104 protein-coding genes and 2 pseudogenes (1 of these 106 only partly in view) are annotated in these 112,128 nt (G+C 64.8%); 40 read left to right on the top strand and 66 right to left on the bottom strand.

Going from position 1 to position 112,128, the window contains the following annotated elements; genetic code table 11:
• Window positions 1-1,643 carry the 5' portion of a sensor histidine kinase gene (locus tag ACTJJX_RS13535; RefSeq protein WP_003114131.1) on the bottom strand. The gene continues 124 nt to the left of window position 1, outside the view, so the window shows 1,643 of its 1,767 coding nt (coding positions 1-1,643); it begins with the start codon at window positions 1,641-1,643; its stop codon lies off the left edge, out of view.
• A gap of 81 nt (window positions 1,644-1,724) precedes the next feature.
• Between ACTJJX_RS13535 and poxA the strand changes: the two genes are divergently transcribed.
• Window positions 1,725-2,603 (top strand): alpha/beta hydrolase PoxA, encoded by an 879-nt coding sequence (gene poxA, locus ACTJJX_RS13530; protein ID WP_016852289.1) that lies wholly within the window; start codon window positions 1,725-1,727, stop codon window positions 2,601-2,603.
• A 70-nt stretch (window positions 2,604-2,673) separates the two neighbouring features.
• The gene (locus ACTJJX_RS13525) at window positions 2,674-3,462 is read left to right on the top strand and encodes an OXA-50 family oxacillin-hydrolyzing class D beta-lactamase OXA-396 (protein WP_016852290.1); all 789 of its coding nucleotides are present in this window, start codon (window positions 2,674-2,676) and stop codon (window positions 3,460-3,462) included.
• Between the two features lie 12 nt (window positions 3,463-3,474).
• On the opposite strand, the gene ACTJJX_RS13520 is transcribed toward ACTJJX_RS13525, so the two are convergent.
• Complete coding sequence (locus ACTJJX_RS13520; protein WP_003121391.1) at window positions 3,475-3,975, bottom strand: DUF3301 domain-containing protein; 501 nt, start codon at window positions 3,973-3,975, stop codon at window positions 3,475-3,477.
• Between the two features lie 32 nt (window positions 3,976-4,007).
• On the opposite strand from ACTJJX_RS13520, the gene pdxY reads away from it, so the two are divergent.
• Both pdxY and ACTJJX_RS13510 read left to right on the top strand, forming a co-directional pair.
• On the top strand, window positions 4,008-4,880 hold the full coding sequence (gene pdxY / locus ACTJJX_RS13515) for a pyridoxal kinase PdxY (protein WP_016852291.1): 873 nt from the start codon (window positions 4,008-4,010) through the stop codon (window positions 4,878-4,880).
• Between the two features lie 47 nt (window positions 4,881-4,927).
• Entirely contained in the window at window positions 4,928-6,130 is a 1,203-nt protein-coding gene (locus tag ACTJJX_RS13510; RefSeq protein ID WP_016852292.1) for an acyltransferase family protein, read from the top strand.
• On the opposite strand, the gene ACTJJX_RS13505 is transcribed toward ACTJJX_RS13510, so the two are convergent.
• The 3 genes from ACTJJX_RS13505 to ACTJJX_RS13495 form a co-directional block, all read right to left on the bottom strand.
• Complete coding sequence (locus ACTJJX_RS13505) at window positions 6,127-6,711, bottom strand: YqaA family protein (RefSeq protein ID WP_003114135.1); 585 nt, start codon at window positions 6,709-6,711, stop codon at window positions 6,127-6,129. The two genes, ACTJJX_RS13510 and ACTJJX_RS13505, sit on opposite strands and share 4 nt — an antisense overlap.
• A gap of 1 nt (window position 6,712) precedes the next feature.
• Window positions 6,713-8,416, bottom strand: coding sequence for a YbaL family putative K(+) efflux transporter (ybaL, locus tag ACTJJX_RS13500; protein WP_009316038.1), 1,704 nt, complete (start codon window positions 8,414-8,416; stop codon window positions 6,713-6,715).
• 378 nt (window positions 8,417-8,794) lie between these two features.
• On the bottom strand, window positions 8,795-9,277 hold the full coding sequence (locus ACTJJX_RS13495) for an acyl-CoA thioesterase (RefSeq protein ID WP_003097040.1): 483 nt from the start codon (window positions 9,275-9,277) through the stop codon (window positions 8,795-8,797).
• Window positions 9,278-9,437: 160 nt separating this feature from the next.
• Here ACTJJX_RS13495 and ACTJJX_RS13490 point away from each other — a divergent pair, with 160 nt between their 5' ends.
• Window positions 9,438-10,187 carry a hypothetical protein gene (locus tag ACTJJX_RS13490; RefSeq protein WP_016852293.1) on the top strand — a complete coding sequence of 250 codons (750 nt, stop codon included), beginning with the start codon at window positions 9,438-9,440 and terminating at the stop codon, window positions 10,185-10,187.
• A 47-nt stretch (window positions 10,188-10,234) separates the two neighbouring features.
• Here the strand turns inward: ACTJJX_RS13490 and ACTJJX_RS13485 are convergent, their stop codons facing one another.
• The 3 genes from ACTJJX_RS13485 to ACTJJX_RS13475 all read right to left on the bottom strand — a co-directional run bounded on the left by ACTJJX_RS13485 (window position 10,235) and on the right by ACTJJX_RS13475 (window position 13,851).
• A complete protein-coding gene (locus ACTJJX_RS13485) occupies window positions 10,235-10,993 on the bottom strand; it encodes an SDR family NAD(P)-dependent oxidoreductase (RefSeq protein ID WP_003097046.1) in 759 nt (252 codons plus the stop codon).
• Window positions 10,994-11,087: 94 nt separating this feature from the next.
• Complete coding sequence (locus ACTJJX_RS13480; protein WP_003114138.1) at window positions 11,088-12,455, bottom strand: glutamine synthetase family protein; 1,368 nt, start codon at window positions 12,453-12,455, stop codon at window positions 11,088-11,090.
• 1 nt (window position 12,456) lies between these two features.
• Window positions 12,457-13,851, bottom strand: coding sequence for an aspartate aminotransferase family protein (locus ACTJJX_RS13475; RefSeq protein ID WP_003114139.1), 1,395 nt, complete (start codon window positions 13,849-13,851; stop codon window positions 12,457-12,459).
• A 115-nt stretch (window positions 13,852-13,966) separates the two neighbouring features.
• Between ACTJJX_RS13475 and ACTJJX_RS13470 the strand changes: the two genes are divergently transcribed.
• Both ACTJJX_RS13470 and ACTJJX_RS13465 read left to right on the top strand, forming a co-directional pair.
• The gene (locus tag ACTJJX_RS13470) at window positions 13,967-14,749 is read left to right on the top strand and encodes an SDR family NAD(P)-dependent oxidoreductase (protein ID WP_016852294.1); all 783 of its coding nucleotides are present in this window, start codon (window positions 13,967-13,969) and stop codon (window positions 14,747-14,749) included.
• Between the two features lie 64 nt (window positions 14,750-14,813).
• The gene (locus ACTJJX_RS13465; RefSeq protein WP_003097059.1) at window positions 14,814-15,494 is read left to right on the top strand and encodes a GntR family transcriptional regulator; all 681 of its coding nucleotides are present in this window, start codon (window positions 14,814-14,816) and stop codon (window positions 15,492-15,494) included.
• Between the two features lie 16 nt (window positions 15,495-15,510).
• On the opposite strand, the gene ACTJJX_RS13460 is transcribed toward ACTJJX_RS13465, so the two are convergent.
• The 3 genes from ACTJJX_RS13460 to ACTJJX_RS13450 all read right to left on the bottom strand — a co-directional run bounded on the left by ACTJJX_RS13460 (window position 15,511) and on the right by ACTJJX_RS13450 (window position 17,393).
• A complete protein-coding gene (locus ACTJJX_RS13460) occupies window positions 15,511-15,723 on the bottom strand; it encodes a YgdI/YgdR family lipoprotein (RefSeq protein WP_003097061.1) in 213 nt (70 codons plus the stop codon).
• A gap of 217 nt (window positions 15,724-15,940) precedes the next feature.
• Window positions 15,941-16,342, bottom strand: coding sequence for an SMI1/KNR4 family protein (locus tag ACTJJX_RS13455; RefSeq protein ID WP_003099687.1), 402 nt, complete (start codon window positions 16,340-16,342; stop codon window positions 15,941-15,943).
• Window positions 16,343-16,538: 196 nt separating this feature from the next.
• Complete coding sequence (locus ACTJJX_RS13450) at window positions 16,539-17,393, bottom strand: Tim44 domain-containing protein (protein ID WP_003099685.1); 855 nt, start codon at window positions 17,391-17,393, stop codon at window positions 16,539-16,541.
• Window positions 17,394-17,754: 361 nt separating this feature from the next.
• On the opposite strand from ACTJJX_RS13450, the gene ACTJJX_RS13445 reads away from it, so the two are divergent.
• Both ACTJJX_RS13445 and ACTJJX_RS13440 read left to right on the top strand, forming a co-directional pair.
• Window positions 17,755-19,512, top strand: a complete 1,758-nt coding sequence (locus tag ACTJJX_RS13445) for a cation:proton antiporter (RefSeq protein WP_003099684.1) — start codon at window positions 17,755-17,757, stop codon at window positions 19,510-19,512.
• 315 nt (window positions 19,513-19,827) lie between these two features.
• A complete protein-coding gene (locus tag ACTJJX_RS13440) occupies window positions 19,828-21,135 on the top strand; it encodes an MFS transporter (RefSeq protein WP_003097074.1) in 1,308 nt (435 codons plus the stop codon).
• Window positions 21,136-21,550: 415 nt separating this feature from the next.
• Here the strand turns inward: ACTJJX_RS13440 and tonB1 are convergent, their stop codons facing one another.
• Both tonB1 and ACTJJX_RS13430 read right to left on the bottom strand, forming a co-directional pair.
• On the bottom strand, window positions 21,551-22,582 hold the full coding sequence (gene tonB1 / locus ACTJJX_RS13435) for an energy transducer TonB1 (RefSeq protein WP_003121399.1): 1,032 nt from the start codon (window positions 22,580-22,582) through the stop codon (window positions 21,551-21,553).
• Window positions 22,583-22,674: 92 nt separating this feature from the next.
• Window positions 22,675-23,643: a CobW family GTP-binding protein gene (locus tag ACTJJX_RS13430; protein ID WP_023082784.1), complete on the bottom strand. Its 969-nt coding sequence runs from the start codon at window positions 23,641-23,643 to the stop codon at window positions 22,675-22,677.
• Between the two features lie 102 nt (window positions 23,644-23,745).
• Here ACTJJX_RS13430 and ACTJJX_RS13425 point away from each other — a divergent pair, with 102 nt between their 5' ends.
• Window positions 23,746-24,114, top strand: coding sequence for a hypothetical protein (locus ACTJJX_RS13425; RefSeq protein ID WP_003121401.1), 369 nt, complete (start codon window positions 23,746-23,748; stop codon window positions 24,112-24,114).
• Between the two features lie 152 nt (window positions 24,115-24,266).
• Here the strand turns inward: ACTJJX_RS13425 and ACTJJX_RS13420 are convergent, their stop codons facing one another.
• The 3 genes from ACTJJX_RS13420 to dksA are packed head-to-tail and all read right to left on the bottom strand — an operon-like array spanning window position 24,267 to window position 26,526.
• Window positions 24,267-24,908 (bottom strand): DUF1826 domain-containing protein, encoded by a 642-nt coding sequence (locus ACTJJX_RS13420; RefSeq protein ID WP_003114143.1) that lies wholly within the window; start codon window positions 24,906-24,908, stop codon window positions 24,267-24,269.
• Window positions 24,905-26,107, bottom strand: a complete 1,203-nt coding sequence (zigA, locus tag ACTJJX_RS13415) for a zinc metallochaperone GTPase ZigA (RefSeq protein WP_016852295.1) — start codon at window positions 26,105-26,107, stop codon at window positions 24,905-24,907. The genes ACTJJX_RS13420 and zigA overlap by 4 nt, the downstream gene beginning before the upstream one ends.
• Window positions 26,108-26,121: 14 nt before the next feature.
• Complete coding sequence (gene dksA / locus ACTJJX_RS13410; protein ID WP_015649887.1) at window positions 26,122-26,526, bottom strand: RNA polymerase-binding protein DksA; 405 nt, start codon at window positions 26,524-26,526, stop codon at window positions 26,122-26,124.
• A 112-nt stretch (window positions 26,527-26,638) separates the two neighbouring features.
• Between dksA and ACTJJX_RS13405 the strand changes: the two genes are divergently transcribed.
• Entirely contained in the window at window positions 26,639-27,055 is a 417-nt protein-coding gene (locus ACTJJX_RS13405) for a hypothetical protein (RefSeq protein WP_003099671.1), read from the top strand.
• On the opposite strand, the gene ACTJJX_RS13400 is transcribed toward ACTJJX_RS13405, so the two are convergent.
• Window positions 27,033-28,226 (bottom strand): N-acetylmuramoyl-L-alanine amidase, encoded by a 1,194-nt coding sequence (locus tag ACTJJX_RS13400; protein ID WP_003114144.1) that lies wholly within the window; start codon window positions 28,224-28,226, stop codon window positions 27,033-27,035. The genes ACTJJX_RS13405 and ACTJJX_RS13400 overlap by 23 nt on opposite strands.
• Before the next feature lie 99 nt (window positions 28,227-28,325).
• On the opposite strand from ACTJJX_RS13400, the gene folE2 reads away from it, so the two are divergent.
• The 3 genes from folE2 to ACTJJX_RS13385 are packed head-to-tail and all read left to right on the top strand — an operon-like array spanning window position 28,326 to window position 31,119.
• Window positions 28,326-29,222, top strand: a complete 897-nt coding sequence (gene folE2, locus ACTJJX_RS13395; RefSeq protein ID WP_015649889.1) for a GTP cyclohydrolase FolE2 — start codon at window positions 28,326-28,328, stop codon at window positions 29,220-29,222.
• The gene (locus ACTJJX_RS13390; protein ID WP_003099663.1) at window positions 29,219-29,779 is read left to right on the top strand and encodes a gamma carbonic anhydrase family protein; all 561 of its coding nucleotides are present in this window, start codon (window positions 29,219-29,221) and stop codon (window positions 29,777-29,779) included. The genes folE2 and ACTJJX_RS13390 overlap by 4 nt, the downstream gene beginning before the upstream one ends.
• 2 nt (window positions 29,780-29,781) lie before the next feature.
• Window positions 29,782-31,119 (top strand): dihydroorotase, encoded by a 1,338-nt coding sequence (locus ACTJJX_RS13385; protein ID WP_003122312.1) that lies wholly within the window; start codon window positions 29,782-29,784, stop codon window positions 31,117-31,119.
• Window positions 31,120-31,163: 44 nt separating this feature from the next.
• Here ACTJJX_RS13385 and ACTJJX_RS13380 read toward each other — a convergent pair whose 3' ends face one another.
• The 5 genes from ACTJJX_RS13380 to cfaB all read right to left on the bottom strand — a co-directional run bounded on the left by ACTJJX_RS13380 (window position 31,164) and on the right by cfaB (window position 37,296).
• Window positions 31,164-32,408 (bottom strand): serine hydrolase domain-containing protein, encoded by a 1,245-nt coding sequence (locus ACTJJX_RS13380; protein ID WP_003458380.1) that lies wholly within the window; start codon window positions 32,406-32,408, stop codon window positions 31,164-31,166.
• An 86-nt stretch (window positions 32,409-32,494) separates the two neighbouring features.
• Complete coding sequence (locus tag ACTJJX_RS13375; RefSeq protein ID WP_003099655.1) at window positions 32,495-32,893, bottom strand: DUF1850 domain-containing protein; 399 nt, start codon at window positions 32,891-32,893, stop codon at window positions 32,495-32,497.
• Complete coding sequence (locus tag ACTJJX_RS13370) at window positions 32,890-34,914, bottom strand: TRAP transporter permease (protein ID WP_003099653.1); 2,025 nt, start codon at window positions 34,912-34,914, stop codon at window positions 32,890-32,892. The genes ACTJJX_RS13375 and ACTJJX_RS13370 overlap by 4 nt, the downstream gene beginning before the upstream one ends.
• 74 nt (window positions 34,915-34,988) lie before the next feature.
• Window positions 34,989-35,948 (bottom strand): TAXI family TRAP transporter solute-binding subunit, encoded by a 960-nt coding sequence (locus ACTJJX_RS13365; protein ID WP_016852296.1) that lies wholly within the window; start codon window positions 35,946-35,948, stop codon window positions 34,989-34,991.
• Between the two features lie 163 nt (window positions 35,949-36,111).
• Entirely contained in the window at window positions 36,112-37,296 is a 1,185-nt protein-coding gene (cfaB, locus tag ACTJJX_RS13360) for a C17 cyclopropane fatty acid synthase CfaB (RefSeq protein WP_003099645.1), read from the bottom strand.
• 237 nt (window positions 37,297-37,533) lie between these two features.
• Here cfaB and ACTJJX_RS13355 point away from each other — a divergent pair, with 237 nt between their 5' ends.
• Together ACTJJX_RS13355 and ACTJJX_RS13350 are read left to right on the top strand one after the other, a co-directional pair.
• Window positions 37,534-38,157 carry an HAD-IB family phosphatase gene (locus ACTJJX_RS13355; RefSeq protein WP_003097106.1) on the top strand — a complete coding sequence of 208 codons (624 nt, stop codon included), beginning with the start codon at window positions 37,534-37,536 and terminating at the stop codon, window positions 38,155-38,157.
• A 353-nt stretch (window positions 38,158-38,510) separates the two neighbouring features.
• On the top strand, window positions 38,511-39,716 hold the full coding sequence (locus ACTJJX_RS13350; RefSeq protein WP_016852297.1) for an MFS transporter: 1,206 nt from the start codon (window positions 38,511-38,513) through the stop codon (window positions 39,714-39,716).
• Window positions 39,717-39,770: 54 nt separating this feature from the next.
• Here ACTJJX_RS13350 and glmS read toward each other — a convergent pair whose 3' ends face one another.
• From glmS to rpmH, 22 genes are all read right to left on the bottom strand, one after another.
• Window positions 39,771-41,606, bottom strand: a complete 1,836-nt coding sequence (gene glmS, locus ACTJJX_RS13345) for a glutamine--fructose-6-phosphate transaminase (isomerizing) (RefSeq protein WP_003097120.1) — start codon at window positions 41,604-41,606, stop codon at window positions 39,771-39,773.
• Window positions 41,607-41,621: 15 nt separating this feature from the next.
• Window positions 41,622-42,395, bottom strand: coding sequence for a DeoR/GlpR family DNA-binding transcription regulator (locus tag ACTJJX_RS13340; protein WP_003097123.1), 774 nt, complete (start codon window positions 42,393-42,395; stop codon window positions 41,622-41,624).
• Between the two features lie 67 nt (window positions 42,396-42,462).
• On the bottom strand, window positions 42,463-42,972 hold the full coding sequence (locus ACTJJX_RS13335) for a M23 family metallopeptidase (RefSeq protein ID WP_003109146.1): 510 nt from the start codon (window positions 42,970-42,972) through the stop codon (window positions 42,463-42,465).
• A gap of 13 nt (window positions 42,973-42,985) precedes the next feature.
• The gene (gene glmU / locus ACTJJX_RS13330; RefSeq protein WP_003114651.1) at window positions 42,986-44,350 is read right to left on the bottom strand and encodes a bifunctional UDP-N-acetylglucosamine diphosphorylase/glucosamine-1-phosphate N-acetyltransferase GlmU; all 1,365 of its coding nucleotides are present in this window, start codon (window positions 44,348-44,350) and stop codon (window positions 42,986-42,988) included.
• A gap of 120 nt (window positions 44,351-44,470) precedes the next feature.
• Complete coding sequence (locus tag ACTJJX_RS13325; protein ID WP_003097128.1) at window positions 44,471-44,896, bottom strand: F0F1 ATP synthase subunit epsilon; 426 nt, start codon at window positions 44,894-44,896, stop codon at window positions 44,471-44,473.
• Window positions 44,897-44,937: 41 nt separating this feature from the next.
• Entirely contained in the window at window positions 44,938-46,314 is a 1,377-nt protein-coding gene (gene atpD / locus ACTJJX_RS13320; RefSeq protein WP_003097130.1) for a F0F1 ATP synthase subunit beta, read from the bottom strand.
• Window positions 46,315-46,344: 30 nt separating this feature from the next.
• Window positions 46,345-47,205 carry a F0F1 ATP synthase subunit gamma gene (atpG, locus tag ACTJJX_RS13315; protein ID WP_003097132.1) on the bottom strand — a complete coding sequence of 287 codons (861 nt, stop codon included), beginning with the start codon at window positions 47,203-47,205 and terminating at the stop codon, window positions 46,345-46,347.
• Window positions 47,206-47,255: 50 nt separating this feature from the next.
• On the bottom strand, window positions 47,256-48,800 hold the full coding sequence (atpA, locus tag ACTJJX_RS13310; protein ID WP_003097134.1) for a F0F1 ATP synthase subunit alpha: 1,545 nt from the start codon (window positions 48,798-48,800) through the stop codon (window positions 47,256-47,258).
• A gap of 18 nt (window positions 48,801-48,818) precedes the next feature.
• The gene (locus ACTJJX_RS13305; protein WP_003097135.1) at window positions 48,819-49,355 is read right to left on the bottom strand and encodes a F0F1 ATP synthase subunit delta; all 537 of its coding nucleotides are present in this window, start codon (window positions 49,353-49,355) and stop codon (window positions 48,819-48,821) included.
• Window positions 49,356-49,366: 11 nt separating this feature from the next.
• Window positions 49,367-49,837, bottom strand: coding sequence for a F0F1 ATP synthase subunit B (locus ACTJJX_RS13300; protein WP_003100235.1), 471 nt, complete (start codon window positions 49,835-49,837; stop codon window positions 49,367-49,369).
• Window positions 49,838-49,894: 57 nt separating this feature from the next.
• Window positions 49,895-50,152 carry a F0F1 ATP synthase subunit C gene (gene atpE, locus ACTJJX_RS13295; protein ID WP_003097235.1) on the bottom strand — a complete coding sequence of 86 codons (258 nt, stop codon included), beginning with the start codon at window positions 50,150-50,152 and terminating at the stop codon, window positions 49,895-49,897.
• A 49-nt stretch (window positions 50,153-50,201) separates the two neighbouring features.
• Window positions 50,202-51,071, bottom strand: coding sequence for a F0F1 ATP synthase subunit A (gene atpB / locus ACTJJX_RS13290; protein ID WP_003100237.1), 870 nt, complete (start codon window positions 51,069-51,071; stop codon window positions 50,202-50,204).
• 16 nt (window positions 51,072-51,087) lie between these two features.
• Window positions 51,088-51,468, bottom strand: a complete 381-nt coding sequence (locus ACTJJX_RS13285) for a F0F1 ATP synthase subunit I (protein ID WP_016852298.1) — start codon at window positions 51,466-51,468, stop codon at window positions 51,088-51,090.
• 163 nt (window positions 51,469-51,631) lie between these two features.
• Window positions 51,632-52,504: a ParB/RepB/Spo0J family partition protein gene (locus ACTJJX_RS13280; protein ID WP_003100240.1), complete on the bottom strand. Its 873-nt coding sequence runs from the start codon at window positions 52,502-52,504 to the stop codon at window positions 51,632-51,634.
• Between the two features lie 9 nt (window positions 52,505-52,513).
• Window positions 52,514-53,302 (bottom strand): chromosome partitioning protein Soj, encoded by a 789-nt coding sequence (gene soj, locus ACTJJX_RS13275; RefSeq protein ID WP_003097243.1) that lies wholly within the window; start codon window positions 53,300-53,302, stop codon window positions 52,514-52,516.
• 18 nt (window positions 53,303-53,320) lie between these two features.
• Window positions 53,321-53,965, bottom strand: a complete 645-nt coding sequence (rsmG, locus tag ACTJJX_RS13270) for a 16S rRNA (guanine(527)-N(7))-methyltransferase RsmG (protein ID WP_003100242.1) — start codon at window positions 53,963-53,965, stop codon at window positions 53,321-53,323.
• On the bottom strand, window positions 53,965-55,857 hold the full coding sequence (gene mnmG, locus ACTJJX_RS13265; protein WP_016852299.1) for a tRNA uridine-5-carboxymethylaminomethyl(34) synthesis enzyme MnmG: 1,893 nt from the start codon (window positions 55,855-55,857) through the stop codon (window positions 53,965-53,967). Before mnmG ends, rsmG begins: the two co-directional genes overlap by 1 nt.
• A 473-nt stretch (window positions 55,858-56,330) precedes the next feature.
• On the bottom strand, window positions 56,331-56,555 hold the full coding sequence (locus tag ACTJJX_RS13260; protein ID WP_003100246.1) for a hypothetical protein: 225 nt from the start codon (window positions 56,553-56,555) through the stop codon (window positions 56,331-56,333).
• Window positions 56,556-57,049: 494 nt separating this feature from the next.
• Entirely contained in the window at window positions 57,050-58,417 is a 1,368-nt protein-coding gene (mnmE, locus tag ACTJJX_RS13255; protein WP_003100248.1) for a tRNA uridine-5-carboxymethylaminomethyl(34) synthesis GTPase MnmE, read from the bottom strand.
• Between the two features lie 71 nt (window positions 58,418-58,488).
• Complete coding sequence (gene yidC / locus ACTJJX_RS13250) at window positions 58,489-60,225, bottom strand: membrane protein insertase YidC (RefSeq protein ID WP_003097255.1); 1,737 nt, start codon at window positions 60,223-60,225, stop codon at window positions 58,489-58,491.
• Between the two features lie 240 nt (window positions 60,226-60,465).
• A complete protein-coding gene (rnpA, locus tag ACTJJX_RS13245) occupies window positions 60,466-60,873 on the bottom strand; it encodes a ribonuclease P protein component (protein ID WP_003100251.1) in 408 nt (135 codons plus the stop codon).
• Between the two features lie 14 nt (window positions 60,874-60,887).
• Window positions 60,888-61,022 carry a 50S ribosomal protein L34 gene (rpmH, locus tag ACTJJX_RS13240; protein ID WP_003100258.1) on the bottom strand — a complete coding sequence of 45 codons (135 nt, stop codon included), beginning with the start codon at window positions 61,020-61,022 and terminating at the stop codon, window positions 60,888-60,890.
• Window positions 61,023-61,547: 525 nt separating this feature from the next.
• On the opposite strand from rpmH, the gene dnaA reads away from it, so the two are divergent.
• The 4 genes and pseudogenes from dnaA (at window position 61,548) to gyrB (ending at window position 67,760) form a co-directional block, all read left to right on the top strand.
• On the top strand, window positions 61,548-63,092 hold the full coding sequence (gene dnaA / locus ACTJJX_RS13235; RefSeq protein ID WP_003109151.1) for a chromosomal replication initiator protein DnaA: 1,545 nt from the start codon (window positions 61,548-61,550) through the stop codon (window positions 63,090-63,092).
• 28 nt (window positions 63,093-63,120) lie between these two features.
• Window positions 63,121-64,224, top strand: coding sequence for a DNA polymerase III subunit beta (gene dnaN, locus ACTJJX_RS13230; RefSeq protein ID WP_016852300.1), 1,104 nt, complete (start codon window positions 63,121-63,123; stop codon window positions 64,222-64,224).
• Between the two features lie 9 nt (window positions 64,225-64,233).
• Window positions 64,234-65,336 (top strand): annotated as a pseudogene (recF, locus tag ACTJJX_RS13225) (DNA replication/repair protein RecF).
• Window positions 65,337-65,339: 3 nt separating this feature from the next.
• On the top strand, window positions 65,340-67,760 hold the full coding sequence (gene gyrB, locus ACTJJX_RS13220) for a DNA topoisomerase (ATP-hydrolyzing) subunit B (protein WP_003097268.1): 2,421 nt from the start codon (window positions 65,340-65,342) through the stop codon (window positions 67,758-67,760).
• A gap of 209 nt (window positions 67,761-67,969) precedes the next feature.
• Here the strand turns inward: gyrB and ACTJJX_RS13215 are convergent.
• The 6 genes from ACTJJX_RS13215 to gmhB form a co-directional block, all read right to left on the bottom strand.
• Window positions 67,970-69,105 (bottom strand): IS3 family transposase gene (locus tag ACTJJX_RS13215; RefSeq protein ID WP_086006202.1). Its coding sequence is split into 2 segments (ribosomal slippage): window positions 67,970-68,856 and window positions 68,856-69,105, totalling 1,137 coding nucleotides; the frame shifts between segments, so codons are not numbered across the junction.
• 110 nt (window positions 69,106-69,215) lie between these two features.
• Entirely contained in the window at window positions 69,216-71,633 is a 2,418-nt protein-coding gene (locus ACTJJX_RS13210; RefSeq protein ID WP_044288711.1) for a DEAD/DEAH box helicase, read from the bottom strand.
• Between the two features lie 437 nt (window positions 71,634-72,070).
• Window positions 72,071-74,287: a hypothetical protein gene (locus ACTJJX_RS13205; protein ID WP_023082611.1), complete on the bottom strand. Its 2,217-nt coding sequence runs from the start codon at window positions 74,285-74,287 to the stop codon at window positions 72,071-72,073.
• Window positions 74,288-74,427: 140 nt separating this feature from the next.
• Entirely contained in the window at window positions 74,428-74,643 is a 216-nt protein-coding gene (locus ACTJJX_RS13200) for a hypothetical protein (protein ID WP_016852303.1), read from the bottom strand.
• Between the two features lie 217 nt (window positions 74,644-74,860).
• A complete protein-coding gene (locus tag ACTJJX_RS13195; protein ID WP_003100265.1) occupies window positions 74,861-75,634 on the bottom strand; it encodes a lysophospholipid acyltransferase family protein in 774 nt (257 codons plus the stop codon).
• An 11-nt stretch (window positions 75,635-75,645) separates the two neighbouring features.
• Window positions 75,646-76,182 carry a D-glycero-beta-D-manno-heptose 1,7-bisphosphate 7-phosphatase gene (gene gmhB / locus ACTJJX_RS13190; RefSeq protein WP_023082612.1) on the bottom strand — a complete coding sequence of 179 codons (537 nt, stop codon included), beginning with the start codon at window positions 76,180-76,182 and terminating at the stop codon, window positions 75,646-75,648.
• A gap of 331 nt (window positions 76,183-76,513) precedes the next feature.
• Here gmhB and ACTJJX_RS13185 point away from each other — a divergent pair, with 331 nt between their 5' ends.
• Window positions 76,514-78,220: a di-heme-cytochrome C peroxidase gene (locus tag ACTJJX_RS13185; protein WP_003100270.1), complete on the top strand. Its 1,707-nt coding sequence runs from the start codon at window positions 76,514-76,516 to the stop codon at window positions 78,218-78,220.
• 56 nt (window positions 78,221-78,276) lie between these two features.
• Here ACTJJX_RS13185 and glyS read toward each other — a convergent pair whose 3' ends face one another.
• Together glyS and glyQ are read right to left on the bottom strand one after the other, a co-directional pair.
• On the bottom strand, window positions 78,277-80,331 hold the full coding sequence (gene glyS / locus ACTJJX_RS13180; protein WP_003100271.1) for a glycine--tRNA ligase subunit beta: 2,055 nt from the start codon (window positions 80,329-80,331) through the stop codon (window positions 78,277-78,279).
• Complete coding sequence (gene glyQ / locus ACTJJX_RS13175; protein WP_003097276.1) at window positions 80,331-81,278, bottom strand: glycine--tRNA ligase subunit alpha; 948 nt, start codon at window positions 81,276-81,278, stop codon at window positions 80,331-80,333. Before glyQ ends, glyS begins: the two co-directional genes overlap by 1 nt.
• A gap of 104 nt (window positions 81,279-81,382) precedes the next feature.
• Between glyQ and ACTJJX_RS13170 the strand changes: the two genes are divergently transcribed.
• The 4 genes from ACTJJX_RS13170 to ACTJJX_RS13155 all read left to right on the top strand — a co-directional run bounded on the left by ACTJJX_RS13170 (window position 81,383) and on the right by ACTJJX_RS13155 (window position 84,116).
• Window positions 81,383-81,934, top strand: a complete 552-nt coding sequence (locus ACTJJX_RS13170) for a DNA-3-methyladenine glycosylase I (protein ID WP_003097280.1) — start codon at window positions 81,383-81,385, stop codon at window positions 81,932-81,934.
• Between the two features lie 143 nt (window positions 81,935-82,077).
• A complete protein-coding gene (locus tag ACTJJX_RS13165; protein ID WP_003097282.1) occupies window positions 82,078-82,965 on the top strand; it encodes a lysophospholipid acyltransferase in 888 nt (295 codons plus the stop codon).
• 84 nt (window positions 82,966-83,049) lie between these two features.
• A complete protein-coding gene (locus ACTJJX_RS13160; RefSeq protein WP_003100272.1) occupies window positions 83,050-83,316 on the top strand; it encodes a PilZ domain-containing protein in 267 nt (88 codons plus the stop codon).
• 146 nt (window positions 83,317-83,462) lie between these two features.
• Complete coding sequence (locus ACTJJX_RS13155; RefSeq protein ID WP_003097286.1) at window positions 83,463-84,116, top strand: 7-cyano-7-deazaguanine/7-aminomethyl-7-deazaguanine transporter; 654 nt, start codon at window positions 83,463-83,465, stop codon at window positions 84,114-84,116.
• A gap of 65 nt (window positions 84,117-84,181) precedes the next feature.
• On the opposite strand, the gene ACTJJX_RS13150 is transcribed toward ACTJJX_RS13155, so the two are convergent.
• From ACTJJX_RS13150 to def, 6 genes and pseudogenes are all read right to left on the bottom strand, one after another.
• Window positions 84,182-84,454 carry a hypothetical protein gene (locus ACTJJX_RS13150; protein WP_003107049.1) on the bottom strand — a complete coding sequence of 91 codons (273 nt, stop codon included), beginning with the start codon at window positions 84,452-84,454 and terminating at the stop codon, window positions 84,182-84,184.
• Window positions 84,455-84,746: 292 nt separating this feature from the next.
• The gene (locus ACTJJX_RS13145; protein ID WP_003120685.1) at window positions 84,747-85,064 is read right to left on the bottom strand and encodes a tetratricopeptide repeat protein; all 318 of its coding nucleotides are present in this window, start codon (window positions 85,062-85,064) and stop codon (window positions 84,747-84,749) included.
• Window positions 85,065-85,212: 148 nt separating this feature from the next.
• Window positions 85,213-86,586, bottom strand: a complete 1,374-nt coding sequence (gene trkA / locus ACTJJX_RS13140) for a Trk system potassium transporter TrkA (protein WP_003107053.1) — start codon at window positions 86,584-86,586, stop codon at window positions 85,213-85,215.
• Window positions 86,587-86,612: 26 nt separating this feature from the next.
• Entirely contained in the window at window positions 86,613-87,917 is a 1,305-nt protein-coding gene (rsmB, locus tag ACTJJX_RS13135) for a 16S rRNA (cytosine(967)-C(5))-methyltransferase RsmB (RefSeq protein WP_003122291.1), read from the bottom strand.
• A pseudogene (gene fmt / locus ACTJJX_RS13130) lies at window positions 87,914-88,847 on the bottom strand (methionyl-tRNA formyltransferase). The gene rsmB and the pseudogene fmt overlap by 4 nt, the downstream one beginning before the upstream one ends.
• A 54-nt stretch (window positions 88,848-88,901) precedes the next feature.
• Window positions 88,902-89,408, bottom strand: a complete 507-nt coding sequence (gene def / locus ACTJJX_RS13125) for a peptide deformylase (protein ID WP_003107059.1) — start codon at window positions 89,406-89,408, stop codon at window positions 88,902-88,904.
• A 138-nt stretch (window positions 89,409-89,546) separates the two neighbouring features.
• Here def and ACTJJX_RS13120 point away from each other — a divergent pair, with 138 nt between their 5' ends.
• From ACTJJX_RS13120 to ACTJJX_RS13110, 3 genes are all read left to right on the top strand, one after another.
• Window positions 89,547-90,572: a LysM peptidoglycan-binding domain-containing protein gene (locus tag ACTJJX_RS13120; protein ID WP_003097294.1), complete on the top strand. Its 1,026-nt coding sequence runs from the start codon at window positions 89,547-89,549 to the stop codon at window positions 90,570-90,572.
• A gap of 134 nt (window positions 90,573-90,706) precedes the next feature.
• A complete protein-coding gene (gene dprA / locus ACTJJX_RS13115) occupies window positions 90,707-91,795 on the top strand; it encodes a DNA-processing protein DprA (RefSeq protein ID WP_003118479.1) in 1,089 nt (362 codons plus the stop codon).
• A 40-nt stretch (window positions 91,796-91,835) separates the two neighbouring features.
• Window positions 91,836-92,384 (top strand): L-threonylcarbamoyladenylate synthase, encoded by a 549-nt coding sequence (locus ACTJJX_RS13110; protein WP_440782008.1) that lies wholly within the window; start codon window positions 91,836-91,838, stop codon window positions 92,382-92,384.
• A 9-nt stretch (window positions 92,385-92,393) separates the two neighbouring features.
• On the opposite strand, the gene ACTJJX_RS13105 is transcribed toward ACTJJX_RS13110, so the two are convergent.
• Window positions 92,394-93,371, bottom strand: coding sequence for an NADPH:quinone reductase (locus ACTJJX_RS13105; protein WP_003097303.1), 978 nt, complete (start codon window positions 93,369-93,371; stop codon window positions 92,394-92,396).
• A gap of 190 nt (window positions 93,372-93,561) precedes the next feature.
• On the opposite strand from ACTJJX_RS13105, the gene hemF reads away from it, so the two are divergent.
• The 5 genes from hemF (at window position 93,562) to ACTJJX_RS13080 (ending at window position 98,324) form a co-directional block, all read left to right on the top strand.
• Entirely contained in the window at window positions 93,562-94,479 is a 918-nt protein-coding gene (hemF, locus tag ACTJJX_RS13100) for an oxygen-dependent coproporphyrinogen oxidase (RefSeq protein ID WP_003097311.1), read from the top strand.
• Window positions 94,480-94,536: 57 nt separating this feature from the next.
• Window positions 94,537-95,361 (top strand): shikimate dehydrogenase, encoded by an 825-nt coding sequence (gene aroE, locus ACTJJX_RS13095; RefSeq protein ID WP_003111201.1) that lies wholly within the window; start codon window positions 94,537-94,539, stop codon window positions 95,359-95,361.
• Between the two features lie 110 nt (window positions 95,362-95,471).
• A complete protein-coding gene (locus ACTJJX_RS13090) occupies window positions 95,472-96,458 on the top strand; it encodes a phospholipase C (protein WP_003458417.1) in 987 nt (328 codons plus the stop codon).
• Window positions 96,439-97,725, top strand: coding sequence for a peptidylprolyl isomerase (locus ACTJJX_RS13085; RefSeq protein ID WP_003458420.1), 1,287 nt, complete (start codon window positions 96,439-96,441; stop codon window positions 97,723-97,725). The genes ACTJJX_RS13090 and ACTJJX_RS13085 overlap by 20 nt, the downstream gene beginning before the upstream one ends.
• On the top strand, window positions 97,722-98,324 hold the full coding sequence (locus tag ACTJJX_RS13080) for a hypothetical protein (protein ID WP_003458422.1): 603 nt from the start codon (window positions 97,722-97,724) through the stop codon (window positions 98,322-98,324). Before ACTJJX_RS13085 ends, ACTJJX_RS13080 begins: the two co-directional genes overlap by 4 nt.
• A 3-nt stretch (window positions 98,325-98,327) precedes the next feature.
• Here the strand turns inward: ACTJJX_RS13080 and ACTJJX_RS13075 are convergent, their stop codons facing one another.
• The 3 genes from ACTJJX_RS13075 to betC are packed head-to-tail and all read right to left on the bottom strand — an operon-like array spanning window position 98,328 to window position 102,337.
• Complete coding sequence (locus ACTJJX_RS13075; protein WP_009875636.1) at window positions 98,328-99,881, bottom strand: SulP family inorganic anion transporter; 1,554 nt, start codon at window positions 99,879-99,881, stop codon at window positions 98,328-98,330.
• Window positions 99,882-99,885: 4 nt separating this feature from the next.
• Window positions 99,886-100,809 carry a choline ABC transporter substrate-binding protein gene (locus tag ACTJJX_RS13070; protein ID WP_016852306.1) on the bottom strand — a complete coding sequence of 308 codons (924 nt, stop codon included), beginning with the start codon at window positions 100,807-100,809 and terminating at the stop codon, window positions 99,886-99,888.
• Between the two features lie 16 nt (window positions 100,810-100,825).
• Window positions 100,826-102,337, bottom strand: coding sequence for a choline-sulfatase (betC, locus tag ACTJJX_RS13065; protein WP_016852307.1), 1,512 nt, complete (start codon window positions 102,335-102,337; stop codon window positions 100,826-100,828).
• A 112-nt stretch (window positions 102,338-102,449) separates the two neighbouring features.
• Here betC and ACTJJX_RS13060 point away from each other — a divergent pair, with 112 nt between their 5' ends.
• Window positions 102,450-103,364: a choline sulfate utilization transcriptional regulator gene (locus ACTJJX_RS13060; RefSeq protein WP_003122286.1), complete on the top strand. Its 915-nt coding sequence runs from the start codon at window positions 102,450-102,452 to the stop codon at window positions 103,362-103,364.
• Between the two features lie 10 nt (window positions 103,365-103,374).
• A complete protein-coding gene (locus ACTJJX_RS13055; RefSeq protein WP_003114635.1) occupies window positions 103,375-103,752 on the top strand; it encodes a DOPA 4,5-dioxygenase family protein in 378 nt (125 codons plus the stop codon).
• On the opposite strand, the gene ACTJJX_RS13050 is transcribed toward ACTJJX_RS13055, so the two are convergent.
• From ACTJJX_RS13050 to trpB, 4 genes are all read right to left on the bottom strand, one after another.
• Window positions 103,731-104,096 (bottom strand): Hpt domain-containing protein, encoded by a 366-nt coding sequence (locus ACTJJX_RS13050; protein ID WP_003097330.1) that lies wholly within the window; start codon window positions 104,094-104,096, stop codon window positions 103,731-103,733. The two genes, ACTJJX_RS13055 and ACTJJX_RS13050, sit on opposite strands and share 22 nt — an antisense overlap.
• A 7-nt stretch (window positions 104,097-104,103) precedes the next feature.
• Window positions 104,104-104,727, bottom strand: coding sequence for a response regulator transcription factor (locus tag ACTJJX_RS13045; protein WP_003111192.1), 624 nt, complete (start codon window positions 104,725-104,727; stop codon window positions 104,104-104,106).
• Window positions 104,728-104,912: 185 nt separating this feature from the next.
• Window positions 104,913-105,719 carry a tryptophan synthase subunit alpha gene (gene trpA / locus ACTJJX_RS13040; protein WP_003158557.1) on the bottom strand — a complete coding sequence of 269 codons (807 nt, stop codon included), beginning with the start codon at window positions 105,717-105,719 and terminating at the stop codon, window positions 104,913-104,915.
• Window positions 105,716-106,924: a tryptophan synthase subunit beta gene (gene trpB / locus ACTJJX_RS13035; RefSeq protein WP_003097340.1), complete on the bottom strand. Its 1,209-nt coding sequence runs from the start codon at window positions 106,922-106,924 to the stop codon at window positions 105,716-105,718. Before trpB ends, trpA begins: the two co-directional genes overlap by 4 nt.
• Window positions 106,925-107,027: 103 nt before the next feature.
• On the opposite strand from trpB, the gene trpI reads away from it, so the two are divergent.
• From trpI to ACTJJX_RS13010, 5 genes are all read left to right on the top strand, one after another.
• Window positions 107,028-107,915: a trpBA operon transcriptional activator TrpI gene (gene trpI / locus ACTJJX_RS13030; RefSeq protein WP_012613425.1), complete on the top strand. Its 888-nt coding sequence runs from the start codon at window positions 107,028-107,030 to the stop codon at window positions 107,913-107,915.
• A 100-nt stretch (window positions 107,916-108,015) separates the two neighbouring features.
• Window positions 108,016-108,231 carry a dodecin gene (locus ACTJJX_RS13025; protein WP_003097345.1) on the top strand — a complete coding sequence of 72 codons (216 nt, stop codon included), beginning with the start codon at window positions 108,016-108,018 and terminating at the stop codon, window positions 108,229-108,231.
• Between the two features lie 183 nt (window positions 108,232-108,414).
• Window positions 108,415-108,642 (top strand): DUF1161 domain-containing protein, encoded by a 228-nt coding sequence (locus tag ACTJJX_RS13020; protein ID WP_003097347.1) that lies wholly within the window; start codon window positions 108,415-108,417, stop codon window positions 108,640-108,642.
• A gap of 297 nt (window positions 108,643-108,939) precedes the next feature.
• A complete protein-coding gene (tpsB2, locus tag ACTJJX_RS13015; RefSeq protein ID WP_003147036.1) occupies window positions 108,940-110,628 on the top strand; it encodes a two-partner secretion system transporter TpsB2 in 1,689 nt (562 codons plus the stop codon).
• Between the two features lie 112 nt (window positions 110,629-110,740).
• The coding region (locus ACTJJX_RS13010) for a filamentous hemagglutinin N-terminal domain-containing protein (RefSeq protein WP_023124198.1) at window positions 110,741-112,128 on the top strand (1,388 nt) is incomplete at its 3' end.

Raw genomic sequence — 112,128 nt, 5'->3', positions numbered from 1 at the left:
AGGCCGAGGCCGAGTCCCTCTCCCACCGGCTTGGTGGTGAAGAACGGATCGAAGACGCTGCCCAGGTGCTCGGCGGGAATCCCGCCGCCGTTGTCGGCGACGCTCAGCACCCAGTCGCCGCCAAGCCGTTGCAGGGCCAGGCGGATCCATGGCCGCTCCTGGCCGGCAACGGCATCCAGCGCGTTGCGCAGCAGGTTGACCAGCACCTGTTCCAGGCGGATCGCGTCACCCATCACCCAGGCCGGCCAGAGCAGCGCCTGCTCGATCTCCACCCGTTCGGCGCGGATTCGCGGCAGCAACAACTGCTGCGCCTGTTCGACCACGTGACCCAACTCGATACGCTCGCGCAGGCCGCCGGCGCTCTTGCGCGCGAAGGTCTTCAGGTGGCCGGTGAGCGCGGCCATGCGTTCGAGCATCTGGTCGATGCGCGGCAACGCCTGGCGCGCCTCGTCGTGGCGTCCGGCGTCGAGCAGCAGGCGCAGGCTGGCCAGTTGCATGCGCTGGGCGGTGAGCGGCTGGTTGATCTCATGGGCCAGGGCTGCCGACATCTGCCCCAGGGCGGCCAGCTTGGCCGCCTGCACCAGGCCGTCCTGCGCGGTACGCAGGTCGGCGGTGCGCTGCTCGACCAGGCGCTCCAGCTCCTCCCGGCTACGTTGCCGCAGGCGGGCGATACGCCAGCGCTGGTGCAGGAACAAGCCGAGGAAGACCAGCGCCAGCCAGGTGCCGGCGGCGGCCAGGCGCGCGGTGGCGACGTCGTCCTGGATGCTCGCGGTGTCGCGCAGCAAGTGGAGGGTCCAGCCGTCGTTGGGCAGGTCCAGCGATTGCCAGAGGTAGTCCTTCTCGCCGTCGGCGCTTTCCACCCGCGCCAGACGGCGGTCTTCGCCGTAGCTGCGCAAGGTCTGGTGGCGCAGGGGTGTCAGGGGCTGGCGATCGTATTGCCGGGTCTCCGCCAGTTCGAAGCGGTCCACGGTATCCAGCGGTTCCAGTTCGCGGTAGCGCCAACCGGCGTGGTTGGCGAGGAACACGATGCCCTTGGCGTCGCTGGCCAGGACCAGGTCGGGGGTCTGGTTCCACTGCCGTTCCAGATCGGGAAACTCCAGCTTGACCACGATTGCGCCCAGGAAGCTGCCGTCCTCGGCGCGCACCGCGTGGGACAGGAAATAACCGGGAATCCCGCTGATCACCCCGACCGCATAGAAACGTCCGGAGCCTTGGGCGATGGTCTGGCGGAAATAGGGACGGAAACCGTAGTTGTGGCCCACGTAGCTGGTCGGCAGGTTCCAGTTGCTCGCCGCCACGGCCAGCCCGGTACGGTCGAGCAGCTCCAGGGTGGAGGAGCGGGCGGCCAGGTTGATGCTTTCCAGCTTGAGGTTGAGGCGCTGCTGCAACTCGCCGTCGATCGGCCCGGCCAGCGCCGCGCGCAGGTCCGGATCCAGCGCCAGCACCGCCGGCAGGCTGCGGAAGCGTTCGATCAGGGTCTGCAGCGAGCCGGCGTAGAGGTCCAGCTGCTTGCGCACCTGTTCGCCCTCGGCGCGTAGCGCCTGCTGCCGCGCCTGGCGTCCCGCCCAGTCCATGGACAGCAGCAGGCCGCCGAGCAGCGGCAGCAACAGCAGGAACAGGCGCAGCGGACGGGACAAGGACATCGGCGGATCGAAACGGCGGCGGGAAGCGGCGACGATAGCACGGCGCCCGGTTACACTGCGCGCCGTACGAGGAGTCCGCCCATGTCGCTATCCCCCTGGTCCCATTCCTGCTCGGCCGGTTTCACCCTGCGCGGCTGGCGCAGCGAACCGAGCGGCAAGCCGTTGCTGCATTTCCTCCATGGCAACGGCTTCTGCGGCCGCACCTACGAACCGATGCTGCGTCTGTTGGCGGAGGATTTCGACCTCTGGCTGTGCGACATCCAGGGCCACGGCGAAAGCGACCACGGCGGCCGCTTCCACGGCTGGAACCGCAACGCCGAGATGTCGGTGGAGGCCTTCGAGGCCGGGCGCGGTCCCTATGGAGATGTCCAGCGACTGGCCTGCGGGCACAGCTTCGGCGGCGTCCTCAGCAGCCTCGTCCTGGCCCGCCATCCCACCCTGTTCGCCCGCGCCGTGCTGCTCGACCCGGTACTGTTCACCCCGGCGATGATCGGCGTGATGGCACTTTCCGAGACCCTCGGCCTGCAATTGCGCGGCAGCCTGGCGAAGAAGGCGCGCCTGCGCCGCAGCCAGTGGCCCGATCGCGCAGCCGCCTACGCCGGCTTGCGCGGCCGCGGTATCTTCAAGGGCTGGACCGACGAGGCGCTGTGGGCCTACGTGGAATATGCGCTGAAGGAGAGCGACGGCGGAGTCGAGCTGAAGTGCCGGCCAAGCCGCGAAGCGGAGATCTTCAGCTCCTTCCCCAGGCGGCTGTGGCCGTCGCTGGGCAAGATCACCACGCCGACCCGCGTGCTCTACGGTGACCGCACCTACCCTTTCGTCGCCAAGTCGGTGGCGCGCTGGTGCTCGCTCAACCCTCAGGTCAGCGCCCACGTGGTGGTCGGCGGCCACTGCTTCATGCAGGAAGACCCGGCCGATGCCGCCGAACGCGTACGCGACTTTCTCCTGCCCAATCCATGAACGCTCCTTCCGTAGGGAATCCGGCGCTCATCCATCGGTCCCAGGGAGGATGACCCCACAGGACCGAGCCATGCGCCCTCTCCTCTTGAGTGCCCTTCTCCTGCTTTCCGGGCATACCCAGGCCAGCGAATGGAACGACAGCCAGGCCGTGGACAAGCTATTCGGCGCGGCCGGGGTGAAAGGCACCTTCGTCCTCTACGATGTGCAGCGGCAGCGCTATGTCGGCCATGACCGGGAGCGCGCGGAAACCCGCTTCGTTCCCGCTTCCACCTACAAGGTGGCGAACAGCCTGATCGGCTTATCCACAGGGGCGGTTAGATCCGCCGACGAGGTTCTTCCCTATGGCGGCAAGCCCCAGCGCTTCAAGGCCTGGGAGCACGACATGAGCCTGCGCGAGGCGATCAAGGCATCGAACGTACCGGTCTACCAGGAACTGGCGCGGCGCATCGGCCTGGAGCGGATGCGCGCCAATGTCTCGCGCCTGGGTTACGGCAACGCGGAAATCGGCCAGGTTGTGGATAACTTCTGGTTGGTGGGACCGCTGAAGATCAGCGCGATGGAACAGACCCACTTTCTGCTCCGACTGGCGCAGGGAGAATTGCCATTCCCCGCCCCGGTGCAGTCCACCGTGCGCGCCATGACCCTGCTGGAAAGCGGCCCGGGCTGGGAGCTGCACGGCAAGACCGGCTGGTGCTTCGACTGCACGCCGGAACTCGGCTGGTGGGTGGGCTGGGTGAAGCGCAACGAGCGGCTCTACGGCTTCGCCCTGAACATCGACATGCCCGGCGGCGAGGCCGACATCGGCAAGCGCGTCGAACTGGGCAAGGCCAGTCTCAAGGCTCTCGGGATACTGCCCTGACGCTCTGCCGCCTCAGTCGCCGACCTTTTTCTGCCGGGACTGCCGCCACTCGTCGAGGCGAATCACCTCGGCGCTATGCACCGGCGGGTTGTCGACCTCGGCGGCCGCCTCGAAGCGATGCGGGGCCAATTCGATGGCGCCGAGGTGATAGCCATACATGACGATGCGCCCGGCGTAGCGTTCCTCGCCGCTGACGGTGAATTCGAAACCGAACTCGCGGCTCAGCCGCCACTGACCACGGTGGTCACGGGCCAGGCGCAGGCGCCGGCGCGCGACATTCTCGTCGAGCAGTTCCACGCCCTGCTTGGCGCAATGCTGCTTGGCCAGCAGCAACGCCCGCTCGCGCACGCCATGGGCGCGCCACCACCAGGCTGCGGCGGCGCCCAACAGGAGCATGACGAAAAGGTTACCCAGGGTCACGAGCGGAATCCGGTGTAGGGGGACGGCCAGCTTACCCGTTCTCCCGGCAGGCAGCGAGTGGGGGGTGTTTTCGCCATGTGAATTAGCCCCCATACTGCGCCGACTCAGCTGTAGGAAGTCGTCTCATGCCACGTACGCCCCACCTGCTCGCCATCCAGTCCCATGTGGTCTTCGGCCACGCCGGCAATGCCGCGGCGGTGTTCCCGATGCAGCGCATCGGAATCAACGTCTGGCCGTTGAACACGGTGCAATTCTCCAACCACACCCAGTACGGTCGATGGACCGGGCAGGTGCTGCCGCCGGAGCAGATTCCGGCGCTGGTGGACGGTATTGCCGGCATCGGCGAACTGGGCAACTGCGACGCGGTGCTGTCCGGCTATCTCGGCAGCGCCGCCCAGGGCCGCGCCATTCTCGATGTGGTGGCACGGATCAAACAGGCCAACCCTCGGGCGTTGTACCTCTGCGACCCGGTCATGGGCCACCCGGAAAAAGGCTGCATCGTGGCCCCGGAAGTCAGCGACTTCCTGCTGGAAGAAGCCGCCGCGGTCGCCGACTACCTGTGCCCCAACCAGTTGGAGCTGGACAGCTTCTGCGACCGCCAGCCGAACTCCCTCGCCGACTGCGTGGAAATGGCACGGAGCCTGCTGGCACGCGGTCCCAGGGCAATCCTGGTAAAGCACCTGAACTATCCGGGCAAGTCCGGCGACACCTTCGAGATGCTGCTGGTGGCCGCCGACCAGGCCTGGCACCTGCAACGCCCGCTGCTGGCCTTCCCGCGGCAACCGGTCGGAGTCGGCGACCTGGCCTCGGGGCTGTTCCTCTCTCGCCTGCTGCTCGGCGACGACCTGCGTAACGCCTTCGAATTCACCGGCGCCGCGGTCCATGAAGTGCTGCTGGAAACCCAGGCCTGCGGCAGCTACGAGCTGGAGCTGGTGCGGGCGCAGGATCGGATCGCACATCCACGTCTCAAATTCGAAGCTCGCTCACTCGCAATGTAGGAATCTGACATATCATTCTCGGTCTTCCGACAGAGATAGACCGACGAATGAGCCCCACCAGCGCCCTACCTGCCCTAGCCTGCCTGGCTGTTGCGCTCGCCACCTGTGAGTTCATTCGTCGCCTTGGCAGCGCGCGCCTGCCCGCTTCCCGGTTCGTCACCATCGACGGCCTGCGCGGTTACCTGGCGTTCTTCGTTTTTCTCCATCACTCGTCCATCTGGTACTACTACCTGAAGGATGGTCTCTGGCAACTACCGCCGTCCCGGCTCTACGCCCATTTCGGCCAGACCAGCGTCGCGCTGTTCTTCATGGTCACCGGCTTCCTCTTCGCTCACAAGCTCCTGCACAGCCGCGGCACGCCGATCAGATGGCTGGATGTCTATGCATCGAGGATTGCCCGGCTGCTCCCAGCCTATCTCCTGGCAATGGCACTGCTATTCCTTTTGGTGTTCACGGCCACCGGCTTTTCCCTACGCGAGGCGCCCTCGGCCCTGCTTGGCAAGATGCTCGACTGGTTGCTCTTCTCGATACCGAGCAAGCCTGACATGAACGGTTTCATCGAGACATTCCGCATCGTGGCAGGGGTGACCTGGACGCTGCCCTATGAGTGGTTGTTCTACTTCTGCCTGCCATTCCTCGGCGTCCTGCTCGGGAACCGTCCTTCCCCAGTAGCCATGGCCATCATGGCAGGCATGATCTGGCTGGTACTGAAAGCCTGGCAGCCGAACTGGACGCTCGCCTATATGTTCGTCGCTGGTGGGTTGTCAGCGCTCGCGGTACGCTCGACGCACCTGCAGCGATTCGCCGCGAGTATCCCCGGCAATCTCCTATGCCTGGCGCTCCTGCTCCTACCCGGAGTGCTCTTTCCCAGCGCCTATCAGGAAACGGCGATCCTCATTCTCGGCCTGGCTTTCCTGCTGATTGCGGCGGGTTCGAGCCTATTCGGCCTGCTGACTCAAGCACTGTCCCGCTTCCTCGGCGAAATGACCTACAGCATGTATCTGCTGCACGGGTGCATCCTATTCATCAGCTTCGAACTGCTGATCGGCAGGGACAACGCCAAGGCGTTTTCCGCTCTGGAACACTGGCTGGTCATAGGTGCGATCACTCCCCTGGTAGTGCTCGCGTCGTATCTATCCTTCCGTTTCATAGAAAGTCCGGCCATGCAACGCTCCAGACAACTCAGCGCTCTGCTGGGCAAACCGATGCTGGCGCTCAAGCGCCTGGGCCGTCACCCGACTGCTGGCTAAAGAACGTATTTCCCCAACATCAACCCACCGACCACCATCACCGCCATCAGCACGAAAGCCATGCCCAGACGCCGCTCGATCAGGGTCTTCAGGCGTGGGCCAGCCCAGAACAGCAAAGCGCAGGTAGCGGCGAAGCGCAGGCTGCGGGCGACAAGGCTGAGGCCGACGAACAGCCAGAGGTCGAGCTGGGTCACTCCGCTGGTAATGGTGATCACCTTGTACGGCAGCGGCGTGAAGCCGCCGCCCAGCAGCACCATCAGCCAGCCCAGTTCGTTGTAGCGTTCGGCGACCTGTTCGAAGTTCTCCAGCAAGCCATAGAACGCCAGGATCGGCATGGCCACGCTCTCGAACAGCAGCAAGCCGATGAAATAGCCGGCGATGCCGCCCAGCACCGAGCTGATCGCGCAGATCGCCGCGTAGCGCCAGGCCTTGGCCCGGTTGGCCAGGACCATCGGCACCAGCAAGGCGTCCGGCGGAATCGGGAAGAACGAGCTTTCGGCGAAGGTCACCCCGCCCAGGGCCAGCTCCGCGCGGGGATGGCCGGCCAGGCGCAGGGTCCAGTCGTAGAGACGGCGCAACATGTCAGGCCGACTGCGGCAGCGGTGCGTCGGCGCCGCGCTCGTCACGGTCGAGTCCCAGGCGATGGACCATGCCGCAGGCGATCTCGCGCTCGCCCATGATCACCAGGTTGGCGCCGTTCTGCTCCAGGTAGTCCACCTCGGCGTCGAAATGCGCCCGGGCGACGATGTCCAGCGGCGGGTTCACCGCGCGGGCGTGGCTGGCGATCTGCCCGGCCTCGAAGCCGTTGGGAATGGCGATCAGCAACCAGCGCGCCTCGGCGATGTTGGCCAGCTCCAGCACGCCGGGACTGGCGGCATTGCCGAGGACCACGCTGTAGCCCTGTTCGCGCAGTTCGTCGGCCTTGTCGCGCTTGTCCACCACTACCACGAAGGGCGTCCCGGCGGCGCGCAGGCGAGCGCTGACCAACCCGCCAACCCGGCCATGACCGATCAGCACCGCATGCTCGCGCTCCAGGATCGGCGGCGGCAGGTCCTGCGCCGGCATCTCGCGGACCCCGCCAGCGGCCTCCGCCAGGCGCTGCTCCTTGCGTTGCTGCAGGCGATCGATGGCGATGAACAGCAGCGGATTGACCAGGATCGACAGGATCGCCCCGGCCAGCACCAGGTCGCGGCTCTGCTCCGGCACCAGTTCGAGGCCAATGCCCAGGCCGATGAGAATGAAGGAAAACTCGCCGATCTGCGCCAGGCTGGCGGCGATCACCAGTGCGGTGCTGTTCGGATGGCCGAAAGCGCGGACGATCAGGTAGGCGGCCACCGACTTGCCGAAGACGATGACCAGGAAAGTGGCCAGGACCGTCAGTGGCTCCTGCAACAGGATCATCGGATTGAACAGCATCCCCACCGAGACGAAGAACAGCACCGCGAAAGCGTCGCGCAGCGGCAACGAGTTCTCCGCCGCCTCGTGGCTGAGCTCGGACTCGTTGAGAATCATCCCGGCGAAGAAGGCACCTAGCGCGAAGGACACCCCGAACAGCACCGCCGAGCCATAGGCGATGCCCAGGGCAATGGCCAGCACGGCCAGGGTGAAGAGCTCCCGCGAACCGCTGGCGGCGATCCTCTCCAGCACCCAGGGCACCACCCGGCGACCGCCGAAGATCATCAGGGCGACGAAGGCGGCGACCTTGCCCAGAGTAATCAGCAGCGGCCAGAGCAGACCGGCTTCGCCGCCGTCGGTCTTGCCGCCGAGGGTGCCGGCGAGCGCCGGCAGGAGCACCAGGGTCAGGACCATCGCCAGGTCCTCGACGATCAGCCAGCCGATGGCGATCCTGCCACGCTTGGTGTCCAGCAACTGGCGCTGCTCCAGGGCGCGCAACAGCACCACGGTACTGGCCACCGACAGGCTCAGGCCGAATACCAGGCCGCCGCCGAAGCTCCAGCCGAGCAGCTTGGCCAGGCCGATGCCAAGCAGCGTGGCGACGCCGATCTGCACCAGCGCCCCGGGAATGGCAATGGCCTTCACCGAGAGCAGGTCCTTGAGCGAGAAGTGCAGGCCGACGCCGAACATCAGCAGGATCACGCCGAGTTCGGCGATTTCCTGCGACAGCGCCTGGTCGGCGACATAACCGGGAGTGAACGGCCCGGCCAGGACGCCCGCGAGCAAGTAGCCGACCAGCGGCGAAATGCGCAGGCGATTGGCCAGGGCCCCGAAGAGGAAGGCGAGGACGAACCCCGCGGCGAGTGTGGTGAGTAACGGCGTATGGTGCATCAGGACTCCCGGCAACACGGGGAACGCGTCCTCCGCGGCCTGGCCGGCGGACGACGACGTTCGAAATGGATCACGGACCCGCGCCCGTGACGGCAAGGCGGAAAGGCTTTCCGCCAACGGAGCCGGGCAGAGCGACCGGCCCATGGCATTCGAGCGACCCGACGGCGGCTATGGTTCCTGGCGAAACCCGGCGCGATACCGACAGGTTAACCCGTTGACGTTGCTGGAGTTTTAACAGGCACGCCGGTTTCTTATCAAGAAATGTCAGGAATGGACGCCAGCAGAGGCAAACCTCTGCGTTTTCTTATGAAAAGCTGCGAAAATTCGCGAAACGGCAGCAGGTCCGAAGCGGGCTCGACCGGACACTGGCAGCCTTCCTCATCCGTCTTCGCGAATCGCCTGGTAGCGGGCCTCCAGCTCCGCGCGCAGCTGGCGGCGTTGTTGGGCCTGGGCGAAGCGGCGCTTCTGCTCGGCGGTTTCCAGCTCCAGCGGGCGGACGGCCACCGGCTTGCGCTCGTCATCCAGGGCGACCATGGTGAAGAAACAGCTGTTGGTATGACGCACGGACTGCTCGCGGATGTTCTCGGTGATGACCTTGACGCCGATTTCCATGGAAGTCCGCCCGGTGTAGTTGACCGAAGCGAGGAAGGTCACCAGTTCGCCGACATGCACCGGCTCGCGGAAGATCACCTGATCCACCGACAGGGTCACCACGTAGCGACCGGCATAGCGACTGGCGCATGCATAGGCGACTTCGTCCAGATACTTCAGGAGGGTGCCGCCATGGACATTGCCGGAGAAATTGGCCATGTCCGGAGTCATCAGCACGGTCATCGACAGTTGGTTGTTTCCGGGTTGCATAGCGCTTTTTCTCTCATCAGGACGGGCGGGGGACACCATAGACGCAAACGAAGACGGCAGCGGCCACAAATTTTCAATCGTCATGATCGAAATCGCGCCGGGTCGTGCAGACATCCGCGGGCTTTTCTAGACTGGCCCTTTTCCACCGGGAATCGCTCCAATGCCTGCCGCCATACGCATCCTTCTCCTGGCCCTGGCCCTGGCCGTGCTTGCCGGCATCGGTGCCGCTGCCATCCAGGCCGAGGATACGCCCTGCGCCACCGCCGCGGAATGCAACACGCGCGGCACCCAGGCTTATCGACAGGGGAGTTATCCACAGGCGCTGGACGCCTTCGCCTGGCAATTGCGCCTGGCCGAGCGCCAGGAACAGGGCGGAGCCGACTCGGAACAGGCGCTGAACAATCTCGCGCTGACCAGCCTCAAGGCCGGGCAACCGGGACGCGCCCGCGCCTGGATGAACCTGGCGCTGGATCGCGGCTACAGCGGCAAGGCCACGCGCTACAACCTGGAACAGGTTGCCCTGAAAGTCGACTATCCGTCCCTCCAGGGCCTCGCCGGGCACTACCTGCGCTACGCCGGGCAGGCCGAATGGGAAAGCCTGCAGATCGAACCGGTGAAGGGCGGCTACCAGGCGAGCTTCGCCCTGATGCGCATCGGCAATCCGGAGAAACTGATGGAATATGGGCCCGCGGCGGTCGGCGAGCTGTCCGGTCGGCTGGAGGGGCAAGGCGCGCTCTACCGGCTGCGCAGCGAAGGCCTGGGCGCCGGCTGCAGCCTGCTGGTATGGCAGGAAGGCATCGACCTGCGAGTGGTGGAGAGCCTTGGCGGGAACTGCCAGGGTTACGGCGGCATGGGCATCGCCGCCGCCGGTAACTGGGTGAAGATATCCAGTCAGGCCAGGGACGACTGAAACTTTTCCACAGGCCGCTCCAGCGGAGCGACCCGTGGAAAATCCACTCAGCGGCCAGCGGACAGGCCGAAGTCCACCGCCAGGTCGGCACCCGTGATCGCTTCGGCCTGAGGGCCGCAGAGATACCAGACCAGCTCGGCGACTTCTTCCGGGCGGATGAAGCGTGCCGCCTTGCCCTGTGGATAATCCTTCAGCAGCGCGCGCTTGTAGCCATCCGGATTGCCCATCCCATAGCGTTCGGCCTGGTAGTCGAGCATCGGCGTGGCGATATCCGCCGGCGACACGGCGTTGACCCGCACGCCCTGCTCGGCCAGTTCCAGCGCCAGGGTCTTGCTCAGCATGGTAAGCGCCGCCTTGCTCGCGCAATACGCCGCCGAACCCCGGTAGGCCTGGCGTCCGGAGTCGCTGGAGATGTTGACGATGCTGCCCTGGTTTTCCTTCAGGTAGGGAATCGCGGCCTGGCACATGTAGAAGGAGGCCTTGAGGTTGACTCCCAGGACCAGGTCGAAATCCTCCTCGGTGAAGTTTTCCACAGGCCCCTCGCGCCAGACGCCCGCGGCATTCACCAGGGCGTCGAGACGTCCGGTACGGGCGAGAATCTTCGACATCAGGGTATGGCAGTTATCCGCGCTGCGCAGGTCGGCGACCCCGCTGGCGTCCAACGGCACCTGCGCGTTCAGCGCGTGCAGGCCCTCCTTATCCACATCCGTGGCGGCGATGCGCCAATGACTCTGGGCGAAACGCTTGGCGATTGCCCGGCCCAAGCCGCCGGCTGCACCAGTGATAAGAACGACGGGCGTGCTCATCTGCTTTTCCTTACTCCTGTGCCGCGTGGAAAACACCGACGGCCAATCGGCCGCCCGCTTCAATGACTGACCGGCAACGCCGGCAGCCGTTCATTCAGGCCTGGTTGAGATACCAGCGCCAGTCCTGCTCGCCGACCTCGCCCATGAAGGCACGGTATTCGGCCTGCTTGATCGCCAGGTAGATCTTCAGGAAATCCTCGCCGAGCGCCTCGCGCGCCCAGGCCGAGCCCTCCAGCGCGCGCAGCGCGGTCAGCCAGTCGCTCGGCAACGCCTGGGTGGCTTGAGCGTAGCCGTTGCCGGTGATCGGCGCACCGGGGTCGAGTCGCTCGCGAATCCCCAGGCGCACCGCCGCGAGCAACGCCGCCGCCGCCAGGTAGGGATTGGCGTCGGCGCCGCAGATGCGGTGCTCGATGTGCCGGCTGGACGCCGGGCCGCCGGGAACCCGCAGCGACACGGTGCGGTTGTTGATTCCCCAGGTCGGCGCCAGCGGCGCGTAGCTGTTCGCCTGGAAGCGGCGGAACGAGTTGGCGTTCGGACAGAACAGCGCCAAAGACTCCAGCAGGCACGCCTTCATTCCACCGATGGCCTGGCGCAGCAGCGGGGTCCCGGCCGGGTCCTCGCTGGCGAACAGATTGTTGCCAGCGGCGTCGGCCAGGCTGACGTGCAGGTGCAGGCCGCTGCCGGAAAGATCGGCGAACGGCTTGGCCATGAAGCAGGCCTGCAACCCATGGCGATTCGCCACGCCCTTGACCAGGCGCTTGTAGCGCACGCCTTCGTCGATCGCCTGGAGCGTGTCGAAGCGATGCTGCAGGGTAATTTCCACCTGCCCCGGCGCGTACTCCGAAATCGCCGTGCGCGCCGGCAGGCCCTGGGCCTCGCAGGCGGCATACAAGTCATCGAGGAATGGCTGCAACTGCTCCAGCTCGTAGACGCCATAGACCTGGGTCGCCCGCGGCCGCTGGCCATTCATCTGTAACGCCGGCAACGGCCGGCCGTCGCTGTCGCGTTCGCGGTCGAGCAGGTAGAACTCCAGTTCCACCGCCATCACCGGGTGGAAACCCTCCGCCTGCAGGCTGTGGATAACCCGCTGCAACACATGCCGGGGATCGCCCGCCGCGGCCGGTAGCCCGAGTTCGGGATGCATGCTGACCTGCACCTGGCCGGTCGGTGACTGCCGCCAGGGTTGCAGGGTCAGGCTGCCGGGCAGCGGGAAGGTCCAGCAATCGGCATCGCCGACGTCCCAGACCAGGCCGGTCTCCTCGACGTCATCGCCATTGATGGTCAGGCCGAGGATGGTGCTCGGCAGCGGCCGCCCGCTTTCGTAGACCGCCAGCAGCTCGTCGCGATGCAGCAGCTTGCCGCGCGGCACGCCGTTGGCGTCGATCAGGAACAGCTCGATGCTGCGCACCTCGGGGTGTGCGGCGAGGAACTCGCGGGCTTCCCGCGGATCGGCGAAATGCATCTCAGGCCTCCCGCGCGCCGGGTATGGCGAGCAGCTCGCCGAGCGCCTCGTCGAGGCTGGAGAGCAGGCGGTCGACATCTTCTTCGCGAGTGTCCGGGCAACACAGGGTCATGTTGTGGAACGGCGTGATGAGGATGCCGCGGTTGATCAGATACAGGTGCAAGGCCATCTGCAGGCTGTCGTGGAACGCCGCCTCGGCGGCCGCGCCGTCGCGTGGGGGTTGCGGGCAGAACTGGAACTCGCTGCGCGCGCCGAGCTCGGTCACCGACCAGGCCAGGCCGTGCTTGTGGATAATCCTGCGGAAGCCCTCGGCCAGACGCGCCGCCAGGGGCAGCATGTGGGCATAGGCGGTATCGGTCATCACCTCTTCCAGGTTGGCGCGCATACAGCGCATCGCCAGGGCGTTGGCCGACAGCGTGGTACCCATGCCGCTGTGGCCGTGGCCTTCGCTCTGCTCGCTGGCACGTGCCCTGGCCAGTTGCATGGCGCTGGCCATCGCCGCGCTGCAACCATACACCGAGCACGGTACGCCGCCGGCGATCGGCTTGCCGAGGGTGATGAAGTCCGGCTCGAGCTTCCAGGCGCGGGTACAGCCGCCAGGACCTGTGGAGATGGTGTGGGTCTCGTCGATGATCAGCAGCGTGCCGTGACGACGGGTCAGCTCGCGCAGCTTCTGGTGGAAGCCGGGTTGCGGCAGGACCATGCCGATGTTGGTCATCGCCGGCTCGCAGAGCACGGCGGCCACGTCTTCGCCGGCCAGCGCCCGCTCCAGGGCCTGGAGGTCGTTGAACGGCACCGCGCGGCTGAACTGGGTGAGGTCGTGGGCCTGGCCGAGCAGGCCGGAGCGATGCACGGTGCGGCCGTCGCGGCAGCGAACCAGGGTGTCGTCGACCGTGCCGTGGTAGCAACCGTCGAATACCAGCACCACCTTGCGACCGGTGATCGCACGCGCCCAGCGCAGGACGAAGCGGTTGGCGTCGGTAGCGGTGGTCGCTACCTGCCAGAACGGCAGGCCGAAGCGCTGCGCCAGCAGCTCGCCTGCGACGATGGCATCCTCCCCCGGAAGCATGGTGGTCAGGCCGTTCGCGCCCTGCTCGGCGAGCGCCCGGGCGATCGGCGCCGGAGAATGGCCGAACATGCTGCCGGTATCGCCCAGGCAGAAGTCCACGTAGGCGTGGCCGTCCACATCATGGAAACGCGCGCCGTGGGCACGCGCCACGAACAGCGGACAGGGTGTTGACCAATCGCTCATCCAGTGCATCGGTACGCCGTCGAACAAGGCGCGCCGGGCTCGCTCGGCGAGCGCGACGGACTGTGGATTCTGCGCAAGGAAACGTTGCTGCTCGCGGGCCATGAAGGTTTCCACGGCGGCTTCGGCGATGCCACTGGCGGTCATTTCGAACACCTCGTTTTTTATTTCGCACAACTTTCATTTGTGATCACAAAAAAGTCAATACAGTATTTGAAAGCACTGATAATCTGTTTTCCATATCAATTTTGTGATCACAAAAATGAATGACTTTTCGAAGTGGACAGGCCAGGTCGCGCTCATCAGCGGCGCCGGCAGCGAACTCGGCATCGGTTTCGCCATTGCCCGGCGGCTGGCCCGCGAAGGCGTGCGCCTGCTGATCACCGCCAGCAGCGAGCGGATTAGGCAACGAGCGGAGGAACTGAGCGCATGTGGTCACGACGTGCGCGCCGCGAGCGCCGACCTGACCGACGAAGCCCAGGTGCAGGGCCTGCTGGACTGGGCCGAAGCCCAGTGGGGACGGGTCGACATCCTGGTGAACAATGCCGGCATGGCCCAGTTGGACAGCGCGGAGCCCTTCAGCGCAGTGGAAGCGACCTCGCTGCGGGATTGGCAACTGTCCCTGTCGCGCAACCTGACCAGCGCTTTCCTGCTCACCCGCGGCCTGCTGCCGGGCATGCGCGAGCGCGGCTACGGGCGCATCGTCAACGTCGCCTCCACCACCGGAACCCGCGGCAGCAACCCGGGCGAAGCCGCGTATAGCGCGGCCAAGGCCGGTCTGGTCGGCTGGAGCATGGGCCTGGCGCTGGAGGTGGCGAAGAGCGGCATCACGGTGAACAGCGTCGCGCCGGGCTGGATCGCCACCGCCTCGAGCACCGCCGAAGAACGCAAGGCCGCCCTGGCCAGCCCCAGCGGACGTGCCGGCCGGCCCGAAGAGGTGGCCGCCGCGGTGGCCTTCCTCGCCTCGCCCGAAGCCAGCTTCGTCAACGGCGAACTGCTGGTGGTGGACGGCGGCAACTGCCTGATCGAAAACAAACGGAGCTGAACATGCGCAACTGCAACCTGACGCTTTCCCAGCTTCCGGCGCCACCGGCGACCCGGAGCTGACCATGGCCGAGAATCTCCAGGAACGACTCTACCAACGACTGCGGGAAGACTTGCTGGCCGGACGTTTCCAGCCCGGCGAGCGACTGAAGATCCGCGACCTGGCGAACCAATGGGGCACCAGCCCGATGCCGGTTCGCGCCGCCCTGCAACGGTTGGTGGCGGAAGGGGCGCTGGAGGGCGAGGCACAACGCTCGCTCAGGGTGCCGCTGATGACCCGCGAGCGTTTCCTGCAGATCCTCCAGGTGCGCCTGTCCCTCGAAGGGCTGGCGGCCGAAAGCGCCAGCGGCCGGCTGGACGAGCAGGCACTGGAAGGACTCGAAGGTTGTCTGCGGCGAATGGAGGACGCCTTGCGCCGACGCGAGGTACAGGCCTACCTGGAAGCCAACAGCGAATTCCACCTGACGCTCTACCGCGCCTGCGGCAACCCGGTGCTGCTGCGTCTCATCGAGACGCTCTGGCTACAGGTCGGGCCGTTCTTCAACCGGCTGTTCACCGAGGCCGACCTCTCCCTACGTCTGAACGATTTCCACGAGGACGCCCTGGACGCGCTACGCCGCGGCGACGGCCCGGCCGCGCGCGCGGCGATCGAACAGGACCTGGCCTACTTCGGCCAGTACCTGCTGAACCTCCTGGAGCTGGAGGCCCGGCCACGAAAGCGACACCGTTCCGGCGAGCACGCCTGACGGGAGATAAGCGCCGCTACTGCGGGCGAATGGTGCGCACATTGTCCTTCTTGATCAGAATGGTGTCGCCATTCAGCTGTTCGAACTCGTAGTAGTCATTGTATTTGTCGTAATCCGACTGATCCTTGACCAGGACCTCGCTGCCATCTTGCAAAGTGACCACCGCCTGGTTGGCGCAACCCGCCAGGCTGGTCAGCAGCAATGCAGCGAACAGAGCTTTGAACTTCATAGAATCTCCACACGGGGCAGCGCACTTGCCTACATCCGGAGCGACAAGTGCGGAATTGCCCTTGTGACCGTCGCAATCGAGGGAAATTCCTTAGCGCAGCGGCGCTTTGTCGGAGACGAAGCGCCGACGGCGACGCGCTGGGCCTCCAGGCAGCCTCGCGCGACGTCGGGGAGTCAGCGGCAAAGGCGCGTTGCAGAGCCTTTGCGGTGGTTCAGGCTCAGCTCTCCAGCCAGACGTCGCGAGCCCAGACCCACACCGAATCCCAGCTTTCATCGGTGAGGTCGCCATCGGCCCAGAGCACCACCTCGCCGTCCTCCGCCACGCAGTAGTAGCTGCCGTCGTCCTCGCAAAGCGGGATCAGCTCGCGCGGAACGCCCAGGTCCCAGGCAGTGGCCGCCACTTCGGGCAGGTAGGTGTGCGAGTGCGGATCGGTGACGGTCACCGGCTCCAGGCGGCCGTAGACCACATCGCTGACCAGCAGGAGAAATTCGCGGAACTCGGCGGGAATGCCGATCAGCAGCTCTTCCTCGATTTCCACCAGCAGTTCTTCTTCCGGCAGTTCCAGGGGCACCGGAACCGGTTCGTTGAGTTCACGCAGTTTTTCGATGACGTCTTCCACGACAGGCTCTCTCGCAACGGGTGGCGCGCTTTTTATACAGTAGCCGCACCGAGCGCAAGACAAGTGTCGCGGCTGGCCTTCGGCCATGGCGCCGGACGAATGGTCGGTCAACCCGCCAACGGAGATGAAAAAACCCCCGTTCCCTGGCGGAAGCGGGGGTTTCGGCGGCCCCCGAAGGGACCGCAACCACTCGGGATCAGTTCTGCCGGATACCGGCCACCAGCCATGGCTGGTTCTCGCCCTGGGCGCGCTCCATCCGCCAGCTTTCGCTGAAGGCTTCGCCCTGGTCGAAGCGCGAGGTCTTCGACACACCGCTGAAGGTCAGGGTGGCGATGGTCTTGTCGGCCTGGTCGTCGACGCCGTCCAGTTGCACGACCAGGTTGTCGATGTAGGTGGACTGGTAGGCGTCGCCGATCTCGGCGCGCTCCTGCTTCAGCCATTGCAACATCTGCGGGGTGACGAACTCGGCGATCTTGTCCATCTCGTTGGCATCCCAATGCTGCTGCAGGGACATGAAGTGTTCGCGAGCGGCACCGACGAAGCGCTCCTCGTTGAACCAGCTCGGCGCGTTGATCACCGGGCTCGGCGCAGCGGCAGCAGCGGCGGCGCCACCGAAGATCGGCGCCTGGGCCGGCATTTCGCGCTGCATCGGCGCGTGCCCGGCCATTGCAGGCTGGCCCTGGTTCTGCTGGCGCCGGCGAGCGGCGATGAAGCGGAAGGCGATGAAGGCCACCAGGGCGATCAACAGGATGTCGAGCATCTGGATGCCCTCGAAGCCGTCGCCCATGAACATGGAAGCGAGCAGGCCGCCCGCGGCGATACCGGCCAGCGGGCCGAGCCAGCGCGAAGCACCGCTGGCGGCAGCGGCGGGACGAGCGGCGTTGGGGGCGGCAGCAGTGGCGTTCGGCGCAGTGGCCGGCTGCGCCTGGCGGGTCTGGTGGCTGGGTGCCGAGCCGAGGCTCTTGCCGCCGCCGAAGCGCTTGGCATTGGCATCCAGGCTGACGGTCAGCGCCAGGCAGAAGGCGAGGGCGATGCTGAGAACACGCTGCATTGTAGTCTTTCTCTCTTGGGGGAATCGACGCGCGCCATGTTGCGGCGGTACGGGCGACAGGACCAGCCGGATTTTGTTTCGGGCTATTGCTCCCCGGCCGCCGTTTTTTCGCCCGCCGCGTCTGGCTCGCGGGTCGGCGCCAGGGTACACCCTCGTTGCCGGGGACGACAGGCATGCACGCGGATCGGCGCGCGAAGATCCGCCCGGCGACCCGGGAAGCACAACGCAGAGCCTCGCCGAAACGTCTGTTACAGTTTTTTTCAGCCCACCGATCAAGCACTTGCGGATGCTAGTCTGCGGGTCTGCGAGGCCGCCCGGTCGCCGCGTCTGCCGACCCATTCCCCGAGCGAGGACCGCCGCCATGCATGCCGTCGATTTCATCCAGGACCTCGCCGTGATCATGCTGGTGGCGGGTGTGGTCACTATCCTCTTCCACCGCCTGCGCCAACCGGTGGTCCTCGGCTACATCGTCGCCGGCTTCATCATCGGCCCGCACACCCCGCCCTTCGGACTGATCCACGACGAAGACACGATCAAGACCCTGGCCGAACTCGGGGTGATCTTCCTGATGTTCTGCCTCGGCCTGGAGTTCAGCCTGCGCAAGCTCTTCCAGGTCGGCGCCACGGCGTTCATCGCGGCGTTCCTGGAAATCGTCCTGATGATCTGGATCGGCTTCGAGATCGGTCGCTTCTTCGAGTGGAGCACCATGGACTCGCTGTTCCTCGGCGCGATCCTGGCGATCTCATCCACCACCATCATCGTCAAGGCGCTCGGCGACCTGAAGATGAAGAACGAGCGCTTCGCCCAACTGATCTTCGGCGTGCTGATCGTCGAGGACATCCTCGGCATCGGCATCATCGCCCTGCTGTCGGGAATCGCCGTGAGCGGTTCGGTGGAAACCGGCGAGGTGTTCTCCACGGTCGGCAAGCTCAGCCTGTTCATGATCGTCGCGCTGGTCGTCGGCATCCTCCTGGTGCCACGCCTGCTGGCCTACGTGGCGAAGTTCGAGAGCAACGAGATGCTGCTGGTCACCGTGCTCGGCCTGTGCTTCGGCTTCTGCCTGCTGGTGGTGAAGCTGGAATACAGCATGGTGCTCGGCGCCTTCCTGATCGGCGCGATCATGGCCGAGTCGCGCCAGTTGGTGCAGATCGAACGATTGATCGAGCCGGTCCGTGACATGTTCAGTGCGATCTTCTTCGTCGCCATCGGCCTGCTGATCGACCCGAAGATCCTCGTCGAGTACGCCTGGCCGATCGCCCTGATCACCGTCGCGGTGGTGCTCGGCAAGATGTTCTCCTGCGGCATGGGTGCGTTCATCGCCGGCAACGACGGACGCACCTCGCTGCGGGTCGGCATGGGCCTGTCGCAGATCGGCGAGTTCTCCTTCATCATCGCCGCCCTGGGCATGACTCTGAAAGTCACCAGCGACTTCCTCTACCCGGTGGCGGTAGCGGTCTCGGCCATCACCACCCTGCTCACCCCGTACCTGATCCGCGCCGCCGACCCGCTCTCGCAGCACCTGGCCAACGCCATGCCGCAGCGCATGGCGAGGATCTTCGGCCACTACGGCGACTGGCTGCGCAGCATCCAGCCGCAGGGCGACCGTGCGGTGCTGGCGGCGATGATCCGGCGCATCTTGCTGCAGGTCGGGGTGAACCTGGCGCTGGTGATCGCGATCTTCCTCGCCGGCGGTTATTTCGCCGATACGCTTTCCGCCTGGATGAGCCAGTGGGTCGCCTACGACGGGCTACACAAGGCATTGATCTGGGGCGGCGCGCTGCTGGTCTCGCTGGCCTTCCTGATCGCCGCGTACCGCAAGCTCAAGGCCCTGTCGATGCTGCTGGCCGAACTCGGGGTCAAGCCGGAGAAAGCCGGACGCCATACGGCGCGGGTACGTCGGGTGATCTCCGAGATCATCCCGCTGCTGTCGCTGGCCGGCATGATGGTGCTGCTGGCGGCGCTCAGCTCGAGCATCCTGCCGCCGGGCGAGTTGCTGGTCGTAGTGGTGCTGGTCGCCGGCCTGGTGATCGCAGTGCTCTGGCGCTGGCTGATCCGCGTGCATTCGCGGATGCAGATCGCGCTGATGGAAACCCTCGACCAGGAAAAGGGCAGCCACTGAGAGCCAAGCGATCCCGGCCTGCCGTCGAATCGGCGGATAACCACGCTGCGGTTATTCGCCCTCGCCTGCACCTGGTGTCGCTATCGGACCCTTTGCCCTGAAGGATCGGCGGATTTCCGCTTATCCACTCTCCCGGTCGGCGGACTCCCGCTCGGCCAAGACCACCCCGCTCCTCTTCCAACCCAGTCCCCACGCGGCTTTCCCGCGTTGGCACGGCACCTGCTATCGAGCCATCCAATACGTCGCCCTCGCGATGTGCCGGTGTGCTGCGCCCTGATCAGCACATCCAAGACAACAACGAAAAGAGGAAACACGATGGAAAGCGCCAACGCCATTTCCGCGTCTGCCCAGCCCCGCACCACTTCGCAACGCATCAAGTCGATCTTCAGCGGTTCCGTCGGCAACCTGGTCGAGTGGTACGACTGGTACGTCTACGCCGCCTTCTCGCTGTACTTCGCAAAGGCATTCTTCCCCCAGGGCGACATGACCGCCCAACTGCTGAACACCGCAGCTATCTTCGCCGTGGGCTTCCTGATGCGCCCGATCGGTGGCTGGCTGATGGGTATCTATGCCGACCGCAAGGGCCGCAAGGCGGCGTTGCTGGCCTCAGTGCTGCTGATGTGCTTTGGCTCGCTGATCATCGCCCTGACCCCCAGCTATGAAACCATCGGCGTCGCCGCGCCGATCCTGCTGGTGGTCGCGCGCCTGCTCCAGGGCCTGTCGGTCGGCGGCGAATACGGCACCTCCGCCACCTACCTGAGCGAGATGGCGAACAAGGAACAGCGCGGGTTCTTCTCCAGCTTCCAGTACGTGACCCTGATTTCCGGCCAGCTCATCGCCCTGGCGGTGCTGATCGTCCTGCAACAGACCCTGACCGTAGAACAACTGGAAAGCTGGGGCTGGCGCGTCCCCTTCTTCATCGGCGCGCTGTGCGCAGTGGTGGCGATGTTCCTGCGTCGCGGCATGGAAGAGACCGAGTCCTTCTCGAAGAAGAAGGAAGAGCCGAAGGAAAGCCTGCTGCGCACCCTGCTGCGCCACCCGAAGGAAGTGCTGACCGTGGTCGGCCTGACCATGGGCGGCACCCTGGCCTTCTACACCTACACCACCTACATGCAGAAGTACCTGGTGAACACGGTAGGCATGAGCAAGACCGATTCGACCATGATCTCGGCTGCCACCCTGTTCCTCTTCATGCTGCTGCAGCCCATCGTCGGCGCCCTCTCCGACAAGATCGGCCGGCGGCCGATCCTGATCGCCTTCGGCGTACTCGGCACCGTCTTCACCTACCCGATCCTCAGCACCCTGCACAGCGTCGACAGCTGGTGGGGAGCGTTCTTCCTGATCATGGCGGCGCTGGTGATCGTCAGCGGCTACACCTCGATCAATGCGGTGGTGAAGGCCGAACTGTTCCCCACCGAGATCCGCGCCCTGGGCGTCGGCCTGCCGTATGCCCTGACCGTGTCGATCTTCGGCGGCACCGCCGAATACGTTGCCTTGTGGTTCAAGAGCGTCGGCCTGGAGAGCGGCTTCTACTGGTACGTCACCGCCTGTATCGCCTGCTCGCTGCTGGTCTATGTGTTCATGAAGGACACCCAGAAGCACTCGAAGATCACGACCGATTGATTGAGCCTCGTGCTCATGGCCCCGACACACTCCGGGCCTTTTTATCCACAGGACGGCGACCTTCGGGTCGCCGTCCTGCTTTTTGGCGCGGCAACCGATTCCCCCACACCCGCCGACTGTTGGTCTACGGCACGGCATCCCGACCGGAGCCCTAGGGCGCGCAACGCCGGCGGCGTAATCATCCGGTGTCCCTGCGTTCCACGGCGGATAACCGCAAGCGGTTATTCGCCCTGCGGCTCGTCATTCCGGCGGGGCTGGAACCTTGGCGCGCAAACGCCGATCTCCTCGCGTTCCCACGGTGGAACAGCGCAAGGGGCCTGCCGTCCCCAGGCAGCGAAGCCCCGTCTGCGAGACCTACCGGGAATAAAAAAACCGCGCTCGAAGGCGCGGCTCTTTTCGTTGTCAGAGAACCGCCTCAGCGGCGCTTCTCGATCTTGAAGAAAAACATCTTGGTCGCCTGGCGGGCGACGATCTTGCCACCACTGACACGCGGCTCGAAACGCCACTTGGCCATGGCCTGGCGCACTTCGCGGTCGAACATGCGCGACGGCACCGACTCCAGCACCTGGATGTCGTCAATGCGGCCATCGCTGGTGATGGTGAACAGCACCTTCACCCGGCCTTCGATACCCCGGGCCTGGGCCATCCGGGGATAGACCGGAGGATCCATGCGCAACGGCTTGATGTCACTGTCGTTGAGGCTGCCGCTGGGCAGGCCGGCCGGACCTTGCGAGCCGCTGGGCGCGGTCTGCGCGCCGGGCGTGCTCTGCCCGACGGTAGGTGCGGGCGGCGGCGGGGCGGCGCTGGACGGGCTGGGCTGGCTGGATGCCTCCGTGCTCGGCTCGGGTTCCGGCTTGGGTTTGGGTTCCGGCTTCGGCTTGGCCTTCGGAATGGCGTTTTCCACCGGTTTGGGCTTGGGTTTCGGCTTGGGCTTGGGTTTTTCCACCGGCTTCGGCTTCGGCGGCTCCGGCTTGGGTTCCTCGATCTTCGGCGGCGTCGGCTCCGGCGCGGCAGCCGGCGGCTGCGGGGTCGGCTCGGCCTTCTTCTCGAGCTGGACGAAATTCACCTGCATGGTCTTCGGCAGTTCGCCGTGGCCAAGGTTGAGTTCGGCCGGGGTCGGCATCACCCACACCAGCGCACCGATGATCGCCACATGCATCGCCACCGCCGCGCCGGAGGACAACCACCAGCGCGACTTGGGCGGCTCGCCGGGGACGTCTTCGGGATCGCTGCCATGGGCGTAGGGGATCAGCACTTCCTCGACCGCCACTTCCTCGTCGCGGCGCGCGCCGGAGCAGTCCACCACGCGCAGGTTGGGTTCTCCGCGCTGGGCATTCACGCATGGCAGGGACTCGCTTTCGTCTCCCTGGGCGGGAGCGGTGGGGTGGTCTTCGGCGAGCGCGGCCAGCGAAAAACGGTCAGGCGACCGTGAAGGCTGTGGCGACATGAGGGCGACCTGCGGAGAAGTGAAAGGTAAGGAAGTAGAGTCTTCTGATAATTATTATCATTCAGTCGCGTCCTCAGGGCAACCTTGGCGGATCATTCCGCGACCATCCGACACGCCAGGAACGCCTCTTCGAGCGCCTCTTCATCCGCGCCTGCGGCGAGGATCAGTTCCAGCCGATTATCCCGCCGCCACGAGGATTTGCCCCAGTTATCCACAAACGGCGCGGCATTCGCTGCATACCAACCGTCCGCGCAATGCAGCACCGCCTTGGCCCGCCGCAGTCCGGACAAACGGTTCAGCCAGGCGTCCACTGCGACCCGATCGAAACGCACCGACGGCGCCAGCCGCCAGCCGATGGCGAACTGGCCGTCCTGCTCGCGCACGGCGCGCAGCGGTCGCTCGGCGGGCAGCACCGTTCCCAACTGAGCAGGCGCCTCCGGCAGGGCCGCCCAGGTCGTCGCGCTACCTTCCCCGGCAACGCTGGTCGGCAGATCGCGCAATGCCAGGTGACCGCGCACGCTCCAGCGCAACGGCAGGACCGGCAGGCGCGCACGCACGGCGCAGCGCTGCGTCGCGTCGAGCGTTTCGGATTTGTTCAGCAGCAACATGCCGGCCGCTTCCAGCGCCTGTTCCTGTGCCTCCGGCAGCGGTTGGCCGGAGGCCAGCGCCGCGGCATCCAGCACCACTACCAGGGGTTGCAGGGCCAGGACGCCGGACCAGGGAGGAGCCTGCAGCTGTTTCCACAGCGCCTGCGGATGTCCCAACCCGGAGGGTTCGATGAACAGCCGGTCCGGCCGTGCCCGACGCAACAAGCGACCGAGCCCCACCTGGAACGGCACGCCATTGACGCAGCAGAGGCACCCGCCCGCCACCTCGCCGATGGCCACGCCGTCGACGTCCGTGGCCAGCAGCGCGGCATCCAGGCCGATCTCGCCGAACTCGTTGACCAGCACCGCCCAGCGCTCGCCCGCCGGCTTCTGCGCCAGCAGCGAGCGGATCAGGCTGGTCTTGCCGGCCCCCAGGGGGCCGCCGATCAGGTGTGTGGGTATCTCTCGAAGCATCTGCGCAACCGGAATGTGAAAGCCTGTGGATCAATGCGGTCCTTGCCTGCGGGGAGCCAGGCCCCGTGCTAGAGTCGCGCCCGTCTGCAATGGAGTCCTCGCATGCGTCCGTTCCTGTTCTTCCTGTCCTGCCTGCCGGGCCTGGCCCTGGCCGAAGCCTGCATCGTCCATAGCCAGGCGAAGAATCTCGACGTGAAGGTCTGCCAGCAGAACCGCAGCATCCCGGCCAAGCTGTTCCACGAAGGCTTCTGCCAGCCACAACTGCAGGGCCAGAAGGTCGAGGTGACGTTCGCCGAGGAGTGTCCGACGGGCGCCTTCGGTGTCTGCCGCGACGCCAGGGTACCCAACGCGCCCTATCGGCAGGACATCTTCTACTACGGCATCGCGACCGACGCACGCTACCTGGAGCCGTTCTGCGCCAGCCAGAGCCAAGGTCGCTGGGAAGAGCCTAGCGCCGCGAAAAAGCCCTGAGCGCGTCATCAGCCTGTCACAGCGTCAGGGCTAAATGGGAGTCGGGTACCTCAGCACCCTTCGTCCCCATCCCCAAGGTAGGACGACTTTTTGGTGATAGGCCATCTGCGGATGGCCTTTTTTTATTCCTCGAAAGACACTTGTCCACAGGCTCAGGCAAGCCAGTCCAGGGTCAACAGCAGGCGCGCCAGCCCAGGCTCCGCTCGCGGCGAGCGATGCACCAGCCCGGCACCTTCGTTACCCTCCCAGCGTTCGCCCTTGAGCAGCGCCACGTCGCCCGTGGACAAGCTGTGGATAAGCTGTTCGTCGACAACTTCGGCCTGCGCTCCGCCAAGCAGCCGACGGTCCAGGCCGGACTCGTCCAGCCATTCGCTGGCGGCGCCCTGGTAGGTGGTGACCAGCCGCAGCGGCACGTGGTCGACGTGGAAACGCGGGCACATCGGTTTATCCAGAACGCGCAGGCGCAGGCCGATACGCCGCGCCCCGGTCAGGCAGGAGAAGGCCTCGACCAGCCAGCCCAGGTCGTCGAGGAAATCGGTTTGTCCCGGCAGTTGCTGCGCGTCGAGCAGGCCGTCCAAGACGGGTAGCCGTTCCTCTTCCATCTCCAGCGTCTGGCTCAGCGCCAGTCCCGGCCGGTTGCGCACCAGGGCGGCGGCGAAGTCGCGCAGCGCCGGGCTCAACCGGCGTGTCCAGACCGCCAGGTTGACGCCCTCGCGAAGCACCTCGGCCAGCACCTGGGGGTCGTCATCGAACGCCTGGCGCGGCAACGGTTTTTCCTGCGGCAGTGCGCTCATGCGGCGTGCCCCCAGTCCTCGAAGGGGTCGTCCAGGCCCTGCCAGCCGGGGATGCCCAGGTTCATCTCGGCGTCATCCAGCAGGCAGGCGTCCAGGGCTGCGCGCAGGGCCGCGAAGTCCAGGTTCTGACCGATGAAAACCAGCTCCTGGCGACAGTCGCCGACGCCTTCCTCCCAGTGCCGCATGATCGCCCGCAGGCCCTCTTCGTCCTGTGGCCACTGTCCGGTCGGCACGAAGCGCCACCAGCGGCCCGCCAGGCCGTAACGCATCAGGCCGCCGGCCTGCGACCAGCTGCCGGCCTCGCGGGGCCGGCTGGCGAGCCAGAAGAAGCCCTTGGAGCGCAGCAGCCGCCCCTGCTTCAGCGGATTGTGCAGGAAGGCGTGGAAACGCGCGGGGTGGAACGGCCGGCGCGCCCGGTAGGCCATGGAGGCGATGCCATATTCCTCGGTTTCCGGCAGGTGCTCGCCGCGCAGTTCCTTCAGCCAGCCCGGCGCGGACGCCGCGCGATCGAAATCGAAGCGACCGGTATCGAGGATCTTCGCCAGCGGCACCTGACCCATCACCATCGGCAGGATCTCCGCCTCGGCATTGAGCTGGCGCAGGATCGCCAGCAGTTCCTCGCGCTGCTCGCTGGAGATCAGGTCGATCTTGCTGACCAGGATCACGTCGGCGAATTCGACCTGGTCGATCAGCAGGTCGGTGATCGAGCGCTGATCCTCCTCACCGAGGGTTTCGCCACGATTGGCCAGGCTGGCGGCCTCCTGGTAGTCGCGGAGAAAATTCATCCCGTCGACCACCGTGACCATGGTATCCAGTCGCGCCACGTCGGACAGGCTGCGGTCCAGCTCGTCGCGGAAGGTGAAGGTCTCGGCCACCGGCATCGGTTCGGAAATCCCGGTGGACTCAATCAGCAGGTAGTCGAAGCGGCCTTCCCGGGCGAGACGGCCGACCTCTTCCAGCAGGTCTTCGCGCAGGGTGCAGCAGATACAGCCGTTGCTCATCTCCACCAGGCGTTCTTCAGCGCGGTTCAGGCTGACATCGCGCTGGACCTCGCTGCCATCGATATTGATTTCGCTCATATCGTTGACGATCACCGCAACCCGTCGGTTCTCGCGGTTCTTCAGCACATGGTTGAGCAGCGTGCTCTTGCCGGCGCCGAGAAAGCCGGACAGCACGGTGACAGGTAGGCGTTGGTTCACGGTTGGTAACCTCTTCAGTTGTGCCGCACGTGGCGTTCGCGCTTCTCCTGGCGCTCTTTCGCCTCGATGCAGAGGGTGGCGGTGGGACGCAACAGCAGGCGGCGCAGGCCGATCGGCTCGCCGGTTTCCTGGCACCAGCCGTAGTCGCCGCGGGCCAGGCGCTCCAGCGCTTCGTCGATCTTGTCGAGCAGCTTCTTCTCCCGCTCCAGCAGGCGAAGTTGCCATTGCCGCTGTTCCTCGCGGGAAGCCAGGTCGGCCTCGTCGCTGGGGCGTTCGAGATCGCGCAGCTCGCCGAATTCGCCTTCGATGCGCGCCTGAAGTTCCTGGCGCTGACGCAGCAACAGGTCGCGGAAGAAGTCCTGCTGGGTTTCGTCCATGTAGGCAGCGTCGGGCTGGGCAAGCAGTTCCTGTTCGGTCATGGGCTGAACCTGGGAAATTTAAAACGTTATACTATAACAATTAACACCACAATCGATGGCCCGCCAATCGCCTTCCGGCTACCCTGGGCCCACGTCATCCCGGGATCCACCGATGCGCCGCGTCCTCCGCCTTTACTGCCTGGCCCTCCTGCTGCTCGCTCCGGCGGCACAGGCGCAGGGCTTTCTTCCCGGCACCCGCCCGGCGGAATGCGCCTACCTGCGTACCGTTCTGGCCTGCATGGATCGGCTGGGCAACCACTACAGCGTCGCCACCGGCGGCAACGACACCTGGCTGCGCGGCTACGACGCGGCGAGCGGACGACGCTGGGCCCAGACCAATACGCGCTACGGGCGCCTGACCTTCTTCAGCGGCATCGCCAGCGATGGGGAAATCTGGGTCGGCCTCAGCCGCAACATCGGCTGGACCAGCATCAGCCGCCTGAGCAGTTCATCGGGCCAGCGCCAACGCCTGACCTGCGGGCGGGTCAGCGGCTGCAGCGAAGGCCCTAGCCGGGAGGCTGCGCGCTGAGCGCCGCCAGGTAGCTGCCGGCGGGAGGGCGTTGCCGGAAGTAGCCCTGCACGCCAGCGAAGATCGCCTCGGCCAGGCGCTGGCGATGGCGTTCGTCCATCAACCGGCGACAATCGCCGCGATTCGAGATGAAGCCGGTCTCCACCAGGATCGAAGGGATGTCCGGCGACTTGAGCACGGCGAAGCCGGCCTGCTCGACACGCTTCTGGTGCAGCGCGGTGACGTCCGACAACTGGCCGAGAACGCTGTGGCCGAGGTCCAGGCTGCTGGCGATGGTCGAACTCAGGGCCATGTCGAGGATCACCCCGGCGAGTACCTTGTCGCGGCCCTGTAGCGGCAGGTTGCCGCTGTTGCCGATCAGGTCGGCGCCGTTCTCGCGCTCGGCCATCCAGCGCGCCATGGTCGAGCTGGCGCCATGCTCGGAGAGGGCATATACCGACGCGCCGGAGGCGGTCAGTCGCGGCGCCGCGTCGGCGTGCACCGAAACGAACATGTCGGCGTTGTAGCGCCGGGCCACTTCCGGCCGCTTGCGCAGCGGGACGAACACATCGCCGTTGCGCACCAGGCGCGCCTTGAAGCCTTTCTCACGGTCGATCCGCCGCGCCAGCAGGCGGGCGATGGCCAGCGCCACGTCCTTTTCGCGCTCGCCCTTGCTACCGACCGCGCCGGGGTCCTTGCCGCCATGGCCGGCATCGACCACTACGAGGATGTCGCGGCCCGTCGAGGGTAGCGGGCGGGCCAGCGCCAGCATTGGCTCGGGGGGCGCCGCCAGCGCCTGTGGATATAGGTCCAGGACCAGGCGATGGCCCTTTCCCGCCTGCGGTTCCAGGGCGAAGCTGCGCGGCCTGACCGCTTGGCGCAGATCGAGGACGATGCGCGTCCCGCCGCCACCCAGTTGGCCACTGCGTATGGCGCGCACGGGGCCGTCCAGCGGTAGCTCGGAGAGCGTTGCGAGCAATTGCGCGTCGGGCAGGTCGAGGATCAACCGCTCGGGGGCCTGCAGGGAAAAGGTTCGATAACGCGGCGGGCCGTCCAGTTCCAGCACCAGGCGCCAGCTTTCCGAGGAATTCCAGGCCCGGGCCTGGCGGATTCGTACATTGGCGCTGGCGGCCAGGAACGGCTGGAGGGCCAGGCCGGCGAGCAGGCTTTGCAGGAGACGACGGCGCTTCATCGACGAAATACCCGATTGCAAGGGTCGGCATTAGCTAATACGTTATATTATAACATTCAAACCATTTCCAGGCCTTGCCTGCCCTTCTTCGAGTTCTCCATGAATGCCTTGACGCTTCCCGATATCGCCCGCCAGACCACCACCGCCGATCTTCCCCTGGACTGGGTCGGCATGCAGGGCATCGCCCTTCCCGTGCAGATCGGCGGGCAGAGGGTCGCCGCCGAAGCCGATGCCGGTGTCAGCCTGGACGACCCGCAGGCCCGCGGCATCCATATGTCGCGCCTCTACCTGGCGCTGGCCGAACTGGAACAGGGCGAGCTGGACCTTTCCTGCCTGCGCGCCGTCCTGCAACGCTTCCTCGCCAGCCACGCCGGCCTGTCGCGTCGCGCCTACCTGCGCCTACGCCTCGCGCCGCTGCTGCGGCGTCCGGCGCTGGTCAGCCCGCTGAGCGGCTGGAAACGTTATCCACTGGTGCTGGACACGCGCCTGGAAGGCGATGACTTCCAGGCCGAAGTCCATCTCGAGCTGACCTACTCCTCAACCTGCCCCTGTTCGGCGGCACTGGCCCGGCAATTGATCCAGGAGCGCTTCGACCAGGACTTCGCCGGACAGCCGCTCGATCATGCCAGCGTGCTTGCGTGGCTCGGCAGCAGCGCCGGCATCGTCGCCACCCCGCACAGCCAGCGCAGCAGCGCGCACCTGCGCATCGGCCTGGCGGAAGACTGCATCGGACTGCCCCTGGAAGAGCTGGCGGATCTCGGCGAAAGCGCCCTCGGCACCGCGGTGCAGACTGCGGTGAAACGCGCCGACGAGCAGGCCTTCGCCCTCGCCAACGGGCAGAACCTGATGTTCTGCGAGGACGCGGTGCGCCGGCTGCACCGCGCCCTGCAGGGCTATCCACAGGCGAGCCGGTTCTCCATACGGGTCGTCCATGCGGAAAGCCTGCATGCCCATGACGCCGTCGCCGAAAGCCATTGGCAGCGAGGTGCAGCATGATCCGCAAGAATCCCTCCGGCGACCTGCCGGTGATCGACGAATCGGCCTATGTGGACAAGACCGCGATCATCTGCGGCAAGGTGATCATCCAGGCCAACGTCTTCGTCGGTCCCTACGCAGTGATCCGTGCCGACGAAGTCGACGCCGACGGCGGCATGCAACCGATCGTGATCGGCGCCAACTCGAACATCCAGGACGGCGTGGTGATCCATTCCAAGTCGGGTGCCGCGGTGACCATCGGCGAGCACAGCTCCATCGCCCACCGCTCCATCGTCCACGGTCCTTGCGAAGTCGGCGACCGGGTCTTCATCGGCTTCAACAGCGTGCTGTTCAACTGCCGGGTCGGCGATGGCTGCGTGGTCCGCCACAACGCGGTGGTCGACGGCTGCGACCTGCCAGCGGGTTTCTACGTACCGTCCACCGAGCGCATCGGTCCGCGCACCGACCTGGCGAGCATGCCGCGGGTCAGCGTTTCCGCCAGCGAGTTCTCGGAAGACGTGGCGCGCACCAACGTCGACCTGGTACGCGGCTACAAGTCGCTGCAGAACGAGTTCTGAACATGCGAAGCCTGCTGATCCGCAATGCCCGGATGGTCAACGAGGGGCAGGTACGCGAAGGCGATCTGCTGGTCCGCCACGGTCGCATCGAACGCATCGCCGGCTGCCTGGAAAACTGCGGCGCCAGCCGGGAGATCGATGCCGCCGGACGCTACCTGCTGCCGGGAATGATCGACGACCAGGTGCACTTCCGCGAGCCGGGTTATCCACAGAAGGGCTCGATCGCCAGCGAATCCCGCGCCGCCGTGGCGGGCGGCATCACCAGTTTCATGGACATGCCCAATACCCGCCCGGCGACGCTGAGCCTCGAAGCGCTGGCGGAAAAGAAGCGCCTCGCCGCCGCCCATAGCGTGGCCAACTACGGTTTCCACTTCGGCGTCAGCCGCGACAACCTCGACACCGTGGCCGCCCTCGATCCACGCGAGGTCGCCGCGGTGAAGGTGTTCATGGGCGCCTCCACCGGCGACATGCTGGTGGACGACCTGCCGACCCTGGAGCGCCTGTTCGCCAGCGTTCCGACCCTGCTGCTGAGCCATTGCGAAGACACGCCGCGGATCGAAGCCAACCTGGCGCGCTGGCGACAACGCTTCGGTGAACGTATTCCGGCAGCCGCCCACCCGCGCATTCGCGACGCCGAGGCTTGCTACCGTTCCACCGCCCTGGCGGTGGAACTGGCGCAACGACATGGCACGCTGCTGCATGTCCTGCACTTATCCACAGCGCGTGAACTGGCCCTGTTCGAGGACAAGCCGCTGTGCCAGAAACGCATCACCGCGGAAGTCTGCGTCCACCATCTGCTGTTCGACGACAGCGACTACGCCCGCCTCGGCCATCTGCTCAAGTGCAACCCGGCGATCAAGAGCCGCGAGGACCGCGACGCCCTGCGCAGGGCGCTGGCCGGCAACCGCCTGGACGTGATCGGCACCGACCACGCGCCGCACGCCTGGGCCGAGAAGCAGCAGGCTTATCCACAGGCGCCGGCCGGCCTGCCACTGGTCCAGCATGCGTTGCCGGCACTCCTGGAGCTGGTCCGCGAAGGCTGGCTGTCGCTTGCCACCCTGGTGGCGAAGACCAGCCACCGGGTCGCCGAACTGTTCGCCATCGCCGATCGCGGTTTCCTCCGCGAAGGTTACTGGGCCGACCTGGTGCTGGTCAGCGAACTGGAGCACCCGGCGCTGGCCAGCGCCATGCCGCTGCTGTCGCGCTGCAACTGGACGCCGTTCCGCCACCGGGCATTCCACCATCGGATCGATACCACCATCGTCTCCGGGCAACTCGCCTGGCACGCGGGACGCCTGTCCGACGATTGCCAGGGACTGCCCCTGCGGTTTTCCCGCTGAAGTCTTGTCCACAGCCTGCTGTGGATATCCGTTAGCCCACGGCCCTAGCGCAGGGCTTTCACCGCCGCGCCAAGGAAGGCATAGGTCTCCTCCTCGCGATCGTCCATCTCCGGCTTCGGCCAGGCGCTCCAGACCACCGCCACGATCTTCTCCTTGCGGTTGATGTAGAGGTACTGGCCGAAGATGCCCTGGGCTTCGAAGGCCCCGCCGTCATGCTCGGGCAGGGCCTTGGCGCCCACCGGGAAGGTCCACCACTGGTAGCCGTAGCCGAGCGCGTATTCGCCATCGTAGAGCTTGCCCGGGGCCAGGTGGGAAGTAGCCTCGACGCGACTGGCACGATCGACCCAACCTTCGGGGAGGATACGTTCGCCATCGATCACCCCGTCCTCGAGGACGAACTGGCCGAAGCGGCCATAGTCGCGCAGGGTCGCGCTCAAGCCGCTGCTGCCGATCTCTTGCCCGGCCGGCGATTCCAGTTGCCAGAAGCCGTCGCTCTCCATGCCCATTCGCGCCCAGATCCGCTCGGACAGGTAGTCGCTCACCGGAATGCGGGTCGCCGCGTGCAGCAGCTCGCTCTGCAGATGCGACTCGCCGGTGCTGTAGGTGAAGTGGGTACCGCTCGGGTACTGCCGCGGCAGGCTCGCCAGCAGCCGCAGGATGCCACCGGGACGTTCGGCGAGCTGGGCGTCGAACATCTGCCGGCGGTCGGACTTCGGATCGCGATAGGTCTCGTTCCAGCGGACCCCGGAACTCATCTGCAGGACCTGCTCCACCGTCACCCCCTGGTAGGCGGAGCCGGCCAGGCTCGGCAGGTACTTGTCCACAGGCTGGTCGAGAGCCAGCAGGCCCTGCTGCACGGCGGCGCCCACCAGGGTCGAGGAGATCGACTTGACCACCGAGAACGAGGTCCAGCGCGTGCGTTCGTCGTTGCCCAGGCCGTAGCGCTCCAGGGCGACCTTGCCATCCTTGAGGACCAGCACCCCGCCAACGCGGTTGCGCCGCATGAAATCGTCGACGCCGTATTCCTCGCCGCCGATCCGGTAGCGCGGCGCGATGGCCACACCCGCCGGCAGCGGACGGACCTTGGTCCCCTTGTGGATAACCCGGGTCGGATAGACCTTGTCCATGTTCCGGTAGGTGTCCGGCTGGTATTCCGGGATCAGTTCATAGAGATCGGCGGCACGGCCGATCCGCGGGTTTTCCACAGCCGCGTCGGCGCCGGCCGAGCCGCTTGCCGAGACGAACAGTGCCAGCAGGGCCGGCCGGAAGACTGATATACAGCTACGCATGGACGTTTTCCTTATGACCGGAAGCAGCTCCGGCTTCGTCGTTTTTATGGATGTGGACTGGCGTCTCAGGGTTATCCACAGGACGTTCAGTCGCTCGGGTCCCGTATCGGACACGCCCAGAGTTCGACCGCCGGGCGCTCAGGGTCCGGCGGACCGATCCAGCGCGCCAGCGCATCGCAGCGCCCCTGACGGCAGATCCGGTAGTCGCCGGCCTCCGGTGTGCGCCCCAGCCGCAACGGTTGCAGCGGCGGCACCCCACGGTGGTAATGCCAGGCGCCGTCACGCAGCACGGCGCCCTCGGGAATCTCCATCCCCGCCCCGCTGCCCCGCACCCGGGCCTCTTCCAGCAGCAGGCCGCGCTCACTCAGGCGATAGTCTTCTTCCCAGAGCACCTTCTCGACCGTGTGTTGCCAGGCCAGGGTGAACGACTGCAGCGGCAGCGTCGCCCAGACGCTGCCGGCCATGCCCAGACACAGCGCGATCACGCCACCGCCTCGCGCGCACGCTGGCGCCAGAGGTGCCAGCCGATCACCAGCGCGCCGAGGACGAAGCCCAGCTCGTCGCTGATCGGCAAGGCCAGGACCAGGCTGGCCCCCGCGGCGAACGCCACCAGGCGCTCCCACCAGGCCAGCGGCCCCTGCAGGTAGCCGATGGAAGCCATGCCCCACAGGCCGATGGCCAGCACCGCCTTGCAGGTGACATAGAGCGTCGCCCCCCAACCGCCTTCCTGCAGCATCAGCGCCGGGGAATACACCGCCATGAACGGCACCACGAAACCCGCCAGGGCGATGCGCACCGCCCAGAAGCTGATCTTCAATCCCCTTTCCTTGGCGATCGGCGCGGCCGCGAAACAGGCCAGCGCCACCGGAGGGGTGAGGTCGGCGAGGATGCCGAAGTAGAAGACGAACATGTGCGAGACGATCAGCGGCACCCCCAGTTCCAGCAGCGCCGGCGCGGCGATGGAGCTGGTGATGATGTAGTTGGGGATGGTCGGGATGCCCATTCCCAGGACCAGGCAGGTGACCATGGTCAGGACCAGCGACAGCAGCAGGTTCTCCCGTCCCAGGTCGAGCACGTAGCTGGCGAAGGTGGTGGCGATGCCGGTCAGCGAAATCACCCCGATGATGACTCCCACCAGGGTGCAGGCGATGCCCACCGGAATCGCATGTCGCGCACCTTCGGCGAGGGCGCGGACGCAGATGCGCAGGGTTTCCCGGCCGCCACGGACGAACCAGCAGGCCAGGGCCAGGGCCGCGATCACGACGAAGATCACCCCGATGCCGAGGCGGAAGAACCCCGCGCAGAGCAGCCCCAGCGCCACCCAGAAGGCGATGCGCAGGCCGAGCGAGGACACCCGCAGGATGATCGCCGAACCGAGGATGACGATGGCGGTCAGCGCCAGGCCGATGGTTCCGGAGAACAGCGGCGTGCGCCCGGAGAACAGCAGCGCGATCAGCACCAGCAACGGAATCAGCAGGAACCAGCGCTCGCGGACGGCACCCCAGGCGCTGGGACACTGATCGCGCGGCAGGCCCTTTAGATCGGCCCGGCGGGCCTCGAGGTGGACCATCCAGTACACCGAGCCGAAATACAGCAGGGCCGGGATCAGCGCCGCCTTGGCGATCTCCACGTAGGGGACGTTGATGGTCTCGGCCATAATGAACGCCACCGCCCCCATCACCGGCGGCATCAGTTGGCTGCCCATGCTCGCGGTCGCCTCGACGCCGCCGGCGAACGCCGGCTTGTAGCCGAAACGCTTCATCAGCGGGATGGTGAACTGTCCGGTGGTGACCACGTTGGCCACGCCGGAGCCGGTGATGGTGCCCATCAGCGCCGAGGAGAATACCGAGACCTTGGCCGGCCCGCCGACCCGGTGACCGAACAGGCCCATGGCGAAATCGGTGAACAGGCGGATCATGCCGGCCTGCTCGAGGAAGGCGCCGAACAGGATGAACAGATAGATGTAGGTGGCCGATACGTAGGTCGGCGTGCCGTAGAGACCTTCGGTACCGAACGACAGCTGGTTGACGATCTGGTCGAAGCCGTAGCCGCGGTGGGCCAGGTCGCCCGGCAGGTGTTCGCCGAACAGGCCATAGGCAAGAAACAGCGCGCAGATGATCGGCAAGGCGATGCCCATCACCCGTCGCGCCGCCTCGAAGACCAGGACGATCAGCACCACGCCGACGACCATGTCGGCCTGGGTCAGCTCTCCGGAGCGCTGGATCAGGTCGCCCTCGAAAACCCACTGGTAGACCGCCGTGCCCAGGCCGGCCATGCCCAGCAACCAGGCCAGCGGCTGCCAGGGGCGACCTATGCCGAAGGCGGGATAGCTGATGTACACCACCAGCAACAGCAGTCCGACGTGCATTGCCCGCAGGACCTGGGTGGAAATCAGGGGAAAGGCCGCGGTGACGACCTGGAACACGGAAAAGGCCAGGGCCACGGCGAACAACGCGCGCGGCCAGTTTTCCGCCTCAAGATGCAGCCCGTTCTGATGATCGCTCATGCATCGACTCCCTACAGCCGGAAACGCGGGGAACCCGGTCCGCCGCACGGACCGGGGCTACGGAGAAACGGGCCTCACTCGGGCAGTACGCCCTTCTCCTTGTAGAAGCGCTCGGCGCCGGGATGCAGCGGAATCGGCAGGTTCTTCGCCGCCTTGTCCAGGGCGATGTCCTTGGCGGCAGCATGGGCGGTGACCAGGCGCGGCAGGTTGTCGAACATCAGCTTGGTCATCTGGTAGGCCAGCTCGTCGCTGACCCCGGAGTGGCTGACCAGGATATTGTCGATCGCCACCGTCGGCACGTCCTGCTCCTGGCCGTCGTAGGTGCCGGCGGGAATGCTCGCGGCGTGGTAGGCCGGGCTGTCGATCTTCGCCACCACGTCCGCCGGGATCGCGACGAAGGTGATCGGCATGGTCGAGGCCAGGTCGCGGATGGCCGCCATGCCCAGGCCGGAGGATTGCAGCGTAGCGTCGAGCTGGCGGTTCTTGATCAGCTCCACCGACTCGGCGTAGGGCAGGTACTCCACCTTGCCCATGTCCTCGTAGCTCAGGCCGGCGGCCTTGAAGATCGCCCGGGCGTTCAGCTCGGTACCGCTCTTGGGCGCGCCCACCGAAATGCGCTTGCCTTTCAGGTCGGCCAGGGTCATGATGCCCGAGGCTTGGCTGGCCACTACCTGGATATAGTTCGGATAGGTATTGCCGATAGCCCGCAGCTTCTTCAACGGCGCCTTGAAGCCGGCGTCGGCGACCCCGTTCCAGGCGTCGGCGACCGAGTCGCCCAGCGCCAGCGCCAGTTCTCCACGCCCGGCCTGCAACAGGTTGAGGTTCTCGACCGAAGCCTTGGTGGCCTGCACCGAGGTTTTCGCGCCCTGGATATCGTGTCCGTAGATCTGCGAGAGGCCGACCCCTATGGGGTAATAGACCCCGCTGGTGCCGCCGGTGAGGATATTGATGAAGGTCGGAGCGGCAAAGACCGCGGTACTGAAGGTCACCGTTGCGGCAAGCGTGAAAAGACCGAAGCGTCTGCTCAGCGACATGGGAAGTCTCCTGTTCTTATCGTTGTTGTCGCGCTGTCGCGGAAGCGTCCCGGCTTCCTTCGACCGCGCAGGACTTCGTGCAGACTAGACCGCCCCGCCACGCAGGACAATCAGCAAGGACCGATTGCGCGACCGGCTCCGCAAGGGAGCCGGTCGCCGGCGTTCAGGCGTACAGGTCGCGCCGCGACCAGGGCAGCTCGTGGGAGCCATCCTCGTGGGGGCGAATGGCGAGGATCTGGTGCAGGTTGATCCAGCCGCGCTTGAAGCCGTAGGCGCATCCGGCCAGGTACAGCCGCCAGATCCGCAGGGTTTCCTCGGGCACCAGGCGAGCCGCCTCCTTCAGCCTGGCTTCCAGGTTGGCGCTCCAGAAGTCCAGGGTCCGGGCGTAGTGCAGACGCAGGCTTTCCACGTCGACTACTTCCAGCCCGGCTTCGCTCATCCGCGCCACCGCCAGCGACAGGTGCGGCAGCTCGCCGTGGGGAAACACGTAGCGATCGATGAAGTCGCCGGCCCCCTTGCCAACCGGGCGGCCGTCGGTGTAGCGCGAGGTGATGCCGTGGTTCATCACCAGGCCGCCGGGACGCACCGCATCGTACAGTTGCTGGAAGTACAGCCCCAGGTTGGCGTGCCCGACGTGCTCGAACATGCCGACGCTGACCACCTTGTCGAAGCGGCCATCGCGCGGCAGGTCGCGGTAATCCAGCAGCTTGAGGGTGACCCGGTCCTCCAGGCCTTCGGCCTTGACCCGCTCCCGGCCGAGCGCCAGCTGCTCCTTGCTCAATGTGATGCCGGTGACCTCGACGCCGAACTCGCGAGCGGCCAGGCGCGCCAGCCCTCCCCAACCGCAACCGACATCGAGCAGCTTCTCGCCCGGCTGCAAACGCAGCTTGCGGCACAGGTGACGGAGCTTGGCCAGTTGCGCGGTGGCGAGGTCTTCCTTGCCGGTCTCGAAATAAGCGCAGGAATAGACCATTTCCGGATCCAGCCAGAGCTGGTAGAAATCGTTGGACAGGTCGTAGTGGTAATGGATGGCTTCGGCGTCGGTGTCCTTGTCGTGGCTTTCGCGAACCGGCGGCGCGCCGCCATCGGGTTCGCCGAGCGCTTCGCTGAGGGCATCGCCGATACCGATGACCTGGCTGATCGGTCCTTCGATGTCGAGACGCTTCTCGACGTAGGCCTTGCCCAGCGCATCGAGGCTGGGATGGGTGATCTCGGTTAGCAGCGAGGGATCGCGAATGACCATGGTTACCTGTGGATCCGGCCCCAGATCGAACGCCTGAGCATCGCCGATGCGGATCCGCAACGGCAGTTGCAGGGACAGCAACTCAGAGGGGAGCTGTGCAATCATGCCAAACCTCCTGGTCACAAGACGGAATCACTATAGTCCAGTACCTTGATAGAGTTTTGCTATCGGCTACTTAGCCTCCTATCTATCGATGCAAAACCCCTGAACACTCGGATTCAGGTTAGCAGCCAGTCTGCCTATGAATAATTGACAGTTTTGATATACAAACTTTCCCTTGCTGCAATAACGGAACGACGCATAGTCCGTGTCAAAGGAAAGGAAGCGATATAAGGAACGCCGATGAACGAGACCGTGTCCCTCGAAACACGCGAAGTACGCTTTCTCTCCGTGTTCGACTTCGACGGTACGCTGACATACCGAGACAGCTTCGTGCCCTTCCTGCGCTTCGCCTTCGGCAACCGAGTGTTCGTCCGCCGCATGCTGCGCATGGCAGGACCCAGCCTGGCCTATCTCTGCCGGCGTATCGGCCGCGACGACCTGAAGGCGCGCCTGATCGCCACCTTCCTCACCGATGTGCCCGTACATGTGCTGGAAGAGCGGGCGCTGGCCTACCAGAACCGCTTCTGGGAAACACTGATGCGTCCCCACGCATTGACCGCGGTGGCCGACCAGGTCAGCAGCGGCAGCACCGTGACCATCTGTTCCGCCTCCCCTTCGCTGCTACTCAGGCCGTTCGCCGAGAAGCTCGGCGTGCACCTGATCGCCACCGAGCTGGAAGTGGTAGACGGCGTACTGACCGGCAGGATCGTCGGCCGCAACTGCCGGCGCGACGAGAAAGTCTGCCGCCTGGAGCGGCACTACGGTCCGCTGACCCAATACTCCCTACGCGCCTGGGGCGACTCGCGCGGCGATACGGAACTGCTGGCGGCGGCGCTGGAGCGCTTCTGGAAACCGTTCCGCTGACCTGTTGCCGGGTATGGTCTGGTCCGAGTATCAATCCAAAGTGGGAACCAAACCGGGGCGAATGTCGCGATATCCGGCAGGAGAGCAGAATTCGGCTAACGTTCCGATAGGGTAGTTTCTCCTGCGCTCCCAAGCCCGGGCGGTTCCGCTTGCGGCGATACTCCGAAGCCTTCTTCGATGAAATCGTGCACTGGCGCCCGGAATCTCGCTTCGTTCCCTTCTTTTCTCCCCGCCGTTCCCGCACCAGCCACACAACCATCCCCTCCATAGCCCGAGCGGTTCAGCCCTGGCGCCGGCTCCGCGAGCCGGCGCCCCCTTGTCGTTCGTCCGCTCATTCAGCCAAAGAGAACATCATGAACCAGAAAATTTCCCCGCCTTCACAGAAGCTCGACGGCCTGTTCCTGCTGGCCCTGTCGATGGCCGTGTTCTTCGTCGGCGTGACCGAGTTCATGCTGTCCTCCATGCTCGGGCCGCTGGCGCAGGCGTTCCACACCACCACCAGCGGCGCCGCCTGGCTGATCTCCAGCTACGCGTTCTCCTATGCGATCGCCGCGCCGTTGCTGGGCTACTTCTCCGACCGCATGCAACGCAGGAAGCTGCTGCTGCTCGCCCTGATCCTCTTCGCGGTCGATACTCTGGCCATCGTCATCGCCCCGACCCTGGAAATTGCCGTCGTCCTGCGGGTAATCGGGGGCATCGCCTCGGCAATCATCATCCCAACCACCTTCGCCCTGGTCGCGGAAGTGGTCGCCCCGCAAAGACAGGCCGGTGCCATGGGCCAGGTGATGCTCGGCATGACCCTCGGCATTGCCGCCGGCCCGGCACTGGCCGGCCTCCTCTCGGACTTCTTCGGCTGGGCGGCGCCCTTCCTGATGGTCTCGTGCGGTTGCGTGCTGGTCTTCCTGATGGCGCGCCAGCGCCTTCCCGTGCAAGCCGTGGCACCGCGCGCCGAGGGCCACGCGCTGGGCTGGTGCAGGCAATGGAGCATCCTCAGGCCACTGATCGCCAAGGGTGCCTGGAACGGCACCGGGGTCGCCGGCCTGCTTCTCTCGGGAGAGGTGCTGCGCCAGCGCTACGGCTTCAGCACCGCGCAGATAGGCATCAGCATCGCCGCCTTCGGCGTGGGCCTGGCCGTGGGCAACCTCGCCGCGGGTTACCTGCGGCGCTACCTGAAGCGCGACGAAGACATGCTCCTGCTGGTGCTGGCGCTCCTGGTGCTATCGATGTCGACCTTCATGCTCCTGCCGCTACCGTTACCCGTGGCGCTCTGCTGCCTGGGCGCCTGGGGCGCCGCGCTGGGCCTGGGCGCGCCGGCGGGCACGGTGGTACTCGCCTCGCGCTCCGGGCCGGACAAGGGCATGGTGCTGTCGTTCGCCGAGACGTTCAACAACATCGCCATTCTCGCCAGCGTGCCCCTGGCTGTGCGACTGCTGGAGCTGAAGGGGCCGCCCGCCACCCTGTGGGTATTGGGCATCGGCCTGGGGATCGGCGCCTGGCTCACCGTGCTGGACTGGTTCGCCAGCCGCAGGAGCGACGAGGCGCTGCCGTTGCGCGATTGACGGCGAGCGCCGGGGCCGCATGCCTGCCCCGGCTTCTCGGGCACGCGGCCGGCGTTACTCGACGGTGACCGACTTGGCCAGGTTGCGCGGCTGGTCGACGTCGGTGCCCTTGAGCACGGCGACATGGTACGAGAGCAATTGCAACGGGATGGTGTAGAGGATCGGCGAGAGCACGTCGCCGATGTGCGGCATGCCCACCACATGGGTGCCCTCGCCAGCCTCGATGCCCGCGCCTTCGTCGGCGAACACCACCAGTTCGCCGCCGCGGGCGCGGACTTCCTGCAGGTTCGACTTGAGCTTCTCCACCAGCTCGTTGTTCGGCGCCACGGTAACCACCGGCATGTCGCTGTCCACCAGCGCCAGCGGGCCATGCTTGAGTTCGCCGGCCGGGTAGGCTTCGGCATGGATATAGGAAATTTCCTTGAGCTTCAGCGCGCCTTCCAGGGCCACCGGGAACTGCGCGCCACGGCCGAGGAACAGGGTGTGGTGCTTCTCGGCGAACAGCTCGGAAACCTTCTCCACCGTCCGGTTCATCGCCAGCGCCTCGCCCAGCCGGGTCGGCAGGCGACGCAGTTCGTCCACCAGCTCGGCTTCGACGCCATCGGCCAGGCGCTTCTGCACCTGGCCGATGCCCAGGGTCAGCAGCAGCAGGGCGACCAACTGGGTGGTGAAGGCCTTGGTCGAGGCCACGCCGATTTCCGGGCCGGCCTGGGTCAGCAGGGTCAGGTCGGATTCGCGCACCAGCGAACTGGTGGCAACGTTGCAGATCGCCACGCTGGAGAGGAAGCCCAGCTCCTTGGCGTTGCGCAGGGCAGCCAGGGTGTCGGCGGTCTCACCGGACTGGGAGATGGTGACGAACAGGCAATCCGGCTGCACCGCGACCTTGCGGTAGCGGAACTCGCTGGCGACCTCCACCTGGCAGGGAATCCCGGTCAGGCTTTCCAGCCAGTAACGGGCGACCATGCCGGCGTGGTAGCTGGTACCGCAGGCGACGATCTGCACGTTGCGAACCTTGGCGAACAGCTCCGCCGCCTGCGGGCCGAAGCTTTCCACCATTACCTGGTTCTGCCCGAGGCGGCCTTCCAGGGTGCGCTGCACGACGCTGGGCTGCTCGTGGATTTCCTTGAGCATGAAGTGCCGGTACTCGCCCTTGTCGGCGGCTTCGGCGCCTTCGTGGTACTGCACGGTCTCGCGCTGCACGTCGTTGCCCTGGACATCCCACAGGCGCACGCTGTCGCGACGGATCTCGGCGATATCGCCTTCTTCCAGGTAGATGAAGCGGTCGGTCACCTGGCGCAGCGCCAGTTGGTCGGAAGCGAGGAAGTTCTCGCCAAGCCCGAGGCCGATCACCAGCGGGCTGCCGCTGCGGGCGGCGACGATGCGGTCCGGCTGCGCCGCGCTGATCACTGCCAGGCCATAGGCCCCGTGCAATTCCTTGACCGCGTCCTTCAGCGCCAGGGTCAGGTCGCCGATGGACTGTAGCTTGTGGTGCAGCAGGTGGACGATGACCTCGGTGTCGGTCTGCGAGGTGAACACGTAGCCCAGGCCCTTGAGCCGCTCACGGAGAGGTTCGTGGTTCTCGATGATGCCGTTGTGCACCACCGCCAGTTCGTCGCTGGAGAAATGCGGGTGGGCGTTGCCTTCGGTTGGCGCGCCGTGGGTCGCCCAGCGGGTATGGGCGATGCCCAGGCGGCCGAGCAGCGGCGTACCGGCCAGGCCTTCCTCCAGGCTGGCGACCTTGCCGACCCGGCGGCAGCGCTGCAGCCTGCCTTCGTTATCGAAGACCGCCACGCCGGCGCTGTCGTAGCCGCGATACTCGAGGCGCTTGAGGCCTTCGATAAGGATGGGGGTGATGTTGCGCTCGGCGATCGCGCCTACGATTCCACACATGGGGTCTTTCTCCTTTCAGGGCTCGACCGGGGCGCAGATCAGCGTGACACCCCGGGCGGTTATCTGTTCGCGCGCGGAAGGTTCCAGGCGCTCGTCGGTAATCAGGGTATGGATGCTGCTCCAGGGCAATTCCTGGTTGGGAATGCGCCGACCGACCTTGTCGGCCTCGGCCATGACGATCACCTCGCGGGCGACCTCGGCCATCACCCGGCTCAGGCCCAGCAATTCGTTGAACGTGGTCGTCCCGCGTTCGAGATCAATGCCGTCGGCACCGATGAATAGTTGGTCGAAGTCATAGGAACGCAGCACCTGCTCGGCAACCTGCCCCTGGAACGACTCGGAATGCGGATCCCAGGTCCCCCCGGTCATCAGCAGCACCGGCTCGTGCTCCAGTTCGCGCAGGGCGTTGACCACGTTCAGCGAGTTGGTCATCACCACCAGGCCCGGCTTGTGCCCAAGCTCGGGGATCATCGCCGCGGTGGTGCTGCCACTGTCGATGATGATCCGCGCATGCTCGCGGATGCGCGCCGCGGCGGCGCGACCGATAGCCTGCTTGTAGGGCGAGACGGGCTGTGCGGCTTCGCCGATCAGTTCCTGCGGCATTGGCACCGCACCGCCGTAGCGACGCAACAGCAGGCCGTGGCTTTCCATGGCGGCGAGGTCCTTGCGGATGGTCACTTCCGAGGTGGAAAAGCGCTTGGCGAGTGCGTCCACGCTGACCTCGCCCTGCTCGGAAAGCAGCGCGAGGATGGCATGGCGACGTTGCGGCGTATTACGTTTCGAGATCACTTAAGTTTCGTTTCGAAAGAAAAGTGTGCGAATCAAAACTTATCCGGCGATTCCCGTCAATGACTTTTCATCGGCTCGGCAGCACCGTATTGGGATCGAGGTAGAACATTTTCTTCCAACCCTGGGTGCTGGCGTCGGCCAGCCAGGGATAGGGCAGCAAGGTGATGATCGCGTAGTGCAGGTGGGCCGGCTTGCCGCGCGCGTTGCCGGTGGTTCCGACCGCACCCAGGCGGGAACCGGCGAGGACCGGCTGGCCCGGATAGGTGTCGAGGCTATCGAGATGGGCGTAGTAATGCAGGCGCCACTTGGGCGCCAGCACCAGGACGACCTTGCCGCCGAGGGCGATCTCCCCGCGATAGAGCACCAGGCCGTAGCTGGCGGAGCGTACGGGGGTGCCGCTGCGGGCGAAGATGTCGATGCCCTTGTGCACTCCGGAGCGCCCCCAGGGCTCGAACCAGAAGGTTCGCGGATTCCAGTCGCGGGCACTGGCGCCTTCGACGGGTATCCGCGGCCATTCGGGCAGCACCGCCCAGGCTATGAGCAGCCCCAGCACGATCCATTTCGCAGGCTTCGGCATCCGTGCCGCTCCGTTACTTCTTGATTTTTTCCGGGCGCTTCCAGTTTTCCAGGTTCTTCTGCCGGGCGCGGCCGAAGGCCAGGTTCTTCGCCGGAACCTCATGGGTGATGGTGGAGCCGGCCGCGGTCGTCGCGCCATCGCCGATCTTCAGCGGCGCCACCAGCGAGTTGTTCGAGCCGATGAACACATCGTCGCCCAGCTCGGTACGGAATTTGTTCGCGCCATCGTAGTTGCAGGTGATGGTGCCGGCGCCGATGTTGCAGTTGGCGCCCAGCTCGGCATCGCCCAGGTAGCTCAGGTGGCCGGCCTTGCTGCCCTCGCCCAGGCGGGCATTCTTCAGTTCGACGAAGTTGCCGACATGGGCCCGAGCGCCGAGCACGCTGCCCGGACGCAGGCGGGCGAACGGACCGGCATCGCTACCCTCGCCCAGCTCCGCGCCTTCCAGGTGGCTGTTGGCCTTGATCACCGCGCCACGCCGCAGGACGCTGTCGCGAATCACGCAGTTCGGTCCGATGCGCACGTCGTCCTCGATCACCACGCGGCCTTCCAGCACCACGTTGACGTCGATCAGCACGTCGCGGCCGACCGAGATTTCGCCACGGACATCCAGGCGCTGCGGATCGAGCAGGGTCACGCCCTGGCGCATCAGCTCCTCCGCGCGCAGGCGCTGGTAGTGACGCTCCAGCTGGGCCTGTTGCATGCGGTCATTGACGCCCTGCACTTCCATCGCGTCCAGCGGTTGGGCGCTGGCTACCACCAGGCCGTCGCCGACCGCCATGGCGATCACGTCGGTCAGGTAGTACTCGCCCTGGGCGTTGTCGTTGGACAGGCGGCCGAGCCAGTCGGCAAGGCGCTTGCCCGGCACCGCGAGGATGCCGGTGTTGATCTCGCCGATCTGGCGCTGCGCCGGGGTCGCGTCCTTGTGCTCGACGATGGCCTGCACCGCGCCCTGGTCGTCACGGACGATGCGGCCGTAGCCGGTGGGGTCGAGCATGTCGACGGTGAGCAGCGACAACTGGTCCGGGGTGACTTGCGCCAGCAGGCGCTGCAAGGTGTCCAGCTGGATCAGCGGCACGTCGCCGTAGAGGATCAGCACCTGGTCTGCACTGAGGAACGGCAGGGCCTGGGCCACCGCATGGCCCGTACCGAGCTGTTCGGCCTGGAGCACGAAATTCAGGTCGTCGGCGGCCATCCGCTCACGCACCAGATCCGCGCCGTGGCCGATCACCACGTGGATCCGTTCCGGCTGCAACTGGCGCGCGCAGTCGATGACGTGGCCGAGCATCGGCTTGCCGGCAATGGGATGGAGGACCTTGGGCAGGGCCGAACGCATGCGGGTGCCCTGGCCGGCGGCGAGAATCACGATTTCAAGGGACATGGACTGGACTACCGTTCCTGGTGGTCACAGGCAAAACCTGTGAGTGAAGATGCAAAACGAAAAAAGGGTAGCCCACAGGCTACCCTTTTCCCTGACACCGCTAGAAGTACCGGCTGGAAATCAGCCGCCGAACTTCTTGCGCAGTTGCTGGACGGTGCGCAGCTGGGCTGCGGCTTCGGCCAGACGCGCGGCAGCGGCGCTGTAGTCGAACTCGGCGCCCTTGCCCTGCAGCGCCTTTTCGGCAGCCTTCAGGGCTTCCTGGGCGGCCGCTTCGTCGAGGTCGCCGGCACGAACCACGGTGTCGGCGAGGACCTTGACCATGTTCGGCTGGACTTCGAGGAAACCGCCGGAGATGTAGTACACCTCCTGCTCGCCGCCCTGCTTGACCAGGCGGATAGGGCCCGGTTTCAGGTCGGTGATCAGCGGCGCGTGGCCCGGGGCGATACCCAGGTCACCCAGAGCGCCGTGCGCGATAACCATCTCGACCAGGCCGGAGAAGATCTCCGCCTCGGCGCTGACGATGTCGCAATGGACTGTTATGGCCATACGCTTGCCTCACATGAGCGCCCGTCGCCGGGCGCACAGGATTACAGTTTTTTGGCTTTCTCGACTGCTTCTTCGATACCGCCGACCATGTAGAACGCCTGCTCCGGCAGGTGATCGTAGTCGCCGTTGAGAATGCCCTTGAAGCCAGCGATGGTGTCCTTCAGGGAAACGTACTTGCCCGGCGAGCCGGTGAAGACTTCCGCTACGAAGAACGGCTGGGACAGGAAGCGCTGGATCTTACGAGCGCGCGCCACCAGCAGCTTGTCGGCTTCGGACAGTTCGTCCATGCCCAGGATCGCGATGATGTCCTTCAGCTCCTTGTAGCGCTGCAGAACATACTGGACGCCGCGAGCGGTGTCGTAGTGATCCTGGCCGATCACCAGCGGATCGAGCTGACGGGAGGTCGAGTCCAGCGGGTCGACCGCGGGGTAGATACCCAGCGAGGCGATGTCACGGGACAGTACGACGGTCGCGTCCAGGTGGGCGAAGGTGGTCGCCGGGGACGGGTCGGTGAGGTCGTCCGCGGGAACGTATACGGCCTGGATCGAGGTGATCGAACCTTTCTTGGTGGAGGTGATGCGTTCCTGCAGAACGCCCATCTCTTCGGCCAGGGTCGGCTGATAGCCCACCGCGGACGGCATACGGCCCAGCAGTGCGGACACTTCGGTACCGGCGAGGGTGTAACGGTAGATGTTGTCGATGAACAACAGAACGTCACGGCCTTCGTCACGGAACTTCTCGGCCATGGTCAGGCCGGTCAGTGCGACGCGCAGACGGTTGCCCGGCGGCTCGTTCATCTGGCCGTATACCAGGGCTACCTTGTCCAGTACGTTGGAGTCCTTCATCTCGTGGTAGAAGTCGTTACCCTCACGAGTACGCTCGCCCACACCCGCGAACACGGAATAACCGCTGTGCTCGATGGCGATGTTACGGATCAGTTCCATCATGTTGACGGTCTTGCCCACGCCGGCGCCGCCGAACAGGCCTACCTTGCCGCCCTTGGCGAACGGGCAGACCAGGTCGATCACCTTGATGCCGGTTTCCAGCAGCTCGTTGCCGCCAGCCTGGTCGGCATAGGACGGAGCTTCGCGGTGGATGCCCCAGCGCTCTTCTTCGCCGATGGGACCGGCTTCGTCGATCGGGTTGCCCAGTACGTCCATGATCCGGCCCAGGGTCGCTTTACCGACCGGCACGGAGATGGCAGCACCAGTGCTGTCCACGTTCAGGCCACGCTTGAGGCCTTCGGTGGAACCCATCGCAATGGAACGAACCACGCCGTCGCCCAGCTGCTGCTGGACTTCCAGGGTGGTTTCAACGCCCTGAACCTTCAGGGCTTCATAGATGCTCGGCACGGCATCGCGCGGGAATTCCACGTCGATCACGGCGCCGATGATTTGAACGATACGTCCGCTACTCATGTCTGGTTCCTCTGAATTTTGAACCTGTTCTTACACCGCGGCAGCGCCGCCGACGATTTCCGAGATTTCCTGGGTGATCGCCGCCTGACGCGCCTTGTTGTAGATCAGCTGCAAATCGCTGATCAGCTCGCCGGCGTTGTCGGTAGCGTTCTTCATTGCAATCATCCGGGCCGCCTGCTCACAGGCGTTGTTCTCAACCACGGCCTGGTACACCTGGGATTCCACGTAACGCACCAGCAGCCCGTCGAGGAGCGACTTGGCGTCGGGTTCGTAGAGATAGTCCCAGTGGTGCTTCAGCTCCTGATCGTCATCGGCCACCAGCGGAATCAGCTGTTCCACGGTCGGCTTCTGGGTCATGGTGTTGACGAACTTGTTGGAGACCACGAACAGGCGATCGATACGGCCTTCGAGGTATGCGTCGAGCATCACCTTGACACTGCCGATCAGGTCGTTGATCGAAGGCTCTTCGCCGAGGTGGCTGATAGCTGCCACGACGTTGCCGCCGAAACTGCGGAAGAACGAAGCGCCCTTGCTACCGATCACGCAAAGGTCGATTTCCGCCCCTTGCTCGCGGTAGCCGCTCATGTCCTTGACGAGGGACTTGAACAGGTTGATGTTCAGACCGCCGCACAGACCACGGTCACTGCTCACCACGATGTAGCCGACGCGCTTGACTTCACGCTCGACCATGAACGGGTGACGGTATTCCGGGTTGGCGTTGGCCAGATGGCCGATCACCTGGCGAATACGCTCCGCGTAGGGACGGCCGGCCGCCATGCGCATTTGTGCCTTGCGCATCTTGCTCACCGCCACTTTTTCCATGGCATTGGTGATCTTTTGCGTGCTTTTGATGCTCGCAATCTTGCTGCGAATCTCTTTTGCGCCTGCCATTTGACACCTATCGGGTTAGCAGGCGGGAGCCTCACGGCTCCCGCTGCGGCTTACCAGGTTTGGGTGGCCTTGAACTTCTCGATGCCGGCCTTGATGCCCGCGTCGATTTCGTCGTTGAAGTCACCTTTCTCGTTGATCTTCGCCAGCAGAGCGGCATGCTCGCGCTGGAAGTAGGAGATCAACGCCTGCTCGAAGCTACCGACCTTGGCGATTTCGACGTCCTGCAGGAAGCCACGCTCGGCGGCATACAGGGACAGCGACATCTCGGCGATCGACATCGGCGCGTACTGCTTCTGCTTCATCAGCTCGGTAACGCGCTGACCATGCTCCAGCTGCTTGCGGGTCGCTTCGTCCAGGTCCGAGGCGAACTGGGCGAAGGCCGCCAGTTCACGGTACTGGGCCAGAGCGGTACGGATGCCGCCGGACAGCTTCTTGATGATCTTGGTCTGGGCCGCGCCACCTACGCGGGATACCGAGATACCGGCGTTGACGGCCGGACGGATACCCGAGTTGAACATGGCGGATTCCAGGAAGATCTGGCCGTCGGTGATCGAGATCACGTTGGTCGGAACGAACGCGGAAACGTCGCCGGCCTGGGTCTCGATGATCGGCAGCGCGGTCAGCGAGCCGGTCTTGCCGGTCACGGCGCCGTTGGTGAACTTCTCGACATACTCTTCGGAAACGCGGGAAGCGCGCTCCAGCAGACGGCTGTGGAGATAGAACACGTCGCCCGGGTAGGCTTCGCGGCCCGGCGGACGGCGCAGCAGCAGGGAGATCTGGCGATAAGCCACGGCCTGCTTGGACAGGTCGTCGTAGACGATCAGGGCGTCTTCACCGCGATCGCGGAAGTATTCGCCCATGGTGCAACCGGAGTACGGCGCCAGGTATTGCAGGGCGGCGGACTCGGAAGCGCTGGCGGCGACCACGATGGTGTTGGCCAGGGCACCGTTCTCTTCCAGCTTGCGTACGACGTTGGCGATAGTGGACTGCTTCTGGCCGATGGCCACGTAGACGCACTTAATACCGCTGTCTTTCTGGTTGATGATGGCGTCGACCGCGAGGGCGGTCTTGCCGATCTGGCGGTCGCCGATGATCAGCTCGCGCTGGCCACGGCCTACCGGGATCATGGCGTCGACCGACTTGTAGCCGGTCTGTACCGGCTGGTCTACCGACTTACGCCAGATCACGCCCGGAGCGACCTTCTCGACCGCGTCGGTGGCCTTGGCGTCGATCGGACCCTTGCCGTCGATCGGATTGCCCAGTGCGTCGACTACGCGACCCAGCAGTTCCGGACCGACCGGAACCTCCAGGATGCGCCCGGTGCACTTGGCGTTCATGCCTTCGGCGAGGCCCTGGTATTCACCCAGGACCACGGCACCCACGGAATCCTGCTCCAGGTTCAGCGCCATACCGTAGACGCCGCCCGGGAACTCGATCATCTCGCCGTACATGACGTCGGCCAGACCGTAGATGCGCACGATACCGTCGGACACGCTAACGATGGTGCCTTCGTTTCGTGCTTGGGAGGCGACGTCGAGTTTCTCGATGCGCCCCTTGATGATTTCACTAATTTCGGAAGGATTGAGTTGCTGCATGCCGCTGCCCCTTCAAACTCAAGATTTCAACGCTTCGGCCAGTTTCGCGAGCTTGCCGCGCACCGAGCCATCGATTACCAAGTCACCGGCGCGAATGATCACGCCGCCGATCAGGCTCGCGTCTTCCGACGCATGTAGCCGCACTTCGCGACTGAGCCGGGCGCTGAGAGCCTTGGCGAGTTTGTCCTGCTGTTCTTTGCTCAAGGTGAAGGCACTGGTGACTTCTACCTCGACCGACTTTTCCTGCTCGGCCTTCAACTGCTCGTACATCTCAGCGATGGTCGGCAGCAGTTCGAGCCGCTTGTTCTCAGCCACAGTCCGGACGAAGTTCTGGGCTGGTGCATTCAGCTTGTCGCCGCACACATCGATCAGGCTCTGGGCCTTGGCCGAAGAGGTCAGCTGAGGCTCTTTGAGCAGCTGGCGCACGGTGTCGTCCTGCGACACTGCGGCCAGCACACCCAGCGCAGCCGACCAATCGGCCAGTTGCTGATGAGCCTGGGCGTACTCGAAAGCCGCCTTTGCGTAGGGACGAGCCAACGTGGTCAGTTCTGCCATAGCGCCCTCGCTTAGATCTCGGCTGCCAGTTTGGAAACCAGCTGCTCGTGCGCGTTTGCGTCGATCGAAGCACCCAGGATCTTCTCTGCGCCGGTGACGGCCAGGGCACCCACTTGGGCACGCAGGGCGTCCTTGACGCTGTTCAGTTCCTGTTCGATTTCCGCTTGGGCCTGGGCCTTCAGGCGTTCGCCTTCGGTACGGGCCTGGTCGCGGGCTTCATCGACGATCTGGTTAGCGCGTTTCTTCGCCTGTTCGACGATTTCGGCTGCCTGAGCCTTGGCTTCGCGCAGTTGCTGGCCCGCTTTCTCATGAGCCAGCTCCAGATCACGAGCCGCGCGGTTGGCAGCGTCCAGGCCGTCAGCGATCTTCTTCTGACGCTCTTGCAGAGCCGCGATGACCGGAGGCCACACGAACTTCATGCAGAACAGCACAAAGATGAAGAACGCAACGGACTGGCCAATCAGGGTTGCATTAATGTTCACGCCAACACCTCGCTCGTTCGTTGTCCGTCAAACACTCAAATCGAATGATTCGAGTGATTAGCCGGCGATTTGACCAACGAAGGGATTCGCGAAGGTGAAGAACAGGGCGATACCCACACCGATCATGGTCACGGCGTCCAGCAGGCCGGCGACGATGAACATTTTCACCTGCAGCATCGGAACCATTTCAGGCTGACGAGCTGCGCCTTCCAGGAACTTGCCACCCAGCAGACCGAAACCGATGGCGGTACCCAGGGCACCCAGGCCAATCAGCAGAGCAACGGCGATAGCAGTCAGTCCAACTACAGTTTCCATTTTTCCTCCCGACTTTTTGTCGTGTTGGTTAAAGGTTGAAGCGAATCGATTAATGGTTGTCTTCGTGCGCCATCGACAGGTAGACGATGGTCAGCATCATGAAGATGAAGGCCTGCAGGGTGATGATCAGGATGTGGAACACAGCCCACGCCCAGTTCAGGGCTACGCCCAGGGCACTCAGCAGGAACATTCCGCTACCGAACATGACGGCGATCAGAATGAAGATCAGTTCGCCGGCATACATGTTGCCGAACAGACGCAGCGCCAGCGAAACCGGCTTGGCGATCAGGGTCACGAACTCGAGCAGGAAGTTCACCGGAATCAGCAGGATCTGAACGACGATGTTCTTGCTGCTGAAGGGGTGCAGGGTCAGTTCACCGAGGAAGCCGCCGATGCCCTTGACCTTGATGCTGTAAAAGACGATCAGGGCGAACACCGAGATCGACAGGCCGAGGGTGGCGTTCGGGTCGGTGGTGGCCACCGCGCGGAAGAACAGGTGCTCGTCGCCGGTGATCTTCGCGGCCAGCATCGGCAGGTAGTCCACCGGTACCAGGTCGATCAGGTTGAGCAGGAAGATCCAGACGAACACGGTCAGGGCCAGGGGCGCGATCAACGGGTTACGCCCGTGGAAGGTGTCCTTGACGCTGGTGTCGACGAACTCGACCATCACCTCGACGAAGTTCTGCAGTCCACCCGGCTGGCCGCTGGTGGCCTTCTTGGCCGCCAGGCGGAAGATGAACAGGAACACCACGCCGAGCAGTACCGACCAGCCCAGGGTGTCTACGTGGAATGCCCAGAAGCCCATTTCCTTGGCTTGCTCGGCGGTGTGGGCGAACCCCCAATCACCATTAGGCAGACGCCCGAAGGTCAGGTTCTGCAAGTGGTGCTGGATGTAACCCGAAGCGGTTTCTGCTGCCATGTTTGCCTCAATCGCTCTAAGGTCTTGTAAATGTTTTTCCCATCAGCAGGGGTGCGCACCAGCTGACCATCAGGGTCAGCAGATAGACACCGAACAGAGCCGGCGCCATCAGTGGCTTCACGCCTGCGAACGTCAGTGCGAAGAGCACCGCCGTCAGAATCAGTTTCCCGGCTTCGCCCGCATAGAAAGAGCGAACGATTTCCCGGGCAGCCCGCGCTCCGCTGAAACGGAACGCCTTGTAGGCGAAATAATAATTCGGCAACCAGGCGATCATCCCTCCCAGCAGTCCGGAATATCCGGCTACCGGTCCCCAAGAAATCCACAGGGAGATCGCAGCAACAAGCACTACTACCAGTTGGACGAGCAGCAATCTGAATGCCGGCAGGCGACTTGGCATGCGGGACTCCATCGCGCTCTCAGTCTTCTGGTGTCGGCACTGCCAAATCAACGACTTGGCATAAAAAGTGCCCACAAAATAGCGCGCAGAGTATAGGGGGGGAGTCCCCCCTGTTCAACTGGCTGGTAGTGATTTCCGACTACCCGCTACAACCCAAAGTGTGTCAACGGATGTGGGCGAGAACGCCCTGCAGTTCATCCAGGGAGCTGTAGCGGATGACCAACTGTCCCTTGCCCTTCTGACCATGCCGGATCTGCACCGAAGCGCCCAGGCGCTCGGCCAGGCGCTGTTCCAGGCGGGCGATGTCCGGGTCGCTCTTGACCGGTCCCGCAGGCTTGCCCGGGGCATGCGTCCACTGCCGAACCAGGGCTTCGGTCTGACGTACGGTCAGCCCATGTGCGACAACATGTCGCGCCCCTTCCACCTGCCGTTCTGCCGGCAGACCGAGGAGCGCACGGGCATGGCCCATCTCCAGGTCGCCATGGGAAAGCAGGGTCTTGATCTCTTCCGGCAGGCCGATCAGGCGCAGCAGGTTGGTAATGGTCGCGCGCGACTTGCCGACCGCTTCCGCGACCTGCTGCTGGGTCAGCTGGAACTCCTGCTGCAAGCGCTGCAGGGCAGCGGCTTCCTCGATCGGGTTGAGGTCCTCGCGCTGGATGTTCTCGATCAGCGCCATGGCGATGGCCGCTTCGTCCGGCACGTCGCGCACCAGCGCCGGGATCTTTTCCAGTCCGGCCTGCTGGCTGGCCCGCCAGCGCCGCTCGCCGGCAATGATCTCGTAGCGGCCATTGGCGATCGGCCGCACCACGATGGGCTGCATCACGCCCTGGGCCTTGATCGACTGCGCCAGTTCCTCCAGCGCCTGAGGGTCCATGTCGCGACGCGGCTGGTACTTGCCGCGCTGCATCAGGTCGAGGGGGATCTGCTGCAACTCGCGGCGGTCGGCCTGTACGGCTTCCTCCTGCAGTTTGGCGGGACTCGAGCCGCCCAGCAGGGCATCGAGCCCGCGTCCCAGTCCACGTTTCTTGGCTGCCATGCGGGTTCCTTATGCGGTTGCGGCGCGGCCTTTGGCGCGCTGGCGGCGGACCAGCTCGCCGGCCAGCGCCAGGTAGGCGATGGCGCCGCGGGATTGCTTGTCGTAAACCAGCGCCGGCATGCCGAAGCTGGGGGCTTCGGCGAGGCGCACGTTACGCGGGATGACGGTGCTGTAGAGGGTGTCGCCGAAATGCTCCTGCAACTGCGCGGAGACATCGTTGGTCAGGCTGATGCGCGGATCGTACATGGTCCGCAACAGACCCTCGATCTTCAGCGTCGGGTTGAGCAACTGGCCGATGCGCTGGATGCTGTTCATCAGGTCGGTCAGCCCCTCCAGCGCGTAGTACTCGCACTGCATGGGGATGATCACGCCGTCGGCGGCGGTCAGCGCGTTGACGGTGAGCATCGACAGCGACGGCGGGCAGTCGATGAGGATGTAGTCGTAGTTCTCGCGGATCGGCGCCAGCGCGTTGCGCAGGCGATTTTCCTTCATGTCCATTTCCAGCAGCACCACTTCCGCGGCGGTCAGGTCGCGGTTGGCCGGCAGCAACTGGTAGCCGCCGTGTTCGGAGAACTGCATGGCCTCGGCGAGGTTGCACTCGCCGGTGAGCACGTCGTAGATGGAGTGCTCCAGGTTGTGCTTGTCGATGCCGCTGCCGGTGGTGGCGTTGCCCTGGGGATCCAGGTCCAGCAGGAGGACGCGGCGCTTGGTCGCCACGAGGGAGGCCGCGAGGTTGATACAGGTCGTGGTCTTGCCGACACCGCCTTTCTGGTTGGCGATCGCGAATACCTTAGCCATGGTTATCCCTGTTCCCCCTCATGCTGTGCGCCGCAGTATCAGCAGATGCCGCTGACCTTGGCAACCGGGTACCGCCAGCGCGTGCTCGGCTTCGACCCGGAAATCCTCCGGGAGTGCCGCCAGCTCTTCGTTCGGATGCACGCCCTTCATCGCCAGCCAGCGGGTTTCCTGGCCACCGAGGTGGCGGGTCCAGTTGGCGAAGTCCTCCAGGCTGCTGAAAGCGCGGGAAACGATGCCATCGAAGGGGCTCTCGGGACGGAAGGCTTCCACCCGGCTGTGCACGACTTCGAGGTTGGCCAGCTTCAGCTCGAGCTTCACCTGGGTCAGGAAGCGGGTCTTCTTGCCGTTGCTGTCGAGCAGGGTCAGGCGCTTTTCCGGGAACAGAATGGCCAGCGGCACGCCGGGCATGCCGCCGCCGCTGCCGACATCCAGCCAGTTATCCCCAGCCTCGGCATAAGGCACGATGCTCAGGCTGTCGAGCAGGTGGCGCGAAACCATCTCGTCCGGGTCGCGTACGGCGGTCAGGTTGTAGGCCTTGTTCCATTTGATCAGCAGGGCCAGGTAGGCCAGCAGCTGGCGTTGCTTGTCGGCGTCGAGGGCGACGCCTAGCTCGTCAGCACCGCGCGCGAGTTCGTCGGCGTGGTGTTGGGTTACCGCAGACATCAAGCGCTCTGCTCCAGTTGGCGGCCAGAGGCACGCTTCTTCAGGTGGATCAACAACAGCGAAATCGCAGCCGGCGTGACGCCGGGGATCCGCGAAGCCTGTCCGAGGGTTTCCGGACGGGCCTGGTTCAGCTTGTTCTGGATTTCCTTCGACAGGCCGGAAATCCCCAGGTAATCGATATCCACAGGCAGGCGGGTATCTTCGCTGGCGCGCAGACGGGAGATTTCCTCCTGCTGGCGGTCGATGTAGCCGGCGTACTTGGTGCGAATCTCCACCTGCTCGGCCACCTGGGGGTTATCCACAGCGTCGCCGGTGATCTCCACCAGGCCGGCGTAATCTATCTCGGGGCGGCTCAGCAGGTTGAGCAGATTGTATTCATGGGTCAGCGGCGTACCGAAGCGCTCGGCGATGGCGTCGCCCTGCGGGGTATTCGGCCGCACCCAGGTGCTCTTCAGCCGCTGTTCCTCGCGTTCGATACCTTCGCGCTTGGCTTCGAAGGCAGCCCAGCGCCGATCGTCGACAAGGCCCAGCTCGCGTCCCTTCTCGGTGAGACGCAGGTCGGCGTTGTCCTCGCGGAGGATCAGGCGGTATTCCGCCCGCGAGGTGAACATGCGGTACGGCTCCTGGGTGCCGAGCGTGATCAGGTCGTCCACCAGCACGCCGATGTAGGCCTCGTCGCGGCGCGGGCACCAGCTGTCCTTGCCTTGCGAACGCAACGCAGCATTGGCGCCGGCCAGCAGGCCCTGGGCGCCAGCTTCCTCGTAGCCGGTGGTGCCGTTGATCTGGCCGGCGAAGAACAGGCCGCCGACGACCTTGGTCTCCAGGCTGTACCTGAGATCTCGGGGATCGAAGAAGTCGTACTCGATCGCATAGCCCGGCCGCACGATGTGGGCGTTTTCCATGCCACGGATGGAACGCACGATCTGCAGTTGCACGTCGAACGGCAGGGACGTGGAAATGCCGTTGGGATACAGCTCGTGGGTCGTCAGGCCTTCCGGCTCGAGGAAGACCTGGTGGCTTTCCTTGTCGGCGAAGCGATGGATCTTGTCTTCGATCGAAGGGCAGTAGCGCGGGCCGATGCCTTCGATCACACCGGAATACATCGGCGAACGATCGAGATTGGCGGCGATGATCTCGTGGGTCCGGGCGTTGGTATGGGTGATCCAGCAACTGACCTGCTCGGGATGCTGTTCCTTCGAACCGAGGAAGGACATCACCGGGATCGGCGTGTCGCCCGGCTGCTCGGTCATCACCGAGAAGTCCACGCTGCGCCCGTCGATCCGCGGCGGCGTACCGGTCTTCAGCCGGCCGACCCGCAGCGGCAGTTCACGCAGACGACGCGCCAGTGCGATGGACGGCGGGTCGCCGGCGCGTCCGCCTGAGTAGTTCTCCAGGCCGATGTGGATAAGTCCGCCGAGGAAGGTGCCGGTAGTCAGGACCACGTTGTCGGCATGGAAGCGCAGTCCCATCTGGGTCACTACGCCGCGGACCTGATCCTGCTCGACGATCAGGTCGTCGCAGGCCTGCTGGAATATCCACAGGTTCGGCTGGTTTTCCAGTGTATGGCGGATAGCGGCCTTATAGAGCACGCGATCGGCTTGTGCACGAGTGGCGCGCACTGCCGGCCCCTTGCGGCTGTTAAGGATGCGGAACTGGATACCGCCCTTGTCGGTGGCTTCGGCCATGGCGCCGCCAAGGGCGTCGATTTCCTTGACCAGATGGCTCTTGCCGATGCCGCCGATGGCGGGGTTGCAGCTCATCTGCCCCAGGGTTTCCACATTGTGGGTCAACAGCAGGGTTTTCACACCCATGCGCGCAGCCGCGAGTGCGGCTTCGGTGCCTGCATGGCCACCGCCGATCACGATTACGTCAAAACGGGTAGGGAAATCCACCACGCACCTCGGCCTGTTCAGAAGCAGGAATTCAGGAAAGCCGGACAGTATAAGGATTTAGCGAACCTGAATGAAGACTCCTGGACAAAAAATAGCCAATCCAGATCGAGGGAGCAAAACGGCTCGGCGGGCTTACAAAAAATAAAAGGAAAGGAATGTTTATATCTTTTTAGAACTTGTGTTTATTACTTAGCAGCGGCTTTTCTGTTGATAAGTACGTCGAGCCCAGTAAAGACATAGCCTGTAGCGAATGATAAGGCTGTCCCAAACCCTATCTGGGCCCTGTTGATAAGCGTTTTTTAGCTGTGGATGGAATGGCTCGTTATCAACATGTGGAGTTATGCACAGAGCTTCGGCGGGTTTATCTACCCTCCTGTCCCTGGGGTTTTCCACAGGTTTCAGGCGAGCGTATCCGGGCCGCGGCAGGACCGCAGCCAGGTAGGAAGAAGGAGATGGCAAGGCGTGGGAAAGGCTCAGTCGTTGCCGCTTTCCAGCGTATCGATGGATGACGACAGGCGCTCGAAGCGGCGCTTGGCGGAGACCTGGAAATCCCGCTCGGAGCCCTCGTTAGCGGGTTTGCGCAGCAGTAGCCGAGCACTGAGCCCGCTAGTGCGGTCGTAACTGCCGAACCAGTCGATCATCTGTCCGACCTGGCATTCGCCGCCGAGCCACACCGCCAGGTTGGCTACGATCTCCATGCTGTAGTGTCCGAGTGCTCGCCGTGGGACGCCTTGGGAGCCGAAGGCGAGGGCCCCGCCTGGCCGGTATCGACGGAGTCCAGGGTCTGCAACAGCTCTTTTCGCAGAATCTCTTCCAGGCTCGTGGATAAACCGCTTACCGGGTTGACTTGCGTGCACGGAACGTCCCGGCGCGTGGCGATAGCGCCAGGCGAGACAACGGGATAGATACGCCGTTCGAGAGGGGCGAGCAGATAGAGATTGACCACAGCGCAGCGCCTTCGCGGACGCCGGATCGGAGCGCGGTGCCTGTGCATAAACCTCTCCCAGGTGGATATCCATCCCATGCAGACCGACATCGGCGCAGATGGTTTTCTCGGGGACGAAGCGGCGCGCCGGCAATCCATGCCTGCGTGGTTGAGTGCCGGCGGCAAGGGGCACAGTGAAAGGAAAGTACGCAGAACCGGAGCGAACCTTGCCCTGGTTATCCACAACTCGGCGTGGGCCGAGCCCCATTACTTGCCGATGCAGAAACTCGAGAAGATGCGACCCAGCAGGTCGTCGGGGGTGAATGCGCCGGTGATTTCGCCCAGGTGCTGCTGGGCCTGGCGCAGATCCTCGGCCAGCAGTTCGCCGGCGCCATTGTGGATAAGTTGGCTGTGGCCATGCTCCAGCGCCTGCCCTGCCAGGCGTAGCGCTTCCAAGTGGCGCCGGCGGGCGCTGAAACCGCTTTCCGCGGTCTGTTCGAAGCCCATGCAGGCCTTCAGGTGTTCGCGCAGCAGCTCCAGGCCGGCGCCGGTGCGCGCCGAGAGGGTGATGGTGACGTGGCCGTCCGCGCTTTCCTCGAGGCCAATGGACTCTGTGGACAAATCCGCCTTGTTGCGGATCAGGGTGACCTTGCCCGGTTCCGGTCGCTGGTCGAGGAACTCCGGCCATAGGGAAAACGGGTCCGCTGCTTCCGGGGCGGTGGCGTCCACCACCAGCAGCACACGATCGGCTTCGCCGATGGCTTTCAGCGCGCGTTCCACGCCGATCTTTTCCACATGGTCCTCGGTATCCCGCAGGCCTGCGGTGTCCACCACATGCAGGGGCATGCCATCGATGTGGATATGTTCGCGCAGTACATCGCGGGTGGTGCCGGCTATGTCCGTGACGATGGCCGCCTCGCGACCGGCCAGGGCATTCAGCAGGCTGGACTTGCCGGCATTCGGTCGTCCGGCGATGACCACGGTCATGCCGTCGCGCAGCAGGGCGCCTTGGGAAGCTTCGCGCTGCACTGTGGATAATTCTGTGCGTACTTTTTCCAGAAGCCCCAGTACATGGCCATCGGCGAGGAAGTCGATTTCTTCCTCGGGGAAGTCGATGGCGGCTTCGACATAGATGCGCAGGGAAATCAGTTGCTCGGTCAATGCATGTACCCGGCGTGAGAATTCGCCCTGCAGGGAACGTAATGCATTGCGCGCGGCCTGCTCCGAGCTGGCCTCGATCAGATCGGCGATGGCTTCGGCCTGGGCCAGGTCGAGCTTGTCGTTGAGGAACGCGCGCTCGCTGAACTCGCCCGGTCGCGCCTGGCGGGCGCCCAGTTCCAGACAACGCTGCACCAGCAGGTCGAGTACCACGGGGCCGCCGTGCCCCTGCAGTTCGAGTACGTCTTCGCCGGTGAACGAGTTCGGGCCGGGGAAATACAGTGACAGGCCTTCGTCGATCACCTGCCCACCGGCATCGAGGAACGGTCCGTAATGCGCATGCCGGGCTTTCAGCTGGCGTCCGCTCACGGCCACGGCCATCTGTCCGGCGAGAGGTCCGGAGACGCGGACGATTCCCACGCCGCCGCGGCCCTGGGCGGTAGCGATCGCGACGATGGTTTCGGTGGCGGCTTGCATGTGGATATCTCCGGATAGCAAGACGCCCCTCGAGGGGGGCGTCTTGTTGTGGACAGTTTTCGCGATAGACGTCAGGCGGTCTTCGCGGCTGCCTCGATCTTGCGGGTAATGTACCACTGCTGTGCGATCGACAGGCAGTTGTTGACTACCCAGTACAGCACCAGACCGGCTGGGAACCAGAGGAAGAAGAAGGTGAAGATGATCGGCATCAGTTTCATCACCTTGGCCTGCATCGGGTCCGGCGGGGTCGGGTTGAGCATCTGCTGGATCAGCATGGTGCCGCCCATGACGATCGGCAGGATGAAGAACGGATCCTTCACCGACAGGTCGGTGATCCAGCCGAGCCACGGCGCCTGGCGCATTTCCACGCTTTCCAGGAGTACCCAGTAGAGGGAGAGGAAGACCGGCATCTGGACCAGGATCGGCAGGCAGCCGCCCAGCGGATTGATCTTCTCCTTCTTGTACAGCTCCATCATCGCCTGGGACATCTTCTGCCGATCGTCGCCGTGCTGTTCCTTGATCGCCTGCATCTTCGGCGACACCGCGCGCATGCGCGCCATCGAACGGTAGCTGGCGGCGGACAACGGGAAGAAGGCCAGCTTGATCAGGACGGTCAGGGCGATGATCGACCAGCCCCAGTTGCCGATCAGGCTGTGGATATGTTGCAGCAGCCAGAAGATCGGCTGGGCGATGAACCAAAGGAAACCGTAGTCGACGGTCAGTTCCAGGCCCGGGGAGAGTTCCTTCAGGTGCTTCTGGAGTTTCGGGCCGGCATACAGGGTCAGGTCGGTTTCCACCTTGCTACCCGCCGGAACGCTCAGGGTCGGGCCGGTGAAACCGACGATGTAGTTGCCCTGGCCGTCCTTGCGGGTCATGACCTGGTGCTGCTCGCCCTTGGTCGGAACCCAGGCGGTCACGAAGTAGTGTTGCAGCCAGGCGACCCAGCCACCCTGCACGGACTCCTTGAACTGTTCCTTGTCCATGTCCTTGGTGGAGATCTTCTTGTACGGCGAATCCGGGGTCCAGACCGCGGCGCCGAGGTAGGTGGACACCCCGGTGGCGGTGGTCGAGGACGGGTCGGCGCTGCCGTCGCGCTTGAGCTGGGCGAACAGGTTGCCGCTCCAGGTCTTGCCGCTCTGGTTGTCGATCAGGTAGCTGACGCCGACCTGATAGGCGTTTTCATTGATGCACTCGATCTTCTTCTGGGCCTTTTCCTTGTCCGAGCAATCGGCTTTCAGGCCACGGTGGAAGGTGAAGCGCTTGATGTAGTTGACACCGTCGTGGCTGAAGCTCAGGTCCACGACCAGTTCGTTCTGGCCGTCGGCCAACTGGTAGCTGCTCTGCGCACTGTGGAACAGCGGGCGGCCGGCGCTGCTGGCGTCCGGGCCGTCGGCACCGGTGAGGCCGCTCTGCGCCAGGTAGGTACGTTCGCGACCGTTGTCGAACAGCGGGAACGGCACGTCCGGACGGTCCAGGCGGCGCGGATACTGCAACAGGCCGAGCTGGACGATATCGCCGCCACGGGGATCGATGGCCAGGTCGAGGACGTCGGTCTTCACCTGGATCAGCTTGTCGCTGACCGCAACCGGCTTGTCGGCGGCTTCGCTGCCGGCCGCGCTGCTCTGGGCAGTGGGAACGTCACTGCTGGTGCCCGAGGCGGACGGAGTGTCCGGCAGGCCTTGCGTGGTGTTCATCGAAGCGCTGGCGGCGGGCAGCTCAGGCTGACCGTAATCCTTGTTCCACTGGAGAACCAGCAGGTAGGACACGACTGCAAGGGCGACGATGAGAATCGAGCGTTGAATGTCCATGGTTACTCGGCCATCGAGAAAGGGCGGTGCTTGAAGGAAACTGACAGTAGCAGATCGCGGCTACGGGATTGCCAGTGATGGAGCCGAGTGGAGGAAACCGCACTCGGGCGACCATTGCGTCGCGGGCCATGCTGCGCGATAGCCTCGTACGCTAGGGAAGTACAACTTGGCTGGGAACGACGGTGCCGGGTCATCGAAGGGGGGATGACACTACAGGGATCGGGATGCGCGGGCATCGACCTATGCATGAGTACCGTCGGCCACGCCAGGGGCGTCAGCAGGGCTTTCCGTGCGAGGTCGATTGCGCAACAGGCGTTTCCAGAGCTTGCCGAACTGCTGGTGCAGCTCCGGATTTTCCAGTTCGCCCAGGCCTTTGCGCGCGATCACCACGATATCCCAGCCAGCCAGGGTTTCCTGGTTATGGCGGAACGATTCGCGGATCAGGCGTTTGAGGCGATTGCGCTGGACGGCGAGCTTGACGTTCTTCTTGCCGATCACCAGGCCCAGGCGGGGGTGATCGAGACCGTTCTCGCGCGCCAGCAGCAGGACGTGCTTGCCGGGGACCTTGCCGGTCGGAGAGTCGAAGACTGCGCTGAATTGCCGGGCTGTCAGTAGACGCTTGTCCCGGTCGAAGTCCCGACTCACCACCCGTACCGGATAAATCAGACGGTCAGACGCTTACGGCCTTTGGCGCGACGACGCGACAGAACCTGACGGCCGTTCTTGGTGGCCATACGGGCGCGGAAACCGTGGACGCGAGCGCGCTTGAGGGTGCTGGGTTGGAAAGTACGTTTCATGATTCGGTACCTGGGTTGACGACTTGAGGTCGCAGTGACCCCGTTTAAAGAGACCGGCGATTCTAGTGAAATCGAACGGGCAGGTCAATTTCCAACCAGCGATGACGTAATAGATAGATACAAGGAAGTCATTTTTCTTTTAAAGGATAGAAACGGTTAATGCTCTTGGGATGGCGCTTTTCTGTGCATAACTCGATGAAGCCCAGCAATTGCGTGTTTCTCCGGCAGGCAAAAGGTTGTCGAGAACCGGTGTCGACGCTGTTTCCTTCCTGAGCGAAGCCTGGGGATGAACGAGATGGTTATCCACAGCGGTTTTTTCCACACGGCTGTGCGCAGGGATGTACCCCCTTCAAAGCAAGGGTTATCCACAAAGTCCAGGACGACCGTCCGTCGGCCTGCCTGCTTTTATTAAGGTCTTGATTTGCTTGGGGCCTCAGCGCATCGGCATGTGGATAAGTCCGGCCCGTCCGGCTACAATAGGCGCTTATTTCGTTGTGCCGCCTTTCCAATCTTTGGGGGATATCCGTGTCCGTGGAACTTTGGCAGCAGTGCGTGGATCTTCTCCGCGATGAGCTGCCGTCCCAACAATTCAACACCTGGATCCGTCCCTTGCAGGTCGAAGCCGAAGGCGACGAATTGCGTGTGTATGCACCCAACCGTTTCGTCCTCGATTGGGTGAACGAGAAATACCTCGGTCGGCTTCTGGAACTGCTCGGTGAACGCGGCGAGGGTCAGTTGCCCGCGCTTTCCTTATTAATAGGCAGCAAGCGTAGCCGTACGCCGCGCGCCGCCATCGTCCCATCGCAGACCCACGTGGCTCCCCCGCCTCCGGTTGCTCCGCCGCCGGCGCCAGTGCAGCCGGTATCGGCCGCGCCCGTGGTAGTGCCACGTGAAGAGCTGCCGCCAGTGACGACGGCTCCCAGCGTGTCGAGCGATCCCTACGAGCCGGAAGAACCCAGCATCGATCCGCTGGCCGCCGCCATGCCGGCCGGAGCAGCGCCTGCGGTGCGCACCGAGCGCAACGTCCAGGTCGAAGGTGCGCTGAAGCACACCAGCTATCTCAACCGTACCTTCACCTTCGAGAACTTCGTCGAGGGCAAGTCCAACCAGTTGGCCCGCGCCGCCGCCTGGCAGGTGGCGGACAACCTCAAGCACGGCTACAACCCGCTGTTCCTCTACGGTGGCGTCGGCCTGGGCAAGACCCACCTGATGCATGCGGTGGGCAACCACCTGCTGAAGAAGAACCCGAACGCCAAGGTGGTCTACCTGCATTCGGAACGTTTCGTCGCGGACATGGTGAAGGCCTTGCAGCTCAACGCCATCAACGAATTCAAGCGCTTCTACCGCTCGGTGGACGCACTGTTGATCGACGACATCCAGTTCTTCGCCCGTAAGGAGCGCTCCCAGGAGGAGTTCTTCCACACCTTCAATGCCCTTCTCGAAGGCGGCCAGCAGGTGATCCTCACCAGCGACCGCTATCCGAAGGAAATCGAAGGCCTGGAAGAGCGGCTGAAATCCCGCTTCGGCTGGGGCCTGACGGTGGCCGTCGAGCCGCCGGAACTGGAAACCCGGGTGGCGATCCTGATGAAGAAGGCTGAGCAGGCGAAGATCGAGCTGCCGCACGATGCGGCCTTCTTCATCGCCCAGCGCATCCGTTCCAACGTGCGCGAACTGGAAGGTGCGCTGAAGCGGGTGATCGCCCACTCGCACTTCATGGGCCGGCCGATCACCATCGAGCTGATTCGCGAGTCGCTGAAGGACCTGTTGGCCCTTCAGGACAAGCTGGTCAGCATCGACAACATCCAGCGCACCGTCGCCGAGTACTACAAGATCAAGATATCCGATCTGTTGTCCAAGCGGCGTTCGCGCTCGGTGGCGCGCCCGCGCCAGGTGGCCATGGCGCTCTCCAAGGAGCTGACCAACCACAGCCTGCCGGAGATCGGCGTGGCCTTCGGCGGTCGGGATCACACCACGGTGTTGCACGCCTGTCGTAAGATCGCTCAACTTAGGGAATCCGACGCGGATATCCGCGAGGACTACAAGAACCTGCTGCGTACCCTGACAACCTGACGCAGCCCACGAGGCAAGGGACTAGACCATGCATTTCACCATTCAACGCGAAGCCCTGTTGAAACCGCTGCAACTGGTCGCCGGCGTCGTGGAACGCCGCCAGACATTGCCGGTTCTCTCCAACGTCCTGCTGGTGGTCGAAGGCCAGCAACTGTCGCTGACCGGCACCGACCTCGAGGTCGAGCTGGTTGGTCGCGTGGTACTGGAAGATGCCGCCGAACCCGGCGAGATCACCGTACCGGCGCGCAAGCTGATGGACATCTGCAAGAGCCTGCCGAACGACGTGCTGATCGACGTCCGTGTCGAAGAGCAGAAACTTCTGGTGAAGGCCGGGCGTAGCCGCTTCACCCTGTCCACCCTGCCGGCCAACGATTTCCCCACCGTAGAGGAAGGTCCCGGCTCGCTGAACTTCAGCATTGCCCAGAGCAAGCTGCGTCGCCTGATCGACCGCACCAGCTTCGCCATGGCCCAGCAGGACGTGCGTTACTACCTCAACGGCATGCTGCTGGAAGTGAACGGCGGCACCCTGCGCTCCGTCGCCACCGACGGCCACCGACTGGCCATGTGCTCGCTGGATGCGCAGATCCCGTCGCAGGACCGCCACCAGGTGATCGTGCCGCGCAAAGGCATCCTCGAACTGGCTCGTCTGCTCACCGAGCAGGACGGCGAAGTCGGCATCGTCCTGGGCCAGCACCATATCCGTGCCACTACTGGCGAATTCACCTTCACTTCGAAGCTGGTGGACGGCAAGTTCCCGGACTACGAACGCGTACTGCCGCGCGGTGGCGACAAGCTGGTGGTCGGCGACCGCCAGCAACTGCGCGAAGCCTTCAGCCGTACCGCGATCCTCTCCAACGAAAAGTACCGCGGCATTCGCCTGCAGCTTTCCAACGGTTTGCTGAAAATCCAGGCGAACAACCCGGAGCAGGAGGAGGCCGAGGAAGAAGTGCAGGTCGAGTACAACGGCGGCAACCTGGAGATCGGCTTCAACGTCAGTTACCTGCTCGACGTGCTGGGTGTGATCGGTACCGAGCAGGTCCGCTTCATCCTTTCCGATTCCAACAGCAGCGCCCTGGTCCACGAGGCCGACAATGACGACTCTGCCTATGTCGTCATGCCGATGCGCCTCTAATCACGCTGAATGTCCCTGACCCGCGTTTCGGTCACCGCGGTGCGCAACCTGCACCCGGTGACCCTCTCCCCCTCCCCTCGCATCAACATCCTCTACGGCGATAATGGCAGCGGCAAGACCAGTGTGCTCGAAGCCATCCACCTGCTGGGCCTGGCGCGTTCATTCCGCAGTGCGCGCTTGCAGCCGGTGATCCAGTATGAGGAAGCGGCCTGCACCGTATTCGGCCAGGTGATGTTGGCCAACGGCATCGCCAGCAACCTGGGGATTTCCCGTGAGCGCCAGGGCGAGTTCACCATCCGCATCGATGGGCAGAACGCCCGGAGTGCGGCTCAATTGGCGGAAACTCTCCCACTGCAACTGATCAACCCGGACAGCTTTCGGTTGCTCGAGGGAGCGCCGAAGATCCGGCGACAGTTCCTCGATTGGGGAGTGTTCCACGTGGAACCTCGGTTTCTGCCCGTCTGGCAGCGCCTGCAGAAGGCGCTGCGCCAGCGGAACTCCTGGCTCCGGCATGGTAAACTGGACCCCGCGTCGCAAGCGGCCTGGGACCGGGAATTGAGCCTGGCCAGCGATGAGATCGATGCCTACCGCAGAAGCTATATCCAGGCGTTGAAACCGGTATTCGAGGAAACACTCGCCGAATTGGTTTCACTGGATGACCTGACCCTTAGCTACTACCGAGGCTGGGACAAGGACCGGGACCTCCTGGAGGTCCTGGCTTCCAGCCTGTTGCGCGACCAGCAGATGGGCCACACCCAGGCGGGACCGCAGCGTGCGGATCTTCGCATACGGTTGGCAGGTCATAACGCTGCGGAGATTCTCTCGCGCGGTCAGCAGAAGCTGGTGGTATGCGCCCTGCGCATCGCCCAAGGCCATCTGATCAATCGCGCCAAGCGCGGACAGTGCGTCTACCTGGTGGACGACCTGCCCTCGGAATTGGATGAGCAGCATCGAATGGCTCTTTGCCGCTTGCTTGAAGATTTGGGTTGCCAGGTATTCATCACCTGCGTGGACCCGCAACTATTGAAAGACGGCTGGCGCACGGATACGCCGGTATCCATGTTCCACGTGGAACATGGAAAAGTCTCTCAGACCACGACCATCGGGAGTGAAGCATGAGCGAGAACAACACGTACGACTCTTCCAGCATCAAGGTGCTGAAGGGGCTGGATGCCGTACGCAAGCGCCCCGGCATGTACATCGGCGACACCGACGATGGCACCGGTCTGCACCACATGGTGTTCGAGGTGGTGGATAACTCCATCGACGAAGCGCTGGCCGGTTATTGCAGCGAAATCAGCATCACCATCCATACGGATGAGTCGATCACTGTCCGCGACAATGGACGCGGTATTCCGGTGGATATCCACAAGGAAGAAGGGGTTTCTGCGGCGGAAGTGATCATGACCGTCCTCCACGCCGGCGGCAAGTTCGACGACAACACCTACAAGGTGTCCGGCGGCTTGCACGGTGTGGGCGTCTCGGTGGTGAACGCGCTGTCCCATGAACTGCGCCTGACCATCCGTCGCCACAACAAGGTCTGGGAACAGGTCTACCACCACGGCGTTCCGCAGTTCCCTCTGCGCGAAGTGGGCGAGACTGATGGCTCCGGCACCGAAGTTCACTTCAAGCCGTCCCCGGAGACCTTCAGCAACATCCACTTCAGTTGGGACATCCTGGCCAAGCGCATCCGCGAGCTGTCCTTCCTCAACTCCGGAGTCGGCATCCTGCTGCGCGACGAGCGTACCGGCAAGGAGGAGCTGTTCAAGTACGAAGGCGGTCTGAAGGCCTTCGTCGAGTACCTGAACACCAACAAGACCGCGGTGAACGAGGTATTCCACTTCAACGTCCAGCGTGAAGAGGACGGCGTGGGTGTGGAAGTCGCCTTGCAGTGGAACGACAGCTTCAACGAGAACCTGCTCTGCTTCACCAACAACATCCCGCAGCGTGACGGCGGCACCCACCTGGCCGGTTTCCGTTCGGCGCTGACGCGTAACCTGAACAACTACATCGAGGCCGAAGGCCTGGCGAAGAAGTTCAAGATCGCCACCACCGGCGACGATGCCCGCGAAGGCCTCACCGCGATCATCTCGGTGAAGGTACCGGACCCGAAGTTCAGCTCGCAGACCAAGGACAAGCTGGTCTCCTCCGAGGTGAAGACTGCGGTGGAACAGGAGATGGGCAAGTACTTCGCCGACTTCCTGCTGGAGAATCCCAACGAAGCCAAGGCCGTGGTCGGCAAGATGATCGACGCCGCCCGTGCCCGCGAGGCCGCGCGCAAGGCGCGCGAGATGACCCGCCGCAAGGGCGCGCTGGACATCGCCGGCCTGCCCGGCAAGCTGGCCGATTGCCAGGAAAAGGACCCGGCGCTCTCCGAACTGTACATCGTGGAGGGTGACTCCGCGGGCGGTTCCGCCAAGCAGGGCCGTAATCGCCGGACCCAGGCGATCCTGCCGCTCAAGGGCAAGATCCTCAACGTCGAGAAGGCACGCTTCGACAAGATGCTCTCCTCCCAGGAGGTCGGTACGCTGATCACCGCCCTGGGCTGTGGCATCGGCCGCGAGGAGTACAACATCGACAAGCTGCGCTACCACAACATCATCATCATGACCGATGCTGACGTCGACGGTTCGCACATCCGCACCCTGCTGTTGACCTTCTTCTTCCGCCAGATGCCCGAGCTGATCGAGCGTGGCTACATCTACATCGCCCAGCCCCCGTTGTACAAGGTCAAGCGCGGCAAGCAGGAGCAGTACATCAAGGACGACCAGGCCATGGAAGAGTACATGACCCAGTCGGCCCTGGAAGACGCCAGCCTGCACGTCAACGAGCACGCTCCGGGCCTGTCCGGGGCAGCGCTGGAGAAACTGGTCAACGAGTATCGCGGGGTGATCGCCACCCTCAAGCGCCTGTCGCGCCTGTACCCCCAGGAGCTGACCGAGCACTTCATCTACCTGCCTACCGTGTCGGTGGACGACCTGGCTAACGAGTCGGCCATGCAGGGCTGGTTGGAGAAGTTCCAGGCGCGCCTGACCGCCGCCGAGAAGTCTGGCCTGACCTACAAGGCCAGCCTGCGCGAAGACCGCGAGCGCCACCTCTGGCTGCCCGAGGTGGAACTGGTGGCCCACGGCCTGTCCAGCTACGTCACCTTCAACCGTGATTTCTTCGCCAGCAATGACTACCGCTCGGTGTCGCTGCTCGGCGACCAGCTGAACAGCCTGCTGGAAGACGGCGCCTACGTGCAGAAGGGTGAGCGCAAGCGCCCGATCAGCGCCTTCAAGGACGGCCTGGACTGGCTGATGGCCGAAGGTACCAAGCGCCACAGCATCCAGCGATACAAGGGGTTGGGCGAGATGAACCCTGAGCAGCTGTGGGAAACCACCATGGATCCGAACGTCCGGCGCATGCTCAAGGTGACCATCGAGGACGCCATCGCCGCCGACCAGATCTTCAACACCCTGATGGGCGATGCTGTGGAGCCGCGCCGCGACTTCATCGAAAGCAACGCGCTGGCGGTGTCGAACCTGGACGTGTGACAGGTTGTAGGCGGGCAAAGTTATTTGCCACTTCGGCCAGAGTTAAGCGGTTCGGCCAAAGTAATTTGCCTGTAGCTTGAAAGTAAAAGCCCCTGCTGACGCGAGTCCGCAGGGGCTTTTTGCTTAGCTGAGGTCTCTACTGGGCTGCGTTCCAATCGGCCAAGAAGGCAACAGTCAGGCGTGACCTGCCCCAGTTTTAGTACCGCTGCCTAGTTAGTAGGCCCCGGGGTTGATATTAATTTTTCCTGCTTCAGCTGCTGCTGGCGAGTTCGCCAACTTGCAGCAAATTCTGCCGGGGTGAGATTGCCAATCGCGCTGTGCGGTCGGTGTTCGTTGTAATCCCGCCGCCAGGCCACGATGCGGATTCTCGCTTCGGCCAGCGAACAGAACCAGTGCTCATTGAGGCATTCGTCCCGGAACTTACCGTTGAACGACTCGATGAAGGCATTCTGCGTGGGCTTACCAGGCTGAATCAGCTTCAGCTTGATGTCGCGCTGATAGGCCCATTGATCGAGTGCCTTGCCGGTGAACTCGGGCCCCTGGTCGGTGCGGATCGCTTTCGGGTAGCCGCGAAACCGCGCCATCTCGTCCAGCGCCCGTGTGACGCGAAAGCCGCTGATACCGTGCTCCACCAGGATGCCGACCGACTCCTTGGTGAAGTCATCGACCACCGTCAGGCATTTGATCCGCCGCCCGGTGCTCAGTGCATCGAAGACGAAGTCCATCGACCAGACCTGGTTTGGTGCGCTCGGCAAACTCAGACGTTCGCGCTCCACCGCGACGCCATGGCGGCGGCGCCGTTTCACCATCAAGCCGGCAGCGCGGTACAGGCGATAGATCCGCTTGTGGTTGACCTGCACGCCAGCACGCCGCAGCAGGATGTGCAGGCGGCGATAGCCAAAGCGCCGGCGCTCTTGGGCCAGTTCCACCAGTTGGGCTTGCAGCTCGGTGTTTTGCACACTGGCTCGCGGCTGGTAGCGCAACACCGAGCGGGACAGCCCGATCAACTGACAGGCACGACGCTCGGAGATGCCGGTTCGCGCCTGCATCTCCTGCACCGCCTCCCGCCGCGCTGTCGGGCTTACCCTTTTCCCCGGGCGACCACTTTCAGCGACTCGATGTCGAGGTGGGCCTCGGCGAGCCACTTCTTCAATCGGCTGTTTTCCAGTTCAATATCCTTCAACCGTTTGGCGTCCGCCACGGTCATACCGCCAAACTTCGCCCGCCAGGTGTAGAACGAGGCATCACTGAAGCCGTGTCGGCGACACAGTTTCTTCACCGGCACACCGGCCTCCGCCTGCTTGAGGAAGTCGAGAATCTGCTCTTCGGTAAAACGCTTTTTCACTGCCCTCTCCTGCTCGGAAAACGGACTCTACTAAGTTTGACGTGATACTGAAATCGGGGGGTAGGTCATCAGTAACCTGTTGATTTACAGGGGCAAGAGATCTTTTCGGGCTAGTGGATGTGTGTCCATCCTGCGGAGGCCCAGTCCAAATTCTCGGGTATTAGATAGCGGTTACTGGCATTAGCCAGTCGCTGGTTAGCCATTTCTTCAGCGACTTTGAACAGCAATTTGGAGGTATCAGTATCGGGGCTCTGGGGGCTGTGCTCGGCAGGTGTCAGCAGCCATTGGCTGGCCTTTGCAGGGTTCAGCTTGGCTTTGCCATCGTTCACCTGAATGGCTACAAACTCTTGCCGCATCCGTTTTCCCTGAGGGCCTTGCCAGCGCAGCATGGCTCCAAGCAGAGCACCCTCTTCTAGTTCTGGTGCTTTGAGCATTGCAGCCAGACCGCCAAAGTCGTACTCGCAGGCTTTGCCCAGCAGGTACTGCATCAGCTTGGAGTTGAGGTCGAGCATGTGGGTGTCTGGGCGATTGGCTGCCAGCATGCGATCCAAGGTCACATCCATACGCCGCGAGGCCTTCGGGGATAGCCCCATGTCGCGCATCACCTGCTCGGACAATCTGATACGCAAAAGCCGCTCTTTGTGGCTGCGCTCAGCGACCTCAATGCCCAATTGATCGAACATCCCAAGGACGAAGCTGTAGAGATGATCGACAGTAATTTCGAGCTCATCGCGCAGTTCATTGGGGTCGCTGGTGGCGGCATGGGCAAACAGCTCTCGTTGTTTAGCAGCAGCAGTACGCGCCTGCTTCAGCGCTTCGTCGATGCGCTCACGGGTGCGGTCTATGCCGAGTTTTGTTGCCTCTTGCAGGATGTCTTCTACGTCAATTAGCTCGGCCAGCTGGCCTAGGATTTCATCCTTCAAGCCTTCGTTGAACTCATGCCGCTGAATCTCGGCGAGGTCGGTAACCACGCTGTCGATGCGCTCATACATTAGGTCGACGATGTTCTGATCCAGGCTGTCGGTTTGCTGGATGTTGAACACAACAACCTTCTTTTTCTGGCCATAGCGATACAGGCGGCCAATGCGTTGTACGAGGCGCATTGGGTTCCAGGGCAGGTCATAGTTGACCATGACGTGGCATTTGCTCTGGAGGTTGATGCCTTCCCCACCTGCTTCGGTCGAAATCAGAAAGCCGCCTTGCTCCTCGAAGCGCTTGATGGCCTCGCGTCGCTCAGCATGTTGCATGGAGCCATTGATGAGCTCGACCTGGTCGCTGCCATAGTGGTCAGCAAGTGCTTCGCGCAGATAGTTTTGAGTGGTGCGGTATTCGGTAAAGATCAGCACCTTCTCATCGGCATTGGCAGCGTGGATCTTGCCGATGATGTCCTCGATAAACAGCTTTAGTTTGAGGTCGTTTGCTTTCAGTGCTGCTGCTTCGGCAATCAAGTCTTTAAGCAGCTGCACTTCACCAGCGAAGAACTCGCGGGCATCACTGGTGAACTGTTCTTCCCATTCACCCAGATAACGTTGGTCTCTGGGCTCTTCATCCGAGAGTCCGTTGGCCTCATCGTCGAGCAGGCGCTGAAGGCGGTTGCACAACGCCCGGTGAATAGCCGCCGCGCTGGAGGCTGCCAGCTTGCGGTAGACGGTCATCACGAAACCAATGGCGTTACCGGTTCGCCCCAGTGCTTCACCCGCGTCATAGCCTTTGCGCAGATAGTCCTGAAGGGTTTTATCGAATTCGATGGATTCCTTACTGCTGGGCACCTGCAAGGCACTGGTAATTTTGCCTTGGAAGATGAAGTTCCCTTCTGCATCCGTTACATCCGCCTTGTGATTGCGGAACACCATGTCATGTAGGATTTCTGGCTTGATGTTGAGAGCCATGAGGTCGGTGCGTCGCTCGGGGCGAAGCAGTTCCAGCAGCGCGACAAACTTGTCTTGCATGCCCTGGTGAGGGGTCGCACTTAGCAAAAGCATGTGCTCGGTTTGACTACGTAGGCTTTTCGCCAGGTCATAGCGCTCAGAGCTGTCCAGCTTCTGGCCGTACTGGCGACGGCTGAGTCGATGGCCTTCGTCAAATATCACCAGATCCCAGGGCTCAGCCTGGAGCAGGCTCTCCAAGTGACCCTCCTGCTTGAGTCGATCCATGGAGCCAATGACACAGTCGTGCATCTTCCATTGGCGAGGTTCGTTGATGAAAAAGTCCTCACCATAGATTTCAAAGTCTTCGATCTTGAACTTGTGGTACAGCTCTTCCTGCCACTGCTTGGTCAGGCCGGCGGGGGTAACCAGCAAGATGCGTTTGATCAGGTCTCGTTGCCGTAGCGCATGCAGGAGCATTCCGGTCTCAATGGTTTTCCCAAGGCCCACATCGTCAGCGATCAACCAGTTGTAGTTGCCGGAGGCGATAATGTGGTGTACCAAGTGAATCTGATGAGGTAGCGGTTCAATCTCTAGGTGAGAAAGGGCCCCCGTGTTTTCATTCCATACCTTGATGGCATGGGCGAGCATGCGCAGTCGCATGCGTTCCGCATCGACCGCTTCGCCTTTACTGGCAGTGACAAACCGATGCTTAACGCCCTTCACCTGACGCAGGTACTGATAGGGCAGCCAATGGCGTTCGCCTCGCTCAGGAAAGTCGACAAGGACTTGCTCGCTTCCCGCCAAGGTACGTTGCTGCATGATCACGCCCTGCCCTAGTGAGCGAACACCGCTACCAGGTGTTTCGTCGACTACGTCCATGCCATTTTGAAAGCCTGAGCGCACGGCAGATGCATCGACATAGGCCAGTTTCTTCTCCGGACTGAACCAGTGAACCTGAAGCTGATCTTCGGCTTCTTTAGCAATGGCCATTTTGACGATACCCCGGCGTTCGCCCTGGCCGCTGGGTAGAGTCTGACTGACCCAGCAACCAGGAACGTGGGAGAGTTTGAGGGGCTTCATGGGCTAGTCCTTTATCCTTACGGCTCAATGCTTGGCGAAGGTTGGTCGATATTCTGTGTGTGCAAGGCAGATGCGAGCGGTGCAGCTGACCATTGAGGCACAGCCGAATCCTCTTCAACACCGTCGATACCTGCGGTGTCATCCTCGATATCTGAAAGAGGTTCTGTGTCTGCAGGATCAGCCTTCACCTGCTTTCTTTTCCCTGAGGCATTAAGGCTTGGCTCTTCTTCTCTGACATAGGGCTTGTCACTGAAGTAGCAACTGGGCTCCTGGGGATGCTTTGTCTGGAAAACACCAAATTCCCGCAGGCGCTCGGTCTTCTCGATTTCTAGCGTGTCGCAAAGTCCCAGATCACCGTATTCCTCAGCTGGTAGCTCGCGAGGATCATGGAAATCAAAGTGCTGGCTGGCGGGCAAGCAACCTTCCAGGTTGGCAAACCTGAACCATAGGTAGCGTGCAAAGGCTTTAAACGCGCGGCGTAATGTGCTGTTTTCGTACCAGGACGCAAATAGGTTTTCGAGGAAGACCTCGATCTCTTCTACCTGGGGAAGCGACTCAAAGGAGCGCACGATCAGCAGCGCTGTCGGCCAGGACAGAACGTAGTAGGACAGGCGACTACTGCCGGTTTTATCGAAGGCGATCCAGTAGATATCGTTTTCGGCCCAGATCACTTTGATGTGCGCAGCAAGGATCAGCTCCTCAGGAGTGAGCCCCTTTTCGATCTCTCTCTCCAATGCAAGACGAGTTGCCCCCCAGCCGCTCATGACAAAAATCTGCTGAACCAAGGGCAGTGTGCTGAGTGGCCAGTTGGCTTTTCCAATCAGTTCCGCAGCTTTCTGAAGTGCGCGATCTTCACGGGAAAGCTTGTCTGCCAGCCAATCAGTGGATTCGGCTGCTGACGGCTCCTCATTGTCGAAGACTTCATCCGGGTCAAAGGCATAGGCAGCGTAGTCATCGTCTAGATCACGGAAGTCATCCAGAGCGGCGTTGGTGTCCCCGTCGTGTTCTTTGCCCAGCTCGATGATGGTCAGATCATGCAGGTCATGATCGAAGTCGATGTCATCTTCAGGGTCTTCAAGCCCCAGGCCCATTTGCACCGGACTAGGTACGTCCAGCTCAAGTTCATCTTGAGGAAGATCATCATCGTACTCGTCGAGGATCTCGTCATGAACCTCGGAGGGGATGACAGGTTCTTCGGATACTGGAGCAGTATCCGGCGGCTCGGGTAGCTCATCAGTGTCTGGCCCCGGTGGGCTCAACGGTGATGTAGGGATGATTCTTAGAGGTCGTCCCGATTTATTGAATACTTTGACGCTGGCCTTCGATTCGCCGGGCTCAGTGGGTTTTCTTGGCAAGCCAAGTTTGAGAAGGGGCTTTTTAGGAGTTGGTGAAGAGGTCTCGTCTTCATCTACCTGTTCCACCACATCTTCTGTAATGGCCGGGGCTGCATCAAGAGCGTCGGTCTCCTCACCAGCATCGGTGAGTTCAGTCGTTTCAATAGAGGCGGGTTCAACATGGTTTTCCCACCAACCGTCCTGGTTTAAGGGAGGGAGCTGGGCAGAAGCCTGTTGAATGAAACTGAGCTCGTTGTCGACTGCCACAGTCGAGGTCTGGGCACTGGGCACCGATGGGAGTTCCAGTGTCGCCAATGACGTGGCTGAGTCATTTAGAAATGCCAGGTCGCTAGCTGTCGGTAAGTCGTCTTCTGAATCTAGATCTGGCTCTACAAAAGCCTCTTGTTGGCGTTTTAGCAGTAGTGCACGTTGCATTGCCTTGGCCCCGTCAATAGGGCGGCGTTGCAGCATGTACACGCGGCTGAGTAGGTTCAGAAAGTCAGGCTCTTCGCTTGTATCGATAGCCTCAAGCAGGAGTGACTCAGCCGCTTGCAATTTGCCAGCGGCGACGAGGTGATTGACGTCTTGTAGCAGAGTCTCTTTGTTGTGTTGCTTGCTCTTAAGCGAAAGGGGTTGGGGGGCGCGACTTTTCTTGAAATGCAGAATGAGCTCAAGACGGCGGCCGATACCTGCTGCTGCCTGGTGGCTTTTAAGGAACTCACTGAGAAGCGTTCGGGCGGTGGCGTGCTGCCCTTGGGAAATTAGAAGCGCAACTGCTTGAAGCAGACCTTCTGAGGAATGACCTTTCAAGCACGCGCGAATCTTCGTCTCCAGCTCATTTGGATCCGATGCGGCATAGCTCCACAGTTCGTCTAACAGCGCTTCCCAATCCATTTCCATACCAATTCCGTGAGGACACAGCCCAGACCTGCACAAATCGTGGCGTGTAGGGCGCGCACTACCTCATAGGAGTGGGCCTGTGTCGTCTATCACATTATCCAGACCGACCTTGTAGGTAAAGGCAAACAGCCACTACAACGTTAAATTCTTGTCTGCACGGCCAGTGCTCGCTCGTTGCCGGATTCACTCACTTCAATGCGTCTTGAAAGCTGTATCAACTGCGCTTCATGGGCTCGAAGCATGGCTTTAAGCTCTGCGTTTTCATGTTCCAGCCCAATGATCGTGCGGAGGCGTAGCTCGCTTATCTGGGTCTGGCCGCTGAGCAGGGTTTGGATGGCCAGAATGTTCTGGTGCATGACCAGGCCAATCTATCCCGAGACTGCGAGGGCGAGAACCACTAGCTCTCCATAAACCCACGGCTCCATGTGTGGGCAGCGGACGCCGGTCGATTCGGTCGATCGTTGCCAACCGGCCTTGCTTTGTGCCTCGCGTGAAAACAAGAAGCCCCGCTATGGCGGGGCTTCTTTTATCGAATCGGCGCACAGTGCGCCTTGCAGGGGGCTTTGCGGCCCTTCACGAGACCACCGACGGCTCCGGATGGCTGACCCGCTGCTGGATGGGGCTGATCTCGGCCATGGTCTCGCTGACCCAGGCTTCGGCGCGCTGGTTTAGCTCGGCGATGGCGCGCGGGCCTTCGCCTTCGGCGTGCATGGCCGGGCCGATCACCACCTGGATGGTGCCCGGGTACTTGGCCCAGCCGGCCTTGGGCCAATACTGCCCGGCGTTGTGGGCGATCGGCAGTACCGGTAGCCCGGCGTTGACCGCCAGGGCGGTGCCGCCGCGGGAGAACTTGCCCATCTGCCCCACCGGAATACGCGTGCCTTCCGGGAAGATCAGCACCCAGGCGCCTTTCTTCAGGCACTCGTCGCCCTGCTTGGCCAGTTGCTTGAGGGCCAGCTTGGGCTGGCTGCGGTCGATGGCGATGGGCTTGAGCAGGGCCAGGGCCCAGCCGAAGAACGGCACGTAGAGCAGCTCGCGCTTGAGTACCTGGCTGAGTGGCTCGAAGAAGCCGGAGAGGAAGAAGGTTTCCCAGGTGCTCTGGTGCTTGGAGAGGATCACGCAGGGCTTTTCCGGGATGTTCTCCAGTCCGCGCACCTCGTAGCGGATGCCGGCGACCACGCGGGTCAGCCAGATCGCGAAGCGGCACCAGTTCTGTACCACGAAGCGGTAGCGGGCGCGGAACGGCAGGATCGGCGCGATGAAGAAGCTGAGGGTGCCCCAGACGAACGCGCTGGCGGACAGCAGCAGGTAAAAGAGGACGGTTCTGATGGCCTGCACTGTCGACATGTATTCTGACCTTACTGAAGTAATGCGCTGGCGACTGCCGCCAGATCGTCGAATATCAGGGTGCCCTCTGGCAAGGGCTTGCCCAGCGTACGTACACCTTTTCCGGTCTTTACCAATACCGGCTGACAATCGACGGCCCGCGCCGCCTCCAGGTCACCGATGCTGTCGCCGACGAACCAGATACCCGACAGATCGACCCCGTAGTGCTCGCCGATCTGCCGCAGCATACCCGGCTTCGGCTTGCGGCAGTCGCAACCGTCGTCCGGTCCATGCGGACAATAGACGATGAGGCCGACCTCGCCGCCCTGCTCCGCGACCAGTTCGAGCAAGCGCGCATGCATGGCCTCGAGCACTGCCAGGTCGTAATAGCCACGGGCGATGCCGGACTGGTTGGTAGCCACCGCGACGGTCCAGCCGGCCTGGCTCAGGCGGGCGATGGCCTCGATCGAGCTGGGGATGGGGATCCACTCGTCGAGGGTCTTGATGTAATCGTCGGAGTCGAGGTTGATGACTCCATCGCGGTCGAGAATCAGCAGGGAACGGGACATCGATGCGCAGTTGGCCATGAACGGAAAGGATCGATTCTACCTCAGCCAGCCGGAGCATCGCGGATGGATCGACGAGCCCCCTACGCTGGACAATCTGTACTAGATTCAATAATGGCAATGGAATGGCAATCCCAGGCCAGGGAGTCATTTGGCACGCAGCAGTGGGTGTCTCGGAGTACGTGCGAACCCCTTGGCGGGTGGATCACCGGAGTAACGCAGTAAGCGCCTATCGCATGCCAGCACGGCCGACCGGCCGTGTTTCCACCACAGGTGGAGCGGGCATGACGACGGGGAGTTCCGGGGCGTCTGCCCGTTCCCAAGGACGGTAACCGTGAAACGCCTGAAAAAGACACTGCACCTTTCAAGCTTGTCCCTCGCTTCCCTGGCTCTTTCTTCCGCCGCCCTGGCGGCCGCTCCGGTCATGCTCGACCAGGGCAAGGAATGGACCGAAAGCCACCGCCAGGACTTCTACAGCCGCGACCAGGGCTCGCAGGTGATGCCCCTGCCCTGGCTCAAGGCGTTGCGACAGCCGGATGGAACGCCTTTCCTCGCCGACAGCCTGGCCCGCTACGGCTATTTGCCCAACCCCAAGGCGCCCGCGGAAGGCCTGCCGGTGGGCTTCACCGTAGCCGGCACGGGCGCCCGGCAGATGGTCGGCATGACCTGTTCGGCCTGCCATACCCGGCAGATCGAGGTGAAGGGCACTGCCTATCGGATCGACGGCGGTCCGGCGATCGTCGACTTCCAGGCATTCCTCGCCGACCTCGATCGGTCCGTGGGACCGCTGACCAGCGATGACGCCGCCTTCGACGCCTTCGCCAAGCAGATCCTCGGGGCCAATCCGCCTCCCGGTGCGCGCGACGCTCTGCTCGCGGCGGTGAAGGAATGGTACGAGCCCTATCACACGCTGATCGAGCGCGCGCTGCCCAAGGACACCTGGGGACCGGCGCGGCTGGACGCGGTATCGATGATCTTCAACCGCCTTACCGGGCTGGATATCGGCACCGCGCCGCCCTACCTGATTCCCGACAACATCAAGGCGGCGGATGCGCCGGTGCGCTATCCGTTCCTGTGGAACGCGGCGCGGCAGAACAAGACCCAGTGGCCCGGCTTCGCCGCCAACGGCAACGACCTGCTCGGCCTGGCGCGCAATGTCGGCGAGGTCTACGGGGTGTTCGCCACCTTCCACCCGCAGAAGAGCAAGTTCCACCTGCTGGGCATGGACTACCTGAAGATCAACTCGGCCAACTTCCACGGTCTGGGCAAGCTGGAAGACCTGATCAAGAAGATCGGCCCGCCGAAGTGGCCCTGGGCGGTGGACAAGCACCTGGCCAGGAAAGGCGCGCTGATCTTCGCCCGCAAGACCGACGAAGGTGGCTGCGTGGAGTGCCACGGCATCCGGATCAAGGACCTGGTGCTTTGGGACACTCCGCTGAGGGACGTCGGCAGCGACAGCCGCCAGCACGCCATCCTCGATGGCCAGGTGCAGACCGGCGTGATGGAGGGCGCGCGGATGCCGTTCGGCCAGCCGCTGAAGGCGACCGACGGAGCCTTCGATGTACTCGCCGTAGCGGTGGCCGGTTCGATCCTGCAGCACTTCGTGCCGATCCTCGGTGAGAAGCACGATGCCAAGGCGGCGGCGGTCAAGCCGGAAAGCGTGATGACCGACGAAACCCGGCAACTGCTGACCGCCTTCCAGAAGCCGGTGCGTACCCAGGCCGACCCCTACCCCTACGAGTCGCGGGTCCTGCAGGGGATCTGGGCGGCGGCGCCGTACCTGCACAACGGCTCGGTGCCGACCCTGGAAGAGTTGCTGAAGCCGGCCGCGGAGCGGGTGGAATCCTTCCCGGTGGGCTCGGCCTACGACGTGGACAAGGTCGGCCTCGCCGCCCAGCAGACCCAATTCGGCAGCTATGTGCTGAAGACCACCGGCTGCGAGCAGCGTGATTCCGGCAACAGCCGCTGCGGCCATGAGTACGGCACCAGCCTGTCGGCCGAGGAGAAGCGTGCGCTGCTGGAGTATCTGAAGGTCCTGTAGTGAAAAAGGCCCGGTGTCGCGAGGACGCCGGGCCTTTTCTTCGAGGCGGGACTGGCTCAGCCGAGCAGCGAGATGTCCGCCACCCCGAGGAACGACCCGCGCAGCTTGGCCAGCAGCGCATAGCGGTTGGCGCGCACCGCCGCGTCGTCGACATTGACCATCACATCGGCGAAGAACGTATCCACCGGCTCGCGCAAGGCCGCCAGGCGGGCCAGCGCGGCGCGATAGTCGCGTGCCGCTGCCAGCGGCGCGACTTCGCTTTCGGCGTTCGCCACGGCGCTGCCCAGGGCCTTCTCGGCGGCTTCCACCAGCAGGCTGGCATCCACGTTCGGCGGAACCTCGTCCTCGGACTTGGCGAGAATATTCGACACCCGTTTGTTCGCCGCGGCCAGGGCCTCGGCTTCAGGCAACTGGCGGAAGGCCTGGACGGCCTGTACGCGCTGGTCGAAGTCCAGCGGCGAGCTTGGCTTGAGCGCGCGCACCGACTGGTACACGGCCACGTCCACGCCTTCGTCCTCGTAGCGCGCGCGCAGGCGGTCGAACACGAAGTCCAGCACCTGCTCGGCCAGGCCGGCGGCCTTGACCTTGTCGCCGTATTGCTCGACGGCGGCGTTGACCGCGGCTACCAGGTCCAGGTCGAGCTGCTTCTCGATGAGGATGCGCAGCACGCCCAGCGCAGCGCGGCGCAGCGCGTAGGGGTCCTTGCTGCCGGTGGGAAGCATGCCGATGCCGAAGATACCGACCAGGGTATCGAGCTTGTCGGCCACCGCCACGGCGGCGCCGGTCAGGGTCGAGGGTAGCTCGGCGCCGGCGCCGCGCGGCATGTACTGCTCGTTGAGGGCCAGGGCGACGTCTTCCGCTTCGCCGCCGTGGGTGGCGTAGTAGTAGCCGGCGATGCCCTGCATTTCGGGGAACTCGCCGACCATCTCGGTCGCCAGGTCACACTTGGACAGGATGCCGGCGCGCGCGGCGTTCTGCGCATTGCCGCCTATACGTTCGGCGATGTAGGCGGCCAGGCCGGAGACGCGCTGGGCCTTCTCGAACACGGTGCCGAGCTGGGCCTGGAACACTACGTTGCGCAGGCGCTCATTGAAGCTTTCGAGCGGCTGCTTCTTGTCCTGCTTGAAGAAGAACTCGGCGTCGGTGAGGCGCGGGCGAACTACCTTCTCGTTACCGCTGACGATGTTCTCCGGCGCCTTGCTCTCGACGTTGGCGACGGTGATGAAGCGCGGCAGCAGCTTGCCGTTGGCGTCCAGCAGGCAGAAGTATTTCTGGTTGTCCTGCATGGTGGTGATCAGGGCTTCCTGCGGGACCTCGAGGAAGCGCTCCTCGAAGGAGCAGACCAGCGGCACCGGCCACTCGACCAGTGCAGTCACTTCGTCGAGCAGGCTCGGCGGCACGATGGCGCTGCCCTGTTGCTCGGCGGCCAGTTCGGCCACGCGCTTGGCGATCAGCTCGCGGCGCTCGGCGAAATCGGCCAGCACATGAGCGCCGCGCAGGTCTTCCAGATACGCTGCCGGGCTGGAAATACGCACATTGTCCGGATTGTGGAAGCGGTGGCCACGGGATTCGCGCCCGGCTTTCTGGGCGAGGATCTCGCACTCGACCACATCGTCGCCGAACAGCATCACCAGCCATTGGGTCGGACGCACGAACTCCTCGCGGCGAGCTGCCCAGCGCATCCGCTTGGGAATCGGCAGTTCGTTCAACGAGGCCTCGACGATGCCAGGCAGCAGGCCGGCGGCCGGTTGGCCGGCGATGGTCTGGCTGAAGCGCAGCTTCGGACCGCTCTTGTCGATCTGCTGCAGATCCACGCCGCACTTCTTGGCGAAGCCCAGGGCGGCCTGGGTCGGGTTACCGCTGGCGTCGAAGGCGGCCTGTAGCGGCGGACCGTCTAGGTTGACGGTACGGTCGGGCTGCTGCACGGCGAGTTGCTCGACCAGCACGGCGAGACGGCGCGGCGCCGCATAGAAACGCGCAGCGGCATAGCTCAGACCGGCAGCCTTGAGGCCCTTCTCGATACCGCTGAGGAAGGCTTCGCCGAGGCTGTTGAGGGCTTTTGGCGGCAGCTCTTCGGTGCCCAGTTCGACCAGGAAATCCTTGGCGCTCATCATTCGGCCTCCTTCAGCTTGGCCAGTACTTCGTCACGCAATTCGGGGGTGGCCATGGGGAAGCCGAGGCGCGCGCGGGCCTGCAGGTAGCTCTGCGCCACGGCGCGGGCCAGGGTACGCACGCGAAGGATGTAGCGCTGGCGCTCGGTGACCGAGATGGCGCGCCGCGCATCCAGCAGGTTGAAGGTATGCGAAGCCTTGAGGACCATCTCGTAGGTCGGCAACGGCAGCTCCAGCGCGATCAGGCGGTTGGCTTCGCTTTCGTAGAAGTCGAACAGTTCGAACAGCTTCGGCACGTTGGCGTGCTCGAAGTTGAAAGTGGATTGCTCCACCTCGTTCTGGTGGAACACGTCGCCATAGGTGACCTTGCCGAACGGGCCGTCGGTCCAGACCAGGTCGTAGACCGAGTCCACGCCCTGCAGGTACATGGCCAGGCGCTCCAGGCCGTAGGTGATCTCGCCGGTGACCGGATAGCACTCGATGCCGCCGACCTGCTGGAAGTAGGTGAACTGGGTGACTTCCATGCCGTTCAGCCAGATTTCCCAACCCAGGCCCCAGGCGCCGAGGGTCGGCGACTCCCAGTTGTCCTCGACGAAGCGGATGTCGTGGACCAGCGGGTCGATGCCGATGGCTTTCAGCGAGCCGAGGTACAGCTCCTGGAAGTTCTCCGGGTTCGGCTTCAGGACCACCTGAAACTGGTAGTAGTGCTGCAGGCGGTTGGGGTTCTCGCCGTAGCGACCGTCGGTGGGGCGGCGGCTCGGCTGGACGTAGGCGGCGTTCCAGGTCTCCGGGCCGATGGCGCGGAGGAAGGTGGCGGTGTGGAAGGTGCCGGCGCCCACTTCCATGTCGTAGGGCTGCAGCACCACGCAGCCCTGCTCGGCCCAGTAGTTCTGCAGGGCGAGAATCAGGTCTTGGAAGGTGCGCACGGCGGGCGTAGTCTGGCTCACGAAATTCACCTGTGCTGAGGCTTCGATACAAAACGCGGAAGTATACCCGATTCCCGCGCCGCCTCGCCCGTCCCCCCGATCCCTGGAAAACCACGGAAAGCCTTATGCCACGCTGCTTCTGGTGCAACGACGATCCCCTCTACATGGCCTACCACGATGAGGAGTGGGGTGTGCCGCAGCGCGATCCCGACGCGCTGTTCGAACTTCTGCTGCTGGAGGGCTTCCAGGCCGGGTTGTCCTGGATCACCGTGCTGAAGAAGCGCGAGCGCTACCGCGAGGTGCTGTTCGGCTTCGACGTGCAGCGGGTGGCACAGATGAGCGACGCGGAGATCGACGAACTGATGCTCGACCCCGGCATCATTCGCAATCGGGCCAAGCTCAACGCTGCGCGGCAGAACGCCCAGGCCTGGCTGGAGCTGGATGACCCGGCTGGGTTCCTCTGGTCCTTCGTCGGCGGCCAGCCGAAGATCAACCATTTCGCTGGTCGCGCCGAGGTGCCGGCGATTACCCCGGAAGCCGAGGCCATGAGCAAGGCGCTGCGCAAGGCCGGCTTCAACTTCGTCGGGCCGACCATCTGCTACGCCTTCATGCAGGCCAGCGGCATGGTCATGGACCATACCCAGGACTGCGACCGTTACGCCCAACTCGTCGGCTAGCCGGGCGCTCCCTGACGGATGCGTTCGGATGTTCCACGTGGAACATCGGCGCGCAGCATAGCTGGTCGCCCCGCTTCCTTGGCTGCCGCCCTCGCCTTCTTCCTGGCGTACAATGCGCGTTCGAGTCGAGCGAGGAGTGTTTCGTGGAGAAATTCAAAGGTGCCCTGGTGGTGGGGGCCCTACGCCTGTTCGCGTTATTGCCCTGGCGTGCCGTGCAAGGCGTCGGGGCCGGCATAGGCTGGCTGATGTGGAAATTGCCGAATCGATCCCGCGAGGTAGTGCGGATCAACCTGTCCAAGTGCTTCCCCGAGTTGTCTGAAACCGAACTGGAAAAGCTGGTCGGACAAAGCCTGATGGATATTGGCCGGACCCTCACCGAAAGTGCCTGCGCCTGGATCTGGCCGCCTGAAAAGTCGCTGAGATACATCCGCGAGGTCGAAGGCATGGAGGTGCTGGAGGAAGCGCTGGCTTCCGGCGATGGTCTGGTCGGCATTACCAGTCACCTGGGAAACTGGGAAGTACTCAACCACTTCTATTGTTCCTACGCCAAGCCGATCATCTTCTATCGTCCGCCCAAGCTGAAGGCAGTCGACGAATTGCTGAAGAAGCAACGCGTGCAATTGGGCAACCGCGTCGCACCTTCCACTCCGGAGGGTATCCTCAGCGTCATCAAGGAAGTGAAGAAAGGCGGTTGCGTAGGAATTCCCGCCGACCCCGAGCCCGCGCGTACCGCTGGGCTCTTCGTGCCTTACCTGGGCACCACTGCATTGATCAGCAAGTTCGTCCCGCAGTTGCTTTCACGCGGCAAGGCGCGTGGAGTGTTCTTCCATGCGGTGCGCCTGCCCGATGGTAGCGGTTACAAGGTGATCCTCGAAGCGGCTCCGGCGGACATGTACGACAAGGACCTGGAAGTGTCTGTAGCAGCCATGAGCCGCGAGTTGGCGAAGTATGTACGAGCCTATCCCAGCCAGTACATGTGGAGCATGAAACGCTTCAAGAACCGCCCGGATGGCGAGAAAAAATGGTACTGAGGAAAGGGCGTCGGAAGACGCCTTTTTCATATCCGGGTACTATGCTCAGCTCTGCCGCCTCCTCCGCAGGTCCCGAGGGACTCGATGGATAATCAACGACAATACCCACGAACCCCGCTCAAGTGCCGAATCCGTATCAGTCACCCGCTATTTGGCGAGCTGATGGCGCAGACACGCGACCTGTCCGACACCGGGGTCTATGTCAAACACCCGGAGCTGACCCAGCTCCCAACAGGCAGTGTCGTTACTGGCCAGGTACAGGACTTGCCGATCGACGCGCCGATCCTGCAGATGGAAGTCGTGCGAGTCGATGCGGAAGGCGTCGGCCTGCGCTTTCTCAGCGAAGCGTGAACGGTGGTGTTCCACGTGGAACCCCAGGCATGAGCCACTGATCACAGAGTGGGCGAAACCGCTGCCGGTTATCGGCTAGAATGCGCGCCGCTCGGCATGGTGCCGGGCATGGGTTCCCTCACCCCATCGCGCAAAAAGGACAGTACATGTCAGCCTCTTCTCCGGCGGCCTGGCGCGGCACCCTGGCCGGCCTGATCGCCTTCCACATCTTCATCATCATCGCCAGCAACTACCTGGTGCAGTTGCCGATCACCCTGTTTGGCTGGCACACCACCTGGGGCGCCTTCAGCTTTCCGTTCATCTTCCTGGCTACCGACCTCACCGTGCGCCTGCTGGGCAAGGGCCCTGCCCGGCTGGTCATCGCCCGGGTCATGATCCCGGCGTTGATCGCCTCCTACGTAGTCTCAGTGTTATTCCAGGAAGCGGCGTTCCGTGGTTTCTCTGCGCTGCTCGAGTTCAACACCTTCGTCGCCCGGATCTCCCTGGCAAGCTTCCTCGCCTATGTGCTCGGACAGATCCTCGATATCCAGGTATTCGACCGCCTCCGTCGTTCCCGGCACTGGTGGACCGCGCCAGTCGCCTCGACCATCCTCGGCAACCTGCTGGACACCTTCACCTTCTTCTTCGTGGCGTTCTGGCGTAGCGACAATCCGTTCATGGCGCAGCACTGGGTGGAAATCGCCACGGTGGACTACGGAGTGAAGCTGAGTATCAGTCTTCTACTGTTCGTGCCGCTCTACGGCATGCTACTCAACGGCATCCTGAAGATGCTGCCGGGGCGGCCGCAGAGCAACGCTTGAGGCTCATCGAGGCAATCTGGAGGAAGGGCGCAACAGGCCGTGATGACCGTTGCGCCCTTCTTCGTTCAGGAGGTGGTAGCCCGGTGCGCGGCCGTGAGCAGCGTCAGGGCATCGCCGCCGAGCGTGACCAGGATGTGCGCCACGCGCTGAATGGGAACGCCCTGCCCCGTCCGCACTTCGATCCTTTCCAAGGCATGGAGGAGGCCGAGGAGAGCCCTGAGGCGCTCCTGTACGGATTCGAGCATCTCATTGGCGGAGGCGTTCCGGTGAACGTAGAGAATCGCTTGCTCGTATGGGTATTCGACATAGGACGGGACTGAACGCTCTTGCTTCGACATGTTGGCTCCGGAAAAGTAGTTGAAGTCAGGTGTCGCGTTCGGGCTTGGACCGAAGCGATGAGTCGAAGCTAGAGGGCCGGCAGCGGTCGCTCAATGGGGTTGTGGGCGTTCGGGATGCAGGCTACATCGTTGACAGAAGTTGCCTACGGATGTGTGGATCAGGTCTTTGTAAAAGTGTCGTCGGGGCGTGCTCGAACCGTTCTGCCAGCGCTCGATGAGCACGCCCGACCCGTCTGCCGGAACTCCGGCCGGCGGGTGGCGAGAACGCGCTGCGCAAGCCTTGGCCGGACGCTCAGGTTCTCGCCCTGTCGAGCTTGCGCAGGAACACCGTCATTTCCTTTTCGGCCTGCTTGTCGCCATGCGTCGCGGCAGTTGCCAGGCCCTGCTCCCAGGCCTGCCGGGCGCCCGCGAGATCGCCGGCAGCCTGGCGCGCCTTGCCCAGCAGTTTCCAGCCGGCGGAATACTTCGGGTCCTGCTCTACGCAGCGCTGGAGGTGTTCCGCCGCGCGTTCGGCGTCGCCCGCGTCCAGGTAGCCCTTGCCCAGGCCGAAGCGCAGCAGCGCATTGTCCACGCCTTTGGCCAGCATCTTTTCCAGACCTTCGATCATCATCCTGCCCTCTTCCAACGATGTCGGCCATTGTGCCCGGCTCCGGCCAGGCTTTGCACGGAACAGGGGGATTCGGCCGTTGCGAAGGAGGCACGCGGCCCCTTGGTGTTCGTAGGCCGAAGCCCTATCGCCGTTCGCGATATGGCGTGCCTCAGAAGAACGTCAGGCCGGCCTGGAACAGTCGCTCGACGTCGCGGATGTATTTCTTGTCGACCAGGAACAGCAGCACGTGGTCGCCGCTCTCGATGCGGGTGTCGCCATGGGCGATCAGCACTTCCTCGTCGCGCACCAGCGCGCCGATGGTGGTGCCCGGCGGCAGCTTGATCTCGTTGATCGAGCGACCGATCACCTTGCTCGACTTGGCGTCGCCATGGGCTACCACTTCGATCGCTTCGGCTGCGCCGCGGCGCAGCGAGTGTACGCTCTCGATGTCGCCGCGGCGAACGTGGGCCAGCAGGGTGCCGATGGTCGCCAGTTGCGGGCTGATGGCGATGTCGATCTCGCCGCCTTGCACCAGGTCGACATAGGCAGGGTTGTTGATCAGGGTCATCACCTTGCTCGCGCCGAGCCGCTTGGCCAGCAGCGAGGACATGATGTTGGCCTCGTCGTCGTTGGTCAGGGCGAGGAACACGTCGGTCTCGCCGATGTTTTCCTCCAGCAGCAGGTCGCGGTCGGAAGCGCTGCCGTTGAGCACGATGGTGCTGTCCAGGGTATCCGAGAGGTGCCGGCAGCGCAGCGGGCTGCGCTCGATGATCTTTACCTGGTAGCGGCTCTCGATGGCCTCGGCCAGGCGCTCGCCGACATTGCCGCCGCCGGCGATGATGATCCGCTTGTAGCTGTCGTCGAGCCTGCGCATCTCGCCCATTACCGCGCGGATATGGGCCTTGGCGGCGATGAAGAAGACTTCGTCGTCGGCCTCGATCACCGTGTCGCCCTGGGGAATGATCGGCCGGTTGCGGCGGTAGATCGCGGCGACGCGGGTATCCACGTTCGGCATGTGCTCGCGCAGCTGGCGCAGCTCCTGCCCTACCAGAGGGCCGCCGTAGTAGGCCTTGATCCCGACCAACTGCGCCTTGCCCTCGGCGAAGTCGATGACTTGCAGCGCGCCGGGGTGTTCGATCAGGCGCTTGATGTAGTTGGTGACCACCTGCTCCGGGCTGATCAGCACGTCCACCGGGATCGCCTCGTTGTCGAACAGCCCGGTACGGGTCAGGTAGGCCGGCTCGCGGACGCGGGCGATCTTGGTCGGGGTGTTGAACAGGGTGTAGGCGACCTGGCAGGCGACCATGTTGGTCTCGTCGCTATTGGTCACCGCCACCAGCATGTCGGCGTCGTCGGCGCCGGCCTGGCGCAGCACCGTGGGGAACGAGGCCTTGCCTTGCACGGTGCGGATGTCGAGGCGGTCGCCGAGGTCGCGCAGGCGGTCGCCGTCGGTGTCGACCACGGTGATGTCGTTGGCTTCGCTGGCCAGGTGCTCGGCCAGTGTGCCGCCGACCTGGCCGGCACCGAGGATGATGATTTTCATGCAGGAAACGGCTCGTCAGGTTTCGATCAACGGGCGGATATCTTGATCAGCTTGGCATAGTAGAAGCCATCGTGGCCCTCCACCTGCGGCAGCAACTGGCGGCCGTGGGGCTGTTTCATGCCCCAGGGGCCGGGAAGGTCCAGTTCGCGGGCGCCGGGCGTGCGGGCGAGGAAGGCGGCGATGCTGTCGCTGTTTTCCGCCGGCATCACCGAACAGGTGGCGTAGAGCAGTACGCCACCGACTTCCAGGGTAGGCCACAGCGCGTCGAGCAATTCACCCTGCAGGTGCGCCAGGGCGGCGATGTCTTCCGGCTTGCGCGCCAGCTTGATGTCCGGGTGGCGGCGGATCACCCCGGTGGCCGAGCACGGCGCGTCGAGGAGGATGCGCTGGAACGGCTTGCCGTCCCACCACTCCCCGGTGGCCCTGGCGTCGGCGGCGACCAGGCTGGCTTGCAGGCCGAGCCGCTGGAGGTTTTCCCGGACCCTTACCAGGCGGCTCTCCTCGAGGTCGACGGCGACCACTTCGGCCAGTTCCGGCTGGGTTTCCAGCAGGTGGCAGGTCTTGCCGCCAGGCGCACAGCAGGCGTCGAGGACACGCTGGCCGGGCGCGCTTTCGAGCAGCTCGGCGGCCAGTTGCGCGGCTTCGTCCTGGACGCTGACGCGGCCCTCCGCGAAGCCCGGTAGTTCGCGCACGTCGCGCGGCGCGGCGAGCTGGATGCCGTCGCGGCTGTAGTCGCAGGCGCGGGCCTCGATTCCGGCTTCGGCGAGTTCGGCCAGGTAGGCATCGCGCTCGCCGTGGCGCCGATTGACCCGCAAGGTCATCGGCGGGTGTGCGTTGTTCGCTGCGCAGAGCGCGTCGAGCTGCTCCGGCCAGGCCTGCTTGAGCGCTTTCAGCAGCCAGCGCGGATGTCCCAGGCGCGCTGAGGGATCGCGGTCGACCTCGGCCAGCAGCGTCTCGCCTTCGCGCTGCGCGCGGCGCAGCACGGCGTTGAGCACGCCCTTGGCCCAGCCCTTCTTCAGCTTGTCGGCGCAGCCGACGGTCTCGCCGATCGCGGCGTGCGGCGGAATCCGCGTGTAGAGCAACTGGTAGAGGCCGATCAGCAGCAGGGCGTGGATATCGGTGTCGGCGGCCTTGAACGGCTTCTGCAACAGGCGCGCGGCCAGGGCCTGCAGGCGCGGTTGCCAGCGCGCCGCGCCGAAGGCCAGCTCCTGGGTCAGGCCGCGATCGCGCGGGGCGACCTTGTCCAGTTGCGGCGGCAACGCGCCAGACAGCGAGGCGCGTCCGGCGAGCACCGCGGCCAGCGCCTGGCAGGCGGCGAGACGCGGGTTCATTGGCCGAGCACCTGGCCGGCGGCGAATTGCTCGCGGCGGCTGTTGTAGAGGTCGGCGAAGGCCAGTGGCTTGCCGCCCGGCACTTGCAGGCGGGTCAGGCGCAGGGCGCCTTCGCCGCAGGCGACCAGCAGGCCGTCGCGGCTGGCCTCGAGGATGGTTCCGGGCGCCCCGCTGCCCTGCCCCAGGCTGGCGCCGAGGACTTTCAGCGGAGCATCGGCGAGGCTGGTGTGGCAGACCGGCCAGGGGGTGAAGGCGCGGACCTGGCGCTCCAGTTCGACGGCCGGACGGCTCCAGTCGAGGCGTGCCTCGTCCTTGTTCAGCTTGTGCGCGTAGGTGGCCAGGGCGTCGTCCTGGATCTCGCCATGCAGGGTGCCGGCGGCCAGGCCGGCGATGGCTTCGACCACCGCTTTCGGGCCGAGCGCGGCGAGCCGGTCGTGCAGGCTGCCGCCGGTGTCCGCGGCGGAAATCGGCGTGCTCACCTTGAGCAGCATCGGGCCGGTGTCGAGCCCTGCTTCCATCTGCATCACGGTGACGCCGCTCTCCGCGTCGCCGGCTTCCACCGCGCGCTGGATCGGCGNAGCGCGGCAGCAGCGAGGCGTGGCTGTTGATGCAGCCCAGGCGCGGGATATCGAGTACCGCCTGGGGCAGGATCAGGCCATAGGCGACCACCACCATCAGGTCCGCGCGCAGGGCCGCCAGCTCCGCCTGGGCCTCGGCATTACGCAGGCTCTGCGGCTGCATGACCGGCAGGCCATGCTCCAGGGCCAGGCTCTTCACCGCGCTGGGCATCAGTTTCTGCCCGCGGCCGGCCGGCCGGTCAGGCTGGGTGTAGACGGCGACGATCCGATGTGGGGTGTCGAGCAGGGCCTTGAGATGCTCGGCGGCGAATTCCGGGGTTCCGGCGAAGACGATGCGCAATGCTTGGCTCATGCGGGGCTCGCTAAAAGAAAAAGGCTTGCCGGGGCAAGCCTTTGGGGGATGGGGTCACGCCTGCTGTCGATGCTGCTTTTCCAGCTTCTTGCGGATGCGGTCGCGCTTGAGGGTGGACAGGTAGTCGACGAACAGCTTGCCGTTGAGGTGGTCGCATTCGTGCTGGATGCATACCGCCAGCAGGCCTTCGGCGACTTCCTCGAAGGGGTTGCCATCGCGGTCGAGGGCCTTGATCCGGACCTTCTGCGGTCGGTCCACGTTCTCGTAGAAGCCGGGTACCGACAGGCAGCCTTCCTGGTACTGGTCCATATCCTCGGTCAGCGGTTCGAACTCGGGGTTGATGAATACCCTCGGCTCGGACTTGTCTTCGCTGAGGTCCATGACCACGATGCGCTTGTGCACGTTCACCTGGGTCGCGGCGAGGCCGATGCCCGGGGCTTCGTACATGGTTTCGAACATGTCGTCGATCAGCTGGCGCACCGCGTCGTCGACCACCTCCACCGGTTTGGCGATGGTCCGCAGGCGCGGATCGGGGAATTCGAGAATGTTCAGGATGGCCATATGCGTTTGTGATGCACTTGTGGAATCGATTGAAAATCCGCTGCTAAGATGGCGCGCAGCTTGAAAACGGCTTCAGACCGCGATTCTCGCGGGCTTCGGGCGTTTCGCGTATGTCGACATGATAAAGGGATTCACTGCATGAGGAAATCACTAGTCGCCCTTCTGCTCCTTGCCGCGAGCGGTCTGGCGCAGGCCCAGGTCGACCTCAGGGAAGGGCATCCGGACCGCTACACGGTGGTCAGGGGCGATACCCTGTGGGACATCTCGGGGAAATTCCTCCGCCAGCCATGGAAGTGGCCGGAACTCTGGCACGCCAACCCGCAGATCCAGAATCCACATCTGATCTACCCCGGCGACACCCTCAGCCTGGTCTACGTCGATGGCCAGCCGCGCCTGGTGCTGAACCGTGGCGAATCGCGCGGGACCATCAAGCTGTCGCCGAAGATCCGCAGCACGCCGATCGCCGAGGCCATCCCGACCATCCCGCTGGACAAGATCAACAGCTTCCTGCTGGCCAACCGCATCGTCGATGACGAGAAGACCTTCACCAGTGCGCCGTACATCGTCGCCGGCAACGCCGAGCGGATCGTCAGCGGCACCGGCGACCGCATCTACGCTCGCGGCAAGTTCGCCGACGGCCAGCCGGCCTATGGCATCTTCCGCCAGGGCAAGGTCTACATCGATCCGAAGACCAAGGAAGTCCTCGGCATCAACGCCGACGACATCGGCGGCGGCGAGGTGGTGGCCACCGAAGGCGACGTCGCGACCCTGGCGCTGACCCGCACCACCCAGGAAGTGCGCCTGGGCGACCGCCTGTTCCCCACCGAGGAGCGTGCGGTGAATTCCACCTTCATGCCCGGCGAGCCGAGCCGCGAGGTGAAGGGCGAAATCATCGACGTACCGCGCGGCGTGACCCAGATCGGCCAGTTCGACGTGGTCACCCTGAACCGTGGCCAGCGCGACGGGCTGGCCGAGGGCAACGTGCTGGCGATCTACAAGGTCGGCGAGACGGTGCGCGACCGCGTTACCGGTGAGTCGGTGAAGATTCCCGACGAACGCGCCGGCCTGCTGATGGTGTTCCGTACCTACAAGAAGCTGAGCTACGCCCTGGTTCTGATGGCCAGCAGGCCGCTCTCGGTAACCGACAGGGTGCAGAATCCCTGACTCGAAACCCCCGCCTCGGCGGGGGTTTCGCGTTTCTGGGGGAAGGAAATTTCATACGACGGTTTCCAGGATGGAAGCCGGACCCTTCCCCTCTTCCTGTCAGCGATGGACCTGCCTGCTATGGATGAGTCGCGATGAAGAACCATTCTCCAGCCGAACTGGAAGCACGGCTGCGCCTGCATGGCCTGCCCGAACTGGGACCCATGCGCTTCCTGCGCTTGATCGAGGCCTTCGGTTCGGCCTCTTCCGCGCTTGCCGCGCCAGCCAGCGCCTGGCGCACCCTGGGAGTGCCTGCCGAGGCCGCCGCCGCGCGGCGCAGCCCGGCGGTGCGGGAAGCGGCGGGTGAAGCCCTGCGCTGGCTGGAAGGTCCGCGCAGGCACCTGCTGATGTGGGACGACCCGGGATACCCGGCACTGCTCGCCGAAGTCGCCGATGCCCCGCCGCTGCTGTACGTCGAAGGCGCTCCGGAGACTCTGGAACGGCCCCAACTGGCGATGGTCGGCAGCCGCCGCGCCAGCCCCGCCGGGCTGGGCACCGCCCGGAGCTTTGCGCGCAGCCTGGCGCAGGGCGGCTTCGCCATCACCAGCGGGCTGGCCCTGGGCATCGATGGCGCCGCCCACGAGGGCGCGCTGGAGGCTGGCGGCGCGACCGTGGCAGTCCTCGGCACCGGCCTGCGCAGGCTCTATCCGCGGCGCCACGAAGCGCTGGCGCGGCGCATCGTCGAGGGTGGCGGCGCGCTGGTTTCGGAGCTGCCGCTGGACAGCCCGCCGCTGCCGGCAAACTTTCCCCGGCGCAACCGCATCATCAGCGGACTCTCGCTGGGTGTGCTGGTGGTCGAGGCAAGTCCCGCCAGCGGCTCGCTGATCACCGCGCGGCTGGCGGCGGAACAGGGGCGCGAGGTGTACGCCATTCCGGGTTCCATCCACCATCCCGGCGCACGTGGCTGCCACCAGCTGATTCGCGATGGCGCGCTGCTGGTGGAAAGCGTCGGGCACGTGCTCGAAGCACTGCGCGGCTGGGCGCAGGCGGAGCCAGCGGAAGCGCCGGCGCAACCCCTGCCCCACCCTTTGCTGGCGCTGCTGCGCGCCGCGCCCTACACCAGCGAAGGCCTGGCCGCCGCCAGCGGCATGACGCTGCCCGATGTGCTGGCGACGCTCAGCGAACTGGAACTCGACGGCCGGGTCGCCTGCGAGGCCGGCACCTGGGTGCATCGCTCCGGCTGAAACCGTACACTTCGCGCACCCTGTCCGCTGGAGTGAGTCGATGATCAGCAGCTTTCGTGCGCAATGCGCCGCCCGGGTCGTCCGCGAGGGCGGCGTGATCGCCTATCCCACCGAGGCGGTATGGGGGCTCGGCTGCGACCCGTGGAACGAGGATGCGGTGTATCGCCTGCTGGCGCTGAAGGCGCGGCCGGTGGAAAAGGGCCTGATCGTGGTGGCGGCGAACATCCACCAGCTCGACTTCCTTCTCGAAGACCTGCCGGACGTCTGGCTGGACCGCCTGGCCGGTACCTGGCCGGGGCCGAACACCTGGCTGGTGCCGCACCAGGAGCGCCTGCCGGAGTGGGTCACCGGCGTCCACGAGAGCGTCGCCGTGCGGGTCACCGACCATCCCCTGGTACAGGAACTGTGCCATCTCACCGGTCCGCTGATCTCCACCTCGGCCAATCCGGCCGGGCGCCCGGCGGCGCGCACGCGGCTGCGGGTGGAGCAATACTTCCACGACGAGCTGGACGCTATCCTCGGCGGCGCCCNCCGCAACCCCAGCCTGATCCGCGACCTGGTGACCGGACAGGTCATCCGCCCGGCCTGAGTACGCGCTTCAGGGCAACAGTACGGTCGAGCCGGTGGTTCGCCGTGCGGCCAGTTCGGTATGCGCCCTGGCTGCTTCGGCCAGGGCGAAGCGCTGGTTGATCTCGATGCGGATGTCGCCGCGCTCGATCAGGCCGAACAGCTCGTCGGCCATCGCCTGGAGTTTTTCCGGGGTATCGGCGTAGCTGCCCAGGGTCGGCCGGGTCACGTACAGCGAACCCTTCTGCGAGAGGATGCCAAGGTTGACCCCGGTCACCGGCCCCGAGGCGTTGCCGAAGCTGACCAGCAAGCCGCGCGGCGCCACGCAGTCCAGCGAGGTTTCCCAGGTATCCTTGCCCACCGAGTCGTAGACCACCGGGCACTTCTTCCCGTCGGTCAGTTCGAGCACCCGCCGCGCCACGTTCTCATGGCTATAGTCGATGGTCTCCCAGGCACCGTGCTGCCTGGCCAGGCGCGCCTTTTCCGGCGAGCTGACGGTGCCGATCAGCTGCACTCCAAGGGCCTTGGCCCATTGGCAGGCGAACAGGCCCACGCCGCCCGCGGCGGCATGGAAGAGAATGGTTTCGCCGCCCCGCAGTTCGTAGGTCTGGCGCAGCAGGTATTGGGTGGTGAGCCCCTTGAGCATCACCGCGGCGGCCTGTTCGAAGTCGATGCCGTCGGGCAGGTGGACCAGCTTCTCCTCCGCCAGCACATGCAGTTCGCTGTAGGCGCCCAGCGGGCCGGTGGCGTAGGCGACGCGGTCGCCGACCTTGAAACGGGTCACTTCGCTGCCCACCGCCTCGACCTCGCCGGCCCCTTCGCTACCCAGCCCCGAAGGGAAGCCGGGGGCTGGATAGAGGCCGCTACGGTAGTAGGTGTCGATGAAGTTCAGGCCGATGGCGCGATTGCGCACGCGGACTTCCCGGGGGCCCGGCTCGGCGGGTTGGTAGTCGCGGTATTCGAGGACTTCGGGGCCGCCGTAGGCAGCGAACTGGATGCGCTTGGCCATGCTGGAACTCCTGCTTCGTCAGGGTTTCGGACGGTCGCGCCGGGTGGGCGACCCTGGGTAAAGGCCTTCATCCAAGCCTTCCCCTTGACGGCCGTCAAGCGCCGGCTACCCATCCAGGGTGGTATGCTTGCGCCCTCGTTTCGTCGCCAGCCCGCGCCCCGCGCGGCCTCCCCGCTCCAAGGTGAACTCCGTGACCGACCGTATCGCCGCTGTCAAAACCTACCTGCTCGACCTGCAAGACCGCATCTGCGCCGCCCTCGAGGCGGAGGACGGCAAGGCCCGCTTCGCCGAGGACGCCTGGGAGCGTCCGGCCGGTGGCGGCGGACGGACGCGGGTAATCGGCGACGGCGCATTGATCGAGAAGGGCGGGGTGAATTTTTCCCACGTCTTCGGCGATAGCCTGCCGCCCTCGGCCAGCGCCCATCGGCCGGAACTGGCCGGGCGCGGTTTCCAGGCGCTCGGCGTGTCGCTGGTGATCCATCCGGAAAACCCCCACGTGCCGACTTCCCATGCCAACGTGCGTTTCTTCTGCGCCGAGAAGGAAGGCGAGGAGCCGGTCTGGTGGTTCGGCGGCGGCTTCGATCTGACCCCCTACTACGCCCACGAGGAAGACTGCGTGCATTGGCACCGGGTCGCTCGCGACGCCTGCGCGCCGTTCGGCGCGGACGTCTACCCGCGCTACAAGGAATGGTGCGACCGCTACTTCCACCTCAAGCACCGCAACGAGCCGCGCGGCATCGGCGGCCTGTTCTTCGACGACCTCAACCAGTGGGACTTCGACACCTGCTTCGCCTTCATCCGCGCCATCGGCGATGCCTATATCGACGCCTACCTGCCGATCGTCCAGCGCCGCAAGCACACGCCGTTCGATGAACGGCAGCGAGAGTTCCAGGCCTATCGTCGCGGTCGCTATGTGGAGTTCAACCTGGTCTTCGATCGTGGCACCCTGTTCGGCCTGCAGTCCGGCGGCCGTACCGAATCGATCCTGATGTCGTTGCCGCCGCAGGTGCGCTGGGGCTATGACTGGAAACCCGAGCCGGGCAGCGAGGAAGCGCGCCTGACCGAGTATTTCCTCGCCGACCGCGATTGGCTCGCCGGCCAGCCCTGACCCGCCCGCAGGGGACGAGTCCGCTCGTCCCGTCCCACTCCGGCAAAGGAACGACCCATGGACCGCTATTGCGTATTCGGCAACCCCATCGGCCACAGCAAGTCGCCGCTGATCCACCGCCTGTTCGCCGAGCAGACCGGCGAGGCGCTGGTCTATGACGCGCAACTGGCGCCGCTGGACGATTTCCCCGGGTTCGCCCGGCGCTTCTTCGAGCAGGGCAAGGGCGCCAATGTCACCGTGCCGTTCAAGGAAGAGGCCTATCGTCTGGTGGACGAGTTGAGCGAGCGGGCCACCCGGGCCGGGGCGGTGAACACCCTGATCCGCCTCGCCGACGGTCGCCTGCGCGGCGACAACACCGACGGCGCCGGCCTGCTGCGGGACCTGACGGCGAACGCCGGGGTCGAGCTGCGCGGCAAGCGGGTTCTCCTGCTCGGCGCCGGCGGTGCGGTGCGTGGGGTGCTCGAACCCTTCCTCGGCGAGTGCCCGGCGGAGTTGCTGATCGCCAACCGCACGGCGCGGAAGGCCGTGGACCTGGCCGAGCGGTTCGCCGACCTCGGCGCGGTGCACGGCTGCGGTTTCGCCGAGGTCGAAGGGCCTTTCGACCTGATCGTCAACGGCACCTCGGCCAGTCTTGCCGGCGACGTGCCGCCGCTGGCGCAGAGCGTGATCGAGCCCGGCCGTACCGTCTGCTACGACATGATGTATGCCAAGGAACCGACTGCCTTCAACCGCTGGGCCGCCGAACGCGGTGCGGCGCGTACCCTGGATGGCCTGGGCATGCTGGTGGAGCAGGCCGCCGAGGCATTCTTCCTCTGGCGCGGCGTGCGTCCTGCCTCGGCGCCAGTGTTGGAGACGCTGCGCCGACAGTTGGCAACTGTCTGAGTTGTCAGGCAGCATTTGAGATGTACGTCTCAAATCGGTTTCCATCTGACATGTAGGAATCACAAAACCGGGTTAAGACTTCAGGCTTCACTCACTCTCGAGCGCTGCCGATGAAAACCTTCGCCCGCCTGGCCGCCGGTCTCTGCATCTGCGCCATCGCCAGCCAGGCCAACGCCTGGTCGCAACCGACCCACAAGAACATCGTCAAGGACGCCCTGGCCTTCATGAACTCCTCCTACGCCACCGAGGAGATGCGTCAGGCCTACCGGTTCTACGTGAGCGCCGCCGGCAGCGAGGCGCAGGCCGGGGAGATCCTCGGCCAGGCGGCCTTCGACGTGGACGACTTCAAGGACACCCGTCTCGGTGGCTGGTGGGTCGGCTACGAACACGCGCCGCTGTGGGGCGCGGCTTCGGGCATCGTCAACTACACCTCGTACTGGCACTTCCTCAACCTGGCCCGGGACGGCGACTCCCATGGCAACCCCCACGGCGGCTACGACTACCGCTACCACAAGGTCGACGGCGGCATCGCCGACGTCGACTGGTACGCCATGGTCTACCTCTACAACCGCGAGCTGAAGCGCGAGGACTTCGACACCACCGAGGCGCACTACCGCCAGGGCACCCGCTCGGACTGGCAGGAGCACTACGGCGACTTCCAGACCGCCGCCTTCCAGCCGATCGATAACCTCGCCACCTACTGGTTCGAGCAGTTCCGCGCCGCGCCTTCGCTGCAAACCATCGGCTATGCCCTGCACGCCACCGGCGACGTGGCCCAGCCGCACCATGTGTGGATCACCTCGGCCAACGGCCATTCCAGCTGGGAAGGCTGGGTCGACGACCACTACGCCAGCGAGAAGCTCAACGACCCGGCGGCGGTGGCCAACCTGGTGGGGCGCTACGATCCGAGCAAGAGCATCCGCGACCTGCTCACCCAGACCGGCCAGGTCGCCTACGAGCGTCCCGAGCCGCTCTACGACACCAGCTACGAGACGCGCCTGCGGGTGGCGAAGGAGCTGATTCCCGAGTCCATCGCCCTGACCGTCACCGTACTGACCAAGGGCGCCAACAGCTTCGATGCACAGACTGCTCTCTGACCGCGCTCGGGGCTGGCGTCGCGCACTGTGCGGGGTCGCCTTCGGGCTGCTGGCGTGGAGCGCCCATGGCGTCCCCGCCAAGGCGCCGCAGGATCTGCGGATCGACGGCGAGGTGCTGCCGGGGAAAAGCGTCGACCTGCTCGAGCAGGCCTTGTCGCGGGTCAAGTTCAACACCGACCCGCAGCAGTTGCGCCGTGGCCTGGTGGAAAACCGCCTGCTGGCACGCGCGGTGGAAGACCAGCTCACCGCGCAGAGCCGCGCCGATCTCGACGCCAGCGTGGAGATCGAGGCCGGCAACCTGCTCGAACAGGTATACGGCAGGCGCTACCGCGAGGACCTCGGGCCATACCTGCGCCAGCCCCGGGCCCTGAGCGCGGAGCGTTTGCGCGAGGTGCTGGCGCCGAGGAGCCGCGGCCTGGTGGAAAACAGCCTGCTGCTGGACGAGACGCAGCGCCGCGAGGCGGCCGGGGTCGAGCTGATCGGCTGGCAGTTTCCCGGCCAGCCGGCACAGGTCCTCGACCTGCTATCGCTGTACGAAGGCGACAACGTCCAGGGCCAGGTCGAATTGCAACAGGGCAACCTCGCCTACCTGGCGCGCCAGGTCCAGACCCGCATCCGCCGCGACTACCTCTGGTACCGCCTGGCCCGGGACGGCTTCGGCCCGGCAGAGCGGCAGGGCGTGAGGACCCTGGTGCGGGACAAGCTGGTGCGCCATCGCTATCTGCACCAGATCGGCCTCTACAGTGATTTCCACCATGAGTCCGAGGCGCTGCGGGAACTCGCCGGCAAGGTCAGCGACAAGGACGCCGAGGCCTACTATCGGCGCAACCTGGAGCGTTACCGCAACGTCGCGCAGGTGCAGGCGGCGCATATCCGCCTGGCCGACCAGGCGAGCGCGGACAAGGTCTACGCCGAGTTGCGCGGCGGCCTGGCCTTCGACGAGGCGGTACGCCGCTATTCCCTGGCCGATGACAGGGACCGCGACCCGCCCGGCGACCTAGGCCTGATACGGCCCCAGGACGGCCGGCTCGACCTGCTGCGCAAGACTGCGCTGATCCAGAAGGCCGATACGGTTTCCCAGCCGATGCGCATCGACGGCGCGTTCGAGATCGTCCGGGTGCGTAGCCGCGAGGATCGCCAGTTGCCCCTCGACGACCGCAGCGTGCGCTTCGAGGTGAACCAGGCGGTGGCGCGCGAGCAACTGGCAGCGCAGTTCGAGACGCGCCTGCGCAACCTGCTGGCCGGCGCCAGGGTGGAAGGCCTGTGAAGCGCTGGCTCGGCGTTGCCCTCGGCTGCAGCGGGCTGGCGATCGCCCTGGCCTGCGCCGGCGTGTTGCTGGCGCCTGCCGATATGGCCGCTTCCTCGTCTTCTCCGTCGCCAGCCAGGACGCTTGCGGCACTGCCCGCGGTCGACGACCGTCCGCCGCCGCCGGCGCCGGTGCGATCGCAAGCGGCAGCACCGGCGTACGAGGCGGAGCCGCCGGTGGCGGAACTGGATCGCGAGCAGGCGATCCAGTTCATGCAGATGCTGCGCGACGAGGGCGACCCGCGCAGCCCGCCGCTCGGCGGCCTGCAACCACGCCAGGGCGCGACGGCGCAGGAGCTGGCCGATCCGAAGCAGTACCAGGCCTTCGAGGAACGACAGACCCGCGAACTGGTACAGGCCTACACCAGCGGCGTACAGCAGATACCGGAAATCCGCGCGCGGATCGAGGCGGCCGAACAGGGTGGCGAGCGCAGCGCCGAGGAAATCGACGAGGCTCGCGCCGCCCTTGGACAGTTGGAGATGATGCGCGACAAGCTGCAGCGGGAATCGCCGCAACTGCTGCCCGGCGACAGCGCACCGACATCGCCGGCGGCGCCCTGAGCGTCAGCCTTCGTAGTGCAGGCGGCAGCCTTCGTCGGCCTGCCGGCCCAGCGCTTCGCGGACCTGCGGGCGGGCGTGGCGCAATACCAGGCGGCGGCCCTCGGCGTGCAGGCGGCGGGCTTCCTGCTGCAACAGCACTGCGCCGGCGAAGTCGATGAAGTTCACCTGGCGGGCGTCCAGCACCAGCCGTGGCCTGTCGCATTGGCGCATGAGGCGTTGCAGGTAGTCGCAGGCGCCGAAGAAGATCGAGCCTTCGATGCGCAGCACTTCTTCCTCGTCGTTGCGCTGGCGCAGTACGCGTGGTGTCGAGGTGCGCCGCAGGTAGAAGACCAGCGACGCCAGCACTCCCGCGTAGATGGCGTTCTGCAGCGGCAACAGCAGCGTGGCCAGGGCGGTTAGGCCGGCCACCAGGCATTCGGCGCGGCCGCTGCGGTAGAGCGCGCGGAGCGCCGGGCGGTCGATCAGGCCCCAGGCGATCAGCAGGATGCCTGCGGCCATCGCCGGCAACGGCACATGCTCGATCAGGCGCGCACCGAGCACGGCCAGCAGTGCCACCCAGAGCGCCGAAAACGCACCCGCCAGCGGGGAGCGCGCACCGGCTTCCAGATTCAGCCCGGAGCGGGTGAAGGAGCCCGCCGACAGGCTCGCCGACAGCCAAGGCCCGAGCAGGTTCGACAGGCCCTGGGCGCGGACCTCCTGGTTGGCATCGAACGCGTCTCCCTGGCGCGCGGCCAGGGCGCGGGCGATCGACAGGCTGGTGACCAGCCCGAGCATGCCGCAGGCCACCGCCGCAGGTAGCAGGTCGAGGATCGATCGGGAATCGAAGACCAGCGGATTCCAGCCCGGCAGTGCGCTCGATAAGGCCTGCACATGGGCTACCGAGGCGAAGGTCCCGGGTAGCGCCCAGACCAGCGTGGCACCGCCCAGCAAGCCAAGCAGCAGGGCCGGCCAGCGCGGTCGCAGGCGCCTGACCAGCAGGCTGAGCGCGAAGCTGAAGCCGCCCACCAGCAGCGATGGGCCATCGAACTCGGCGAACCGCGCCAGCAGCCGCCAGCCGTTTCCCGGCGCTGCGCCCTCCCCGCTCGCGGCCAGGCCGAGAAGATAGGGCAGTTGGCCGAGGACGATCAGCAGCGCCGCGCCAAGGGTGAAGCCGAGCATCACCGAATGCGAGACGAAATTGACCAGCGACCCGACGCGCAGGACGCCGAGCAGCCACTGGAAGGCGCCGGCGAGAAAGGTCAGCAGCAGCACGGCCTGGACGTATTGCGGGCTGCCCAGCGGCGCCAGCGGGGCCACCGAACTGAACAGCAGCACCGAGATCGCCGCGGTGGGACCGCTCACCAGGTAGCGCGACGAGCCCCACAGGCAGGCGATCGCCACTGGCAGCATCGCCGCGTACAGGCCGTACTCCGCTGGCAGGCCGGCGATCAGCGCATAGGCCATCGATTGCGGCAGTGCCAGGATTGCGCCATTCAGGCCGACCCAGGCCTCGCGCCCGAGCATGCCCCGGTGCAGCCCCGGTAGCCAGGCGAGGAACGGCAGCAGGCGCGTCCACATGGCGCTATGGCTGGCCGCGAACCGCGGCCAGGGCGTCGCCGCCGTCGCGGCTGGTCACCCCTTGCAGCCAGGCCTCGAGCACCTGCGGGTTGGCCTTGAGCCAGGCGCGGGTCGCCGAGGCCGGAGTCGCCGTGCCTTCCAGCGCGTCGCTCATCAGGCGGTTCTCCATATCCAGGTCGAAGCGCAGGTTGGCCAGCAGCCGCGCCGGGTTCGGGCACTGCGCGGCGTAGCCCTTGCGTGCCAGGGTGTAGACCTGGCCGCGGTCGCCGAAGTACTGCTCGCCGCCTTCCAGGTAGCGCAGGTCATGGCGGATGTTCATCGGGTGCGGCGTCCAGCCGAGGAACACCAGCCAGCGCTGGCGCTTCTCGGCCCGGCCGAGTTCGGCGAGCATCGCCTGCTCGCTGGACTCCACCAGCTTCCAGTCGCCGAGGCCGAACTGGTTGGCGTCGATCATCTTCTGGATCGACTGATTGGCCGGCGCGCCGGAGCCGATCCCGTACAGCTTGCGGTTGAAGCGTTGCCCTTGCGCGGCGAGGTCCTCGAAGCGGTGTACGCCGGCGTCCCAGACGTAGCGCGGCACCGCCAGGGTGAAGCGGGTGCCGTCGAGGTTGCGACCGAGGCGTTCGACCTGGCCGCTGGCGACGAACTTGTCGTGATAGTCCTGGTGCGCGGGCATCCAGCCGCCGAGGAAGGCGTCCACCTGGCCGTCGCGCAGGCCGCCATAGATGATCGGCACCGACAGGGTATCGATCTTCACCTGGTAGCCGAGGCTTTCCAGGAGAAACGCGGCAGTGGAGTTGGTCACCGCGATATCGCTCCAGCCTGGATCGGCCAGCCTGACGCGGGCACAGGCGGGGTCTTCGGCGTATAGCGAGGCGCTGGCCAGGAACAGGGTGGCGGCCAGCAGGCAGGTGGGAAGCCGGTTCATGGAAGTGCCCTCGTGCTCAGGGTTGCGGGAAGCGCGCGCGGCGCTCGAGATCGTCCAGGTCGATATGGTTGCGCATGTACTGCTGGCTGGCGTCGACCCACGGCTGGTGGTCCCAGCTGGCCAGCCGCCCTCGCGCCAGCGCGGCGGCCACCAGGCGTCGGCGGCGCTGGCTGTCGAGTACGGCGCGGGTGATCGCGGGGATGTCCCAGCGTCGCCGGGCCTCGTCGAGGAACGCCTCGAACGTTCCGCGGTGGGCCGGACTGGCGGCGAGGTTCTCGCGCTCCTGCGGGTCGTTGCGCAGGTCGTAGAGCAGGCAGGGGTCCTGCTCGGAGTAGATGAACTTGTAGTCGCCGCGGCGGATCATCATCAGCGGGCTGAGGGTGCCCTCGGCGGTGTATTCGCCGATCACCTCGTCATGCCCGCTGCCGTCGCGCAGGTGCGGCAGCAGCGAGCGGCCTTCCAGCGGCAGGCGTGGATCGACCTGGCCGCCGGCCAGCTCCACCAGGGTCGGCAGCAGGTCCACGGTGGATACCGAAGCGCCGATGCGGCGCGGCGCGAAGCGCGCCGGCGCATGGACCAGCAGCGGCACGCGCGCGGCCATCTCGAACCAGTGCATCTTGTACCAGAGGCCGCGCTCGCCGAGCATGTCGCCATGGTCGCCGGAGAACACCACGATGGTGTCGTCGGCCAGCCCGCATTCCTCCAGGGTCGCCAGCAGCGCACCGATCTGCGCGTCGACGTAGCTGCAGGCGCCGAAGTAGGCACGCCGGGCGGCGCGGATGCGCTCCTCGGGCAACGGCTTGTCCCACAGGTCGATGACCTTCAGCAGGCGTTGCGAATGAGGGTCCTGCTCCTCCTGGGCGAAGCGCTGGCGCGGCAGCGGGATGTCCTCGTCGCGGTAGAGATTCCAGTAGCTCGCCGGGATGCTGTAGGGGTCGTGCGGATGGGTCATCGACACGGTCAGGCAGAATGGCTGGCCGGCGTGCTGGCGAACATGGTCGTAGAGGTACTGGCGGGCCTTGAACACCACCTCCTCGTCGAAGTCCAGCTGGTTGGTGCGCACGCAGGGACCGGCCTGCAAAACCGAGGACATGTTGTGGTACCAGCTCGGGCGCACCTCCGGCTCGTCCCAGTTCACCGCCCAGCCATAGTCCGCCGGATAGATGTCGCTGGTCAGGCGTTCCTCGTAGCCGTGCAACTGGTCGGGACCGCAGAAGTGCATCTTGCCCGACAGCGCCGTGCGATAGCCGAGCTTGCGCAGGTAGTGGGCGTAGGTGGGGGTATCGGCGGCGAAGTCGGCGGCGTTGTCCCAGGCGCCGATGCGGGTAGGCAAGCGACCGCTGACCAGGGTGAAGCGCGACGGCGCGCAGAGCGGGCTGTTGCAGTATGCCGAGTCGAACACCACGGCCCGTTCGGCGAGGCGCGAGAGGTGAGGCATGCGCAGCGCCGAGCGCGGATCGTGAAGCGGCAGCAGCGGCGCGGCCATCTGGTCGGCCATGATGAACAGGATGTTCGGCGAGGTCTTCATCGGGCGGCTTATCCCATGCGATTGGGTTATGCGATAGTGCTGCGTCGATCATCAGTGCATCGAAATCCCTGGTAAACCGCATGGGGCTGGATGCGTTGGATAAGCCTGGCTTATGGGAGAACGCCTCATGCCGCTGTCCCTCGACCTGCTCCGGGTATTCGAGTCCGCCGCCCGCCAGCTCAGCTTCACCGCTGCCGCCGAGGAGCTGGGGACCACCCAGCCTGCGGTCAGCCAGCAGATCAAACGCCTGGAGAAGGAGCTGGCGACCCCTCTGTTCCAGCGCGTTCATCGAGGCATCGTGCTCACCGACGCCGGCCAGCTCCTGCTCCGCCACGTGGCCGCCGGCCTCGAGACGATCGATGCCGGCATCGCCGCGCTGGGCGCGCGCCAGCGCCACGAGGTGCTCCAGGTGGCCACCGACTACGCCTTCGCTGCCTACTGGCTGATGCCGCGCCTTCCGCGCTTCCACCAGGCCCATCCGCACCTGGACGTGAGCCTGGTGACCAGCGAGCGCGGCCTGGCCGGCCAGCGCGGCGATATCGACGTGGCGATCCTGTTCGGCGACGGTCGTTCCAAGCACGGCGAAGCGCACCGGCTGTTTCGCGAGGAGGTGTTCCCGGTCTGTAGCCCGCGGCTGGTCGAGGGATTGCAGTTGCCGCTGGCCAAGGCGCACCTGGCGCGCCTGCCGATGCTGCATCTGAAGCCGGCGCAGCACGCCCGCTGGTTCGACTGGCCGGCGTTGTTCGAAGCGTTGGCCATCGATCGGCAGCCGATTCCGGCGGTGCTCAGCTTCGACAACTACACCTTGCTGATCCAGGCGGCCATCGCCGGCCAGGGCGTGGCCATCGGCTGGCGCCACCTGGTCGACGGCCTGCTCGAACAGGGGCTGCTTTGCCGGCCCATTGGCGAGAGCTGCCTGTCGCGATACGGGTACTATGCGGTATTGCCGGAGCGCAAGCGGCGCCAGCGGCTGGTCGACGGTTTCGTCGACTGGCTACAGGCCGAGTTGCAGGCCGGCGGCGCTTGAAGAGGTGACGATGAACGAGTATTCCACCCCCCGCATCCAGGGCTTCCATGCTCACGTCTATTTCGATGCGCAGAGCATCGAGCGAGCCCGCGCCCTTTGCGAAGAGGCGGCGCGGCGCTTTCCGCTGAAGATGGGGCGGGTCCATGAGCGGCCGGTAGGGCCGCATCCGGACTGGAGCTGCCAGCTGGCGTTCGCTCCCGAGGTGTTCGGCGAGCTGGTGCCCTGGCTGGCTATCCATCGGCAGGACCTGGTGGTGTTCATCCACCCGGTCACCGGCAACGATCTGCTCGACCATCGCGACCGAGCCATCTGGATGGGAGCCATTCGCCCGCTGGACCTGTCGATCCTGGACGAAGGCCCGCAACGCTATGACTTCGCCGTGCCTTGAGGCGCGGTCATCGTCATCCAGTCGTGCAGTTCGCATTGCAGCTCGCCCAGTGCCGTCACCAGGTCGTCGACGGCATCGGCGAGCTTGCGCACGGAGCTTTCGCCGCAGGCGATCTCCAGTTGGTGGCAGGCGCGTTCCACGGCGTGGGCGTGGATCAGCGAGGCCATGCCCGCCAGGCGGTGCGCCAGCTCGTTGAGTTCCTGGGTCTGCTCGCGCTCCTGGGCGCGCCGCAGCTTGCGGGTGTCTTCGTTGTTGCTGGTCATCAGCTGCGCGACGAGCAGGCGGCTGATCTCCGGTTGGTTGGCGCGGTCGCCCAGGGCGGCGGTCAGGTCGAACGTTCGCATGGGATCCTCAGATCAGCTCGTGGCGGCGGGCGAAATCGATCAGGCCGGCCAGGGAATGGGCGTTGAGTTTCAGCATGATGCGTGACTTGTAGGTGCTCACGGTTTTCTCGCTGAGGAACAGCTGCTGGGCGATGGCCTTGTTGGTATTGCCGTTGGCCAGGTACTGCAGCACGGTCATCTCGCGGTCGGAAAGGCTTTCCAGCATGCGGGCCTCGTTGTCGCGGCTCTGCTGGTTGATGCTGCGCAACGCCCCGGTGGGGAAGTGGATGTAGCCGGCCAGCACGGCCTTGGCGGCGAGCAGCAGCTCGGAGAGGTTTTCCCTTTTGCTGACGAAGCCCATGGCGCCGGCCTGCAGGCATCGCGGGGCGAACTGCGCCGGATTCTGCCGGGTCAGGACCAGGACCTTGGTGTCCAGCTTCAGGGACTTCAGGCGGGCTATCACTTCGAGACCGTCGATCTTGGGGATGCCGATGTCCAGGATGGCCAGGTCGGGAGACTTCTTGCGGGCTACCTGCAGGGCTTCGGCACCGTTGTCGGCCTCGCCGACGATGGTGAAACCGTCGCGCTCGAACAGCAAGCGCACGGCCAGGCGGATAGCGGGATGATCATCGACGATCAGCACCTTACTCATGCGAACCTTCTTTGAATGCGTTGGCTATTTGGGTGAGGCGCTATTCAAGGCTTCGGCAGAGTCGGCGGACAATAAGACGTTTCTGAAAGTGACCGTGAATTTTTCCTCACGGTTCTGGCAGCGTGCAACGCAAGGCCAGGCGCAGCGGGTTGCCTGCGCCTGGCGAATGCCGCTGTCAGGGTCTGTCAGCGTGCGTTGCGCACGCCTTCGGCCAGCTCGCCGCACAGGGCGAGGACATCCTTGACCGCCTGGGCATTGTCGCGGGCCTTGGCGATCCGGTCGATCAGCGCCGAGCCGACCACCACGCCGTCGGCCAACCGCGCGACCGCGGCGGCGTGTTCGGCGCTGCGGATGCCGAAGCCGATACCGATCGGCAGGTCGGTATGCCGGCGCAGGCGCGCCACCGCTTCCTCGACGTGTTCCAGGGTCGCCGCGTTGGCGCCGGTGACGCCGGCCACCGACACGTAGTAGACGAACCCGGAACTGCCTTCGAGCACCGTCGGCAGGCGCTGGTCGCCGGTGGTCGGGGTGGTCAGGCGGATGAAGTCGAGGCCGGCGGCCTGGGCCGGGTGGCAGAGGTCTTCGTTGTGCTCCGGCGGCAGGTCGACCACGATCAGGCCGTCCACCCCCACCTCCTTCGCCTCGGCGATGAAGCGTTCGACGCCGTAGTGGTGGATCGGGTTGAAGTAGCCCATCAGCACCAGGGGCGTCTCGCTCTCGCCGCTGCGGAATTCGCGGACCATCTGCAACGTCCTGGCCAGGGTCTGGCCGCCGTCGAGGGCGCGGATGTTGGCCAACTGGATGGCCGGGCCGTCCGCCATCGGATCGGTGAACGGCATGCCCAGTTCGATCACGTCGGCTCCGGCCGCCGGCAGGCCTTTGAGGATTTCCAGGGAAGACGCGTAGTCCGGGTCGCCGGCGGTGACGAAGGTCACCAGGGCGGCGCGGTTTTCCTGCTTGAGCTGGGCGAAGCGGGTCTGCAGGCGGCTCATGCTTTCGACTCCTGTTGCATGTGGTGCATGACGGTCTGCATGTCCTTGTCGCCGCGACCGGACAGGTTCACCACCATGATGTGCTCCTTGGGCAGGCTGGGCGCACGCTTGAAGACCTCGGCCAGGGCATGGGAGCTTTCCAGTGCCGGGATGATGCCTTCGAGGCGGCAGCAGGTGTGGAAGGCCTCCAGGGCTTCGTCGTCGGTGATCGAGGTGTACTCGACGCGGCCGGTGTCGTGCAGCCAGGCGTGTTCCGGGCCGATGCCGGGATAGTCGAGGCCGGCGGAGATGGAGTGTGCGTCGATGATCTGGCCATCCGCGTCCTGCAGCAGGAAGGTGCGGTTGCCGTGCAGCACGCCGGGAACCCCGCCGTTCAGGCTGGCCGCGTGCTTGCCGGTGTCGATGCCGTGGCCGGCGGCTTCCACGCCGACGATCTGCACCCCGGCGTCGTCGAGGAACGGGTGGAACAGGCCCATGGCGTTGGAGCCGCCGCCGATGCAGGCGACCAGCGAATCGGGCAGGCGCCCTTCCTTCTCGGCCAGTTGCTCGCGGGTTTCCTTGCCGATCACCGCCTGGAAGTCGCGGACCATCGCCGGGTACGGATGCGGGCCGGCGACCGTGCCGATCAGGTAGAAGGTGCTGTCGACGTTGGTCACCCAATCGCGCAGCGCCTCGTTCATGGCGTCCTTCAGGGTACCGGTGCCGGCGGTCACCGGGATCACCTCGGCGCCCAGCAGCTTCATGCGGAAGACGTTGGCCTGCTGCCGGTCGATGTCGGTGGTGCCCATGTAGATCACGCACTGCAGGCCGAAGCGCGCGGCGACGGTGGCGGTGGCCACGCCGTGCATGCCGGCGCCGGTCTCGGCGATGATGCGTTTCTTGCCCATGCGCCGGGCCAGGAGGATCTGGCCGATGCAGTTGTTGATCTTGTGCGCGCCGGTATGGTTCAGCTCCTCGCGCTTGAGGTAGATCTTCGCCCCGCCGCAGTGCTCGGTCAGGCGCTCGGCGAAGTACAGCGGGCTCGGCCGACCGACGTAGTCGCGCTGGAAGTAGGCCAGTTCCTCCTGGAACGCCGGGTCGTCCTTGGCCTTCTCGTACTCGCGGGCGAGGTCGAGGATCAGCGGCATCAGGGTCTCGGCGACGTACTGGCCGCCGAAGCGGCCGAACAGGCCCTTGGCGTCGGGGCCGTTGCGATAGGAAGTCATGGAGGGCTCCAGGAAATGACGTATGGGCAGAATCTAATCCCCCCGCCGGGTAAAAGAAACCGATAAGATTGCTCAAACCTGTCAGGAAAACTCACGAATAGCCATGAGCCGCGACCTCCCTTCCCTGAATGCCCTGCGCGCTTTCGAAGCCGCTGCCCGGTTGCACAGCATCAGCCTGGCGGCCGAGGAACTGCACGTTACCCATGGCGCCGTGAGCCGGCAGGTGCGGTTGCTCGAGGACGATCTCGGGGTGGCCCTGTTCGGCAAGGATGGACGCGGCGTAAAACTCACCGATTCCGGCGTTCGCCTGCGTGACGCCTGCGGCGATGCGTTCGAGCGACTGCGTGGCGTCTGTGCCGAGCTGCGCCGGCAGACCGCCGAGGCCCCGTTCGTCCTCGGCGTACCCGGCAGCCTGCTGGCGCGCTGGTTCATCCCGCGGCTGGACCGGCTCAACCGTGCCCTCCCCGACCTGCGCCTGCAACTGTCCACCAGCGAGGGCGAGTTCGATCCGCGTCGTCCCGGCCTGGACGCCATGCTCTGGTTCGCCGAGCCGCCCTGGCCGGCGGACATGCAGGTCTTCGAACTGGCGCCCGAGCGCATGGGGCCGGTGGTCAGCCCGCGCCTGGCGCAGGAAACCGGCCTGGCCCAGGCGCCCGCCGCGCGGCTGTTGCAGGAGCCGCTGCTGCATACCGCCTCGCGACCCCAGGCCTGGCCGGCCTGGGCCGCGAGCCAGGGGCTGGCGGCGGAGGCGCTGCGCTATGGCCAGGGGTTCGAGCATCTCTACTACCTGCTGGAAGCGGCGGTGGCGGGCCTCGGCGTGGCCATCGCCCCGGAGCCGCTGGTCCGCGACGATCTCGCCGCGGGCCGCCTGGCGGCGCCCTGGGGCTTCATCGAGACCGATGCGCGCCTGGCCCTGTGGGTACCGGCGCGCCTGCACGATCCGCGTGCCGGGCGCCTGGCGCAATGGTTGCGGGAGCAGTTGGCAGGCTGAGCGCTGGCGATTTGCTGCACTTTTCCGGCTCGGCTAGTGTCCATTGAACAGAGGCGCCCGTCGGGCGCGAAGAACCAGGCATCGTCCGGGGAGAGAGTTCATGTCCAATCACCACACCTACAAGAAGATCGAACTGGTCGGCTCGTCCAAGACCAGCATCGAGGACGCCATCAACAACGCCCTCGCCGAAGCGGCGAAGAGCATCCAGCATCTGGAATGGTTCGAGGTGGTGGATACCCGCGGGCACATCGAGAACGGCGCCGTCGGCCATTACCAGGTGACCCTGAAAGTAGGGTTCCGTATCGCCAATAGCTGATGGCACCCTGGAAACCTGTCCACGATCGCCAGCGCCCTGGGAAGGCCACCGCGTCTTTCCGCTTCGCCGGATCATGCACAGGCTATGAGGGCGGCGTGCCTCCATGGGCGGCGCGCTCGTCTCAACCTTGCCGCATTTGGCAAGCCTGACCCGTTCGGGTCTTCATCCATGCAACGAGGGAATGTGTTCATGAAGAAGTTGATGTTGGCAGTCGGCCTGTTTGCCGTGGCGGGCAGCGCATTCGCCGCCAAGCCCTGTGAGGAACTGAAAGCCGAGATCGATGCGAAGATCAAGGCCAACGGCGTTCCTGCCTACACCCTGGAAATCGTCGACAAGGGCAGCGTCACCGACAAGAAGGTAGTCGGCACCTGCGACGGCGGCACCAAGGAAATCGTCTACCAGCGCGGCTGATGCAGCGCCTGCGACGAGCAGTATCCGGGGGCCGGCTTTCCCATGGGAGCCGGCCCTTTCTTTTTGCCGCGATGAGTACCCTACCAACGATGGGTCTTGTTGCAGTTCGTCGAGAAAGCGTGCCATCTAACGGATTAATCCAAAAGTCTGTGTTAGGTTTTTCGGCGCGCCCAGATGGCCTTGTGCCTTACTCCCGGATTGTCCGACTCATGGAAGACGGATTTCGGAATATTCCTGCTTACCCGCTGTAGCCGCTGGGCCAACATCGCGCCTTTCTGTATTTCAAGGAATGAAATCGTGGCTCTCCATCGCCTGGCCTTTATCTTCCTGTGCCTGCCGCTCATGGCCAGCGCCGCCCCCTTCACCTCCCCCGGCGACCGCGACCTGATCCGCGACCGCCAGCAGCGCCTGCTGGACGAACAGCGCAAGCGCCTGGAGGAACTCCAGCAACTGCCCGGCAAGGGAGCGCCCGCCGCTGCGGATGCCTCCGGCGGCGACGAGCGCTGCTTCGAGATCCGCCGCATCGAGCTGGAAGGCGCCGGGCACCTCGGCGAAAGCGCGCGTCGCCAACTGCTGGCGCCCTACCAGGGGCGCTGCCTGGGCGTCGGCCAGCTCAATGCGCTGCTCAAGGCCGTCACCGACCATTACCTGGATCGCGGCTACGTCACCACCCGTGCCTACCTGCCACAGCAGGACCTGGCCTCCGGGACCCTGCGCATCATCGTCGTCGAAGGCCGCCTGGAGGGCCTGGACAGCTCCGCGCTGGCCAGCCCGCGCGAACTGACGATGAGCTTTCCGGGCAGGACCGGCGAGTTGCTCGACCTGCGCGAGCTGGAGCAACTGGTCGACCAGTTGAGCCGCCTGCCGTCGCGCCAGGCGCAACTGGAGCTGGTGCCCGGCAGCGAGGTCGGCGGCAGCCGGGTGCGTCTCAAGGGCGAGCGCGACAAGCCCTGGCGGGTCTCCGCCACGCGCAACAACGACGGCGACGTCAGCACCGGCGAGCAGCAGATGGGCCTGGGCCTGGACTGGGACAGCCCGCTGGGCCTGGCCGACCAGCTCAACCTGCGCGCCAACCGCGACGCGGTGACCGACCGCTGGCGCCATTCCGACAGCCAGAGCCTGTTCTACAGCCTGCCCTGGGGCTGGTGGACCTTCACCTACGGCTACAGCCAGAGCGACTACCGCACGCGCAACGAGGCCAGCGGCTTCCCCTTCAAGCTCGATGGCGACAGCCGCAGCCACCAGTTCCGCGCCGAACGCGTGCTGCACCGCGACGGTGTGAGCAAGACCGCCATGAGCCTGGGGCTCAGCCACCAGCGCACCAACAACTATGTCGAAGACACCCGCCTGGAAGACCAGAGCACGCGGATCACCGAGACCCAGCTCGGCTTCAACCATGGCCGGCGGATCGGCAGCGGCTTCGTCAACCTCGACCTCGGCTGGCAGCAGGGCATCGGCGCCCTTGGCGCGCAGGGTCGCGGCCACCCGCAGGCGGGCGATCCGAATGCGCGCTACGACAAGTACAGCCTGACCCTCAGCTACCTGCAGCCGTTCCAGCTATGGGGCGAGCGCTTCAGCTTCGACAGCCTGGCCACCGGGCAGAGGAGCGAGGACGTGCTGTTCAGCCCGCAGCGCATCAGCCTCGGCGGCAACAGCTCGGTGCGCGGCTTCAAGGACCAGACCCTGACCGGCGACAGCGGCGGCTACTGGCGCAACCAGTTGCGCTGGCGGCGCGCGGTGGAGTGGGCGCCGCTGCGGCCCTGGCTGCAGGAATACGGCGTGGCCTTCGCCTACGACGTCGGCGTGATCCGCCACGACCGCTACAACGACGGCGCCAGCGGGCGCATGAGCGGCAACGCCATCGAACTGGATGCCCGCGGCCGCTATTTCGCCGCCAGCGTCGGCTTCGCCCGCTCGCTGGAGCGGCCCAGCGCCATCGAGCGGCGCGAGCACCCGATCTATTTCCGGGTCGACGCGTTCTTCTGAAGACGCGGCGACCTCCTGAACGCTTTAGGAAAGCGCCTACCTGCATCGAGGCCCTTTCCTTGGAAAACCTTGCTTAACCTCGCCGGGCCCCTACCCGCCAAGGAGTAACGATATGGACATCCGCAGCCCGCTGAACCAGTGCATCGCCCTGTCCCTGGCCGGCATCCTGTTCCTCAACCCGATCGTCGCCGCGGCGGCGGGGCTGGCGCTGGACAAGGCCGCCGGCGGCAACACCGGCCTGGGCCAGGCGGGCAACGGCGTGCCCATCGTCAATATCGCCACGCCCAACGGCGCCGGGCTGTCGAACAACCATTTCCGCGACTACAACGTCGGCGCCAACGGGCTGATCCTCAACAACGCCACCGGCAAGACCCAGGGTACCCAGCTCGGCGGGATCATCCTCGGCAACCCCAACCTCAAGGGCCAGGCGGCGCAGGTGATCCTCAACCAGGTCACCGGCGGCAACCGCAGCACCCTGGCCGGCTACACCGAGGTGGCCGGGCAGTCGGCGCGGGTGATCGTCGCCAACCCGCACGGCATCACCTGCCAGGGCTGCGGCTTCATCAACACGCCGCGCGCGACCCTCACCACCGGCAAGCCGATCATGGACGGCCAGCGCCTGGAGCGCTTCCAGGTGGACGGCGGCGACATCGTCGTCGAAGGCGCCGAACTGAACGTCGGCAACCTCGAACAGTTCGACCTGATCACCCGCAGCGCCAAGCTCAACGCCAAGCTCTACGCGAAGAACCTCAACATCGTCACCGGCCGCAACGACGTCCAGGCCGACAGCCTGCAGGCCACGCCGCGCGCCGCCGATGGCAGCGAGAAGCCGCAGCTGGCGATCGACAGCTCGGCGCTGGGCGGGATGTACGCCGGGGCGATCCGCCTGGTCGGCACCGAGCAGGGCGTGGGGGTGCGGCTGGCCGGCGACATGGCCGCCAGCGGCGGCGACATCCGCATCGACGCCAGCGGCAAGCTGAGCCTGGCCCAGGCCTCCAGCCAGGGCGACCTGAAGATCGCGGCCCAGGCCGTGGAGCTGAACGGCAAGACCTACGCCGGTGGCAGCGCCGAGATCCGCAGCGCGGAGGAACTGGTCAACCGGCAGAGCCTGGCGGCGCGCGAACGCATCGCGCTGGAGGCGGCGCATATCGACAACGCCGGGGTGATCGAAGCCGGCGTCGAGCCAGACGAGCGGCGCAACGCGCGCGGCGACCTCGAGCTGCGCAGCGGCACCCTGCGCAACGCCGGCAGCCTGGTGGCCAGCCGCGCGCTGGAAGCGAAGGCGAGCCAGGCGCTGGACAACCAGGGCGGCAGCCTGAAGGGGGCGACCGTCCGGGTCGACGCCGGGCACCTGGACAACCGTGGCGGCAAGCTGCTCGCCGAGGGCGAACTGCGGGTCGAGGCGAGCAGCCTGGACAACCGCCAGGACGGCCTGTTGCAGAGCCGGGACCGCGCCGTGGTCAAGACCCGTGGCGATCTCGACAACCGTGGCGGCCAGGT

Origin of the sequence: Pseudomonas sp. 22490 (assembly GCF_052044465.1) — a bacterium.
Taxonomy (GTDB): domain Bacteria; phylum Pseudomonadota; class Gammaproteobacteria; order Pseudomonadales; family Pseudomonadaceae; genus Pseudomonas; species Pseudomonas aeruginosa.
This window is presented reverse-complemented; position numbering and strand designations above follow the sequence as displayed.

Bases quoted from the DNA above. Each gene is read 5' to 3' on its own strand.
- poxA (WP_016852289.1), top strand. From the start codon at position 1,725: ATGTCGCTATCCCCCTGGTCCCATTCCTGCTCGGCCGGTTTCACCCTG.
- ACTJJX_RS13525 (WP_016852290.1), top strand. From the start codon at position 2,674: ATGCGCCCTCTCCTCTTGAGTGCCCTTCTCCTGCTTTCCGGGCATACC.
- ACTJJX_RS13520 (WP_003121391.1), bottom strand. From the start codon at position 3,975: ATGGGGGCTAATTCACATGGCGAAAACACCCCCCACTCGCTGCCTGCC.
- pdxY (WP_016852291.1), top strand. From the start codon at position 4,008: ATGCCACGTACGCCCCACCTGCTCGCCATCCAGTCCCATGTGGTCTTC.
- ACTJJX_RS13510 (WP_016852292.1), top strand. From the start codon at position 4,928: ATGAGCCCCACCAGCGCCCTACCTGCCCTAGCCTGCCTGGCTGTTGCG.
- ACTJJX_RS13505 (WP_003114135.1), bottom strand. From the start codon at position 6,711: ATGTTGCGCCGTCTCTACGACTGGACCCTGCGCCTGGCCGGCCATCCC.
- ybaL (WP_009316038.1), bottom strand. From the start codon at position 8,416: ATGCACCATACGCCGTTACTCACCACACTCGCCGCGGGGTTCGTCCTC.
- ACTJJX_RS13495 (WP_003097040.1), bottom strand. From the start codon at position 9,277: ATGCAACCCGGAAACAACCAACTGTCGATGACCGTGCTGATGACTCCG.
- ACTJJX_RS13490 (WP_016852293.1), top strand. From the start codon at position 9,438: ATGCCTGCCGCCATACGCATCCTTCTCCTGGCCCTGGCCCTGGCCGTG.
- ACTJJX_RS13485 (WP_003097046.1), bottom strand. From the start codon at position 10,993: ATGAGCACGCCCGTCGTTCTTATCACTGGTGCAGCCGGCGGCTTGGGC.
- ACTJJX_RS13480 (WP_003114138.1), bottom strand. From the start codon at position 12,455: ATGCATTTCGCCGATCCGCGGGAAGCCCGCGAGTTCCTCGCCGCACAC.
- ACTJJX_RS13475 (WP_003114139.1), bottom strand. From the start codon at position 13,851: ATGACCGCCAGTGGCATCGCCGAAGCCGCCGTGGAAACCTTCATGGCC.
- ACTJJX_RS13470 (WP_016852294.1), top strand. From the start codon at position 13,967: ATGAATGACTTTTCGAAGTGGACAGGCCAGGTCGCGCTCATCAGCGGC.
- ACTJJX_RS13465 (WP_003097059.1), top strand. From the start codon at position 14,814: ATGGCCGAGAATCTCCAGGAACGACTCTACCAACGACTGCGGGAAGAC.
- ACTJJX_RS13460 (WP_003097061.1), bottom strand. From the start codon at position 15,723: ATGAAGTTCAAAGCTCTGTTCGCTGCATTGCTGCTGACCAGCCTGGCG.
- ACTJJX_RS13450 (WP_003099685.1), bottom strand. From the start codon at position 17,393: ATGCAGCGTGTTCTCAGCATCGCCCTCGCCTTCTGCCTGGCGCTGACC.
- ACTJJX_RS13445 (WP_003099684.1), top strand. From the start codon at position 17,755: ATGCATGCCGTCGATTTCATCCAGGACCTCGCCGTGATCATGCTGGTG.
- ACTJJX_RS13440 (WP_003097074.1), top strand. From the start codon at position 19,828: ATGGAAAGCGCCAACGCCATTTCCGCGTCTGCCCAGCCCCGCACCACT.
- tonB1 (WP_003121399.1), bottom strand. From the start codon at position 22,582: ATGTCGCCACAGCCTTCACGGTCGCCTGACCGTTTTTCGCTGGCCGCG.
- ACTJJX_RS13430 (WP_023082784.1), bottom strand. From the start codon at position 23,643: ATGCTTCGAGAGATACCCACACACCTGATCGGCGGCCCCCTGGGGGCC.
- ACTJJX_RS13425 (WP_003121401.1), top strand. From the start codon at position 23,746: ATGCGTCCGTTCCTGTTCTTCCTGTCCTGCCTGCCGGGCCTGGCCCTG.
- ACTJJX_RS13420 (WP_003114143.1), bottom strand. From the start codon at position 24,908: ATGAGCGCACTGCCGCAGGAAAAACCGTTGCCGCGCCAGGCGTTCGAT.
- dksA (WP_015649887.1), bottom strand. From the start codon at position 26,526: ATGACCGAACAGGAACTGCTTGCCCAGCCCGACGCTGCCTACATGGAC.
- ACTJJX_RS13405 (WP_003099671.1), top strand. From the start codon at position 26,639: ATGCGCCGCGTCCTCCGCCTTTACTGCCTGGCCCTCCTGCTGCTCGCT.
- ACTJJX_RS13400 (WP_003114144.1), bottom strand. From the start codon at position 28,226: ATGAAGCGCCGTCGTCTCCTGCAAAGCCTGCTCGCCGGCCTGGCCCTC.
- folE2 (WP_015649889.1), top strand. From the start codon at position 28,326: ATGAATGCCTTGACGCTTCCCGATATCGCCCGCCAGACCACCACCGCC.
- ACTJJX_RS13390 (WP_003099663.1), top strand. From the start codon at position 29,219: ATGATCCGCAAGAATCCCTCCGGCGACCTGCCGGTGATCGACGAATCG.
- ACTJJX_RS13385 (WP_003122312.1), top strand. From the start codon at position 29,782: ATGCGAAGCCTGCTGATCCGCAATGCCCGGATGGTCAACGAGGGGCAG.
- ACTJJX_RS13380 (WP_003458380.1), bottom strand. From the start codon at position 32,408: ATGCGTAGCTGTATATCAGTCTTCCGGCCGGCCCTGCTGGCACTGTTC.
- ACTJJX_RS13370 (WP_003099653.1), bottom strand. From the start codon at position 34,914: ATGAGCGATCATCAGAACGGGCTGCATCTTGAGGCGGAAAACTGGCCG.
- ACTJJX_RS13365 (WP_016852296.1), bottom strand. From the start codon at position 35,948: ATGTCGCTGAGCAGACGCTTCGGTCTTTTCACGCTTGCCGCAACGGTG.
- cfaB (WP_003099645.1), bottom strand. From the start codon at position 37,296: ATGATTGCACAGCTCCCCTCTGAGTTGCTGTCCCTGCAACTGCCGTTG.
- ACTJJX_RS13355 (WP_003097106.1), top strand. From the start codon at position 37,534: ATGAACGAGACCGTGTCCCTCGAAACACGCGAAGTACGCTTTCTCTCC.
- ACTJJX_RS13350 (WP_016852297.1), top strand. From the start codon at position 38,511: ATGAACCAGAAAATTTCCCCGCCTTCACAGAAGCTCGACGGCCTGTTC.
- glmS (WP_003097120.1), bottom strand. From the start codon at position 41,606: ATGTGTGGAATCGTAGGCGCGATCGCCGAGCGCAACATCACCCCCATC.
- ACTJJX_RS13335 (WP_003109146.1), bottom strand. From the start codon at position 42,972: ATGCCGAAGCCTGCGAAATGGATCGTGCTGGGGCTGCTCATAGCCTGG.
- glmU (WP_003114651.1), bottom strand. From the start codon at position 44,350: ATGTCCCTTGAAATCGTGATTCTCGCCGCCGGCCAGGGCACCCGCATG.
- ACTJJX_RS13325 (WP_003097128.1), bottom strand. From the start codon at position 44,896: ATGGCCATAACAGTCCATTGCGACATCGTCAGCGCCGAGGCGGAGATC.
- atpD (WP_003097130.1), bottom strand. From the start codon at position 46,314: ATGAGTAGCGGACGTATCGTTCAAATCATCGGCGCCGTGATCGACGTG.
- atpG (WP_003097132.1), bottom strand. From the start codon at position 47,205: ATGGCAGGCGCAAAAGAGATTCGCAGCAAGATTGCGAGCATCAAAAGC.
- atpA (WP_003097134.1), bottom strand. From the start codon at position 48,800: ATGCAGCAACTCAATCCTTCCGAAATTAGTGAAATCATCAAGGGGCGC.
- ACTJJX_RS13305 (WP_003097135.1), bottom strand. From the start codon at position 49,355: ATGGCAGAACTGACCACGTTGGCTCGTCCCTACGCAAAGGCGGCTTTC.
- atpE (WP_003097235.1), bottom strand. From the start codon at position 50,152: ATGGAAACTGTAGTTGGACTGACTGCTATCGCCGTTGCTCTGCTGATT.
- atpB (WP_003100237.1), bottom strand. From the start codon at position 51,071: ATGGCAGCAGAAACCGCTTCGGGTTACATCCAGCACCACTTGCAGAAC.
- ACTJJX_RS13285 (WP_016852298.1), bottom strand. From the start codon at position 51,468: ATGCCAAGTCGCCTGCCGGCATTCAGATTGCTGCTCGTCCAACTGGTA.
- ACTJJX_RS13280 (WP_003100240.1), bottom strand. From the start codon at position 52,504: ATGGCAGCCAAGAAACGTGGACTGGGACGCGGGCTCGATGCCCTGCTG.
- soj (WP_003097243.1), bottom strand. From the start codon at position 53,302: ATGGCTAAGGTATTCGCGATCGCCAACCAGAAAGGCGGTGTCGGCAAG.
- rsmG (WP_003100242.1), bottom strand. From the start codon at position 53,965: ATGTCTGCGGTAACCCAACACCACGCCGACGAACTCGCGCGCGGTGCT.
- ACTJJX_RS13260 (WP_003100246.1), bottom strand. From the start codon at position 56,555: ATGGAGATCGTAGCCAACCTGGCGGTGTGGCTCGGCGGCGAATGCCAG.
- mnmE (WP_003100248.1), bottom strand. From the start codon at position 58,417: ATGCAAGCCGCCACCGAAACCATCGTCGCGATCGCTACCGCCCAGGGC.
- yidC (WP_003097255.1), bottom strand. From the start codon at position 60,225: ATGGACATTCAACGCTCGATTCTCATCGTCGCCCTTGCAGTCGTGTCC.
- rpmH (WP_003100258.1), bottom strand. From the start codon at position 61,022: ATGAAACGTACTTTCCAACCCAGCACCCTCAAGCGCGCTCGCGTCCAC.
- dnaN (WP_016852300.1), top strand. From the start codon at position 63,121: ATGCATTTCACCATTCAACGCGAAGCCCTGTTGAAACCGCTGCAACTG.
- gyrB (WP_003097268.1), top strand. From the start codon at position 65,340: ATGAGCGAGAACAACACGTACGACTCTTCCAGCATCAAGGTGCTGAAG.
- ACTJJX_RS13210 (WP_044288711.1), bottom strand. From the start codon at position 71,633: ATGCGACTGCGCATGCTCGCCCATGCCATCAAGGTATGGAATGAAAAC.
- ACTJJX_RS13205 (WP_023082611.1), bottom strand. From the start codon at position 74,287: ATGGAAATGGATTGGGAAGCGCTGTTAGACGAACTGTGGAGCTATGCC.
- ACTJJX_RS13200 (WP_016852303.1), bottom strand. From the start codon at position 74,643: ATGCACCAGAACATTCTGGCCATCCAAACCCTGCTCAGCGGCCAGACC.
- ACTJJX_RS13195 (WP_003100265.1), bottom strand. From the start codon at position 75,634: ATGTCGACAGTGCAGGCCATCAGAACCGTCCTCTTTTACCTGCTGCTG.
- gmhB (WP_023082612.1), bottom strand. From the start codon at position 76,182: ATGTCCCGTTCCCTGCTGATTCTCGACCGCGATGGAGTCATCAACCTC.
- glyS (WP_003100271.1), bottom strand. From the start codon at position 80,331: ATGAGCGCCAAGGATTTCCTGGTCGAACTGGGCACCGAAGAGCTGCCG.
- ACTJJX_RS13170 (WP_003097280.1), top strand. From the start codon at position 81,383: ATGCCACGCTGCTTCTGGTGCAACGACGATCCCCTCTACATGGCCTAC.
- ACTJJX_RS13160 (WP_003100272.1), top strand. From the start codon at position 83,050: ATGGATAATCAACGACAATACCCACGAACCCCGCTCAAGTGCCGAATC.
- ACTJJX_RS13155 (WP_003097286.1), top strand. From the start codon at position 83,463: ATGTCAGCCTCTTCTCCGGCGGCCTGGCGCGGCACCCTGGCCGGCCTG.
- ACTJJX_RS13150 (WP_003107049.1), bottom strand. From the start codon at position 84,454: ATGTCGAAGCAAGAGCGTTCAGTCCCGTCCTATGTCGAATACCCATAC.
- ACTJJX_RS13145 (WP_003120685.1), bottom strand. From the start codon at position 85,064: ATGATGATCGAAGGTCTGGAAAAGATGCTGGCCAAAGGCGTGGACAAT.
- trkA (WP_003107053.1), bottom strand. From the start codon at position 86,586: ATGAAAATCATCATCCTCGGTGCCGGCCAGGTCGGCGGCACACTGGCC.
- rsmB (WP_003122291.1), bottom strand. From the start codon at position 87,917: ATGAACCCGCGTCTCGCCGCCTGCCAGGCGCTGGCCGCGGTGCTCGCC.
- def (WP_003107059.1), bottom strand. From the start codon at position 89,408: ATGGCCATCCTGAACATTCTCGAATTCCCCGATCCGCGCCTGCGGACC.
- ACTJJX_RS13120 (WP_003097294.1), top strand. From the start codon at position 89,547: ATGAGGAAATCACTAGTCGCCCTTCTGCTCCTTGCCGCGAGCGGTCTG.
- dprA (WP_003118479.1), top strand. From the start codon at position 90,707: ATGAAGAACCATTCTCCAGCCGAACTGGAAGCACGGCTGCGCCTGCAT.
- ACTJJX_RS13105 (WP_003097303.1), bottom strand. From the start codon at position 93,371: ATGGCCAAGCGCATCCAGTTCGCTGCCTACGGCGGCCCCGAAGTCCTC.
- aroE (WP_003111201.1), top strand. From the start codon at position 94,537: ATGGACCGCTATTGCGTATTCGGCAACCCCATCGGCCACAGCAAGTCG.
- ACTJJX_RS13090 (WP_003458417.1), top strand. From the start codon at position 95,472: ATGAAAACCTTCGCCCGCCTGGCCGCCGGTCTCTGCATCTGCGCCATC.
- ACTJJX_RS13085 (WP_003458420.1), top strand. From the start codon at position 96,439: ATGCACAGACTGCTCTCTGACCGCGCTCGGGGCTGGCGTCGCGCACTG.
- ACTJJX_RS13075 (WP_009875636.1), bottom strand. From the start codon at position 99,881: ATGTGGACGCGCCTGCTGCCGTTCCTCGCCTGGCTACCGGGGCTGCAC.
- ACTJJX_RS13070 (WP_016852306.1), bottom strand. From the start codon at position 100,809: ATGAACCGGCTTCCCACCTGCCTGCTGGCCGCCACCCTGTTCCTGGCC.
- betC (WP_016852307.1), bottom strand. From the start codon at position 102,337: ATGAAGACCTCGCCGAACATCCTGTTCATCATGGCCGACCAGATGGCC.
- ACTJJX_RS13060 (WP_003122286.1), top strand. From the start codon at position 102,450: ATGGGAGAACGCCTCATGCCGCTGTCCCTCGACCTGCTCCGGGTATTC.
- ACTJJX_RS13055 (WP_003114635.1), top strand. From the start codon at position 103,375: ATGAACGAGTATTCCACCCCCCGCATCCAGGGCTTCCATGCTCACGTC.
- ACTJJX_RS13050 (WP_003097330.1), bottom strand. From the start codon at position 104,096: ATGCGAACGTTCGACCTGACCGCCGCCCTGGGCGACCGCGCCAACCAA.
- ACTJJX_RS13045 (WP_003111192.1), bottom strand. From the start codon at position 104,727: ATGAGTAAGGTGCTGATCGTCGATGATCATCCCGCTATCCGCCTGGCC.
- trpA (WP_003158557.1), bottom strand. From the start codon at position 105,719: ATGAGCCGCCTGCAGACCCGCTTCGCCCAGCTCAAGCAGGAAAACCGC.
- trpB (WP_003097340.1), bottom strand. From the start codon at position 106,924: ATGACTTCCTATCGCAACGGCCCCGACGCCAAGGGCCTGTTCGGCCGC.
- trpI (WP_012613425.1), top strand. From the start codon at position 107,028: ATGAGCCGCGACCTCCCTTCCCTGAATGCCCTGCGCGCTTTCGAAGCC.
- ACTJJX_RS13025 (WP_003097345.1), top strand. From the start codon at position 108,016: ATGTCCAATCACCACACCTACAAGAAGATCGAACTGGTCGGCTCGTCC.